147 protein-coding genes, 2 tRNA genes, 1 other RNA gene and 1 other annotated feature (2 of these 151 cut by a window edge) are annotated in these 111089 nt (G+C 37.6%); of the genes, 128 read left to right on the top strand and 22 right to left on the bottom strand.

Features of this window, described 5'->3' with window-relative positions; translation table 11 throughout:
* From smpB to AC6UD4_RS05795, 5 genes are all read left to right on the top strand, one after another.
* Positions 1 to 137, top strand: partial view of an SsrA-binding protein SmpB gene (smpB, locus tag AC6UD4_RS05815; protein WP_500694301.1) — the 3' portion only. Its footprint begins 337 nt before the window's first position; only the last 137 of its 474 coding nucleotides appear in the window; the start codon falls outside the window, past its left edge; its stop codon occupies positions 135 to 137.
* An 82-nt stretch (positions 138 to 219) separates the two neighbouring features.
* A complete protein-coding gene (locus AC6UD4_RS05810; protein ID WP_500694302.1) occupies positions 220 to 921 on the top strand; it encodes a uracil-DNA glycosylase in 702 nt (233 codons plus the stop codon).
* Between the two features lie 2 nt (positions 922 to 923).
* Positions 924 to 1898: a phosphate acetyltransferase gene (gene pta, locus AC6UD4_RS05805; protein WP_500694303.1), complete on the top strand. Its 975-nt coding sequence runs from the start codon at positions 924 to 926 to the stop codon at positions 1896 to 1898.
* Positions 1899 to 1913: 15 nt separating this feature from the next.
* Positions 1914 to 2393 (top strand): tRNA (adenosine(37)-N6)-threonylcarbamoyltransferase complex ATPase subunit type 1 TsaE, encoded by a 480-nt coding sequence (gene tsaE / locus AC6UD4_RS05800; protein WP_500694304.1) that lies wholly within the window; start codon positions 1914 to 1916, stop codon positions 2391 to 2393.
* Positions 2380 to 2868, top strand: a complete 489-nt coding sequence (locus tag AC6UD4_RS05795; protein WP_500694305.1) for a GNAT family N-acetyltransferase — start codon at positions 2380 to 2382, stop codon at positions 2866 to 2868. Before tsaE ends, AC6UD4_RS05795 begins: the two co-directional genes overlap by 14 nt.
* Positions 2869 to 2887: 19 nt before the next feature.
* On the opposite strand, the gene AC6UD4_RS05790 is transcribed toward AC6UD4_RS05795, so the two are convergent.
* Together AC6UD4_RS05790 and AC6UD4_RS05785 are read right to left on the bottom strand one after the other, a co-directional pair.
* Entirely contained in the window at positions 2888 to 3421 is a 534-nt protein-coding gene (locus AC6UD4_RS05790) for a 3'-5' exonuclease (protein WP_500694306.1), read from the bottom strand.
* Positions 3422 to 3435: 14 nt separating this feature from the next.
* Complete coding sequence (locus tag AC6UD4_RS05785) at positions 3436 to 4206, bottom strand: exodeoxyribonuclease III (RefSeq protein WP_500694307.1); 771 nt, start codon at positions 4204 to 4206, stop codon at positions 3436 to 3438.
* A gap of 100 nt (positions 4207 to 4306) precedes the next feature.
* Here AC6UD4_RS05785 and murB point away from each other — a divergent pair, with 100 nt between their 5' ends.
* Positions 4307 to 5206, top strand: a complete 900-nt coding sequence (gene murB / locus AC6UD4_RS05780) for a UDP-N-acetylmuramate dehydrogenase (protein WP_500694308.1) — start codon at positions 4307 to 4309, stop codon at positions 5204 to 5206.
* A gap of 15 nt (positions 5207 to 5221) precedes the next feature.
* Positions 5222 to 7333, top strand: coding sequence for a cation:proton antiporter (locus AC6UD4_RS05775; protein ID WP_500694309.1), 2112 nt, complete (start codon positions 5222 to 5224; stop codon positions 7331 to 7333).
* Positions 7334 to 7370: 37 nt separating this feature from the next.
* Here AC6UD4_RS05775 and AC6UD4_RS05770 read toward each other — a convergent pair whose 3' ends face one another.
* Positions 7371 to 8021, bottom strand: a complete 651-nt coding sequence (locus tag AC6UD4_RS05770; RefSeq protein ID WP_500694310.1) for a DUF1361 domain-containing protein — start codon at positions 8019 to 8021, stop codon at positions 7371 to 7373.
* Positions 8022 to 8188: 167 nt separating this feature from the next.
* On the opposite strand from AC6UD4_RS05770, the gene cdaA reads away from it, so the two are divergent.
* From cdaA to AC6UD4_RS05710, 12 genes are all read left to right on the top strand, one after another.
* Positions 8189 to 9037: a diadenylate cyclase CdaA gene (gene cdaA, locus AC6UD4_RS05765; RefSeq protein WP_500694311.1), complete on the top strand. Its 849-nt coding sequence runs from the start codon at positions 8189 to 8191 to the stop codon at positions 9035 to 9037.
* 2 nt (positions 9038 to 9039) lie between these two features.
* Positions 9040 to 10011 carry a CdaR family protein gene (locus AC6UD4_RS05760; RefSeq protein ID WP_500694312.1) on the top strand — a complete coding sequence of 324 codons (972 nt, stop codon included), beginning with the start codon at positions 9040 to 9042 and terminating at the stop codon, positions 10009 to 10011.
* A gap of 17 nt (positions 10012 to 10028) precedes the next feature.
* The gene (gene glmM / locus AC6UD4_RS05755) at positions 10029 to 11381 is read left to right on the top strand and encodes a phosphoglucosamine mutase (protein WP_500694313.1); all 1353 of its coding nucleotides are present in this window, start codon (positions 10029 to 10031) and stop codon (positions 11379 to 11381) included.
* A gap of 201 nt (positions 11382 to 11582) precedes the next feature.
* A complete protein-coding gene (glmS, locus tag AC6UD4_RS05750) occupies positions 11583 to 13400 on the top strand; it encodes a glutamine--fructose-6-phosphate transaminase (isomerizing) (RefSeq protein WP_500694314.1) in 1818 nt (605 codons plus the stop codon).
* Between the two features lie 145 nt (positions 13401 to 13545).
* Positions 13546 to 14691, top strand: a complete 1146-nt coding sequence (locus tag AC6UD4_RS05745) for an ABC transporter ATP-binding protein (RefSeq protein WP_500694315.1) — start codon at positions 13546 to 13548, stop codon at positions 14689 to 14691.
* A gap of 56 nt (positions 14692 to 14747) precedes the next feature.
* Positions 14748 to 15062 carry a hypothetical protein gene (locus AC6UD4_RS05740; RefSeq protein ID WP_500694316.1) on the top strand — a complete coding sequence of 105 codons (315 nt, stop codon included), beginning with the start codon at positions 14748 to 14750 and terminating at the stop codon, positions 15060 to 15062.
* A 102-nt stretch (positions 15063 to 15164) separates the two neighbouring features.
* Complete coding sequence (locus AC6UD4_RS05735; RefSeq protein ID WP_500694317.1) at positions 15165 to 16208, top strand: lactonase family protein; 1044 nt, start codon at positions 15165 to 15167, stop codon at positions 16206 to 16208.
* A gap of 95 nt (positions 16209 to 16303) precedes the next feature.
* Entirely contained in the window at positions 16304 to 17131 is an 828-nt protein-coding gene (locus AC6UD4_RS05730) for an HAD-IIB family hydrolase (protein ID WP_500694318.1), read from the top strand.
* Between the two features lie 50 nt (positions 17132 to 17181).
* A complete protein-coding gene (locus tag AC6UD4_RS05725; protein WP_500694319.1) occupies positions 17182 to 17430 on the top strand; it encodes a hypothetical protein in 249 nt (82 codons plus the stop codon).
* An 87-nt stretch (positions 17431 to 17517) separates the two neighbouring features.
* Positions 17518 to 17838, top strand: a complete 321-nt coding sequence (locus tag AC6UD4_RS05720) for an ArsR/SmtB family transcription factor (protein ID WP_500694320.1) — start codon at positions 17518 to 17520, stop codon at positions 17836 to 17838.
* Complete coding sequence (locus AC6UD4_RS05715; RefSeq protein ID WP_500694321.1) at positions 17828 to 18430, top strand: cation efflux transmembrane domain-containing protein; 603 nt, start codon at positions 17828 to 17830, stop codon at positions 18428 to 18430. The genes AC6UD4_RS05720 and AC6UD4_RS05715 overlap by 11 nt, the downstream gene beginning before the upstream one ends.
* An 81-nt stretch (positions 18431 to 18511) precedes the next feature.
* Entirely contained in the window at positions 18512 to 19852 is a 1341-nt protein-coding gene (locus AC6UD4_RS05710) for a dihydrolipoyl dehydrogenase family protein (RefSeq protein WP_500694322.1), read from the top strand.
* Positions 19853 to 19911: 59 nt separating this feature from the next.
* Here the strand turns inward: AC6UD4_RS05710 and AC6UD4_RS05705 are convergent, their stop codons facing one another.
* Positions 19912 to 20793 (bottom strand): 3-hydroxyacyl-CoA dehydrogenase, encoded by an 882-nt coding sequence (locus AC6UD4_RS05705; protein WP_500694323.1) that lies wholly within the window; start codon positions 20791 to 20793, stop codon positions 19912 to 19914.
* Positions 20794 to 20950: 157 nt separating this feature from the next.
* On the opposite strand from AC6UD4_RS05705, the gene AC6UD4_RS05700 reads away from it, so the two are divergent.
* The 8 genes from AC6UD4_RS05700 (at position 20951) to AC6UD4_RS05665 (ending at position 28404) form a co-directional block, all read left to right on the top strand.
* A complete protein-coding gene (locus AC6UD4_RS05700; RefSeq protein WP_500694420.1) occupies positions 20951 to 21478 on the top strand; it encodes a GNAT family N-acetyltransferase in 528 nt (175 codons plus the stop codon).
* 38 nt (positions 21479 to 21516) lie between these two features.
* Positions 21517 to 22269: a sulfite exporter TauE/SafE family protein gene (locus tag AC6UD4_RS05695; protein WP_500694324.1), complete on the top strand. Its 753-nt coding sequence runs from the start codon at positions 21517 to 21519 to the stop codon at positions 22267 to 22269.
* Positions 22270 to 22294: 25 nt separating this feature from the next.
* Complete coding sequence (locus tag AC6UD4_RS05690) at positions 22295 to 23041, top strand: sulfite exporter TauE/SafE family protein (protein ID WP_500694325.1); 747 nt, start codon at positions 22295 to 22297, stop codon at positions 23039 to 23041.
* A 23-nt stretch (positions 23042 to 23064) separates the two neighbouring features.
* Positions 23065 to 23814 (top strand): sulfite exporter TauE/SafE family protein, encoded by a 750-nt coding sequence (locus AC6UD4_RS05685; protein ID WP_500694326.1) that lies wholly within the window; start codon positions 23065 to 23067, stop codon positions 23812 to 23814.
* Between the two features lie 46 nt (positions 23815 to 23860).
* Positions 23861 to 24069 (top strand) — a binding site (T-box leader).
* Positions 24070 to 24112: 43 nt separating this feature from the next.
* Positions 24113 to 25510 (top strand): asparagine--tRNA ligase, encoded by a 1398-nt coding sequence (gene asnS, locus AC6UD4_RS05680; RefSeq protein WP_500694327.1) that lies wholly within the window; start codon positions 24113 to 24115, stop codon positions 25508 to 25510.
* Between the two features lie 120 nt (positions 25511 to 25630).
* Positions 25631 to 27031 (top strand): DHA2 family efflux MFS transporter permease subunit, encoded by a 1401-nt coding sequence (locus AC6UD4_RS05675; RefSeq protein ID WP_500694328.1) that lies wholly within the window; start codon positions 25631 to 25633, stop codon positions 27029 to 27031.
* Positions 27032 to 27238: 207 nt separating this feature from the next.
* Positions 27239 to 27724 (top strand): C40 family peptidase, encoded by a 486-nt coding sequence (locus AC6UD4_RS05670; protein ID WP_500694329.1) that lies wholly within the window; start codon positions 27239 to 27241, stop codon positions 27722 to 27724.
* A gap of 95 nt (positions 27725 to 27819) precedes the next feature.
* Positions 27820 to 28404: a YdeI/OmpD-associated family protein gene (locus AC6UD4_RS05665; RefSeq protein WP_500694330.1), complete on the top strand. Its 585-nt coding sequence runs from the start codon at positions 27820 to 27822 to the stop codon at positions 28402 to 28404.
* Positions 28405 to 28408: 4 nt separating this feature from the next.
* Here the strand turns inward: AC6UD4_RS05665 and AC6UD4_RS05660 are convergent, their stop codons facing one another.
* A complete protein-coding gene (locus AC6UD4_RS05660; protein WP_500694331.1) occupies positions 28409 to 28759 on the bottom strand; it encodes an isochorismatase family protein in 351 nt (116 codons plus the stop codon).
* Positions 28760 to 29021: 262 nt separating this feature from the next.
* Between AC6UD4_RS05660 and AC6UD4_RS05655 the strand changes: the two genes are divergently transcribed.
* Entirely contained in the window at positions 29022 to 29681 is a 660-nt protein-coding gene (locus tag AC6UD4_RS05655) for a hypothetical protein (protein ID WP_500694332.1), read from the top strand.
* 55 nt (positions 29682 to 29736) lie between these two features.
* Here the strand turns inward: AC6UD4_RS05655 and ssrA are convergent.
* Positions 29737 to 30103: a transfer-messenger RNA gene (ssrA, locus tag AC6UD4_RS05650) on the bottom strand.
* A 49-nt stretch (positions 30104 to 30152) separates the two neighbouring features.
* Positions 30153 to 30926 carry a Cof-type HAD-IIB family hydrolase gene (locus tag AC6UD4_RS05645; RefSeq protein WP_500694333.1) on the bottom strand — a complete coding sequence of 258 codons (774 nt, stop codon included), beginning with the start codon at positions 30924 to 30926 and terminating at the stop codon, positions 30153 to 30155.
* A gap of 117 nt (positions 30927 to 31043) precedes the next feature.
* Between AC6UD4_RS05645 and AC6UD4_RS05640 the strand changes: the two genes are divergently transcribed.
* Both AC6UD4_RS05640 and AC6UD4_RS05635 read left to right on the top strand, forming a co-directional pair.
* Entirely contained in the window at positions 31044 to 32213 is a 1170-nt protein-coding gene (locus AC6UD4_RS05640) for a class I SAM-dependent methyltransferase (RefSeq protein ID WP_500694334.1), read from the top strand.
* Between the two features lie 97 nt (positions 32214 to 32310).
* Positions 32311 to 33675 (top strand): glucose-6-phosphate isomerase, encoded by a 1365-nt coding sequence (locus AC6UD4_RS05635; protein WP_500694335.1) that lies wholly within the window; start codon positions 32311 to 32313, stop codon positions 33673 to 33675.
* Positions 33676 to 33747: 72 nt separating this feature from the next.
* Here the strand turns inward: AC6UD4_RS05635 and AC6UD4_RS05630 are convergent, their stop codons facing one another.
* Both AC6UD4_RS05630 and AC6UD4_RS05625 read right to left on the bottom strand, forming a co-directional pair.
* The gene (locus AC6UD4_RS05630; RefSeq protein WP_500694336.1) at positions 33748 to 34062 is read right to left on the bottom strand and encodes a hypothetical protein; all 315 of its coding nucleotides are present in this window, start codon (positions 34060 to 34062) and stop codon (positions 33748 to 33750) included.
* A gap of 115 nt (positions 34063 to 34177) precedes the next feature.
* Positions 34178 to 36229 (bottom strand): NlpC/P60 family protein, encoded by a 2052-nt coding sequence (locus tag AC6UD4_RS05625; protein ID WP_500694337.1) that lies wholly within the window; start codon positions 36227 to 36229, stop codon positions 34178 to 34180.
* Positions 36230 to 36616: 387 nt separating this feature from the next.
* Between AC6UD4_RS05625 and AC6UD4_RS05620 the strand changes: the two genes are divergently transcribed.
* The 5 genes from AC6UD4_RS05620 (at position 36617) to AC6UD4_RS05600 (ending at position 38429) form a co-directional block, all read left to right on the top strand.
* Entirely contained in the window at positions 36617 to 36841 is a 225-nt protein-coding gene (locus AC6UD4_RS05620; protein ID WP_500694338.1) for a MerR family DNA-binding protein, read from the top strand.
* Between the two features lie 39 nt (positions 36842 to 36880).
* On the top strand, positions 36881 to 37042 hold the full coding sequence (locus tag AC6UD4_RS05615; protein ID WP_500694421.1) for a hypothetical protein: 162 nt from the start codon (positions 36881 to 36883) through the stop codon (positions 37040 to 37042).
* Positions 37014 to 37238 carry a TipAS antibiotic-recognition domain-containing protein gene (locus AC6UD4_RS05610; protein WP_500709641.1) on the top strand — a complete coding sequence of 75 codons (225 nt, stop codon included), beginning with the start codon at positions 37014 to 37016 and terminating at the stop codon, positions 37236 to 37238. The genes AC6UD4_RS05615 and AC6UD4_RS05610 overlap by 29 nt, the downstream gene beginning before the upstream one ends.
* 96 nt (positions 37239 to 37334) lie before the next feature.
* Positions 37335 to 37829, top strand: coding sequence for a DnaJ domain-containing protein (locus tag AC6UD4_RS05605; RefSeq protein WP_500694339.1), 495 nt, complete (start codon positions 37335 to 37337; stop codon positions 37827 to 37829).
* Between the two features lie 132 nt (positions 37830 to 37961).
* The gene (locus AC6UD4_RS05600) at positions 37962 to 38429 is read left to right on the top strand and encodes a DUF2798 domain-containing protein (protein WP_500694340.1); all 468 of its coding nucleotides are present in this window, start codon (positions 37962 to 37964) and stop codon (positions 38427 to 38429) included.
* Positions 38430 to 38492: 63 nt separating this feature from the next.
* Here AC6UD4_RS05600 and AC6UD4_RS05595 read toward each other — a convergent pair.
* Positions 38493 to 38565 (bottom strand) — tRNA-Gln (locus tag AC6UD4_RS05595).
* 117 nt (positions 38566 to 38682) lie between these two features.
* Between AC6UD4_RS05595 and AC6UD4_RS05590 the strand changes: the two genes are divergently transcribed.
* Positions 38683 to 38756 (top strand) — tRNA-Glu (locus AC6UD4_RS05590).
* A 66-nt stretch (positions 38757 to 38822) separates the two neighbouring features.
* Here the strand turns inward: AC6UD4_RS05590 and AC6UD4_RS05585 are convergent.
* The 4 genes from AC6UD4_RS05585 to AC6UD4_RS05570 form a co-directional block, all read right to left on the bottom strand.
* Positions 38823 to 39941, bottom strand: a complete 1119-nt coding sequence (locus tag AC6UD4_RS05585) for a tyrosine-type recombinase/integrase (protein WP_500694503.1) — start codon at positions 39939 to 39941, stop codon at positions 38823 to 38825.
* A 143-nt stretch (positions 39942 to 40084) separates the two neighbouring features.
* On the bottom strand, positions 40085 to 41023 hold the full coding sequence (locus AC6UD4_RS05580) for an SHOCT domain-containing protein (protein ID WP_500694504.1): 939 nt from the start codon (positions 41021 to 41023) through the stop codon (positions 40085 to 40087).
* A 52-nt stretch (positions 41024 to 41075) separates the two neighbouring features.
* Positions 41076 to 41540 (bottom strand): hypothetical protein, encoded by a 465-nt coding sequence (locus AC6UD4_RS05575; RefSeq protein ID WP_500694505.1) that lies wholly within the window; start codon positions 41538 to 41540, stop codon positions 41076 to 41078.
* A 32-nt stretch (positions 41541 to 41572) separates the two neighbouring features.
* The gene (locus tag AC6UD4_RS05570; RefSeq protein ID WP_500694506.1) at positions 41573 to 42217 is read right to left on the bottom strand and encodes a LexA family protein; all 645 of its coding nucleotides are present in this window, start codon (positions 42215 to 42217) and stop codon (positions 41573 to 41575) included.
* A gap of 135 nt (positions 42218 to 42352) precedes the next feature.
* Between AC6UD4_RS05570 and AC6UD4_RS05565 the strand changes: the two genes are divergently transcribed.
* The 3 genes from AC6UD4_RS05565 to AC6UD4_RS05555 are packed head-to-tail and all read left to right on the top strand — an operon-like array spanning position 42353 to position 43016.
* On the top strand, positions 42353 to 42607 hold the full coding sequence (locus AC6UD4_RS05565) for a helix-turn-helix transcriptional regulator (protein WP_500694507.1): 255 nt from the start codon (positions 42353 to 42355) through the stop codon (positions 42605 to 42607).
* Positions 42600 to 42857 carry a helix-turn-helix domain-containing protein gene (locus AC6UD4_RS05560; protein ID WP_500694508.1) on the top strand — a complete coding sequence of 86 codons (258 nt, stop codon included), beginning with the start codon at positions 42600 to 42602 and terminating at the stop codon, positions 42855 to 42857. The genes AC6UD4_RS05565 and AC6UD4_RS05560 overlap by 8 nt, the downstream gene beginning before the upstream one ends.
* Positions 42858 to 43016 (top strand): hypothetical protein, encoded by a 159-nt coding sequence (locus AC6UD4_RS05555; protein WP_500694509.1) that lies wholly within the window; start codon positions 42858 to 42860, stop codon positions 43014 to 43016. It begins immediately after the preceding gene.
* Here AC6UD4_RS05555 and AC6UD4_RS05550 read toward each other — a convergent pair.
* Positions 43013 to 43165 carry a hypothetical protein gene (locus tag AC6UD4_RS05550; protein WP_500694510.1) on the bottom strand — a complete coding sequence of 51 codons (153 nt, stop codon included), beginning with the start codon at positions 43163 to 43165 and terminating at the stop codon, positions 43013 to 43015. The genes AC6UD4_RS05555 and AC6UD4_RS05550 overlap by 4 nt on opposite strands.
* A 59-nt stretch (positions 43166 to 43224) precedes the next feature.
* Here AC6UD4_RS05550 and AC6UD4_RS05545 point away from each other — a divergent pair, with 59 nt between their 5' ends.
* From AC6UD4_RS05545 to AC6UD4_RS05225, 65 genes are all read left to right on the top strand, one after another.
* The gene (locus AC6UD4_RS05545; RefSeq protein WP_500694511.1) at positions 43225 to 43539 is read left to right on the top strand and encodes a hypothetical protein; all 315 of its coding nucleotides are present in this window, start codon (positions 43225 to 43227) and stop codon (positions 43537 to 43539) included.
* A 13-nt stretch (positions 43540 to 43552) separates the two neighbouring features.
* Positions 43553 to 43783, top strand: coding sequence for a hypothetical protein (locus AC6UD4_RS05540; protein ID WP_500694512.1), 231 nt, complete (start codon positions 43553 to 43555; stop codon positions 43781 to 43783).
* Positions 43784 to 43916: 133 nt separating this feature from the next.
* On the top strand, positions 43917 to 44045 hold the full coding sequence (locus AC6UD4_RS05535; protein ID WP_500694513.1) for a hypothetical protein: 129 nt from the start codon (positions 43917 to 43919) through the stop codon (positions 44043 to 44045).
* Between the two features lie 13 nt (positions 44046 to 44058).
* Positions 44059 to 44280 (top strand): hypothetical protein, encoded by a 222-nt coding sequence (locus AC6UD4_RS05530; protein ID WP_500694514.1) that lies wholly within the window; start codon positions 44059 to 44061, stop codon positions 44278 to 44280.
* 3 nt (positions 44281 to 44283) lie between these two features.
* Positions 44284 to 45165, top strand: coding sequence for a phage recombination protein Bet (bet, locus tag AC6UD4_RS05525; RefSeq protein WP_500694515.1), 882 nt, complete (start codon positions 44284 to 44286; stop codon positions 45163 to 45165).
* Positions 45080 to 45949: a PD-(D/E)XK nuclease-like domain-containing protein gene (locus AC6UD4_RS05520; RefSeq protein ID WP_500709640.1), complete on the top strand. Its 870-nt coding sequence runs from the start codon at positions 45080 to 45082 to the stop codon at positions 45947 to 45949. The genes bet and AC6UD4_RS05520 overlap by 86 nt, the downstream gene beginning before the upstream one ends.
* 11 nt (positions 45950 to 45960) lie before the next feature.
* On the top strand, positions 45961 to 46335 hold the full coding sequence (locus AC6UD4_RS05515; RefSeq protein ID WP_500694517.1) for a hypothetical protein: 375 nt from the start codon (positions 45961 to 45963) through the stop codon (positions 46333 to 46335).
* 14 nt (positions 46336 to 46349) lie between these two features.
* Positions 46350 to 47096, top strand: a complete 747-nt coding sequence (locus AC6UD4_RS05510) for a DnaD domain protein (protein ID WP_500694518.1) — start codon at positions 46350 to 46352, stop codon at positions 47094 to 47096.
* Positions 47086 to 47877, top strand: coding sequence for an ATP-binding protein (locus tag AC6UD4_RS05505; protein WP_500694519.1), 792 nt, complete (start codon positions 47086 to 47088; stop codon positions 47875 to 47877). The genes AC6UD4_RS05510 and AC6UD4_RS05505 overlap by 11 nt, the downstream gene beginning before the upstream one ends.
* Positions 47874 to 48062: a hypothetical protein gene (locus tag AC6UD4_RS05500; protein WP_500694520.1), complete on the top strand. Its 189-nt coding sequence runs from the start codon at positions 47874 to 47876 to the stop codon at positions 48060 to 48062. The genes AC6UD4_RS05505 and AC6UD4_RS05500 overlap by 4 nt, the downstream gene beginning before the upstream one ends.
* Positions 48063 to 48067: 5 nt before the next feature.
* A complete protein-coding gene (locus AC6UD4_RS05495; protein WP_500694521.1) occupies positions 48068 to 48799 on the top strand; it encodes a phage antirepressor KilAC domain-containing protein in 732 nt (243 codons plus the stop codon).
* Positions 48792 to 49154, top strand: coding sequence for a DUF1064 domain-containing protein (locus AC6UD4_RS05490; protein ID WP_500694522.1), 363 nt, complete (start codon positions 48792 to 48794; stop codon positions 49152 to 49154). Before AC6UD4_RS05495 ends, AC6UD4_RS05490 begins: the two co-directional genes overlap by 8 nt.
* Before the next feature lie 14 nt (positions 49155 to 49168).
* Positions 49169 to 49360: a hypothetical protein gene (locus tag AC6UD4_RS05485; RefSeq protein ID WP_500694523.1), complete on the top strand. Its 192-nt coding sequence runs from the start codon at positions 49169 to 49171 to the stop codon at positions 49358 to 49360.
* A complete protein-coding gene (locus tag AC6UD4_RS05480) occupies positions 49361 to 50056 on the top strand; it encodes a putative HNHc nuclease (RefSeq protein ID WP_500694524.1) in 696 nt (231 codons plus the stop codon).
* A complete protein-coding gene (locus tag AC6UD4_RS05475) occupies positions 50043 to 50255 on the top strand; it encodes a DUF3310 domain-containing protein (RefSeq protein ID WP_500694525.1) in 213 nt (70 codons plus the stop codon). Before AC6UD4_RS05480 ends, AC6UD4_RS05475 begins: the two co-directional genes overlap by 14 nt.
* Positions 50242 to 50775, top strand: a complete 534-nt coding sequence (locus tag AC6UD4_RS05470; protein WP_500694526.1) for a hypothetical protein — start codon at positions 50242 to 50244, stop codon at positions 50773 to 50775. Before AC6UD4_RS05475 ends, AC6UD4_RS05470 begins: the two co-directional genes overlap by 14 nt.
* Positions 50768 to 50974 carry an HPP family protein gene (locus tag AC6UD4_RS05465; RefSeq protein ID WP_500694527.1) on the top strand — a complete coding sequence of 69 codons (207 nt, stop codon included), beginning with the start codon at positions 50768 to 50770 and terminating at the stop codon, positions 50972 to 50974. Before AC6UD4_RS05470 ends, AC6UD4_RS05465 begins: the two co-directional genes overlap by 8 nt.
* Positions 50975 to 50979: 5 nt before the next feature.
* A complete protein-coding gene (locus AC6UD4_RS05460) occupies positions 50980 to 51159 on the top strand; it encodes a hypothetical protein (RefSeq protein ID WP_500694528.1) in 180 nt (59 codons plus the stop codon).
* Positions 51152 to 51442: a hypothetical protein gene (locus AC6UD4_RS05455; RefSeq protein ID WP_500694529.1), complete on the top strand. Its 291-nt coding sequence runs from the start codon at positions 51152 to 51154 to the stop codon at positions 51440 to 51442. Before AC6UD4_RS05460 ends, AC6UD4_RS05455 begins: the two co-directional genes overlap by 8 nt.
* Positions 51443 to 51667: a hypothetical protein gene (locus AC6UD4_RS05450; RefSeq protein WP_500694530.1), complete on the top strand. Its 225-nt coding sequence runs from the start codon at positions 51443 to 51445 to the stop codon at positions 51665 to 51667.
* On the top strand, positions 51664 to 51861 hold the full coding sequence (locus AC6UD4_RS05445; protein ID WP_500694531.1) for a hypothetical protein: 198 nt from the start codon (positions 51664 to 51666) through the stop codon (positions 51859 to 51861). Before AC6UD4_RS05450 ends, AC6UD4_RS05445 begins: the two co-directional genes overlap by 4 nt.
* The gene (locus tag AC6UD4_RS05440; RefSeq protein ID WP_500694532.1) at positions 51858 to 52085 is read left to right on the top strand and encodes a hypothetical protein; all 228 of its coding nucleotides are present in this window, start codon (positions 51858 to 51860) and stop codon (positions 52083 to 52085) included. Before AC6UD4_RS05445 ends, AC6UD4_RS05440 begins: the two co-directional genes overlap by 4 nt.
* Positions 52086 to 52583 carry a MazG-like family protein gene (locus AC6UD4_RS05435; protein ID WP_500694533.1) on the top strand — a complete coding sequence of 166 codons (498 nt, stop codon included), beginning with the start codon at positions 52086 to 52088 and terminating at the stop codon, positions 52581 to 52583.
* 62 nt (positions 52584 to 52645) lie between these two features.
* Positions 52646 to 53071, top strand: coding sequence for a DUF1642 domain-containing protein (locus AC6UD4_RS05430; RefSeq protein WP_500694534.1), 426 nt, complete (start codon positions 52646 to 52648; stop codon positions 53069 to 53071).
* Positions 53061 to 53336, top strand: coding sequence for a hypothetical protein (locus AC6UD4_RS05425; protein WP_500694535.1), 276 nt, complete (start codon positions 53061 to 53063; stop codon positions 53334 to 53336). Before AC6UD4_RS05430 ends, AC6UD4_RS05425 begins: the two co-directional genes overlap by 11 nt.
* Positions 53314 to 53502: a hypothetical protein gene (locus tag AC6UD4_RS05420; protein ID WP_500694536.1), complete on the top strand. Its 189-nt coding sequence runs from the start codon at positions 53314 to 53316 to the stop codon at positions 53500 to 53502. The genes AC6UD4_RS05425 and AC6UD4_RS05420 overlap by 23 nt, the downstream gene beginning before the upstream one ends.
* Positions 53502 to 53951 (top strand): hypothetical protein, encoded by a 450-nt coding sequence (locus tag AC6UD4_RS05415; protein ID WP_500694537.1) that lies wholly within the window; start codon positions 53502 to 53504, stop codon positions 53949 to 53951. The genes AC6UD4_RS05420 and AC6UD4_RS05415 overlap by 1 nt, the downstream gene beginning before the upstream one ends.
* Positions 53952 to 54064: 113 nt before the next feature.
* A complete protein-coding gene (locus AC6UD4_RS05410) occupies positions 54065 to 54508 on the top strand; it encodes an ArpU family phage packaging/lysis transcriptional regulator (protein ID WP_500694538.1) in 444 nt (147 codons plus the stop codon).
* Between the two features lie 523 nt (positions 54509 to 55031).
* Positions 55032 to 55838 (top strand): terminase small subunit, encoded by an 807-nt coding sequence (locus AC6UD4_RS05405; protein ID WP_500694539.1) that lies wholly within the window; start codon positions 55032 to 55034, stop codon positions 55836 to 55838.
* Positions 55816 to 57168 (top strand): PBSX family phage terminase large subunit, encoded by a 1353-nt coding sequence (locus tag AC6UD4_RS05400; protein ID WP_500694540.1) that lies wholly within the window; start codon positions 55816 to 55818, stop codon positions 57166 to 57168. The genes AC6UD4_RS05405 and AC6UD4_RS05400 overlap by 23 nt, the downstream gene beginning before the upstream one ends.
* Before the next feature lie 3 nt (positions 57169 to 57171).
* The gene (locus tag AC6UD4_RS05395) at positions 57172 to 58914 is read left to right on the top strand and encodes a phage portal protein (RefSeq protein WP_500694541.1); all 1743 of its coding nucleotides are present in this window, start codon (positions 57172 to 57174) and stop codon (positions 58912 to 58914) included.
* A 13-nt stretch (positions 58915 to 58927) separates the two neighbouring features.
* Positions 58928 to 59848: a structural protein gene (locus tag AC6UD4_RS05390; RefSeq protein ID WP_500694542.1), complete on the top strand. Its 921-nt coding sequence runs from the start codon at positions 58928 to 58930 to the stop codon at positions 59846 to 59848.
* Between the two features lie 13 nt (positions 59849 to 59861).
* On the top strand, positions 59862 to 60077 hold the full coding sequence (locus AC6UD4_RS05385; protein ID WP_500694543.1) for a hypothetical protein: 216 nt from the start codon (positions 59862 to 59864) through the stop codon (positions 60075 to 60077).
* 149 nt (positions 60078 to 60226) lie between these two features.
* The gene (locus tag AC6UD4_RS05380; protein WP_500694544.1) at positions 60227 to 60823 is read left to right on the top strand and encodes a capsid assembly scaffolding protein Gp46 family protein; all 597 of its coding nucleotides are present in this window, start codon (positions 60227 to 60229) and stop codon (positions 60821 to 60823) included.
* On the top strand, positions 60823 to 61902 hold the full coding sequence (locus tag AC6UD4_RS05375) for a phage capsid protein (protein WP_500694546.1): 1080 nt from the start codon (positions 60823 to 60825) through the stop codon (positions 61900 to 61902). The genes AC6UD4_RS05380 and AC6UD4_RS05375 overlap by 1 nt, the downstream gene beginning before the upstream one ends.
* 13 nt (positions 61903 to 61915) lie before the next feature.
* Positions 61916 to 62257, top strand: a complete 342-nt coding sequence (locus AC6UD4_RS05370; RefSeq protein WP_500694547.1) for a hypothetical protein — start codon at positions 61916 to 61918, stop codon at positions 62255 to 62257.
* A 4-nt stretch (positions 62258 to 62261) separates the two neighbouring features.
* Positions 62262 to 62885 (top strand): hypothetical protein, encoded by a 624-nt coding sequence (locus AC6UD4_RS05365; RefSeq protein ID WP_500694548.1) that lies wholly within the window; start codon positions 62262 to 62264, stop codon positions 62883 to 62885.
* On the top strand, positions 62886 to 63230 hold the full coding sequence (locus AC6UD4_RS05360) for a hypothetical protein (RefSeq protein ID WP_500694549.1): 345 nt from the start codon (positions 62886 to 62888) through the stop codon (positions 63228 to 63230). It abuts the gene before it with no gap.
* Entirely contained in the window at positions 63214 to 63657 is a 444-nt protein-coding gene (locus AC6UD4_RS05355; protein ID WP_500694550.1) for a phage neck terminator protein, read from the top strand. The genes AC6UD4_RS05360 and AC6UD4_RS05355 overlap by 17 nt, the downstream gene beginning before the upstream one ends.
* A gap of 21 nt (positions 63658 to 63678) precedes the next feature.
* On the top strand, positions 63679 to 64797 hold the full coding sequence (locus AC6UD4_RS05350; protein WP_500694551.1) for a hypothetical protein: 1119 nt from the start codon (positions 63679 to 63681) through the stop codon (positions 64795 to 64797).
* A gap of 17 nt (positions 64798 to 64814) precedes the next feature.
* Positions 64815 to 65300, top strand: coding sequence for a hypothetical protein (locus AC6UD4_RS05345; protein ID WP_500694552.1), 486 nt, complete (start codon positions 64815 to 64817; stop codon positions 65298 to 65300).
* A 76-nt stretch (positions 65301 to 65376) separates the two neighbouring features.
* Positions 65377 to 66018 (top strand): hypothetical protein, encoded by a 642-nt coding sequence (locus AC6UD4_RS05340; protein ID WP_500694553.1) that lies wholly within the window; start codon positions 65377 to 65379, stop codon positions 66016 to 66018.
* A gap of 46 nt (positions 66019 to 66064) precedes the next feature.
* Positions 66065 to 66280 carry a hypothetical protein gene (locus AC6UD4_RS05335; protein ID WP_500694554.1) on the top strand — a complete coding sequence of 72 codons (216 nt, stop codon included), beginning with the start codon at positions 66065 to 66067 and terminating at the stop codon, positions 66278 to 66280.
* Between the two features lie 17 nt (positions 66281 to 66297).
* Positions 66298 to 70605: a tape measure protein gene (locus tag AC6UD4_RS05330; RefSeq protein ID WP_500694555.1), complete on the top strand. Its 4308-nt coding sequence runs from the start codon at positions 66298 to 66300 to the stop codon at positions 70603 to 70605.
* Positions 70605 to 71558, top strand: coding sequence for a hypothetical protein (locus AC6UD4_RS05325; protein ID WP_500694556.1), 954 nt, complete (start codon positions 70605 to 70607; stop codon positions 71556 to 71558). The genes AC6UD4_RS05330 and AC6UD4_RS05325 overlap by 1 nt, the downstream gene beginning before the upstream one ends.
* Positions 71558 to 71893, top strand: a complete 336-nt coding sequence (locus AC6UD4_RS05320; protein ID WP_500694557.1) for a phage baseplate plug family protein — start codon at positions 71558 to 71560, stop codon at positions 71891 to 71893. The genes AC6UD4_RS05325 and AC6UD4_RS05320 overlap by 1 nt, the downstream gene beginning before the upstream one ends.
* Positions 71890 to 72804, top strand: a complete 915-nt coding sequence (locus AC6UD4_RS05315; protein WP_500694558.1) for a hypothetical protein — start codon at positions 71890 to 71892, stop codon at positions 72802 to 72804. Before AC6UD4_RS05320 ends, AC6UD4_RS05315 begins: the two co-directional genes overlap by 4 nt.
* Positions 72797 to 73192 (top strand): hypothetical protein, encoded by a 396-nt coding sequence (locus tag AC6UD4_RS05310; RefSeq protein WP_500694559.1) that lies wholly within the window; start codon positions 72797 to 72799, stop codon positions 73190 to 73192. The genes AC6UD4_RS05315 and AC6UD4_RS05310 overlap by 8 nt, the downstream gene beginning before the upstream one ends.
* The gene (locus tag AC6UD4_RS05305; protein ID WP_500709639.1) at positions 73189 to 73563 is read left to right on the top strand and encodes a contractile injection system sheath initiator; all 375 of its coding nucleotides are present in this window, start codon (positions 73189 to 73191) and stop codon (positions 73561 to 73563) included. Before AC6UD4_RS05310 ends, AC6UD4_RS05305 begins: the two co-directional genes overlap by 4 nt.
* Positions 73563 to 74798, top strand: coding sequence for a baseplate J/gp47 family protein (locus AC6UD4_RS05300; protein WP_500694561.1), 1236 nt, complete (start codon positions 73563 to 73565; stop codon positions 74796 to 74798). The genes AC6UD4_RS05305 and AC6UD4_RS05300 overlap by 1 nt, the downstream gene beginning before the upstream one ends.
* 3 nt (positions 74799 to 74801) lie before the next feature.
* Positions 74802 to 75476, top strand: coding sequence for a hypothetical protein (locus AC6UD4_RS05295; protein WP_500694562.1), 675 nt, complete (start codon positions 74802 to 74804; stop codon positions 75474 to 75476).
* Between the two features lie 3 nt (positions 75477 to 75479).
* Entirely contained in the window at positions 75480 to 76313 is an 834-nt protein-coding gene (locus tag AC6UD4_RS05290) for a hypothetical protein (RefSeq protein WP_500709638.1), read from the top strand.
* Between the two features lie 62 nt (positions 76314 to 76375).
* Positions 76376 to 76675: a hypothetical protein gene (locus AC6UD4_RS05285; RefSeq protein ID WP_500706875.1), complete on the top strand. Its 300-nt coding sequence runs from the start codon at positions 76376 to 76378 to the stop codon at positions 76673 to 76675.
* 11 nt (positions 76676 to 76686) lie between these two features.
* Positions 76687 to 77031, top strand: coding sequence for a hypothetical protein (locus tag AC6UD4_RS05280; RefSeq protein ID WP_500694564.1), 345 nt, complete (start codon positions 76687 to 76689; stop codon positions 77029 to 77031).
* Positions 77028 to 77186 (top strand): XkdX family protein, encoded by a 159-nt coding sequence (locus tag AC6UD4_RS05275; RefSeq protein WP_500694565.1) that lies wholly within the window; start codon positions 77028 to 77030, stop codon positions 77184 to 77186. Before AC6UD4_RS05280 ends, AC6UD4_RS05275 begins: the two co-directional genes overlap by 4 nt.
* A 73-nt stretch (positions 77187 to 77259) precedes the next feature.
* The gene (locus AC6UD4_RS05270) at positions 77260 to 77613 is read left to right on the top strand and encodes a hypothetical protein (RefSeq protein ID WP_500694566.1); all 354 of its coding nucleotides are present in this window, start codon (positions 77260 to 77262) and stop codon (positions 77611 to 77613) included.
* Positions 77613 to 77954, top strand: a complete 342-nt coding sequence (locus tag AC6UD4_RS05265) for a hypothetical protein (protein ID WP_500694567.1) — start codon at positions 77613 to 77615, stop codon at positions 77952 to 77954. Before AC6UD4_RS05270 ends, AC6UD4_RS05265 begins: the two co-directional genes overlap by 1 nt.
* A gap of 97 nt (positions 77955 to 78051) precedes the next feature.
* On the top strand, positions 78052 to 78378 hold the full coding sequence (locus AC6UD4_RS05260) for a hypothetical protein (RefSeq protein WP_500709637.1): 327 nt from the start codon (positions 78052 to 78054) through the stop codon (positions 78376 to 78378).
* Positions 78365 to 79300 (top strand): N-acetylmuramoyl-L-alanine amidase, encoded by a 936-nt coding sequence (locus AC6UD4_RS05255; RefSeq protein ID WP_500694569.1) that lies wholly within the window; start codon positions 78365 to 78367, stop codon positions 79298 to 79300. The genes AC6UD4_RS05260 and AC6UD4_RS05255 overlap by 14 nt, the downstream gene beginning before the upstream one ends.
* 92 nt (positions 79301 to 79392) lie before the next feature.
* Positions 79393 to 80592, top strand: a complete 1200-nt coding sequence (locus tag AC6UD4_RS05250; RefSeq protein ID WP_500694570.1) for an Ntn hydrolase family protein — start codon at positions 79393 to 79395, stop codon at positions 80590 to 80592.
* A gap of 2 nt (positions 80593 to 80594) precedes the next feature.
* Positions 80595 to 80750 carry a hypothetical protein gene (locus AC6UD4_RS05245; RefSeq protein WP_500694571.1) on the top strand — a complete coding sequence of 52 codons (156 nt, stop codon included), beginning with the start codon at positions 80595 to 80597 and terminating at the stop codon, positions 80748 to 80750.
* Positions 80751 to 81092: 342 nt separating this feature from the next.
* The gene (locus tag AC6UD4_RS05240; RefSeq protein ID WP_500694572.1) at positions 81093 to 81239 is read left to right on the top strand and encodes a hypothetical protein; all 147 of its coding nucleotides are present in this window, start codon (positions 81093 to 81095) and stop codon (positions 81237 to 81239) included.
* Positions 81239 to 81427 carry a hypothetical protein gene (locus tag AC6UD4_RS05235; protein ID WP_500694573.1) on the top strand — a complete coding sequence of 63 codons (189 nt, stop codon included), beginning with the start codon at positions 81239 to 81241 and terminating at the stop codon, positions 81425 to 81427. Before AC6UD4_RS05240 ends, AC6UD4_RS05235 begins: the two co-directional genes overlap by 1 nt.
* A 240-nt stretch (positions 81428 to 81667) precedes the next feature.
* Positions 81668 to 82690 (top strand): linear amide C-N hydrolase, encoded by a 1023-nt coding sequence (locus AC6UD4_RS05230; RefSeq protein ID WP_500694341.1) that lies wholly within the window; start codon positions 81668 to 81670, stop codon positions 82688 to 82690.
* 74 nt (positions 82691 to 82764) lie between these two features.
* The gene (locus tag AC6UD4_RS05225) at positions 82765 to 83769 is read left to right on the top strand and encodes a serine hydrolase domain-containing protein (protein WP_500694342.1); all 1005 of its coding nucleotides are present in this window, start codon (positions 82765 to 82767) and stop codon (positions 83767 to 83769) included.
* A 43-nt stretch (positions 83770 to 83812) separates the two neighbouring features.
* Here the strand turns inward: AC6UD4_RS05225 and AC6UD4_RS05220 are convergent, their stop codons facing one another.
* A complete protein-coding gene (locus tag AC6UD4_RS05220; protein ID WP_500694423.1) occupies positions 83813 to 86203 on the bottom strand; it encodes a Xaa-Pro dipeptidyl-peptidase in 2391 nt (796 codons plus the stop codon).
* A gap of 123 nt (positions 86204 to 86326) precedes the next feature.
* On the opposite strand from AC6UD4_RS05220, the gene AC6UD4_RS05215 reads away from it, so the two are divergent.
* Positions 86327 to 86683 (top strand): DUF1516 family protein, encoded by a 357-nt coding sequence (locus AC6UD4_RS05215; RefSeq protein WP_500694343.1) that lies wholly within the window; start codon positions 86327 to 86329, stop codon positions 86681 to 86683.
* Between the two features lie 39 nt (positions 86684 to 86722).
* Here the strand turns inward: AC6UD4_RS05215 and AC6UD4_RS05210 are convergent, their stop codons facing one another.
* Together AC6UD4_RS05210 and AC6UD4_RS05205 are read right to left on the bottom strand one after the other, a co-directional pair.
* Positions 86723 to 87427, bottom strand: a complete 705-nt coding sequence (locus tag AC6UD4_RS05210; RefSeq protein ID WP_500694344.1) for a type 1 glutamine amidotransferase — start codon at positions 87425 to 87427, stop codon at positions 86723 to 86725.
* On the bottom strand, positions 87427 to 88779 hold the full coding sequence (locus tag AC6UD4_RS05205; protein ID WP_500694345.1) for a MurT ligase domain-containing protein: 1353 nt from the start codon (positions 88777 to 88779) through the stop codon (positions 87427 to 87429). Before AC6UD4_RS05205 ends, AC6UD4_RS05210 begins: the two co-directional genes overlap by 1 nt.
* A gap of 230 nt (positions 88780 to 89009) precedes the next feature.
* Here AC6UD4_RS05205 and AC6UD4_RS05200 point away from each other — a divergent pair, with 230 nt between their 5' ends.
* From AC6UD4_RS05200 to AC6UD4_RS05090, 23 genes are all read left to right on the top strand, one after another.
* A complete protein-coding gene (locus tag AC6UD4_RS05200) occupies positions 89010 to 89582 on the top strand; it encodes a thymidine kinase (protein WP_500694424.1) in 573 nt (190 codons plus the stop codon).
* 20 nt (positions 89583 to 89602) lie between these two features.
* The gene (gene prfA / locus AC6UD4_RS05195; protein WP_500694425.1) at positions 89603 to 90691 is read left to right on the top strand and encodes a peptide chain release factor 1; all 1089 of its coding nucleotides are present in this window, start codon (positions 89603 to 89605) and stop codon (positions 90689 to 90691) included.
* The gene (gene prmC / locus AC6UD4_RS05190; RefSeq protein WP_500694346.1) at positions 90675 to 91526 is read left to right on the top strand and encodes a peptide chain release factor N(5)-glutamine methyltransferase; all 852 of its coding nucleotides are present in this window, start codon (positions 90675 to 90677) and stop codon (positions 91524 to 91526) included. The genes prfA and prmC overlap by 17 nt, the downstream gene beginning before the upstream one ends.
* Before the next feature lie 15 nt (positions 91527 to 91541).
* Positions 91542 to 92555 carry an L-threonylcarbamoyladenylate synthase gene (locus AC6UD4_RS05185; RefSeq protein WP_500694347.1) on the top strand — a complete coding sequence of 338 codons (1014 nt, stop codon included), beginning with the start codon at positions 91542 to 91544 and terminating at the stop codon, positions 92553 to 92555.
* A gap of 36 nt (positions 92556 to 92591) precedes the next feature.
* Positions 92592 to 93836: a serine hydroxymethyltransferase gene (gene glyA / locus AC6UD4_RS05180; protein ID WP_500694348.1), complete on the top strand. Its 1245-nt coding sequence runs from the start codon at positions 92592 to 92594 to the stop codon at positions 93834 to 93836.
* A 71-nt stretch (positions 93837 to 93907) separates the two neighbouring features.
* Positions 93908 to 94540 carry a uracil phosphoribosyltransferase gene (upp, locus tag AC6UD4_RS05175; protein ID WP_500694349.1) on the top strand — a complete coding sequence of 211 codons (633 nt, stop codon included), beginning with the start codon at positions 93908 to 93910 and terminating at the stop codon, positions 94538 to 94540.
* A gap of 298 nt (positions 94541 to 94838) precedes the next feature.
* The gene (gene atpB / locus AC6UD4_RS05170) at positions 94839 to 95549 is read left to right on the top strand and encodes a F0F1 ATP synthase subunit A (RefSeq protein WP_500694350.1); all 711 of its coding nucleotides are present in this window, start codon (positions 94839 to 94841) and stop codon (positions 95547 to 95549) included.
* A 20-nt stretch (positions 95550 to 95569) separates the two neighbouring features.
* Positions 95570 to 95782, top strand: a complete 213-nt coding sequence (atpE, locus tag AC6UD4_RS05165) for a F0F1 ATP synthase subunit C (RefSeq protein WP_010021947.1) — start codon at positions 95570 to 95572, stop codon at positions 95780 to 95782.
* Between the two features lie 41 nt (positions 95783 to 95823).
* Complete coding sequence (gene atpF, locus AC6UD4_RS05160) at positions 95824 to 96342, top strand: F0F1 ATP synthase subunit B (protein WP_500694351.1); 519 nt, start codon at positions 95824 to 95826, stop codon at positions 96340 to 96342.
* A complete protein-coding gene (gene atpH / locus AC6UD4_RS05155) occupies positions 96329 to 96871 on the top strand; it encodes an ATP synthase F1 subunit delta (protein ID WP_500694352.1) in 543 nt (180 codons plus the stop codon). Before atpF ends, atpH begins: the two co-directional genes overlap by 14 nt.
* Positions 96872 to 96907: 36 nt before the next feature.
* Positions 96908 to 98443: a F0F1 ATP synthase subunit alpha gene (gene atpA / locus AC6UD4_RS05150; RefSeq protein ID WP_500694353.1), complete on the top strand. Its 1536-nt coding sequence runs from the start codon at positions 96908 to 96910 to the stop codon at positions 98441 to 98443.
* A 22-nt stretch (positions 98444 to 98465) separates the two neighbouring features.
* Complete coding sequence (locus tag AC6UD4_RS05145; protein ID WP_500694354.1) at positions 98466 to 99392, top strand: F0F1 ATP synthase subunit gamma; 927 nt, start codon at positions 98466 to 98468, stop codon at positions 99390 to 99392.
* A gap of 23 nt (positions 99393 to 99415) precedes the next feature.
* Positions 99416 to 100840 (top strand): F0F1 ATP synthase subunit beta, encoded by a 1425-nt coding sequence (gene atpD, locus AC6UD4_RS05140; RefSeq protein WP_500694355.1) that lies wholly within the window; start codon positions 99416 to 99418, stop codon positions 100838 to 100840.
* Positions 100841 to 100853: 13 nt separating this feature from the next.
* Positions 100854 to 101282, top strand: a complete 429-nt coding sequence (locus AC6UD4_RS05135; protein WP_500694356.1) for a F0F1 ATP synthase subunit epsilon — start codon at positions 100854 to 100856, stop codon at positions 101280 to 101282.
* 125 nt (positions 101283 to 101407) lie between these two features.
* A complete protein-coding gene (locus AC6UD4_RS05130) occupies positions 101408 to 101638 on the top strand; it encodes a DUF1146 family protein (protein ID WP_500694357.1) in 231 nt (76 codons plus the stop codon).
* Positions 101639 to 101659: 21 nt separating this feature from the next.
* Positions 101660 to 102952 carry a UDP-N-acetylglucosamine 1-carboxyvinyltransferase gene (gene murA, locus AC6UD4_RS05125; RefSeq protein WP_500694358.1) on the top strand — a complete coding sequence of 431 codons (1293 nt, stop codon included), beginning with the start codon at positions 101660 to 101662 and terminating at the stop codon, positions 102950 to 102952.
* 106 nt (positions 102953 to 103058) lie between these two features.
* Positions 103059 to 104072 carry a rod shape-determining protein gene (locus AC6UD4_RS05120; RefSeq protein WP_500694359.1) on the top strand — a complete coding sequence of 338 codons (1014 nt, stop codon included), beginning with the start codon at positions 103059 to 103061 and terminating at the stop codon, positions 104070 to 104072.
* Positions 104073 to 104085: 13 nt separating this feature from the next.
* On the top strand, positions 104086 to 104361 hold the full coding sequence (gene yidD, locus AC6UD4_RS05115) for a membrane protein insertion efficiency factor YidD (RefSeq protein ID WP_500694360.1): 276 nt from the start codon (positions 104086 to 104088) through the stop codon (positions 104359 to 104361).
* A gap of 42 nt (positions 104362 to 104403) precedes the next feature.
* Entirely contained in the window at positions 104404 to 104619 is a 216-nt protein-coding gene (locus AC6UD4_RS05110; protein WP_500694361.1) for a DUF2969 family protein, read from the top strand.
* Between the two features lie 31 nt (positions 104620 to 104650).
* Positions 104651 to 105847, top strand: a complete 1197-nt coding sequence (locus tag AC6UD4_RS05105) for an FtsW/RodA/SpoVE family cell cycle protein (RefSeq protein ID WP_500694362.1) — start codon at positions 104651 to 104653, stop codon at positions 105845 to 105847.
* A 94-nt stretch (positions 105848 to 105941) separates the two neighbouring features.
* Positions 105942 to 107078 (top strand): D-alanine--D-alanine ligase family protein, encoded by a 1137-nt coding sequence (locus AC6UD4_RS05100; protein ID WP_500694363.1) that lies wholly within the window; start codon positions 105942 to 105944, stop codon positions 107076 to 107078.
* 80 nt (positions 107079 to 107158) lie between these two features.
* Positions 107159 to 107737 carry a DNA-3-methyladenine glycosylase I gene (locus AC6UD4_RS05095; protein WP_500694364.1) on the top strand — a complete coding sequence of 193 codons (579 nt, stop codon included), beginning with the start codon at positions 107159 to 107161 and terminating at the stop codon, positions 107735 to 107737.
* 1 nt (position 107738) lies between these two features.
* Complete coding sequence (locus tag AC6UD4_RS05090; protein ID WP_500709636.1) at positions 107739 to 108644, top strand: helix-turn-helix domain-containing protein; 906 nt, start codon at positions 107739 to 107741, stop codon at positions 108642 to 108644.
* A gap of 20 nt (positions 108645 to 108664) precedes the next feature.
* Here AC6UD4_RS05090 and AC6UD4_RS05085 read toward each other — a convergent pair whose 3' ends face one another.
* The 4 genes from AC6UD4_RS05085 to AC6UD4_RS05070 all read right to left on the bottom strand — a co-directional run.
* A complete protein-coding gene (locus AC6UD4_RS05085) occupies positions 108665 to 109156 on the bottom strand; it encodes a universal stress protein (protein WP_500694366.1) in 492 nt (163 codons plus the stop codon).
* A gap of 68 nt (positions 109157 to 109224) precedes the next feature.
* On the bottom strand, positions 109225 to 109509 hold the full coding sequence (locus AC6UD4_RS05080) for a hypothetical protein (protein WP_500696067.1): 285 nt from the start codon (positions 109507 to 109509) through the stop codon (positions 109225 to 109227).
* Between the two features lie 6 nt (positions 109510 to 109515).
* Positions 109516 to 110799, bottom strand: coding sequence for a replication-associated recombination protein A (locus AC6UD4_RS05075; protein ID WP_500694367.1), 1284 nt, complete (start codon positions 110797 to 110799; stop codon positions 109516 to 109518).
* A 14-nt stretch (positions 110800 to 110813) separates the two neighbouring features.
* Positions 110814 to 111089 carry the 3' portion of a YueI family protein gene (locus AC6UD4_RS05070; RefSeq protein ID WP_500694368.1) on the bottom strand. 183 nt of this gene lie beyond the right edge of the window, so the window shows 276 of its 459 coding nt (coding positions 184-459); its start codon lies beyond the right edge, outside the window; the stop codon is at positions 110814 to 110816.

Here is a 111089-nt window from a genome sequence, read left to right as displayed (position 1 = left end):
TAAAAGTTTATTTAAAACATGGCTACGCTAAGGTGCTGATTGGGGTTGCTAAAGGGAAGCGTGAATATGATAAACGTGAAACCATAAAGCAACGTGATACTCAACGGCAAATTGATCGCGTTATGAAACATTATTAATTAAAAGAGAGTGCTATTGCACTCTCTTTTTGCTTGCCTAAAAATTCACATTTTATGGTAGAATAAATTGGAGGTGTTAATAGTGAAACCGTTTATTCATAACGACTGGTGGCCAATTTTGGAACCAGAATTTGAGAAACCATATTATCAAAAGTTAAGGCGTTTTTTGGTTGAAGAGTATAATAACAAGACGATTTATCCAGAAATGCACCATATTTTTCAGGCATTTGAGTGGACTCCCTTTAGTAAGGTGAAAGTCGTTATTCTGGGACAAGATCCATATCATGGTCCTAATCAAGCCAATGGTCTTAGCTTTTCGGTAATGCCAGGCGTAGCTGTTCCACCATCTTTAAAGAATATTTATAAGGAATTACAAAGTGATTTGGGCATTAAACCAGTTAATCACGGTTATCTAAAAAGTTGGGCTGAACAAGGGGTATTGTTATTAAACTCCGTTTTGACCGTTCAAGATGGAGTGGCTTTTTCTCATCGTGGCAAAGGATGGGAAAGACTCACTGATTATGCTATTGAACAATTGTCAAAGCGTCCTGAACCGGTTGTCTTCATCCTATGGGGAAGGGCTGCTAGGGATAAGATCAAGTTGATTAATACTGACGCTAATATTGTGATTCAGTCGGCTCATCCAAGTCCCCTTTCTGCGAATCGAGGCTTTTTTGGCTCAAAACCGTTTTCAAAGACGAATGAAGCACTAAAAGCCATGGGTGAGACGCCGATTAACTGGAAATTACCAGAACACGTCACTGCCACTAATAAGGAGAGTTAATTATGGACCTTTTTGATAGTTTGAAAGCAAAGATTAACGATAAAAACATTAAGTTAGTATTCCCTGAAGGGGGAGATCCAAGAATTATTGAAGCAACTAGTCGGCTTAAAAAAGATAATTTGGTTGAACCAACGTTATTGGGTGATCCCCACAAAATCAAACAAGTTGCTAAAGAAAACGGAAATGATTTGGACGGAATTACCATCATTGATATCCAAAACGTTGATTCTGACACGTTCAACGAGATGGTTAGATCACTTGTTGCACGGCGTAATGGCAAAACGGATGAAAAAACAGCTCAGCAATGGTTGAAAGATCCGAATTATTTTGGCACGATGATGGTATACATGGGAATCGTTGACGGAATGGTGTCCGGTGCGGCTCACCCAACTGGTGATACGGTTCGTCCTGCACTTCAGATTATTAAAACTAAACCAGGTGTGAAGTTGATTAGTGGTGCTTTTGTCATGCAAAAGGGTGACACACGTTACTTGTTTGCAGATTGTGCCATTAACATTGAACTTGATGATCAACAACTTGGTGAAGTTGCCGTTGAAAGTGCACATACAGCCCGGTTGTTTGATATCGATCCCAAAGTTGCCTTACTTAGTTTTTCAACCAAGGGTTCAGCTAAGGGACCAGAAGTCGATAAAGTTCAAAGTGCAACCAAGATTGCCCAAAAGTTAGATCCAGATACTCCAATTGATGGGGAACTCCAATTTGATGCTGCGGTTGTTCCCGCGGTTGCAAAGAGTAAGGCACCTGGTTCAAACGTTGCTGGTCAGGCAACTGTTTTTGTCTTTCCAGAGCTTCAGTCAGGAAACATTGGTTACAAGATTGCCCAACGTTTAGGTGGATTTGAAGCCATTGGTCCAATTCTTCAGGGATTGAATCAACCAGTTTCTGATTTGTCGAGGGGATGCAATGCTGAAGATGTTTACAAGGTAGCCATTATCACGGCTACTCAAGCACTTTAATTTGAGGCGATTGAATTGATTAAATTTAAGGTTGATAGTCCCGATCAAACTGAAAAATTAGGCGAAGAACTCGCCCCGGATTTAAAAGCTGGAGACGTTATTTTACTCGATGGCGACCTTGGTGCGGGAAAGACTACCTTCACAAAAGGACTTGGGAAAGGTCTCGGAATTAAGCGAAACATCAAAAGTCCGACTTTTACCATTATTCGGGAATACAAAAATGGACGGTTGCCCCTTTATCACATGGACGTTTATCGTCTTGAAGAGGGAGGAGCCGGCGAATTAGGTCTGAATGAATATTTTAACGGTGATGGAGTCAGCGTCGTTGAATGGTCCAAATTTGCGGAGGACGAACTTCCCGACCAGTATTTGAGAATCAGATTTACTAGAAATGATGATCTGGGGGATAACGATCGGACAATTGAAATGACTGCTAAGGGACAGCATTTTGATTCGATTTTAAAGTCAGGAGACTTAGTGCTTGGCAAAGGATAATGAAGAAATTACGATTCGTGCTGCTAAATCGGACGATTCCGAAGCACTAATCGAGTTAATGAAACGATTAAGTCAAGAATCTAGTAACTTTACGACGGATGTTCAGATTGATCAATTGACCGCTGAAACCGAAGCAGATGCCATTGACGCGGTGAATGCCACTGGGACTAACATCATTTTAGTGGCAGTTGCTGGGACGAAATTAATTGGAGTCTTGAGTGTTAGTCAGGTTGACGAGACTGCCGGGGAACTTGGTGTCGCCGTTTTAGCTGATTATCAGGACATTGGACTTGGGACCAATCTGATTCGGGAAGCAATTTACTGGGTGGGCACTTTTAGTCACCTTAATGAATTGCGATTGACGGTCTTAAAGTCCAATTTAGGGGCGTTTCGATTGTACAAAAAATTAGGATTTATCACTAGTGAACATGACGATCATGTAATTGAAATGAAAATGAACGTAAAAAAAGACTGAGAAAAAATTCTCAGCCTTTTTATATTAACTTGACGAACGGTTTAACGGCGTTTTTACCAAACTGCTGGTATTCATAAATTAAGATGTTAGCACACGCTAAGCTGTCATCTAGCGCATTATGATGGTGTTTTAATTCGATCCCTAAGTTCTCGCTAACCGTGTTTAACTTATGGTTAACAAATCCAGGGTAAAACTTTTTGGAAGTCTTAACGGTATCAAGAGTCTGATAGTGTGGTTTTGATAAACCATACCTTTCCAGACTCTTTTTTAATACACTATTATCAAAATTATTGTTGTGGGCAATCACCAGCTTATTTCTATCAAAGAGGGGGCTAATTTGATCCCACACCTCTGGAAAGGTTGGTGAGTCAATTACATCTTTTTCATGAATACCATGAACATTGATATTGCGCCAGTTAAACTCACATTCGGGGTTAATTAATGAGTAAAACTCATCAACGACTTCGTTATTTCTTACTACCGTTAATGCGACCGAACAAGCGCTGGCCCGTTGGCCCGCAGCAGTTTCAAAGTCAATTGCCGCAAAATTCATTTAACAATTCTCCTCTAATCAATCTTAAGTCCATCAGTAATTAATTGGATCGGAGCATGATCTGAGCCGGTTACCTCACCAAGAATGTTTGACTCGGCAACGTCATCTTGAATTGAGTTAGAAACCAAGAAATAATCCATTCTCCAACCACGATTTTGGGCTCGCTCGTCGTAACGGTAACTCCACCAAGTATAGGCACCACTTTGGTAAGGGTGAAGTGCTCTAAAGGTATCTACAAATCCAGAAGCTAATAATCGACCAAAATCGTCACGTTCCTGTTGGGTGTATCCAGCCTTGTGGTGATCTTCTTCTGGGTCATCGATGTCAATTGGTTGATAAGCAACGCTCATATCGCCGCCAATCACGACCGGCTTTCTTTCAGCAAGTTTACTTACAAAGGTAATAAATTTTTGGTCCCAATCAAGACGGTAGTCGAGTCTTTGCAGCTCTTCGCCTGAATTGGGTACGTAGGTATTAATTAAATAAAAGTCAGGATATTCGAGTGTCAAACAACGGCCCTCGGTGTCAGTATCGCTTCCATCAACACCATAAAACACGTTATCAGCTTTATGCTTTGTGAAAGTAGTTACGCCTGAGTAGCCGGGGCGTTCCGCTGAGTCCCAGTATTGGTAATAGTCACCTGGTACTTCTAAAGCAATATCATTTTCGTGAACTCGAGTTTCTTGAACATTAAAAAAGTCAGCATCAGTTTCATTAAAAAATTCGTAAAAATTCTTTTTAACTGCTGAACGTAAACCATTTACGTTCCATGAGATAAAATTCATTGTATCCCCTCCTTTAATGCCAGTATAGCACGATCAGAAGTGTTTAAATAATGATAACGTGCTAGAATGTAATATGGATAATTAGAAAGGAAAATGACGAATGACTGAAGATTTAACAAAAAAATTCAAGGATATTAAAATTTTAAAAGATGAACCACTTTCCAAGTATTCTTGGACTAAAACTGGTGGGAAAGCTGATTTTCTTGCATTTCCTTCATCATTTAAAGAAACCGAAGAATTATTAAATTATACAAATGAAATTAAAATGCCGCTTACTGTGCTGGGAAATGCCAGTAATCTAATCGTACGAGATGGTGGAATTCGTGGGTTAACCATGATTTTGACCCAAATGAATAACATTAGAACTGAAGACCATCGGGTAATTGCCGAGGCTGGGGCTGCTTACATTGATGCAACTAAGGCTGCTCAAAAAGCCGGTTTGACTGGATTAGAATTTGCTGCTGGGATTCCTGGCAGTGTCGGTGGCGGAGTGTTTATGAATGCCGGTGCTTATGGGGGAGAGACCCAATATGCACTTGAATCAGCCACGGTTTTGACGCGTAAGGGTGAGATTATTGTTTTAAACAACGACCAGTTAGACTTTGGTTATCGTCATAGTAGTATTCAAGACTATAGGGACGTTGTTTTGGAAGCGACCTTTAAACTTGAACCCGGGAATAAACGTGAGATTCAAAACGAGATGGATCATTTGAACTACCTGAGAAGATCAAAGCAACCTTTAGAATGGCCTTCATGTGGGAGTGTTTTCAAGCGTCCTAAAGGATATTTTGCCGGAAAGCTGATCCACGATGCTGGACTACAGGGATATCGCTCTGGCGGAGCTGAAGTGTCCAAAAAACACGCCGGATTTATCATTAACGTTGGTGGTGCCACCGCTACTGATTATTTGAATGTGATTAAGCACGTTCAGGAAACTGTGTATAAAGATAATGGGGTTCACCTTGAGACTGAGGTTCGAATTATTGGTGAGCCAAAATAGGAGGAAACATAGCTTATGGTAATAGTTGAAGCAGTCATCACATTAATAGTTTTAGTCCTGCTTTCTAGCATTATCTCTCACTATGTCACTAAGATTCCAGTTAGTTTGATTCAAATTTTGCTTGGTTTAGGATTAGCATTATTCTTTAAATTCAAAATTGATTTAAACACGGACTGGTTTTTATTGCTGTTCATCGCACCATTGCTATTTAATGATGGTCGTGACTTTCCAAAACGAGAACTTTGGGAATTACGTGGTCCCATTTTTGAAAATGCCATCTGGTTGGTGTTCATTACAACCATTATTGGCGGTTATTTCGTTAATTTGCTGGTACCATCAATGCCACTGGCAGCCTGTTTTGCTCTAATTGCGATTTTGTCTCCAACCGATCCAATTGCCGTTCAGTCCATCTCAAAGCGTGTTCATCTTCCAAGTAATATTTTGCATCTAGTATCAGGTGAGAGCTTGATTAACGATGCTAGTGGACTAATTGCGTTTAAATATGCGATTGCTGCAGTTGTCACCGGTTACTTTTCTTTGGAACACGCTGCGGTTGATTTTGTTTATACCGCACTAGTGGGTTTGATCATTGGAATTGTTGGAATGTCTTTAATTATTGTTCTTCGTAATTTGTTATTAAAGGTACACTTCAATGACGTGATTTTTAACGTCGTCCTGCACATCTTGACACCGTTTATTATTTATGTAATTGCTGAAGATCTTCTTCATGCTTCGGGAGTTATTGCGGTGGTTGCCGCTGGGATTATTGATCACTTACAGACTAACGTTACCAATACCAAGTCACCAGAAGTCAACTTGTTGACCAATCGTACTTGGGATGTCATTGTTTACTGTTTAAACGGGATTGTGTTTTTAATCTTAGGTATTGAATTACCGGTTGCTACTAGGGTGGTCATCAATGGATCGGAATATCGAACTTTAGCTTCGTTTGGGATTGCTTTTGCCGTTTGGGTGGCTCTTTTGGTAATTCGAGTGGTCTGGATTTTAGGATACGAATTCTTTTCGTACTACATTACTAAACGGTCCAATAAGAAGCCCAGTTTGTCGGTTGCGCTATTGGCTGGAATTTCCGGGGTTCGTGGTGCCATTACCATGGCAGGAATTCTTTCGGTTCCCGCATTTTTATCGAATGGAAAGGAGTTTCCCGACCGTTCTTTGATGCTTTTTATTGCCGCAATGGTTATCGTGATCAGTTTAGTTGCGGCTACCATTATCTTGCCAATCATTTCCCCAGATGCTAGTTCACTTCAGACCCGAGCCTCATTGATTGATAAGGATGAAGATGATGATGAGACGGAAGATGAAGAAGATGAGCAGGAGGGCTATATTTCGGAAGATGCTGCTCGGATTTACATCGTAAAGAGGGCCATTGTCAGTCTTGAAAATAATAAGACCAATGATAATGAACGAGCGGTATATGATATTGTTTTGGATTATCAGGTTGAGTTACGAAAACTTTTAAGAAAGACGAGAGACGATAGTGCAGAAAGTACGTCTCTCAATGAAGAACTTAGTTTGAGACGAGTTGCTTTAAAGGGAAAACGTGAGGCGGTTAAAGATTTGTATCGTGAACAACAAATCTCAAAAGATACTTACTGGATTGCAAATCGAAGGATTAATCGTGAGGAACGTCGAATGTTTGCAAATGGTTACGACGGCTATCGCAAAAATCACTGGTACTATCCGGGATGGTTTTCATCGATTCTTCATTCCATTAAAACCTGGCAGGTAAGTGAATCAGAAAGTAAAAAGACCAAGAGTGAATTACGCCTTGTTACGATTGTTGGTGATCAGGCCGCCATTGATGCTATTTCAGACTTTTTAAGTCGAAGCGACATTAATGGTCAGGACTTTGACTCACAAATTGTTCACTTTATTGTCACTTTCTATCAGAGTCAGATTGAGCGGGCCAATTCATACGATGATCCCGACGAAGATGATGAAGTCTTTGAGTATCAGTTGTTAAGATTGCGGTCAGTTGCACTGGAAGCAGAACGTCGCGCTGTAGAACAATTGATTAATAATAAAAAAGTTAGTCACGCGATGGGGCTTCACTTGCGTCAGGACATTAATTATAAGGAAACGCTAATGTTGAATGATAACTAAAAAATCCTCCACTTATTGATAAGTGGGGGATTTTATATTATTCCTTATTATTACTGATAATGGAATAAATCCAGTAGATCATTAACTGTAGAACGGTCATCAAAAATACGAATACGACCATGTGCATATTCCACATGTTTAAAAATGGTCGAATGTACATCCTAGGTGAAAGGATGAGGTAAATTGTGTGGACTCGCATAAACCGTCCAATGAATAGTCCGATGGAACTTGCAACCGTTAGAATCACAATTGTAACGAAGTTAGAAAAATTACCGGATAAATGAATTTTAACGTCAATGGCCTTAGCAACGTGGACTAAACTCCAGAAACCGATAAAGGCACAGCTTAATGCACTGATCATCAGACATGTGTATAAAAACCAGACGTGCGGATCAAGTCGAAGTAACCCATTGGCTTCATCAGGATGTAGCCAAGCGAGATGAAGTAGGTCGGTCAGAATGTAGGGTGAATTGGGATAGAACAATAACCACAGAAGTGATAGGATCCAGAACACGAAACTATTTTGGTGTGGTTTGTTACCGATGTGGAAACTAAGTTCAATTGGGATATATCCTAGAAGGGTGTTGAGCGCTAAAAAACCGAAGCGTGTATCACGTAGAAACATGAATAAAAGCACGATCCACCCGATGAAAAATATTCTAACTTGCCATCTTTTATTTTGTGACATTATAATTTGACCCCTTTTCTTCTATATATAAATTAAACCCCAAATTAGAAAAAAAAACTAGAAATTTAACCATAGAATTTAATTTTTTTAATATTTGGAATTAGTTAACTGCCTTTATTTCAGCAATAATTCAGTGATATAATAATATACAAATTGGAGGTCGTTCTATGGGGATTGATTGGAGTAGCTTATTTACATTACATAACCTAAGCAACTTAATTGATATATTGGTTGTCTGGCTCGTGATATACGAGTTAATCATGCTTCTTCGTGGCACTCGGGCAGTGCAACTTTTTCGCGGCATTATTGTAATTATTATCGCTAAAATTGCCAGTTGGTATTTAGGACTGACGATGGTATCTTGGATTCTGGATCAAATTATCAATTGGGGAGTTATTGGATGCATTATCATCTTCCAACCTGAAATTAGACGCGGACTTGAAAAATTAGGACGCGGCTCACTCTTTAGAGCAACCCAGAATCAGGATGAAAAAGCCAAAAAAATGATTAATGCTTTAGATGGAGCAATTCAATACATGTCTAAGCGTCGAATTGGAGCGTTAATCACCATTCAAATGCATACCGGGCTAGAAGAATACATTGAGACCGGGATTAAGCTTGATGCTGACATTTCAAGTCAGTTATTAATTAACATTTTTATTCCCAATACGCCCCTTCATGACGGAGCGGTCATCATTAAGGATGATAAGATTGCTGCAGCGGCTGCCTACTTACCGTTATCGCAGAGTAATTTGATCCCTAAGGAATTGGGAACTCGTCATCGTGCGGCGGTTGGAATCTCGGAAGTTTCCGATGCTTTAACGATTGTTATCTCAGAAGAAACGGGAGAAGTTTCAATCACTAGAAACAATGAGCTTCTTCGTGGGATGACTCAGGAGGATTACCTGAAATACCTGAGAAGTCAGTTGATTCCTCGTGATCGACAAGAGCAACATCCAACGATTGTGACTCGTGCGATTAGTTTCTTTCAGAAGCATTTCGGAGGTGACAAGTAGCCATGAAAAAATCTTTTCGGAGTAAATTATTCTATGCTATCTTGGCACTAGTCTTTACAATTGCACTGTTTTTCTATGTTCATGATGGCAAAAATGATATGGGTCTCACTAACAGTACCAGTAATTCGACTAAAAGCACCCAGATGGCAGCTAATAAAACCAAGACACTGTCAGTTCCATTACAGCTCAACGTAAACTCAGACAAGTATTTTGTAATTGGCTATCCAGAAAAAGTTAACGTCCAGTTGTCAGGGCCGTCGGCGTTAGTCACTACAACCGCTAATACCCAGAACTTTAAGGTGTATGCTAACCTTAGTAATTTGGGGCCCGGAGAACACATCGTTAAATTACAACAGCAGGGTCTAAATTCTGACATTAAGAGTAAGATTAAACCTGCTCGCATTAAAGTTAACATTCAACCACGTCGGACCGTTAAGTTCCCCGTAAAAGCTGTCTACGACAAGAAAAACATTGCTTCTGGTTATAAGGCCGGAAAGCCGTCGTTAGACGTCAGTTCTGCAAAAGTGACTGGACCGAGTGATCAAATTAATCGAATTGATTCAGTAGTTGCTAAAACTAACTTGAAGCCTAACACCAAGCGTGATATAAAACAGGATGCGGTGATTGAGGCTTTAGACAAAAAAGGAAAGACCATCAACGTTATTATTACCCCATCAACAAGTTCGGTTGATTTACCGGTTTCAGCAGGTGATAATAAGAGGGTACCAGTCAAGGTTAATTTAGTTAATAAGCAGGCTAGTAAGACCTATGACGTTAAGTGTGATCCATCTGATGTGTTATTGTTAGGTGATAAAGACACGATTGATGGGATTAATTCGGTTAATGCCGACGTTGATGTCGAAAACATGTCTGGTGATAATACTAAGACGGTTTCACTTGATGCGGGTAACTCCAAAGTAAGTGGCTTGGATCCGGAAACGGTTAAAGTACAGATTAACGCAAAGAATAAGTAATAAAGTGAGGACTATATATGAAATATTTTGGAACAGATGGAATTAGAGGAGTTGCGAATAAAGACTTAACCCCAGAATTGGCCTTTCGGGCTGGTCGTGCAGGTGGTTATGCTCTGACTAAGCACAGTGTTCAAGATCATCAGCCACGTGTCTTGGTATCAAGAGATACACGAATTTCTGGACAGATGTTGGAAGATGCTTTGGTAGCTGGAATGTTGTCCGTTGGAATTGAGGTGGTTCAACTCGGAGTTGTCACTACCCCCGGAGTAGCATACTTGGTTAGAGATCAAAGTGCTGATGCCGGAGTTATGATTACGGCTTCACATAATCCCGCTGAGTTCAATGGAATTAAATTCTTTGGCGGTGACGGATATAAATTGTCCGATGACATCGAGGCTGACATCGAGAAGATTCTTGAAAGTGATACTGATGACTTACCACGTCCCTCAGCAAAGGGATTAGGCACTTCAGCAGAGTACACCGAAGCATCGCAAAAGTATCTTCACTTTCTGTCCCAAACGATTCCAGATGAATTAAGTGGGATTAAGGTGTCAGTTGATGCCGCAAATGGGGCTACCAGCAACTTGGTTCCCCGCCTTTACGCTGACCTTGGCCTTGACTTTAAAACAATGGCGACCTCACCTAATGGACTAAACATTAATGATAACGTCGGTTCCACTCACCCAGAACAGTTGCAAAAAATGGTTGTTGAAAATGGTTCCCAGTTAGGAATTGCCTTTGATGGTGATGGTGATCGGTGCATTGCTGTCGATGAAAAGGGAAACATCGTTGATGGTGATAAGATTATGTACATCTGTGGTAAGTATATGGATGCTAATGGTCGATTAAAGCATGACACCATTGTTACGACAGTGATGAGTAACCTCGGAATGTACAAAGCCATGGAAGCCAACGGCTTAAATAGTGTGAAAACTAAAGTTGGGGACCGATACGTGGTTGAATCAATGAAAGCCAATGGTTACAATCTAGGTGGCGAACAGTCCGGTCACATTGTGTTTTTGGATTTTAATACCACTGGCGATGGGATGCTAACCAGTCTGCAATTAATGCATATTATGAAAGAAACCGGTAAACCGCTTTCCGAATTAGCAGACGAAGTGAAAAAATATCCTCAAAGTCTTGTTAACGTGAAGGTTTCTGACAAAAAGCACGCGATGGATCATGACAATGTTAAAAAGGCCATTGATGATGTTGAAGATGAAATGAATGGGAATGGTCGTGTCTTGGTTCGACCAAGTGGGACTGAGCCGCTGCTAAGAGTTATGGTGGAAGCTCCGACTCAAAAAGAAAGTGATAAGTATGCGAACAAAATTGCCGACGTTGTTAGAGACGACATGGGAATTGAATAAAGCAATCACGAATTAATAAAAGAGTTAACGTTTGTTAACTCTTTTATTATGCTTAAATTTTTATTAAATTTCGTTCATCGGTGCTATACCAATTCTAACTTATATTTGACAAACACTTGTGAAACCATTATTATCAAAGATGTTAAGTATATAAATAAAATTTAAATACATCTATACCAATTTTAAAGAGAGGTCATTCCCATGTGCGGAATCGTTGGAGTTACAGGCAATAAGAATGCGACATCCATTTTAGTTAATGGATTAGAAAAATTACAATATCGAGGATATGATTCAGCCGGAATCTTTGTGGAAGGAAAAGACCACAAAGATTATTTAGTGAAAACAACTGGAAGTATCGACGATTTAAAGAAAAAAATTGGACCAGAGGTTCAGGGAACTGCCGGAATTGGGCACACTCGTTGGGCCACTCATGGTGGAGTGAACATTGAAAATGCTCATCCTCAATTCTCAGATGACAATCGTTTCTATCTGGTTCACAATGGTGTGATCGAAAACTATGAACAATTGAAGAAAGAATACTTATCAGACGTTAAGTTTCATAGTCAAACTGATACCGAAGTGGCGGTTCAATTGGTTGATAAGTTTGTGACTGAAGACAAAATGAGTACAAAGGATGCCTTCATTAAGATGCTTTCACTCCTTAAGAATTCTTCATATGCTTTCATTTTAATGGATAAAGAAGATCCAGATACTTTATATGCAGCCAAAAATAAAAGCCCCATGTTGATTGGATTATGTGACGGTTTCAACGTAGTATGTTCTGATTCAATTGCTATGTTAGACGTTACTGATACTTTTCTTGAGGTGGTTGATGGTGACGTTGCGATTGTAAAGCCTGATAAGGTAACCATCCTTGATGAAAACCGTAAGCCAGTAGAGCGTCATCAGTTCAAGGTAACCATTGATCCAAGTGCGTCTGATAAGGGGACTTATCCTTACTACATGCTTAAAGAGATTGATGAACAACCCAATGTCATGAGAAAATTAGTTAAAGAGTACTTTGATGCAGACGGAAACATGAACGTTGGTTGTGGCGTAATGGATACCATCCTTGATTCAGATCGAATCTATATCGTGGGTGCTGGTACCAGTTATCATGCTGGATTAGTCGGTAAAGATTTGATGGAGAAGTACACTGGAATTCCAACTGAAGTGCACGTCTCATCCGAGTTTGCTTACGAAGATCCATTGCTTTCTAAGAAGCCATTCTTTATCTTTTTGACTCAAAGTGGGGAGACCGCTGACAGTCGGGAAGTTTTAGTGAACGTTAACAAGCATCATTTTCCTAGTTTAACCATTACTAATGTTGCTAATTCGACATTGTCGCGCGAAGCAACTTACACGATGTTGCTTAATGCTGGTCCAGAAATTTCAGTTGCTTCAACTAAAGCATATACTGCTCAAATTGCAATCCAAGCTATTTTGGCAAAGGCCGTTGGTATGCGGGGTAATCGTCAGGTCGCAAAAGATTTTGATTTAGCACGACAATTGGGTTTGGTTGCGACTGGGATGCAGTCAATTGTTGAAGAAAAAGATAAGATTGATGAAATTGCTAAGAAATATTTCGTTGATGCTAAACAGGCCTTTTACATCGGCCGTGGGGTTGATTACACTGTTTCCCTTGAAGCAGCGTTGAAGTTAAAAGAAATTTCTTATGTCCATGCGGAAGGCTTTGCTTCTGGTGAACTTAAGCACGGAACAATTGCATTGATTGAAAAGGGCACTCCAGTGATTGGTATTATCACCCAAAAGAAGACCGCTGGATTAACTCGTAGTAATCTAGAAGAAACTGCAGCTCGTGGTGCCAGTGCTTTGACGATCGTGCGACAAAGTCTAGCTCAAGATGGTGATACGTTTGTGATCCCGGACGTTGATGAGTTGTTAACGCCGCTGCTTAGTGTCATTCCAGCTCAACTAATTGCTTATTACACTAGTTTGAACAAGGGATTGAACGTTGATCGTCCAAGAAATCTTGCTAAAAGTGTTACAGTTGAATAATGTTTTTAAGAGCTACCATTCTTGGTAGCTCTTTTATTATGTTGTTGAAGCATCGTTGAGTACTGAGCTTTCTTTACATTTTAGTAATTTTCTCGTATTATTTTATTATCGTGTCAGTTGTAATTTTGAATTTAGGAAGTAAACCATGACTGAAAAAAATTATAAAATTAAAGTACAAGATGTCACCAAAGAGTATGACATGTTCAAGACTCAATCTGACAAATTAAAGTCGTTTTTCTCATTATCAAGGAAAAATAAAACCCCACATTTTTGGTCTTTGATGGGAATTTCATTTACCGTTCAGCCTGGTGAAGCATTGGGAATCATTGGTGTAAATGGTTCGGGAAAGTCGACCATTTCTAACATTATTTCTGGCATTATTCCGCAAACGACCGGCCAAGTTGACGTGCGCGGAGATACTTCGATTGTTGCGATTAACGCTGGCTTGAGAAAGAATTTAACTGGCCGTGAAAACATCCGAATGAAGTCATTGATGCAGGGACTTACAAACCGCCAAATTGACGATATGATGGACGACATCATTGCTTTCGCGGATATTGGGGATTTTGTTGACCAACCAGTAAAAGACTATTCTAGTGGTATGAGGTCACGACTTGGCTTTGCCATTGCCGTTCACATTAAGCCAGACATTTTGATTATTGATGAAGCCTTATCCGTTGGTGACGATACCTTCTACCAAAAATGTGTTGATAAGATTGATGAATTCAAAGAAGAAGGTAAGACCATTATCTTTGTATCTCATTCACTAAAACAGGTGCGTTTGTTGTGTGACCGAGTTGCTTGGATTAACTACGGGAAGCTACGGAAAATTGGTCCGATGGAAGAAGTCGTCTCCGAATATCAGAAGTTCATCAAGTGGTTTAAATCGTTAAGCAAAAAAGAGAAAAAACAGTTCCAGAAAAAAGAAAAGACCATTCAGAAGAATTTTGATATTGATAAGTATCAAAAGGAAATTACTAATGAGTATGCTGAGGATCACCCGAATGATCCTAATCCAGCACGAACCATCCATAAGCGGTTCTATAGTGAAGTTATTCAAGAAAAGATGCCGTTGACCACTAAGATTATGACGTGGGCGGTTTTCTTTGCCATGATTTTCTTTTGCTTGGTAAATGTATCTGGTCATCCAACGATGGCAGTTGTTAGACATCCAAGTTATATCATTCACCCAAGTAAGAAGATGAGGTACCAGAAGAAGAATGGTAAATCAGTAATGGTCACTAAGCATGAATACAAACAACTTGAGAAACATGCCTGGGGACAACGATAAAAATTTTGCTATTATTCAAAGTGAATAATAGCATTTTTATTTAGGAGGAGATTTAGATGGCAATGAAGAGTCATGAGACATTTACATTGATTGAGGAAATTACGCGATTAGATGGTTCTAAGTACCTTGAAATCAGCAACATGGTGCAGAACGGACGAGCTGAGCTTGCTGCAGAACGAAAAATGATTAAACAGGTTCGAATCCTTCAACTAAACATTCCTCACTCCGTTCATGTCATTAATTACGAGAATTATATTAACCAGAATTATGTGATGCCAAAGGAAAACTTTGACCACTTTGAGGAGTGGAAACGAACTCCAGCAATGGATCATGAAGTCCAGATGATTTTAAAAGAGAACCATATTGGTTAAATCAATTGGCTAATCATTTTGTGAATTAAATCATTAATATTTGTTATCACCAACCACCAAATATGGCATAATGAGTATGAATAATATTTGGAGGTGTTGATGATGACTGAAAAATTTTTAATTGGAACTTATACCCAAAAAACTAGTAAGGGCGTTTATCAAATTGAATTAGACAAAGACAAAAAACAGCTGGAAAATGCTCAGTTAATTGCGCAAATTAGTTGTCCAACTTACGTTGTGGAATCTAGTGATCATAAAATCTATGCGATTGATCGTAATCAAGATGAAGCGGAAACACGTGGTGGGATTGCTGTTTTTGATGGCAGTACCATGCCAGCTAAATTAATGCAAGAAGACATTGAAGTGGGTCCCTCACCAGCCTACATTACTGTAGACGAAGGACGCCAGATGGTCTATACAGCAAATTATCATACTGGTAATGTCATTGCGTATCACATTGAAAGTGACGGGACTGTCAAAGAATCACAGCGAATCCATGACGATGGAATGACCGGTCCACTACCAGAACAACAAAGTGGTCCTCATCCACACTATGCCGATCTAACTCCTGATGATCGCTTAGTGATTTGTGACCTGGGATTGGATCGAGTTTATTTGTATGATGTTTCTGACGCGGGTGAGATTACTCCTGTTAGTGAGATTCAGTTGTCACCTGGATTTGGTCCAAGACACATTGCTTTTGCTGAATCGACGGGAAAGGCTTACTTAATTGGTGAACTAAGTAGTAAGATTGCAGTTCTTGATTATAATGAAGAAGCTGGCATCTTTACCGTCCAACAGGTTGTTAAAACTATTCCCAATGACTACAAAGATGCCAATGGTGGAGCTGCAATTCGAATAACTAACGATGAGAAGTTTGTGTATGTTTCTAATCGTGGCAATGATTCGATTGCTGTTTTTAAGGTCCTAGATGATGGTGACTTAGAGCGAATTCAAGTAATTTCAACTGAAGGGGAATTCCCACGTGATTTTAACTTTAATTCAGATCAATCCTTCCTAATTGCTGTAAATCAAAACACTAATAACGCAACCTTGTACGAGCGAAATCATGAGAATGGTAAGTTGTCTGTCATTCAAAAGGATTTTGCGGTACCAGAGGGAACTTGTGTTGCTCCTCGAAAATAGTTAATTTAATTAAAAGTTAATGCTTTTATAGCGTTAACTTTTTTCATTCCCTTAACAAATTGATATAATTAATTTAGACAGGTGGGGTGGAGATTTTGATTAAATTAATTGTGACAGATATGAACAAAACCTTTTTAAATGAAGCTAATCGATATGATGAGATTAAGTTTTTAAAAACGTTTCAAAAGATGAAACACCAAAACGTTAATTTTGCCGTAGCTAGTGGCGGACCGAATGATAAATTACAAAGCCTGTTTATTGATTATCGGGACCAAATGGATTTTATTTCTCAAAATGGTTCAGTAATTTATCGTGGGAATGATTTAGTTCATGCCGAATCGCTGAATGATGATCAGATTAAACAGACACTAAAGATGCTTTATGATGATTTTGGCCCTGACATTGTCGGGGTTAACGTATCTGGGCTTAAGCATACTTATGTAGATAAAAGGCTACCCGAAAAAATGTATCAGTTAATGAAACAATACTATAGTAATACGGTCCGTTTGAATGATTTGGCTAACATCACAAGTGAGAACACTGATGATCAATTAGTAAAAGTTGGTGTGACGTTTAAGCAAGGTGCAAACGTGATGCGAAAAGTTCATGAAATGCGACAGATGCTTCCAGATAATCTTAAGAGTTTAAACTCTGGCTTTAATACCGACCTAATTGGTGTAAAGGGGGTTGACAAAGCAACTGGCGTGCGCTATTTGATGAAAAAATATGATGCCAATCCTGAAGAGGTTGTCACATTTGGGGATAATGAGAATGATTTAGGAATGTTGGATTTAACCCCGAATAGTTATGCTATGAAGAATGGCATTCGGGAGGCAAAGGACGCCGCTGGTCACGTTACTGAGTTTGATAATAACGATGATGGGGTTCTAAGGACAATTGATACCATTTTAGATAATCAGTAGTTTCATTTAGTAAGGTAATGACAGTACAAATATACGTGAGGCGATTAAAAATGAATAACGAAGAATTAAATAACATTGTTGAAGGACGTTTGGATAAGTACTTTGAAAAATATCCAAGTACTCCTGATGTTGAGATGTACAAGATTGAGTTGAAACGTTCAATCGTAAAAGATGCATTAGCTAAGATTTCAGATGAAGTTACGATTAACGATGCAATTAACCAGGCTTTTTCTGACTTTGGTGACATTGATCACGCTATTAATCAGATTGTTTTTAAAAGTCATGGAATCAAGGATTAAAATGAATTAGCCGTTGTGGCTTTTTTTATTAGGATACATATGATAATGTATTCATATGAAATAAATTACATATATAAGGAGAAAATCATGGATTCTAAGATTAATCCCAAAAAATTAGAAGAAGCTCATGAGTTATTTAAAATTTTGAGTAATCCGGTTCGGATTCAAATGTTAGTGTTGTTAGAAAATCACTTACTCAACGTTGGTGAGATTAGTGAGGAACTTGGGCTTGAACAATCAGCTACTTCTCATCAATTGGCAATGCTTAAAAAGCATCAATTGGTAAGTAGCGAACGGAAGGGCAAGTCAAATTATTATCGCCTGGATGATCCTCATATTATGGACATTGTAAATGAAGGACTAGCTCATTCGGATCATGTGGTAAGGGGTGTCAAACATGGAAACTAAAAACGTGGTTGGATATGGAATCATAGTTGAGTTGGTTGCGATTGCTTGGATGATAGTAGAATTTTCGGTTGGCTTAAAGGCCGGGATCGATGCCCACTCAATTGTATTAATTGCGTTTGGTCTTGATAGTTTGATGGAGATTATTGCTGGATTTGTTTTACTATTTCGTTTGGAAATTGAGTTTAAAGGGAGTTCAAAAATTGACATTAATCGAGTGGATAAGGTTGCCACGAAGATCGTTAGCATCATTTTGCTCCTTCTGTGTGTCTATATTCTAGTTACTTCTGGATATAATTTGTTTCAGCATGAAGGTGCTGATGGCAGTCTGATGGGGATCATCATTTCTATTTTGTCTCTTATTATCATGCCAATGATCGCCTATGCTAAGTATTGGATTGGGAAAGTAATTGGTTCTAACGCTTTAATTCAGGATGTCATGTGTAGTGTTACTTGTGCTTATCTTGCTGGGACGGTGCTTATCGGAGTTTTGCTTAATTATTTTTTCCATATTTGGTGGATCGATTCAGCAGCAGCAATTCTAATTGTTTTCCTTATTGGTAAGGAGGCATTAGAATGTCTTGTGGAGAGCTAATCTTGACAAGTGCAATTATAGAACTATAATAATAATTGTATGAAGTTTAGTTGTACAAAACTAAAAGGTGAGGTGTTAAGTATGAGTGAAAACAATTATCAATTTGATGTATTGTATTTAGGAAGTGGACATGGTGCTTTTAACGGTGCTATTCCATTGGCCCTAAAGGGTAAAAAAGCTGGCATTATTGAAGTTGGCAAGATTGGTGGAACTTGTCCTAACCGTGGATGTAACGCTAAGATTGCTTTAGACTTCCCAGTTAAGATGAAAAAAGACGTTGATAACTTCCAAGGACACGGCTTAGATGGAACTACTAAGATCAATTGGGCCGATAACGTTAAGCATGAAAAAGAAGTCATCAGTCAATTACCTGGTGGAATCGAACAGGGTCTAAAGAGTGTTGGCATCGATGTGATCCATGGGTATGGAAAGATCGTTGATGCGCACACCATCGACGTTGACGGTACCAAGTACACTGCTGATAAACTTGTTGTAGCAACTGGAGCTCATTATCACAAGATTGATATTCCCGGTGCTGACTTGGCATACGATGGAACTGATTTCTTGAACTTAGAAAAACAACCAGAACACATGACCGTTATCGGTGGTGGATACATTGCCATCGAATTTGCTACAATCGCAGCAAATGCTGGAACTAAGGTTACCATCCTATTGCACCATGACAAGGCCTTAAGGAAGTTCTATCAACCATTTGTTGAATCATTACTTAAAGATCTTGAATCTCAAGGAGTTCAAATCATTCGAAACGTTGATCCTCAATCAATCGAAAAATCAGGTGATGGCTTTGTAGTCAAGACTAACAAAGACGACATTGACTCTGATTGGGTTCTTGATGCAACTGGCCGTGATCCAAACGTTGAAGGATTCGGTCTTAAAGAAGTTGGCGTTGATTACGATAAGAATGGAATCAAAGTTGATGATCATCTTCAAACTTCAGTTGACAGCATTTACGCTGCTGGCGATGTTCTTGACAAACAAGTTGGTAAGTTAACTCCAACCGCTATTTTTGAGTCAATGTACCTTACCAAGTTATTTACTGGTGCTACTACTGATCCAATTAAGTATCCAGCTGTTCCAAGTGCAGTTTTCTCATCACCACGAATTGCTGAGATCGGTGTTAGTGTTGACGAAGCTAAGGCCAACCCTGATAAGTATGATGTTAAAGAATCAGACCTTGCCACTGATTGGTTCAGATTTGCAATGCAAGAGAACAAAGGTAAGACCATTTCAATCACCGACAAACAAGGTTACCTAGTAGGTGCTACTGAAATCAGTTCTGAAGCTGATAACGTTATTAGTACTTTGGCACCATTTGTTGAGTATCACATCTCACCAGAAAAGATGAGCGAATTGATCCCATTGTTCCCAACACTTGGTTCTGAGACTTTGAATCATCTATAAAATTAAAAATCTATAAAATAAAAAGTTCGCCAAATGGCGAACTTTTTTTGTATCTAATTCTATTTAAGAAATTCCGGTTTTCTGAAATCAGGATCTGGATAAGTGTAAAAGCCCTTACCGGATTCAAGACCAATGTTACCTTGGTCAATCATATCTTTGAATTTTTCGGAAGCCTTTTTAACTTCTGGGTTAGTTGACATCTTAGTGATATCATACATGGTTTTCATCCCAATAATGTCCATAATAGCGAAAGGACCAAGTGGTGCACCAGTTCCAATCATCCATGCCTTATCGATCGTTTCAGGATCAGAAACGCCATTGTTCCAGAGGACTAAAGCATCTGATAGAAATGGTACTAACAGTGAGTTCAATAGGTAACCAGGTTGTTCCTTGTTAACTAGGATTGGAACCATTCCAATTTCACGTGAAAACTGTTCCATCTCTTTTGGAAGATCCTTATTAGTTTTAGATTGTGACATGATTTCAGCGGTATTGTTTTTCCAAATTGAGTTAGCGAAGTGGTAACCCAAATACTTGTCAGGACGACCAGTAGCATCAGCAAACTGTGATGGTAGTAAAGTCGAAGTGTTAGTAACGATAACAGTATCTGGATCAGCTAAATCGTTGAACTTTTTGTAAAAGTCATTTTTAACATCTGGATCCTCAGAAAGAGCCTCGATAACTAAGTCAGCACCCTTAAGGGCGGCCTTTAAATCAGTGGTGTAATGGAGATGTTCCTCTGCGTTCTTGACCTGTTCATCGGTAGCTCCAATGTCTTTTTTTACTGCTTTTTCCCAACGAGCTACTCGCGCCTTAGCACGATCGAGTGAGCCGTCTGAACGGCCCCAAATAGTAGTGTTTTTTCCGTGGAAAGCCGACATGAAAGCAATTTGTGAGCCTAAGGTGCCTCCACCGACAATGACAACGTTATTGAATGTCATGGTGATTTCCTCCTATATATTTACTTATTATCCACTTCTATTCTATGCTAGTGAAAGCGCTTAAGCAACCTTCTTTATCTGTTATAAATGACAATGGTTGCAAGCCAGAGTAAATTAGTTAAAATATTAACTAAATTGTTAATGGAGGTTCAAAATGATGAGTGAGATTAGAAGGGTAACGATTGATGATATTAGTGCTTTACGAGCCATTAGTCGGGAAACGTTTGCCGAGACGTTTGGAACCGAAAATAAACCTGAAAATTTAAATCAATACTTGGATAATGCTTACGATCCGGAAAAATTAAAGAATGAAATTTCTGATCCTAATTCTCAATTTTATTTTGCCTACGTTGATGGAAAGTTAGCTGGTTATCTAAAGTTAAACGTTGATGATGCTCAATCTGAAGAAATGGGTCCGCATCTCTTAGAAGTAGAACGAATTTATTTGAAAAAAGAATTTAAACGTCACGGTCTAGGAACCGAATTGATTGATTTGGCTGTTAATGAGGCGCAGAAAAAAGGGAAAGGAAAGGTTTGGCTTGGTGTGTGGGAACATAATAATGCTGGACTGAAGTTTTATCAAAAAATGGGATTTAAGCCGGTAGGGGATCATGTATTTCAACTTGGCAAGAGTGCTCAGCGTGATTTGATAATGGAAAAGCCAATTAGTGGTAACATTAAGTAAGTAGTTAATAATCTTAATTGGGAAAGTTGGTTCTTTCGTTGTTATTTAATGGCATTTTTCTTTTAATTGCTAGCATCATTGCCGGAACGTTGAGTAGTGTCGTTGGCATGGCAAGTGTGATTCTTTATCCGGCACTTTTGTTTGTTGGATTACCACCAATTATGGCAAACGTCACGATTACGGTGGGAATTATTTTTAGCGGAACAAGTGCGGTCTTGTCATCGAGACGAGAACTTAAGGGACAGGGTTCAGTCACTCTCCACGTTATGCTATTTGCGGTCATTGGTGCGGTTATTGGATCAATTATCCTGTTACATAGTTCCAATAAGAGCTTTCAAGATGTAGCTCCCTTTGTCATCCTACTGTCTGGGGTATTAATGTTAATTCCAAAGCGGCAGTCAACGTTTGCTTCTGAAAGCATTTCAAAAACAGCGAGTGCAATTGCCGCGATTGCAATTGTGATTGTCGGGATTTACGTTGGCTACTTCGGTGCCGGCGGCGGAGTGTTAATGGCTGCCATTTTGATTCGAATTATCGATGCACCATACGCCATTTGCAATGCGGTCCGAAACGTGACGACTTTAACCATGAACGCAGTATCAGCTGCCATCTTTATTTTTACGACACCAATTAGTTGGAGTGCTTTAGTGGTACTTGCCATTGGACTGTTTATTGGTGGGTACATTGGTCCCATTATTGTCAGAGTGATTCCATCAGCTGTAATGAAGTACACGGTTGCGATTGGTGCGATTATCCTGGCTGCCTTCTTAGCATATCAGGCATATTTTTAAAAAAGATGAATGTAGGGAAAATATTATGTGGAATTTAATTTTTTTAGTAGTGGCGGGAGTTGTTAGCGGGGTGCTTGAAAGTACGGTTGGACTGGCCAGTTTAGTTGCTTATCCAGCGATGCTTCTGGCAGGATTTGCACCGATCGTTGCAAACGTCACCAACACGGTTGGCTTTGCCTTTAGTGATTCAAGTGCCATTTTAGCGTCCCAAAAAGAACTTAAAGGACAAAGCAAGGTCATCTTTAAGGTCACCATTTGTGCTGGGATTGGGACCATTATTGGGTCACTTATCCTCCTTAATAGTTCAAATAAAAGTTTTGAAAACGTTGCTCCAATCATCATTATGATTTCGGGAATTTTGATGTTGCTGCCAAAGAGTCAAAAACAATTATCTGAGACGCATATGACCGTGTGGGGGAAAATAATTACGGCCATTGCACTTCTTTTTGTGGGGATGTATTTAGGTTATTTTGGTGCTGGTGGGGGAGTCATGTTGATTGCGATTTTACTTCGAGCCGTCAATCAACCCTATGCCGTTTGTAATGCAATTCGAAACTTTGTTTCGTTAATTTTGAACTGGATCTCGGCCATCATATTTATGTTTACGATGCCAATCAATTGGGTGGCTTTAATTGCCATTACGATTGGGTTACTAGTTGGTGGATACATTGGACCGTCAGTCGTACGTCATATTCCATCCAATGTTATGAAGTACGGAGTTGGGATCGGTGCCATTGTATTAGCGATTTGTTTGGGAATTAAGACTTATTAGTAAAACAAGGAGAAAGTGGAAGTTTGATTTTAAAGTATTTCTTATTGATTGTTGCTGGGATTTTAAGTGGAATTATGGGAACCGCCGTGGGACTCGCTAGTGTTGTTTCATATCCAGCAATGTTGGCTGTCGGCCTATCACCAATCGTTTCCAGTGTGACTAACATCGTTGGTTTTGCGTTTAGTAATATGAGCGCAGTGGCTTCATCTCAAAGAGAATTAAAGGGTCAAGGTAAAACCATTTTAAAAGTGGTTATTTTTGCCGGAATCGGATCCGCACTTGGTTCTTTAATCCTTCTTCATAGTTCCAACAAGAGCTTTGCGGATATCGCACCAGTTGTCATCATGTTGTCTGGGATTTTGATCATGCTACCGAAGAGTCAAAAGCAGTTAATGAAAACCCATTTGGGATTATGGGGTAAGACCATTACCGCCATTGCACTGACGTTGGTTGGAATGTACTTAGGTTATTTTGGTGCTGGTGGTGGAATTTTGATCATGGCGATTTTAATGCGAGCCTTAAATGAGTCATATGCCGTGGATAATGCCATTCGAAATGTGATGTCACTAGTGATGAATTGGATCTCGGCTTTGATCTTTATTTTTACAATTCAGATTAACTGGCCAGTTCTGATTACGCTAACGATTGGATTGGTTATTGGCGGATACATTGGACCAGCCATCGTACGTCTCATCCCATCCAATATCATGAAGTACGGGGTCGGAATCTTGGCAATTTTATTGGCCATTTATTTAGGAATTAAAACTTACTAATCCTGTTGCAACCAGCCTATGATTATGGTATTTTTAAATCAAATAAGATATGACAATAAAGAGGACGAGTACCATTAATTTCTTTTATAGCGAGTCGAAGTTGGTGAGAGTTCGATAAAGAGTTAATAGGAAAAACACCTTGAGTTTTAAAGCTTGAACGAAGTAGGGCTAACGGTCGCAATCCGTTATCATTGTGTGAGTTGGTTTATGTTACATAAACAATATGGGTGGTACCGCGATGACCTCGTCCCTTTTTGAGATGAGGTCTTTTTTATTGTCTAAAAAGGAGTTGTTAAGTATGAAAGAACAAAACGTTTTAGCAAAAGATTTGTACACTAAGAAACACGATTTTGGTAATGAATCAGTAGTTCTAGAAGGATGGATTCGAACCATTCGTAATTCTAAAAAAATTGCCTTTATCGAAATCAACGACGGTTCATACATTAAGAATGTTCAGGTAATTGTTAAGAGTGATCTAGATAACTTTGATGACATCATCAAACTGCCGATTAGTTCAACTCTGAAGGTGATTGGCAAACTCGTGGACACTCCGGATGCCCCGCAGCCATTTGAAATTCATGCGGAGCAAGTTAAGATTGAGGGTGTTTCTGATCTAGACTATCCACTGCAAAAGAAGAAGCAATCACTTGAGTACCTTCGTTCTATTGCACATTTACGTCCTCGAACCAATACTTTTTACGCTGTTTTCAAGATTCGTTCGATGGCAGCCTTTGCGATTCATGAATACATGCAAAAACACGGCTTTGTCTATGTAAACACTCCGATTGTTACTAGTAGTGACACTGAGGGTGCTGGTGAGATGTTTCAGATCACTAGTTTAGATCAAAATGACCTGCCAAAGGATGAGAATGGTAAAGTCGATTACTCAAAGGATTTCTTTGGTCAAGAGACGAACTTAACCGTTAGTGGACAATTACCAGTCGAGGCCTTTGCTTTGGCATTTAGAAACGTATATACCTTTGGCCCAACTTTTAGAGCTGAAAATTCGCATACTAAACGCCACGCTGCCGAATTTTGGATGATTGAACCAGAGATGGCCTTTGCTGATCTTGATGACATTATTAAGACGTCTGAGGACATGTTAAAGTATGTTATTAATTATTTACTTGAAAATGCTGCAGAGGACCTCCAGTTCTTAAATGATAACGTCGACGGCAACTTACTTAAGTTGCTTCAAACTACTGTGAACGAGAAGTTTGCGCGGATCACGTATACTGAAGCCATTGACTTGCTTGAAAAAGCCGACGTTGAGTTTAAATATCCGGTTAAGTGGGGGATTGATTTAAAGGCTGAACACGAACGTTATCTATCCGAAAAAGTGTTTGGCAAACCCGTGTTTGTAACTGATTATCCACGTAATATCAAAGCCTTCTATATGCGTGATAACGACGATGGTAAGACTGTTGCTGCTTCAGACCTTCTGGTTCCAAGAATTGGTGAACTAGTTGGAGGAAGCCAACGAGAAGAGCGTGAGCAAGAATTGGCTGACAAAATGGATGAATTTCATTTATCAAAGGATGAGTACGAGTGGTACCTCGAATTACGTAAATACGGTGGCACTAAGCACTCTGGCTTTGGAATTGGCTTCGAACGATTACTGATGTATGTCACTGGGATGGATAATATTCGTGATGTTATCCCTTATCCAAGAACCCAAGGTAGTATTAAATTTTAGACTAAAATGAGCCCATGAGAAATCATGAGCTTTTTGTTATCTTTTGTAACAATTCAAATGAAAAAATGATAGTCTATAAATAGCTATTAAATTAGTACAAATCGAAAAGGAGCGCTTTATATGGCAAAAAGTAATGGACTTAGTAGATTAGAAAGATTTTGGTTTATTACCATCATGTTAATCGGTACTTTCACCATGTCGATTAGTCAGTCATCACTATCGACGGCTTATCCCACATTGATGAAGTACTTTGATATTTCAGCATCAACCGTTCAATGGTTAACAACTGGCTTTATGATCATCATGTGTATTATGATGCCGATTAGTCCTTGGCTTTTGAACAACATGAGTTTTAAGAAACTCTTTATGGGAGTTTTACTGATGTTTGATCTAGGGACGTTAATCATTTTAATTAGTAATAGTTTTACGTGGGTGCTGATTGGAAGAGCATTAGAAGCAATTGCCGTTGGAATTTTGTTTCCATCGTATCAAACTGTTTTACTAAATATCACACCGGAAGATGATCGAGGAACAATCATGGGAGTTGCCGGACTGGTTATGGGTTCAGCTCTGGCGTGTGGACCAATCATTTCGGGAATCGTTTTGAAGTTTACCACTTGGCGTGGTTTGTTTGATGTCTTCATTGTGATTATCACTGCTGTATTCCTGATTTCATTCTTTGTGATGAAAGACGTTATGCCACGAATTAAATCAAAGTTAGATTGGCTTTCAATCATCTATTCATTTGGTTTGATTGGGATCTTGTATGTAATTAGTGAAATTGCTAAACCAAACAATAACTATGGAATGCTTTTACTCATCCTGATTATTAGTATCGTTTTGATTGCGTTGTTTGTTTTCCGTCAGTTTAGAATTAGCAATCCACTATTGAACCTGAACGTTTTAAAGACGTTTAACTATGATTTGGCGGTACTCTTAACCGGATTCTCATACATTTCATTGATTGTAGTTACCATTATCTTCCCGTTGTATTATCAACAGGTATTGGGAGTATCACCATTCATTTCCGGGATGGCACTAGTTCCTGGAGCTGTTTTCTTAAGTATCTTGAACCCAATCACGGGTACGATTGTTGATAAAATTGGATTTAAGCCAGTTATGTTAACAGGAATGTTGATGATTGTGCTGGGCTGGGCCATTTTAGCCTTTTTCCCAATTTACAATATCTGGGGCATGATGATCTTGGCAATGCTAATTGAGGGTGGAAATGCCTTTGTCATGATGCCTGCGGTTACGCTTGGGGCCGATTCACTGCCAGAAGATTTGATTTCTTATGGAACGGCTTTAATTACGACGGTCAGACAGGTACTTGGGTCAACTGGAGTTGCGGTTGCAACGATTGTATTGGTTAGAGCAACTGGATTCTTCAAACTCAGTATGCCGGCAATGCCAGCTCAGGTTAATGGATTCCACATGGTTTACTGGGTCTTCTTGGTAATTGCGGTCATCGGATTATTGTTTGCGGTTATGATTAGAACGCCAAAAAAAGATCAAAAATAAATTAAAAACGTATTTTAGATGGAAATCAAATGATTTCCATCTTTTTTTGGTTAATTATAAATTAATTTCACAATATAATGCCAAAACTACTGAAATTAATGGATTTGCAATCGTGATGTAATCATTTGGTATTAATCCTAATCTATCATAGAAAGTGTATGATGATTGTAAAATAATGCACAATAAATTAATAAAGGAGCTGGTAAGATGTTCAAAGGATTAATCAGAGGTGTAACAGTAGCGATTGCGTCGTTAGGTTTATTTGGTGTTGTAAACATCGCCACTAACCAAAATCGAGTATCCGCAAATAAAGTCCATTTTTCAAACGTTAAGCGGGTTGCTACTAGTGAGCTTGGTAAATCATATTCGTACGGTGCAGTCGGACCTAACAGTTTTGATTGCTCTGGCTTTACTCAGTATGTCATGGAAAATGGTGCTAATCGTAATATTGTAAGAACCGCACAGGCTCAATACGATGCTTATAAGCATGTTAGAAAGAGTAAAATCAAAAAAGGTGACTTAGTCTTCTTTGGTTCAAGTAAAAGTGACATTTACCACGTTGGGATTGTTTTAAACAAACATCAAATGATTGATGCGCAAAATCGTGGAGTGGTGATTGAGCCAATCCACGCCCCGTGGTGGCATTTAGTGGGGGTTTCGCGTCCAGTTTCATTTACTAAGAAAACAGTTTAAAGTCCCGTTAGGTTTTAATGAGCCTGACGGCTTTTTTGACTTCTCCAACTTTGCTGATTACTATGTAGGCAAATGTTGAAGGGAGTGCATTTCAAGTGCTAAGAAAAGACGAGCCATTTTTACCAATTACATCAAGAAAGGAACTTCGTGACTGGTTTGCTGAAAATTGCAAGAGAGAAGATTGTCTGTGGGTTCCAGTCAGCATGAGTAAAACCAGTGAAGAAAAGATGTTTTATTTGGATATCGTCGAAGAGGCACTGTGTTTTGGCTGGGTCGATGGTTTGCATAAAAGTTCGGATGAAACGGGACTAGCACAACGATTGACTCCTCGAAAGGAAAACAGTAACTGGACCGAGCTCAACAAGGAGCGGGCTCGAAGACTAATTAAACTAGGTTTAATGACTGAAGAAGGCAAACGAGTGTTACCAGATTTGTCTCCTAAATCGTTTAAGATTATTCAGCCCGTTAAACGTGCCTTAAAACGTGATCCGAAAGTATGGGATAACTTTAACCATTTTCCCGATTTGTACCAACGAGTTCGCGTTGATGGTGTTCAGTCCCGCTTGAAATTTAGTAAACCCCAATCATATAAACATCGGTTACGTAAGCTAGTAAAGAAGACGAGAGTCAATGAGATGTATGGTGGTTGGTGTGATGATGGAAGATTGTTGCATTATTAATTTCTTAATTATTAATAATAAATGAATCTTTCCATACTTTTGAATATTGCTGATTAATTTGTTTTGCTGTAAGAATATTGTTATCAAAGGTAGAAAATGAATTATCCGGAACAGTTATCTTAAATCCCAAATGAAATCCTACTTTGATGGTAGTATCAACACAATACTCAGTTTGTGCACCACATGTTTCAATGGTATCCACTGATTGACTGTTTAAAAATGATTCTAAACCAGTTTCATAAAATGAATCAGGAACATACTTATTAAAGTATCTGTCCTGAGGTAGGTTATTAATATTGTGATTAAGCTGCCATTCTTCACTGTTAATGTGCATTGATTCACTGATATGTTGCATAAAAATGATTGGTTAATTATGTTTTCGGTAGTAGTTTATTCTTTTGTTTATATTGTTTATAATTGAGTCCATCTTATATATTTTTTTTAGACCTTCTTGCATATCAATTATTAATAGTGCTTTCATAATTTCATCTCTCAAACAAATAATTTACATCATTGTACAACGATTATTTGAAATAGGTATATTGTAGAATTCTTTTTGTTTGTGTAATATATAAATATGTAAGTAGATATTAAAACAAGATGATAAAGGAATTCAAATGCCTAAAAAATATTTAACCAGTGGGACACGTACCAGTCATACGTATCAGTTTTATAAGGAACGCAGAAATGATCCAAGTTGGCGGGAAGATTACTTAGAGGTTAAATCAAAACGAAGACGTAATTTTCTGATGAAATTAGTTTCAGGGGTTGTGATTGTATTGATTGGGTTCTTTCTGTTTAACCATTATGCTGGTGCTTTAATAAGTAGAATACAAAATGAGTTTAGACGGAATCCTTCATCAATAATTTCAAATCGAACTTCCAATCAACATAATTCAGCACAAATAACTCCTAATTCTTCTCAAGCAGAAACAGGAGCAACTCCAGCAAATAGTAACAATAATCAGGCTGAAAATGATGTTAAGCAAACAAGCACTTTGACAGAACCAATTGCTAAACAAATATTAGAGAAAGAAACACCTTATTTCCAAAATACGACTACTAATAAAATTAGTTATTGGAATTATGGTGGTAAACTATCTGGAGATCAGACGGGATATTGGTTTATAACTCAAAACGCTACTAGTGATATTGGATTAGAGGGGACCGTTAAAGATAATGGGGACGGAACTGCTCACATATCAGAAAACGTTGTTTCAAAAGCAACCGGTCCACATTCTTCAAATTTAGAAAAAGATGTGACAATTCCACGTTAAGCTTATAAAACACAAAAAAGCGAACCAATCAATTTAATGACTGGTTCGCTTTTAATTATGGAGGCGGCGGGATTTGAACCCGCGTCCGAGCATATTGCCTCCTGAACGTCTACATTCGTAGGCTAATCATTTGAAGTTCACTGTACAATCCGCAATTAGTCAATGCTAGCATGCACAGCTAATCTGATTAATCTCTTCATACTACTTCAGATGGGAGCAGTAAGCGTATCCTATTAAAGGTAGGACCTAGGACTGATCCATAGGAAAAATCAGCTAGATCTACGTCAAGCGCTTATTAGGCAGCTACGGCGTAAGAATTGTTATTATTTTTTGCAGTTATAATTAAACTGAGCGATTTGACGCATCGTCGTACGGAATGCAATTCAGGCTCAAACTATACCCGTCGAATCCATAACGCCCCCGACAGACACATTATTACTATACCATGATATCTGCCTAATTTACAGTGATTTAGATCAGGTTAAAATGCTTCAGTCCGTTGACAATTCCATGGTCGGTATTTTTGGTGGTAATGAATTCACCATGTGGTTTGACATTTGGAAGTCCATTACCCATTACGACCGGATGATCAACGTAGTCTAACATTGGGATGTCGTTATTACCGTCTCCAAACGCGTATGTTGGGATTCCAGTTAGTCCAGCAGTGTTTATTAATTGCTTGATTCCAGTAGCCTTAGAAACGTCATGAACGACCACATCAATTGAATAGGGCGAATTACGGTAAAAGGTTAGGACATCTCCAAAGTTTTCTACGTAGTCAGTATCCAGATCAGTATTGGTAACCACCATCATGTTAATAGGATTTTCGTGCCAATACTTTTTTGTGACAATGGTCGGAAGTGGAGCGTGGACGTGTTCAAAGGCTTTAACTGCCAATTCATCGTGATTGGTAATGGCACCACGTTTTTGGTTCAGTAAAACTAATGTATTATCGTGTTTTTCAACAAAGTTGTACAAACGATCAATGATTTTGGGGTTGATTGTATTAGAAAAGACTTCTTGGTTTCTTAACATTCCAAAATCACCGTTTGCGGCTACCACGGAATCAATCTTGGTTTTCTCTAACGTATCTCTGATTTCAAAAAGATTCCTTCCGGTTGAGATTACCGGAAGGCCACCGTGTTTTCTGATTTCATCCATTGCGTTTGCAACTTCATCGTTCACCTTTGAATGTTCATCAAACAAGGTCCTATCTAAGTCAAAAAATACTAAATATTTATACATAATCGAATCTCCTTTGCTTATTATTTTAACATATGACCTACTTTGCAATCCTACTAATTAATCGTGATTACATGTACAATGAGATAGGAAGCGATTTTTAGAGGAGAATAAAATAATATGAAAAAAGTTGAAATAACCGGTAAAGCCGTCAAAAAGTTTGAGGGCGGTTATCCACAAATTAGTGAAAAAGATTTAGTTAACGAAGCGGATTTTAGCAACGGCGAGGTCGTGGCTTTAATTAAAGGAGATCATTTCGTTGCCAGTGCGTACTTTGGCAAACAAGCTGGGGGAATCGGTTGGATTTTGGATCGTAAGGAAAATCAATCTATTGACGATCGTTTCTTTGGTCATTTATTTAGTCAGGCCTTCAGTAAACGGATTTTACTTCAAGATGAAGGCATTGATATTCATCGCCTGTTTAACGGACAAGGAGACGGTTTGGCCGGAATTACAATTGACAGCTACGATGGTCAAGACGTGATTACCTGGGAAAATGCTGGAATTTACCAATTACGAAATCAATTGATTCCAATCATTGTTAATCAATTGGGGAGTTACCAGAATTTATACGAGTATCAGCAGTTTGAACATGGTTCTGAAATCAAGTCAGTTGAAAACGCTAGTCCCGATCCTGTAGGCTCGGCCAATGTCTTGGAGGGTGAAGTAACGTATCCAATTAGTTTACAGAACGCCAAAACGACAGGATTAGACATCATTTATCGCGATGTAAGACAGGACGTTTTTGATCAATCACAAGATAAAGTTGGTCTAAATTTATTTTATGAGGGAACCGGAGTTGCTAGTGCCATGATTGGTGGTGGTAGCGTTAAGACCGTTAATGTTGACGATAGTAATCGTGCTAAATCTCAATTGATTAATGAAATTGATGCTAATGGATACATGATCGGTGCCCAAGAGGTCAGAAAAATGAGTGTCTTTGGGTACTTAGATTATGCGCAAAAACATGATTTGAAGTTTGACTTAATCACCGTTAACGTGCCTGTCTTTGTTAGAGATAAAAAGAATCGGTTTGAGATTAAGCGTGACTTACAAGCTCTCGTTAGTGCGGTAAGTCAAGTTGCTAGTAAGGATGCGTCCGTCTTCTTTACCACAGATACCAATAAAATGAATTCGAAAAGGTTTCGGTCTGAAATCTCGGATGCATTTGCCGCAAACGGTGTTAACGTTAATTTTGGAAAAACTTACTCTAACCCAAATGATTTTCCGATTGACCATGATTATGAACGTGAGGGATCGTTTAAAGGGATCAATGTGCGGATTAAATAAGAACTAATATAATAAAATTAACAGAGCAAAAACATCATTATGTAATTAATTTTTGTTGTATAATGTAAGCGATATTATAGAAAGTGGGGATAGTGTAATGGCTTATTTGAAATTTGATGATTCTAAGTTAAGCAAGTTTGTACATCCGGATGAGTTGCCTGAGATTCAAGCGATGGTGACTGCAGCGGATAAAGAGTTAAGGGATGGCACTGGTGCTGGAAATGATTTCCGGGATTGGTTAGATCTTCCAGAAAATTATGACAAAGATGAGTTCGCAAGGATTCAAAAAGCAGCTGACAAAATCAAGTCTGATTCAAAAGTTTTAGTTGTGATTGGAATTGGTGGTTCATACTTAGGTGCTAAGATGGCCGTTGATTTTCTGAATGGTACTTTTTACAACTCTGAACCTGATGACAAGCGTCGTGGTGTCAAGGTTGTCTTTGCGGGTAATTCACTCAGTGCTCCATATATTCATGATTTATTGAACTACATCGGTGACGATGACTTTTCAATTAACATCATTTCTAAGTCTGGAACAACCACTGAACCAGCAATTGCTTTCCGAATTTTCAAGGAAAAGTTAGTTAAAAAGTATGGTGAAGATGAAGCTAACAAACGAATCTATGCTACTACTGATGCTCATCGAGGTGCTTTGAAACAAGAAGCTGACGCTAACGGCTACGAAACCTTCGTAATTCCAGATGGTGTTGGTGGACGTTACTCAGTTCTTACCCCAGTTGGTTTATTACCAATTGCTGCTACCGGTGCTGACATTAGTCAATTAATGAAGGGTGCACTTGATTCTTCCAAAGAATACACCAATCCAGATGTTAATAAAAACGATGCCTATCGTTACGCTGCGTTGAGAAATATCCTTTACAGAAAGGGTTATACCACTGAATTACTCGAAAACTACGAACCAAACATGAGAATGTTCTCAGAATGGTGGAAGCAGTTAATGGGTGAGTCAGAAGGAAAAGACCAAAAGGGAATTTATCCATCATCAGCTAACTTTACAACTGATCTTCATTCATTAGGTCAATACATTCAAGAGGGGTTACGTGATCTGATTGAAACGGTTGTTAAATTAGATAAGCCTGATGACGATATTGCGATTCCAAAGGAAGAGTCAAACCTTGATGGTCTTAAATACCTTCAAGATGACACGGTTAACGAAGTTAATACCAAAGCCTATGAAGGGGTTGTTTTAGCTCATACCGATGGTGGGGTTCCAGTTATGACCGTTCATATTCCTGATCAATCAGAATATTCACTAGGTTACTTAATTTACTTCTTTGAAGTTGCGGTTGCTATTTCTGGTTACCTAAATGGCATTAATCCATTCAATCAACCAGGCGTTGAAGCATACAAGAATAATATGTACGCATTATTAGGTAAACCTGGTTACGAAGAATTAACCAAGAAACTGGATGCAGAATTAAAAAAGGAAAACAATAACTAAATAGACAAAAAGAACGGATTCAGTTGAATCCGTTCTTTTTATATGGTCAATGATTTGATTGTAATAAGAGGGTTATTCCCATTTTCCTTCAAGAGTACGTAGCTTCTTAATTAAGCGTTGTTGTGCTCTTTCAAGATCATTCATTTGATCATCAACGTGACGGTTTTTGTCCATTCCACGTTTATCATCTCGAGTCGGCTTAGCAACCTTAGTATCACGTAAGTTATTGGTCTGATTTTCATTTTCAATCAACTCTTTCACAACGTCCATTCGTTCGTTGTAATTAGATAATAAATCAGCGTTGAATTTATCTGAGTTTTCTTTTTGGAACTTTTCTTGATCCTTGATTAATTTTTTAAGTTCTTTTTCTTTTGAGTGTGCATCCATATTGTCATACCTCCAATATAAAAAGAATAGCACTAATGCTGTTTCAATAGCAATCTAATTTTATAAATAAAAATGGTCTTCCGATTAATCGGAAGACCATTTATTAGTTTAGATATTATTTGTCAGTATCTTTACGTCTGAAACCAAGTACTGCGGCAAGAGCAACCATGATAGAACCAATGGCACTCATAAGTAGTGTGCTTGCTTGACCAGTTTGCGGCAAGATGTGGCCATTCTTTTGGTCATTGTTTTTAACTGCAGAAGCTTGACCGTTATCCTTAGTAGCAATGTGTGAAGTTGTCTTATCATCATTGTTTACCTTAGCAGCAGTTTCTTTGTTTGAAGCATTCTTGTCAGAAACTTCTTTGTTTGAAACAACCTTAGCAGAAGTCTTCTTGTTAAGAGCTGCCTTTTGGTCAGTTGACTTCTTTGAAGCGTTCAAATCAACTGTGTTCTTCTTAGCAGTAGTGTCATTTGACAAGTTACTTACTTGTTCTTTAGGTGCTGCTGGAGTTTGTTGAACATTTTGTTGAACGTTAGGAGTCGTCTTTGAAGTTTTAACAGTCTCGTTAGTGTTGGCACTAGTATTTGATGATGCCTTTGTTGGTTGAACATTCAAGTTAACCGTCTTAGTGTTATTTTGTGATACAACACTAGTAGTTTGTTGTTTGCCATTTGAAGCAGTTGGAGTTGGTGTAACACTAGCTGATTTCTTAACATTGTTCAATTGAGTAGTAGGGACATTAGCTCTCAAGTTGTAAGTGTATGCTCTGTTATTAGCAGGTCTTGCAGCTGGAGTGCTTACGTTTTGTTGAACGTAGTTAACTCTTGGAGTATATGAATTGTTGTTAGTGTTTTGGCTTGGTGTGTAAGTACTTGCGCTTCCACCGTTAAATCCGTTAACACGTCCGAATAATACGGTACCAGGGAAGTAGCTTAGTGAATCGTTGTAAATAACACCACGGTTTTGAGCATCAAGCATTAAACCGTTACCTAAGTAAATTCCAACGTGGTAAAGATCTCCACCGTTAGAGAAGAATACTAAATCACCTTTTTGAGCCTGGCTACGTGAAATGTGTTGTGTAGCAGGGTATTGACTGTAAGTAGTTCTTGGAAGACTGTATCCAGCCTTGCCAAATACGTATTGAACGAATCCAGAGCAATCAAATCCAGCTGGTGTACTGCCACCCCAAACATATGGAGTTCCAACATATTGTCTACCAATGTTAACTACTTGATCGGCATTAGTATTTTGAGCTCTAAAGCTGACATTTTGAACTCTAAAGTTAGTTGCGGCTGCACGAGCAGCACTTAATTGAACGTTTGAGTAAGAATGAGCTGCTGGGGTAACATTGTTGTTTTGAGTGTTAGTCTTAACAGTTTCAGTCTTAGCTGATTGTGCAGGGGTAGTAGTGTTAGCATCAGCTTGTTTTGCATTGTTGTTTGAAACGGGTGCTTGCTTAGCAGGTGATTGTTGAGTAGTTTCAGATTTAGTAGCTGGGGTTACATTATTTTCAGCTTTTTCAGTATTTACTGATTGTGCTTGTGTAGTAGCTTCGGCTTTAACTGAATCGTTGTTAGTAGTCTTTTGGTCAGCGTTGTTGTTTTGCTTGTTATCTGCTTTAGCAGAAACAGCGTTGTCTAAATTATTAACGTTAACATCAGTTTTAGCTGATTGTGCAGGAGTAACAGCTTCTGCAACCTTGTTTTCAATCTTGTTTGGTGTAACAGTTGATGTTTGGTTATCGTTTTTAACGGCATCATTGTTAGCATCATTTTGATTGTTTTCAGCTACTTGATTATTATCAGTAGTTGCTGATTGATCGTTAGTAGTTGTAGCTTTTGTTGCATCATTAGTGGTGTTGTTTACATCATTGTTTGAAGCAACATTAGTTTGAGTAGTGGCATCTTTAGTAGCATTAGCATCGTTTGTTTGATTATCAACGTTAGTGTTAACTTTTGCTGCGCTCTTAGATGAGTCATTTTTAATAGTGCCGTTATCTTTCTTGGCACTTTGAGTAGCTTGTGCGTTATTTCCTAAGGCGTCAGCGTTAACAACGCTACTGGTAGTTAGAAGGCCACCGGCAACCATTGTAGTTGCAAGGGCAGCAAACATCCATCTCTTACCAGCTTTGTACATTTTATAGTGTAATTTATCATTATTCATATATTTAATTTCCTCCTTTGGAATATATAAACAATAACATCAAAACTATGTGAAAAAAAGAGTTAAACTCAAGCGTAACTATAATGATATAGTGCGAAACATTCAGGAAATAGTTTGTTAAACTAGTAATGTTTCAGTAACATTGGTGTAATATGACTGTGCTACTTACAAAATATAACCAGACTGCTTGACCACGACGTTATGTGACAGTTAGTAATGATTTATATGGAGGCAGTATTCATGCACAAAATAAAAGATTTAGCTGTCATGACGGGCATTACAGCTCGTATCCTTTAATACTATGGGTGAATAGATTTGTTGATCGTTGAACGAGATTTAGAATCTAGTTATTGAAGATATAATTTTACTGATGTTTTAAGACTACAGTTGATTTTGTTTTACAAAAGTTTTGGTTTTGACTTAAAAGAAATTAAAAAAATTATGAACAATCAAGATTTTAGTTTTCACAATGCATTAATAAATCAAAGAGAAATATTATCCGAAAAACAGCAACATTTGAATCAATTAATTAAAACTATTGATGGAACAATTGAGGAATTGAATGGAGGTATTAAAATGAAAGATACAGATAAATTAGCACTTTTTAAATAGGGGCAATTAGATAAGAATGAAAAGCAATTTGGAAAAGAAATTCGTAATAATTATGGAGAAGAAACAGTTAAGCAATTTAATGAGAAGTATTTAAACTTATTTGCCGTTGATTTTCAAAATATACAAGAAATGGAAAATCGAATGATTGGTTTATTAAAACAATCATTAAGGGATAAAAATACTGATTATAAAAAATACTGATTATAATGGAAGAAAAATTTACAAATTACACAAAAAGTGTTTGCAATATACATGGCCAAATTATTCTATAGAAGCTCATCAAGGACTGTTTAAAATTTATTTAAATGATGGCCGGTTTCAAAAATATTACGATAATAAAGCGGGAACTGGTGCCACAGAAATTTTGGTTCAATCAATTCAAAAATATGCAAAGTAATGATCCTAACCCTAAAGACGTTTTATTAAACACTGATTAACCGAATTGTTCAATGTTTGGTAGAATTAGTGTAAATACATTTAAGGGGGGATTATGATGGCATATGGAAACTTAGACTATTATTATGCAATATTAGGATTGCCCACAACAGCAGACAAACAAGAAGTTGACCGAGCTTATCGCAAATTGGCTAAGAAGTATCATCCTGATGTTAATCATTCTCCTGATGCTGCCTCCAAGTTCAAAGAAATTACCAGTGCGTATGAAATTATTAAAGAAAATAATTATAGTTCTGGATCATATGCAGGATCAAGTCAGTCTAGTTATGAATCACATTCTAATGAGTCTAACGCTAACAATGATTCTTATCAGCAAAACACTAATTACAATTATTCTAATTACCAGCAACAAAATCAAAATCATGAACCTTATCATTTTACTGAAGCTGACATTGGTAAGGTAATTTTCTGGATTGCAATCGCAATTTCGATTGCGACGGTAGTGATTGTCATTAAGGTCTTACCTCTTAGTATTACTTATGCGGTTTTGATTGTGTGTGGAATTTTGTATTACTTCTATCAGAAAAAGTGATTAATTATAAAGATCGAGCATTGTAATGCCTGGTCTTTATTTTTATTAATTAAGTTTTTATGGTAATAAAAACTTACATGAAAAAATTCTTTGTGGTAGATTAATCATTGCTGAAAAATTAGGAGGTTAAGTATGCCAAAGGATTTTAAGGAAGAATTATTGTTTACTGGATTAATGGCAGGTATGATGGTGATCGTGATGGAAGCCTATAACATTGCACTCGGGAGTGGGGTTGATTCCACTTTTGTTAAAAGTGTGTTAATGGGTTATCCATTTGCGTTAGTTATTGCGGCTGTTTGTGATTTACTTTTTGTGGGACCACTTGCAAAAGGAATCTTTTTCAAATTTATTTTTACTGAAAAAATGGAAGAGAAGCCACTTTTGATTTCTTTAGGAATTTCAATTTTGATGGTTTTAGGGATGGTAACTTGCATGTCAATTTTCGGAATTGTAGTTGAAGGCGGATTTTCTAGTCTTAATCTAGCAACGTTTGGGATGACATGGATTAGAAACTTGATTTTGGCTCTGCCATTACAACTTCTGATCGTTGGACCAATTGCTAGAATGGTTTTAAGTAAGGTTCAAGAAATCAGGAATTAGAATCAATTCAATAAAAAAGAACCATTTCAATAGTTATTGAAATGGTTCTTTTAGTATTTATAGTTGAGTATACTGGGCTCGAACCAGTAAATTGCGGATTCAGAGTCCGCTGCCTTACCAATTTGGCGAATACTCAATATTTGAACAACTAATATACTACAATTCTTTATGGACAGTTGTCAACAGAAAATTTTGCATTACTTTGTTGACAGACCGGTTTAAATTGGGTAAACTATGTAATTGTTCAGTTTATTGCCCGTTGGTCAAACTGGTTTAAGACGTCGCCCTCTCAAGGCGGAGCTATGAGTTCAAGTCTCATACGGGTAATTGATACAAGCTTCTAAACGTTGGCTTAGAGGCTTTTTATTTTGTATTGGTCTCTATTTGGTCTCTTTAGTTGATTTTATCGAGTAATTTTTGCGTTTTTTCTGCTTCATCGTTCTCCTTGGTTTTGAGGAGATGTGCGTAAACGTCTTGGGTAATTCCAATGTTTTTATGACCAAGTCGTTTGGATACATATTGAATTGAAACATTTTGACTTAAAAGGTAACTTGCGTGAGTATGTCGTAGTCCATGAAAAGATACTCGTTTAATGCCTAATTTTTTTGCATAGTATTTCATAGATTTATTGATACTTGAATTAGAAATGAAGTTATTCATGCGGCCAAGAAAAACAAAATTATTCTTATTTTCAAAATGATTCCTCAGCAAGAATTCGTTTTGAATTTTTTTATCTTTTTTAAATAAGTCAATCAATGAGTTGTTAATTTTGATAGTACGCATTGAACTTGCGTTTTTGGTTTTTTGAAATTCCTTATCAACTTGGCTGTATGATTTATTAACCGTCAACGTCTGATCATTCCAATTGATGTTGTCCCATGTTAATCCAATAATTTCCTCATAACGTAATCCTGTTAATAGGGCAGTTGCTACCATAGCCTTTGAAACATCTTCAATATTTCTAAAATTCAAGCAATAATCTAGTAGCTTTTCCATGTCTTCCGCTTCAAGATATTTCATTGAACTATCTTTTTCCGGACGACCACTTAATTCGATTCCATCTGTAAAATTCTCATTGATTAAATGAATTTGCACAGCACGTGTAATTGCTGTTCTAGTTTGTCGATGGATTTTCCGGACAGAGTTAATGCTTTGATTTTTACCCATTTCATTGATGAATTTTTGGTACGAGAAATAACTTATTTTTTGCAGTGGGGTATCTTTCCAGTATCGTTGCAAATATCTCTCAGTGGCCAAATAACGTCTTTTGGTTGCTTTTGATGAAGACGGCGCTTTAAAAGTTTTGTACCAATCATCAAAATACTCAACTAAAGTTTGATTGCTTTTCTCAATGAATTGGTCGTTATTCAAATTACTTTCTTGATCAGTTGCCCATTTCTGAGCTTCACGTTTAGTTTTAAACGTTTTACTAGTTGCATGTCTTTTGTGCATTTGGTCTTGATAGTAAACTCTTGCACGCCATTTTTCTCCGCGTTTTTGAAAAGTTGCCATTATTATTTACCTCTGAACGTATGTTCGATATAATGGTTAAAAATAAGCTCCACAAACCGTAGAGTTTACTTTTAACAATTTTCCTATATTCAAATCCTCTGGTTAAACATCTCTACCACGCACGGTAGGGATGTTTTTTATTTCTATAATCCTAAAAGTTGTTTTTTCTTTGCTTCAAATTCCTCGCTAGTGATAGTTCCTTCATCAGCCAATTGTTTGTATTTCTTTATTTCATCAGCAGAGTCAATATCTGAAGTAGTATTTGAGTTGTCGTTATCTTTTAAAATTTCATCTAAAATGGCACAGAGCTTATTACATTGCTTAATTGAATTGGAATAAGTCAAAGAATTAGCTTTTGTTTTAGTGGTTATAAATTTAATTTCCCATGTTTGATCGTTTTTAAAATTAATATTCACTGACAAATAATTTACGACTTCATAAGTCTTTCCACCGGTCATAGCTCCAACAATTGCACCAACTCCACCCATTAGAGTTCCACCAACAATTGCTCGTGTTATTCCATGATGCTTTGTTTCGTTGTTTCCACGTTGATTTATTTTATAACTGACGATGTCCTTAAATTTATAAGACTCACTAGGTGAAAGCATCGTAGCTTTTTTTGTAATTTCTTCATCGTCTCTGTTAATAGACAGATTAAGTATTTTTATCTCGTTTCTTGTCGATGATGGATCGTGTGTCTTATTACTAGGATTTTTTTCAATTTCTTTTAGTTTATCGTAAATTATTTTATAAACATTTTCACTGTCCGTTATTGTTTTCTTTTTGAATGCTCTAAGAACAATTGAATTTGGATCTTTAAGAGCTTGAGAATTAGTAAATCCTATTTTAGAAGTTGTTTGATTGTGAGCCATTTTAGGATCCAATATTATTTGAAGATACCCGTTTCGATATAGAGTAGGCTTTTGGTATTTTATTGATTGAATATCATCTAAATATATAGTTCTATCTTTTTGATTTCCTTGAGCGCTGATTGCTGATAGACCATTTCTGCTTATTATTAAATGGTCATCATACACTTTCAACTGTCCGTTAGTTCCCTTTAAACTCGCTAATTCTTTCATTGCTTGTTTCTCCTTATGTATCAACTTTTAAGGTCATCAGTATTTGGACTATTTATCCATTTGGATGAGAATTTGCCCAATCTATTTGACCTTGTACCCAGGCATCTGGGCTTCCATCTGGATTACTGCCAGGTGCATGGTCTTGTTCCTGATCAACATTAGAATTATCTGACTGGCTGGTAACAGATTGTTGGTTAGGGTTACTCGTTTGGTTAGACACAGCAGGTTGAGATGTACTTGATTGGTTAGGGGATGTAGTTTGCTGAGAGTTAGTTGTCTGTTGTGTATTTGTATATGAAGAACTGTTAGAACTAACACTTGTGTGGCTTTCTTGACCAGGATTCTTGCGATTATTACTTTCTTTGCTATTTTTATTGTTTGCTTTTTTATTCCTTTTAACTTTTTTCTCAGTTTTGGGATTACTACTTTTATGTTCGTTTTTATTTGTTTTAGATGAACAAGATGATAAAGATAATGCTACTAGTATGGCTGCTGATAAAAAAATACTTTTTTTCATAAAATCTCCCTTTATTTTTATATTAAAAAAGTTTATAAATCTATCGTTATTTGAATTGCTTTTCCAATTATTTTACCAGGATTGCTTTTGTTAATGACGATAGGGGTATATTTTTGATTAATTGGCATTAAGATTGTTTCATGTTCTTGGTTAACAATTTTTTTAAGCGTAGCGTTAGTATCATCATCAACAAGAACAGCTGCAATATCGCCAGTTTCAACTGTAGATTGAACATGTATAAGTACATATGCACCATCTGGAATTTTAGGTTCCATTGAATCTCCCCTACATTTTAGCCAAAAATTGTCACCATAAGGTAATGAGTTTATTGATGTTGCTCTATAACCCTCTATATTTTCCTGAGCTAAAATAGGATCACCACAAGCTATCTCTCCTAATACTGGTACGTCTACCATATTATTTTCGAATTTTATTGCATTAGCAGGCAGCAATTCTTTTAGTCCCGCTAACTGAAAAATTTGTTCATCTGAAATACGTAAACCTTTAGCTAGCTTTTTTAAAGTTGATGGTTTAGGGATATTTCTTTTTCCATGTTCGACCTGTGAAATGTATGGATGGGACATTCCCGCTTGTAAAGCTACTTGTCTAATTGAATATCCTTTTTCTTTTCTGATTTTGGCTAGTTCTTTTCCAAAATCTACACTATTAGTATTCATGAGTAACCTTCCTTTAACTGTATTTTATCAATAAAGTTGAAAAAAGATACCAAAAAATATCAAAAAGATACCAAAAATGGTTGCATTTGTATACCAAATGTTTTATAGTTATAGATGTTGAAGGGAGGTTAAGAAATGTTATTAAAATTAAAAGATCCAGAAAAGATAAAAGAAGCAATTGCAATGAATGGTTATTCAATTAATGGATTTGCAAAAAAGAATAAAATTAGTGATGCAAATTTAAAAAGCATCCTATCTGGAAAACATAATCCATATCCACCGACAGCTAAAAAAATTGCTGATGGTTTAGGCTTGAAAATTAGTGATATTTTTTTTGCTCTTAATGGTAACAAAAGTGTACCAACAAAGGAGATGGGCAAGAATGATTGAAGAAACAATTAAAAGTGTTCTCTTCAAAATTGCTGATTCAATCATTAAAAATCAGCAAATCAAGCAGGGAGTGTTTAACCAAAAAGAATTAGCAAAATATCTGTGCTGTGACGTTAATACACTCAAAAAATACTACATTTACCAACCAGATTTTCCAGTAATTCCACGAGGAAACAAATATGTATATCCGCGTAAGGGTGTTGATCAGTGGATTGCAAATCACACAGTGACTTATAAGGAGGTGGCATAGATGGGTGACCAAGAAATAGAAATTTTAAATGAAGTAAGAAAAACAAATAATATTTTAGAAAGTATACAAAAAGACCTTCATGTTATTGCAAGTAACACAAAGGTCAATAAAAAAGTTATTGACCCTATCACTGGGAAAGAATCTCAAACTAATCTCTAATCATTGTCGAGTTTATTAAGAAAATCCTTATAAACTTTAAAAACTGCATCTGGATTAACACCTTGTGACTTAATTGTAGGCTCAGTTGCAAGGTAATTTATCCAAGATTTTGTTAATTCAGCAGCAATCATTTTATTACTGTTATTCATAGTTTTCACCTCCTTTATAAAAATTATATCAGAGGTAGAAATTGAAAGGAGATGATCCATTGAGAGTATGCGAACTACAAAACATTAAAAGTGAAGATTTAAGAAACCAACTTACTGAAACCGTTGATTGGACTCTTTGGTCTAATGGTAGTTATCCAAGTAATACTGAGTCAGACGAGATAAAGGTACTGATTAGTGATGTAAGTAAGCCTATTGTGAAGCTTTCAAGCAAAACTAAAGTATTAGCGTCTGGAACAGCAAGATATTCCTACAAGAATTATCAATTTGAAGTTGTCCCAAGCGATGCTACAGAATACCTAGAAATTGAAAACAACATGACTGAGGACGAAAGAAACCATGGATTTGAAATTTAGCGAGGTAAATGAAATGGAAAAAGAAAACAAAAAAACAATTTTGAAGCTTATTGTTGGCGATCAAAAAACTTCATTTCAAGCAAATATTGTTGGAATGGATGAAGTTGCTAAATCAGCAAATGGATTAATGCATGCATTATTTGAAGTAGTCAAGCCGGTTGCTGGAGCAAACACTACTGAACTTATTAAAAATTGTATGGATGAATATATATCTAAAGAGGAGATGAATTCAGATGATGAATAAAGACATAAAAAAAGACCAATCGAGTAACGGCTCGACAGGTCTCAATAAATTGGTTCTATTAAACATTCTACAGTTTAATTCTACCAGTGATGGAAAGTTAATTCAACGGACTATGAAATAGGAGGGATTAAACATGATCGAATTTACAGCTACTCAAGGATTATTTTTACTATTTATTTTTATATCAGGAATTACTATTGGCTCTTTTGGGAAAGAATTTATTAAAAGCCTAATCAAACGTGATGGTAAATATTTTGAATAGTGAGGTAAAAATTATGAGAAGAATAAATCAATTATTGAAACAAAGAAAACAATTAATCAGTTCAAATCAACGTTTATTAGATGATTTCAGTCAACTTGATGACGTGCAAAAAAACATTGCTAGTCGAACGATTGATGATCAAAAAGTACTACGACAATTATTTACTGATGAAGATAAACGTAAACAAAGCATCATCAATGCAATTCATCCAGCATTCACAACTTGGGAGGACTAGAAAATGACAAACGAAAATACAGCAATGACAAAACCAATTGAATATGAAGCAAACGGCAAAAACGTTAAATTATCAGGGAATATGGTTAAAGAATATCTAGTCTCCGGGAATGCTGAAGTAACTAATCAAGAAGTTGTTAATTTCTTACAGCTATGTAAATTTCAAGGATTAAACCCATTCTTGAATGAGGCTTATTTGGTTAAATTTAGAGGTCGACCAGCACAGATTATTACTTCAAAGGAAGCATTCATGAAAAGAGCTAATGCTGATCCACATTTCCAAGGATTTGAAGCTGGAATCATCGTTCAACGTGGCGATGAAATCGTTAAATTAAATGGTGCTATCAAACTTCCTAAGGATACATTAATTGGTGGTTGGGCAAAGGTTTATAGAGATGATCGTAAAGTTCCAATTAGCGTTGAAATTTCACTTGATGAGTTCTCAAAGGGTCAGGCTACTTGGAAACAAATGCCACTGAATATGATTAGGAAGACTGCAATTGTTAATGCTTTGCGTGAAGCGTTCCCAGAAAATCTTGGATCACTTTATACAGAGGAAGAACAAGGCGATCCAGAAGCTAATTTGAAACCTAGAACTGTAAATGCTGAAGAAGAAACTGCTACTAGTGTGGATGATTTAATTTCTGATAATTCTAAAGAACAAGAACCACAAGATGTTACAAGCAATAAAGGTTCTGATGAATTCCCAGAAACTCCATTTGATGAAGATAACAAAGATGTTGACGAGTCAAAAGTACAATCAGAAAAACCTAAGAAACCAGAAAGGGATGTGACAAGTGATGACGGAAGCAGTAAAGAACTCAATAAGCAGCAGCAAGAACAACTCTTTGGACAACTCGACGACCTTCGACCTGACGAAAAGTAATTACTACACTTCCGAAGCTAACTGGCATTACTTGTCAAAATCAGTTTACTGGAATTTCTTACAATGTGAAGCTTCTGCTTTAGCACAACTTAAAGGATTGTATACACCCAAAAGGGATGAAACACCCTTATTGGTTGGCAATTATCTCCATTCTTATTTTGAAAGTAAAGAGTCACATCAGCAGTTTTTAAATGAGCATAAAAAGCAATTGTATAAGTATGGCAACCCTGAAAAGGGAATTAAAAAAGATTACAAAGACGCCAATAAGATGATTGAAGCACTTGAAAATGATCCTAAGTTTCCATTGATTTATCAAGGAAAAAAAGAAGTTATTGTAACCGGAAAAATTGACGGCATTCAATGGATGGGGAAACTTGATTGCTTGTCTCCTGATAAAAACATGTTCTTTGATTTGAAAACTGTTGATGATTTCCACAAAAAACACTGGAATGCTGAACGACATATTCCTGAGAATTTTGCAGAAAGTCGTGGATATATTTTGCAAATGGCAATCTATCAAGAGTTAATTAGACAAACATTTGGAATTGAGTCTACGCCATACATCATTGCTGTATCTAAGCAACAAGAACCAGACAAAGCCATCTTTTCAATTCCACAATTCATGATGGATACAGAAATGGACGAATTAAAAGAGAAACAACAGCATATTGTAAATGTGATCAATGGTACTGAAAAGCCAATTGCATGTGAACATTGCGATTACTGTCGAATGAATAAGAAGCTAAGTACTGTGACACCAATTGACTCAATTGAATTGTATTAGGAGGTAATAATATGTATTTCCCAAAATTTCCATTGATTAATGAAACACCCATTTTAATTCCTAAAAAATTAGCTACTGAAATTGGATTAAAAGAAACGATTATTCTCCAAAAATTATATGAACGAATGAATTTAGTTGGAGAACCAGATGAAGAATGGGTAGAAGCAGAAAAAGAAGGACGTATTGCTGGTAGAAATGAACTTCATCTAGCAGAAAATTATGAGCATCTTCAACTATTGCTTCCGTTTTTAACTTTAGATGAAATAAAAGAAACTATGGATAGCTTAGTAGATAAAAATTTAATTTCAATTAAAAATTATAAAGATTTCAAAATTGGGGCAATTGAACACTTAACAATTAATGATGGTAAATTGTGGCGTCTATAAAGAGGTGATTAAACATGGTAAAAGTTGTTAGACATCATAAAGAGCATTTTACTATTGCAGATAATCAAATAATTCAAGATGAACGTTTAAGTTGGAAAGCACGTGGAATATTTATGTACGTGTGGGCACAAAAAGATACTTGGAAATTTTATGAAACCGAAGTGATGAACCATTCCATTGATGGAAGAGCTTCATTAAGAAAAGGACTAGAAGAACTTGAGAAGTATGGATATTTAAGACGATCACAATTGCGAAATAAACAAGGTAATTTTGGTGATCCGTTTTGGGAACTATCTGATACACCGATGTTCGATTATCGGACATCGGGTAATCCGACATCGGAAAACCCGACATCGGAAAATCGCACACTAACAAGTACTAATAAAACAAGTACTAATAAAACAAAAACTAAAGAAGAAGTAGAGCGAGAAAAACTGAAGCCAATTAATTCGTTTCAAAACTATTTTGGAGTTCCACGCAATGCAGTTATTGAAAATTTGAGTGAATGGTCTAAAGAATTTGGCAATGACTTGGTTAACTATGTAATTAAGATAACTGCTCAAAGAAATGTTAGTAATAACGCTGCATGTTCTTATATGGATAGTATTTTTAGAAGTTATCGTAAAAACAACATTAACACTGTTCAACAGGCTAAAACGGCTGAGGATAATTTCAAACATCGACATTTCCAAAATAGTAATAAAAAGCAACACAAGACAATAACACAAGAAGAATTGGAGGAAAGGAACCTTGACTTCTGACCTTAGATTTTTAGGTAAAGACTTAAAAACGTTGGAAGAAACTTGCCCAATTCATCCGGACGTTCAACTTAAAGAATTTAAAGGTCATAAAAGTTGTTGGAAGTGTACTAAAGAACGTGAACATAAACATATGGAAGAACTTCGAAAAACAGTAAAGCGTCGAAGCACTTACAACATGCTCAAACGTTCTTCAATCATGGACGATCCGGACTTAAAAAGAGTAAGTTTCAACGATTATCAAGAACGTAATTCAGAGACAAAGAATAATAAGCAGCTAGCAGAAAAGTTAGCAACTTACTATACCAATCTAGATAACAGAGGAAATGCAATCATTTCTGGCAAAGCTGGAGTTGGAAAATCTCATTTAGCTTATTCAATTTTGAAGTATGTAAATAATCATGCTGAACCAATGCAAAGTTGCTTATTTGTTGATTTTAACGAATTGCTTAGACGTATAAAGGGCAGCTTTCACGATAAAACCAGTCCCTATCAAGAAGCGTCAATGGTTTCACTGCTAAGTGGAGTGGATCTCTTAGTTTTAGATGATTTAGGTAGTGAAGCAACGTTTCAAACGAAGGACAGCGAAGCATCTAATTGGGCTCAAAATGTTTTGTACGCAATCTTGAATCATCGCAATCGAACTATTATCACAACTAACTTATCTGGAGAACAGATGTTGCATATTTATAACGACAAGGTGGTTTCCAGAGTGATGAAAGGCAGTCAAGATAAAATAATTAAATTCAAGGACACGAAAGATTATAGAGCGAGGTTATTTTGAAAAACGAATCAGTGATATTTATTCAACCGTTAAAAAACGGCGGTGCTTTCTATGAAAATCTACAAGAACATCAACAAAACGAAGAAGCGTTGCGAGTTATGAGAAGACGAGCAAAAGACAATTGGGTAGAACATTATCAACGTTATGTTGAAAATTACGAAACTAAAACAAGTAAAGGAGCATAACGAAAATGAATGATTTAGTAGTCATGAGAGATAAACATGCAGTAACAACTAGCTTGAAAGTAGCTGAAGTTTTTGGAAAAGAACACTCCAAAGTTATTAGAGCAATTAAGAAACTTCGACAAGCCAAAAGTGGCGAGTCGATTTCTAATGAAATGTTTGTTGAATCAACTTATTTAAATAGTCAAATGCATAAACAACCAATGTTTTATATGAATCGAGATGGATTCACTATTCTGGCCATGGGATTCACTGGGGATAAAGCTTTAAAGTTTAAATTTGATTACATCAAAGCATTTAACCAGATGGAAGATCAGATTAAACAATATGGTGGCTTCGAAGTCCCTCAAAACATGGGAGACGCATTACAGTTAGCAGCTAACCAAGCTAAGCAAATTGAAACCATGCAGCCAAAAGCGTTGTTTGCTGACGCTGTCACTGCTAGTAAGACCAGCATTTTAGTTGGAGAACTTGCTAAGTTGCTTCGCCAAAATGGCGTTCAAATGGGACAAAACCGCTTATTCCAATATTTAAGGAATAACGGTTACTTAATCAGACGCAAAGGGACCGACTACAACATGCCAACTCAAAAATCAGTGGATAAAGGATTATTCCAAGTTAAGGAAACGTTAGTTATGCACGCAAATAATACTGTTGTTTCCAAAACAACCAAAGTCACTGGCAAGGGTCAGCAGTACTTTATCAATAAATTTTTAAAGGATGATCTGGTCGTTGAATAAATATCATGCGAAAAAAGTCATAGCAGACGGTATCAAGTTTGATAGTAAAGCTGAGTATCAGTACTACCGGCATGAATTGAAGAACAGGCAATGCCCGGTTAGCTTTCATGAAAGATTTGAAATCGTGCCGAAGTTCAAGTTAAACGATAAGCGACATTCAAGACGTTACTACACACCAGATTTTTGTATTTACGACAATACAAAACGATTAGTCAAGGTAGTAGACGTTAAGGGTAGCAAAATCACGGCAGACGCTAGTTTAAGAATGGCAATGTTTGAATATCTGTACAAAATACCAGTCACAATTGCTAGATATGACTACAAAAAACATACGTTTACGGAAAAGGAAATGTAGGGAGGGTGGCCAACATGTGGCTAGTTACAATTTTGATTTTACTAATGATTTTTGGATTCTGGTTCTTGGATTCTGACTGCTGCAGTTGGTTATTCGTCCTAGTAATTTTCTGGTTTGTTATTCTGTTTGTTCTGAAGTTATGGTGGGTAATTCTAATCTTAGTTGCAATTTTAGGACTTATTGGTTGGATTGGAGCTGGGAAATAGATGTATGCAAAATTAGAGCATATTAATGGCTCTCAGCTCGTTTTAAATGTTGACGAACAATTAGACATGGAAAAGATAAAACGTTTCTCAGATGGACGTCAGCCAATTGTGGAGATTGATATTGCTGACGGACGTCATATAACTCCAGACCAGCGAAAAAAGATATTTGGATTGATTGGCGACTTTTCTGAGTACACAGGATTCTTAAAACCAGAGTCTGAAGCTTTTCTAAAGTATGAGTTCATTGAGACCATGAAAGAACCGCAATACTTTTCAATGGCTGACTGTTCTGTGACACTAGCAAAGAAGTTTATCGACTTCATTATTGGTTACTTTATTGATGAAGATGTGCCGTTTAAAACGAAGTGTTTTGATGAAATCCAAGGTAATTATGGTCTCGTCCGGAAGTGTGTTTTACATCGTGATTGCATTATCTGTGGAAAGCCGGGAGCTGACATTGACCACTTTAAGGCAGTTGGAATGGGCCGAAACAGATACAAGATTGATCAACGAGGGATGTATGTGTGGTCACTTTGTAGAAAGCATCACAATTTACGGCATTCAATGGGAATTGCTGACTTTGCCAGACAGTTCCAAATCAAGCCGATTAAATTGGATGATGAGTTAATCAGACAGCTTAAATTGACGAGCAACAAACGATTAGACGAACAGGAGAGAAATGATGAACCGTTATAAGCATGGGAAATATGATCTAATCACTCATATGTCAGATATCTTGCCAAAAGATAAGTTCATTGGATTCATGGTTGGAAATATCATGAAGTATATTGTTCGATTCGAGGATAAAGGAACACCGATTCAAGATTTGAAAAAAGCGCGTGATTATTTGAATCGATTAATTGATTATATGGAGGCAAAAGATGAAAAAGTCTAAAGAGAAAATATCACAGGAAGAATCAATGAAAAAATTAGACAAATCAATGGATGAAAATTTTCAACTACTACATGAGACACACGAGGAGTACCTAAAGATTTTAGAGAGGGGCAGGCACCAGAGGGAACAATCAGAAAATATGAAAAATAAGAAAACAGATGAGCGTTTAGAAAGAATTGAAAGCAAATTAAAACTAAATAATTGTTTATTAGATAGATTGATTTTAATTAAGTCAAGATCGGAATGTAAGAAAAATGGGAAGCAAAGAAAATACATTATTCCGATTCCAGATACTGAAGGCGGCAAATATCAGTGCTATTTAGTGAAAATAACTAGCCCTTACTCTGGAGGAACAAGGATAGGTGTTGATATAAGCGACAAAGAATCAATACTTCGACCACAAGAACCAGGTATTTTGTCTCCTAGCAGGTATAAAGAACAATTTATTTTCACTGAATCAGAAGTTGAACAATTTTCACCGTATAATCAGCTTTTAGCTCAGGAGGTTTACATTGACTAATTTAATTCCAATTTGTATCAGCTGGTTTTGTGCCGGTATTAGCGTTGGTTGTGCAATTGCATCAATGATGTTGTTGTATAGCAGTATTAAAAAAACAAAACAACGTGATATGCATCAAGAAATAGATATGTCTGATTTATTTGATGAACATGGATTTAAAGGGCATTTGTACCCAGACAATCCAAAGAAACCGAGGTAAGTGAAATGAGTGAGAAAACAGTAAGCTATGAAGAATTTGTTAAAAGAATCCACGAAAAGATACCTGAAGTGTTCATGCATTTTAACGAAAAAGGATTTCCAATTACTGAAAAAGAAGCGTGCGAAATGGAAGACGAGATAGTTGGTTTTGTAAGTGAAATGAGGGAGAAACACAAGAATGACTAAACAAAAGAAGTATGCAATTCCCTTACCTGATACTACTTATGTAACAAGTAGAAATATGGATAGTTATATCCCTATTTATATGAATTCATTTTTAACTAAAGTTCCAGAAGGAAGCTATTACTTAAATGGTCCGTTTGCAGTTGAACAATATGAAGCTGATCAATACGGAAAACGACTTTATGATCTTAGTGAAGTAGAAAATCATAATGAGGCAATTTTTAGCGAAGAAGAATTAAAAGATTTACCAAAACCATATCAAGAAATGGCAATTGAGGTTAATTAAATGAAAAAGTATGTAGTTCCACTGCCGGACGTTAATTTATATCAATTACCAATTGCTTACGTCACAGTATTTCGATCAGATAGACATAGTGGATGTTATGCTTTTTGCTATTTTATTAGCGATTCAGAGGCTAGCAAACATGATTATGCAATCTTTTCATTAGATGAAATTCAAGAAATGCCAAAAGATTATCAAAAGTATGCGAAAGAGGTTGACGCGCAATGACTGAACAACAAAAAGAGTGCCCTTATTGTACAGGTATTGGGAAATTTATGTATCACGATAAGCAAAATAGAGCATTAGGTTTAAATTATGATTCAGACCATAAATGGAAACTGTTTTATTGGAAATATGGAGACAAAGCTATTATGACTGAAGCTCATTATTGCACTAAATGTGGAAGGAATTTATACAAATGACTAAAGAACAAAAGAATTGCCACTACTGTCAGCATGAACAAAAGAGCTTAATTGAAATTGATGAAGATAACGATCCATCTGGCATTTCAACGATTTTATATATTGGCAGTAACAAAAACTATAAAAAATACTATTTGTGTATAGATGTTTCAGCAGGTTCGTATTTAGAGAACCATCCATTTGCTGATATAAATTACTGTCCGATGTGTGGAAGGAAACTATAAATGATTAGTTTTGATGAAATAGAGAGTGTCAAATCACAATGTTTAAATTCGTTGGTTGAGGGGAAACATATGAAAATAAATAAAAAACGACTTAGAAAACAGATGAAAGATAGCAACCAGATTCATTATGAAAAAGAAGAAAGTATACGTCATAGAGAAAAAGAGTTGTATTGGAGAGAGCAAGAATTGAAAAAACAGCAAAATGCAACAGAAAAAATCAGAGAATGGGCGGTCCAACATGGTTTAGATAAAAAGACCGATAAGCAAGTTATCAAGTTAATGGAAGAGTCTGGAGAGTTAGCTGAAGCTCATAACAAGAAACATACAGATGATCTAAAAGATGCACTTGGAGATATCTACGTAGTAATTACAATCATTGCTCAACAGAATGGTTGGAATATTGAGGATTTAATTTCAGCTTCTTACAACGTGATTAAGGATCGTACAGGCAAGACTGACCACGGTACTTTCATTAAAAAAGAAGATATCGAAAAATAAAAAACAAATAATCTAAAACTTGCGTAATTAGTTTCGAACACAAGCAAAGGAGATTTTAGATTATGGAAAAAGAAAAGGTAAAGATACCACAATTTGTCGCAGGTTGGATTGAAAGGAACAAGGATCACCATTGTGCAGCTCTTGGTGAATTGCTGTTTGCTGAAAAGTCTGAGTTAGATAAATCAGACAAACAAGTGTTTGAATGGTTATTTTTAGATTTATGTGAGCATGTTCGATTAATTTTAGGAGCGGTAAAGGATGGATATACGTTTGATAACCAAGAATATGTTATTCCCATTCCAAACATTATTGCATATGGAAATCAAGTGTACTTGTCAGTATATGGTTCAGAAAAAATAGATAAATTCCACGCAATGACAAAACATACTGATGAAAAAATCACATTTACTGATGATGAATTAGATAAAGTGCCAGAAATGTATCGTAAGTTTAAAATTCCAAAAGAGTTGGTGATTGATGATGAGTAGAATTCAAAAAGTACCTGTTGGAGTGGCACGATTCATTGAAACAGTCAGGGAAGATAAAAGTAAAAATTTATGGACTCAAATTAGCGATACTTGTGTCTACTTATCTAATTTTATTGAAATTATTAATGGAGAAAATGATAGTAAGCCAACTGGTGGATTAAGTTACATCACAGTTGGTTGGATTGAAGAAAATCAAGACACATTTATTAAAGCGTTAGTTGATGGATATGAGGTGGTAGAAAATGAACAAAATCGAACCAATTGAAAAAGCCGTTCAAAAAATGAACGGCGAAGCAAAAAAGTTTTATGGAAATATTGATAAAGAATCATTGAAAGTAGTTGGAAACATTAATGTTGAATTGGTTGATGGTCAATTTATGGCCACTAATCATCAAATCATTTCAAAATTCAAAAATAAGGAGTGCTGGTAATGACTAATATTTTATTTAGTGAAATTCCAGATAAAAAGGGAGAAAGTGTACCAGAATTAACAGCCGGCCAAGCAACTTGGTTGAACGAAGAGGTTAGAAAAACAGTTGAAGAAACTGGTTCAGATAATAAATTAGATATTGCTGTAACAATGAAACAAGATATCACTCGTATGTCATTAGATAATCCTATGTTTAAGGATTTAAACAAATATCAATCGAAATTGTTAATCGCTTTAGTCAATGGATTCAAGATTAAGCCAACAAAATATGTAGTTAAACTTCCAGTTATTTCCAATTCGAAAGGACATAGTCTTTATTTAAGAAAGGGAGATAAACAAAAGTGGGAATGCGTAGAAAATACGTGGGCTGATGAATTTACAAAAAAGCAGATTGATACAGAGGTCCCAGAAGTTTACCGGCCGTACGCACAAGAAATAAAAGAATTTTAGACCAAACAAAAAAGCAGACCATATCCCTAAAGTCCACTTTCTCTATTCATTGAAAAACATACGTTCGCATTACAGAACTTCTATAGTATACCACACGAAAAGGAGTTCTGCCCATGTCTCACTTCACATTTCTAAATAAAGAACAGACGATCGCAAATGCAAAAATGGCTTTAGAAAAATATACGTATTGGCATAACAGAGAATTAAGTCAAAAGGTTGCATCCCTTGGCTCACCAATCATTTCAGATATGCCTAAAGCACAGTCAACTACTAATTCGCAGGAAAATCGCATATTAGAACATATCGACGCTAGTTTGTATTGCGAGTATTGCCGGAAAGCAATTGAATTTCTAACAGATGAACGATACCGAGATATTCTCAATAACTCATACATAACAAGACAGTATCCAGATGAGTTTTTGATGTCACAGTTATGTTTGAGTAAGACGCGATTTTACCAGGTTAAAAATGAAGCGTTATTAGCGTTTGCGCAAGTTTGTCCGCCACTACCATTTAGAAATGATGATGAAGTTTATTCTCTGATTTCCTACAAATAAATTTCAGAGTGAACTATTTGTGAACTAAAAGCGGAGGAAATGTGAACTAAATGTGTACAATGAGGGGACAAAAAGTGAACCATAAGCGGAGCTAAACGTTATATATTGGTATTGTCCAGAAATTGGATATGGCTTTCAAATGTTTTTTACCTCGGGCAAGTATAGGCAACACGGAAAACCTCAAAGAATAGTCTGGTTCGAATCCGGACACTTGCCTTTGCAGAGAAATCTGCATCTACTGCGTTACTGCTAGTTCTCCTTTCGAATAATTGATTTGTTTATTTACCTACTTGTTGATCCAAGAGCTTATTTCATAGCTAGCAGTGGCGAAATCGCAAAGAGTTGGAAACTCCATGTTCCAACTCTTTTTTTATGGAGTGAATTATTTGTATACACATAAGGGAATTACATATTCGTGCAAGACTGAGTTTGAGTTAATTCAACGTCTGGACCACGAAGCTAAAAGGAAACAAAGAAAACAAAAGCAACATAAATCCAACGATAGGAGGGACGGTTGATGTAAGTGTCTAAGAGAGACGATGCCAAAGCTGATTACTTAGCTGGTATTTCATTAAAGAAAATTGCAACCAAATACGGAGTTGCATATGGAACGGTAAAGTCGTGGAAGTCACGTGAGCATTGGGACGATGACAAACGGCTAACGCAACCGTTGCAAAATAAACGCAACGCAACCCAAAAAGGTGCAACCAGAGCAGAAAAGGTTGCAACTCGTGAACCGGTTAAATCAGATGGACTGAATGACAAGCAGGAATTATTTTGCATGTACTATCTACAACGATTCAATGGTACGTGGGCATATATGAAAGCATATGGAGCTAATCACGAAACTTCTATGGTTGGTGCCAGTCAGCTTTTAAGCAAACCTAAGATTAAAGCCTACATCACCAAGTTAAAGAAGCGTGCATCAAATGAGTTGCAGCTTGAAATCACAGACTTAATCAGAGCCGACGCAAAGCAAGCGTTTGGAAACATTGATGACTACATCAATTGGAAGACAACTAAAATGCTGGCAACTAATGCAGCAGACGCACCCGTATTAGACGCTGACGATAATCCTATTTACTATCACACCACAGACTTCTATTTAACAGATAAAGATAAGGTCGACATGTCGTTAGTCAAGTCAATTACTAAAGGTCGTGACGGTCTTAAGGTTGAACTCAAAGACCCAGAGAAAGCACGAGAACGTTTGTACAAGTTCTTTGCTAACAGCAATGACGGTAAAGATAACGAAACTAACGTCTTAGATAAATTACTTAACACAATAGCTAAAGGAGCTGAACAAGATGGAAAAGATAAATCTAAATAATCTTTTCACTCCTAAACAACAGGAAGTTATTGATCAGGAAATCAACAATCCTTATTGGACGTTGATGATTAATTACGGTGCGGTTCGTGCTGGCAAGACGTTTGTTGATAACTTTGTGTTCTTGTTTGAGTTGCGACATGCAGCCGAGGTTGCACAATCCAAAGGGGTTGCACATCCTCAATACATATTGGCTGGTGTGGACGCTAAGTCGATTAATTCCAACATCATCATGGAAATGTTTAACACATTTGGCTTGGTGTTTAAATTCAATCGTTTTAATGGATTCGATGTGAAGTTTCCTGGATTGCCACCGGTGCAAGTAAGACAAGCATACACGGGAAGTATTCGTGGTCTTGGATCCATTCGTGGTATGACATCTTATGGTGCTTACATCAATGAAGCTTCCAAAGCTAATCAGGAAGTGTTTGATGAAATCCAGAATCGTTGCTCAGCAGACGGTGCCCGAATTGTTTGTGATACCAACCCTGACATTCCTACTCACTGGTTGAAAGTGAACTACATTGATAAGGCAAATGATAGCAAGTTTATCATCGCCAATAAGTTCACGTTGGACGACAACATTGCTAACTTGTCGCCACAGTATGTTGAATCACTCAAAGAAACTACGCCGAGTGGAATGTTCTACGACCGAGCAATTAAAGGCTTATGGGTATCTGGTGAGGGTCTGGTTTATCAAGACTACAACGAAAAGGACAACACGATTACTGCTCAACAGTTCAACAAGATTAAGCAAGAACATACGTTGAGTTATTACTGTGGCCTTGACTGGGGTTTTGAACATAAAGGCTCAATCGTATTAATGGCTGATGATGAAGATGGCAACACTTATCTCGTTAAAGAATGGACGTATCAACATCGGCAAATTGAATACTGGATGGAAGTGGCCAAACAAATCCAGCAGCAATATGGTTTAGCAATTCCATTCTATTGTGACTCTGCTCGGCCAGAATACGTTGCACGTTTCCAAGACGCCAACATCAAAGCAATCAATGCTTATAAAGCACGTATGACTGGAACCGAAGAGATAGCCGATATCATTCATAACAACAAGTTCATGGCTGTTAAAGACAACCTTATGGACTTTGAGACTGAAATTTATCAATACACGTGGAATGAAAAGACCGGTGAACCAATCAAGAAAGATGGGATGGACGATTGCATGGACGCGTTGCGTTATGCAGTTGCAACCAAGAACTGGTACAAGCGTGAGGAAGAACTATCTAAGCGTGATAATGGTTCAATCACACAACAAAACGAATTACTACAAAGCAAAGGACTTATTGGCGGACAGCCAAGAATGGGGGTATAGAACGTGTCAAATATTAATGGAACCATGCGACAACCAGATGTGTTTGGAAAGAAACACAGTTTAGATGGGACACGATTTGGTCAGAACGCCAACGTACAATATTCCATTCCTGAACCAACATGGGATGCAGTCAAAGACGCTCCAAGCTCTGAGAACTTCTTGGCATTAGTTCGTTACTACGTCAATGATCATTACTCAAATCAATTGGATCGTATCCTTGAGTTGCAACGTTATTACTATGGCGATAACAACATTCATCATTGGCAAGGTGAGTTGCGCAACAAGAACCAATCAGACAATCGAATTGCTAATCCATGGGCCACATACATTACCAACTTGCGAATCGGACATCAGTTTGGTAATCCAATCAAATATGGATTTGATAGCAACGATGACAACGCCGATGAAGACGAGGGAGAAGAATTACTAAACACGGTTGCTCAATTCAATCGTCAGATTAACGAACCTTATCACAACAGATTGATGGCCATTAACATGTTCACGACTGGTAGAGCCTATGAACTAATGTTCATTAAAGAGGGAACGAATGAGGTTCATCTGACAACGATTGACCCTAACAGTTGCTTCGTGGTTTGGTCGACTGATGTTGAGCCAACTGAGCTCTTTGCTGTTCGTTATTATAAAATTCAAATTGCCGGACAAATTAACTTCCAGGTTGAAGTTTATACCGACAACAAGGTTTACTATTATGACGCTGGCCAAGATATCACTGGTGACCTAACTCTTACTAAAGTGGAAGACACATACTTCCATCAAGTTCCTATCACTGAGTTTGATAACAACCCAGAGCGTATGGGAGTTTATGAACGTGTGCTTGATAAGATTGACGAATACGACCAATCCGAATCAGGGATGGCCAACAATCAAGAGGACTTCAACAATGCTCAGTTATTAATCTCAGGTATCATCAGCAATCAAGGTGGCAAAGCTGAGCCGATGTTGGATGAGAATGGTAATCAAGTCTATATTGACAACAATGGTAACTATACTAATCAATCTCAAGATAAACTCGGCAACAAGAACACACCAATTATGGAAAAACAGGTATTGGATACTCACTCAAACGTGATGTATATGAAGCCTTACCAATTCCATGATGCGTCTGGAAACACACAGACGGTTCCAACAACTGCAACGTATCTCACTAAGAACTTGAATGTGACTGACTGGGACAAACACAGGACGGACATTGCTAATGAAATCATGCAGTTCACTAACACACCAAATGTAACTGACGCTAACTTTGCTGGTAATGCTTCTGGTGTAGCGATGTCGTATAAGCTGTTTGGAATGGACCAGGAAATGGAAGTTACCGATTCACTATTTGCTCGTGGTATCCATCGCCGGTTGCGTTTACTGATTAACTATTTAGGAATGCAACCTGAGTCTGGCGTAAATGAAGATGAGGACGCTAACGACGTTACCATCACGTTTACTCCAAACAATCCAAAGAACAATCAAGCAATCGTTAATGTTATGCAGTCGTTGGCTTCTCAAGGTGTCGTATCGACACAGACACTTCAAGAGATGGCTTATCCAGTTACTGGTGTTCCTCAATCACAAGAACAAGAACGAATGGACCAGCAGAAACAAGAGCAGGCTAAGAACAATCCAATGGCTGGCATCAACAACAATCTCTTCCAACAGAACATGGGAGATAATCCTAAGCCACCAAAGGAAGAAGACCCAGATAAAACTGGACAAAGTGGTGGGGAAAGCAATTAAGGTGGTGTGATCATTGGCAACAATCAAACAAGAACAAAAGCGAATTGAGAAGTTAGTTCAGCAGGATAACAACAATGCCGATAAGATTGCTGGCTTCTATTCCCAGGCAATGACAATCGTTGCCAGCAACTTGAATGATTTCTTTTTCCACTATGCTGTCGATAATCACTTGTCAGTTGGTCAGGTATCCAAAGACGTTTCAACGTGGGATGTTCAACAATTCCACGACGCTATCAATTCGCTCATGGCTAATTCATCAGACAACGATAATCTGACCAAGCAATTACGAGCATTGTATGCACAATCGCAAGTGTCTAAACGTGACATGATGGGAGCATTAGTTGGTGCTGGAATTGTAGTTGCAACGAACAATGTTGCTGATTATTCAGTTGATAAGCTCAACAAAGAGTACGCTGAGGGTTATCGTTGGAGGAACAGTGGCAGCGAATACACTATGAATCCAAACGACCATACGCAACAAGACTTCCTTAATTCACTTAATAACCATGCGCAAACCATGATGTCGAAAGCCACACAAGTTCTTTATTCAAGTTTGCAAACAGGTTTGGATTTATCACAGATGAGACATTTAACTAAGACCATGAGTGAGAAAACTGATCGTCAATCGGGAAACATCAACAGTGCCGTCAACACAGAGGTGTCTGGCATTCAAACATTGTTCCGGACGGAAGCATCAAGTAATAATGCTGATGGAGCAATGGCAGCGTTCAAAGACAATGATGTTGACTATGTCTATTTGCTAACACAAAAAGATGAGAAGGTCTGTGAGATTTGTGAGGGATTGGCAGACGACAACCCATATCCAATTGAACAGGCACCTGACATACCCGAAATGTCACACCCAAATTGCCGATGCCAATTAATACCGTGTGATAAAGACGGTAACCTAACCAGTGATACGTCAATTGATTAGGAGGTAATTAAATATGAAAACAATTCGTAAATTAATCAGTAAGCAAAAATTGGTAGATACAATTTTTGTTACATTTATTGTTTCGATGGTTATGAGCTTTATGCCAATGCTTTTAGTTGGAATTTTGCCTATACTACGTAGCAATTTATTATTAATCATATCTATGTTTATTGGTACTGGAATAGGATCCATATGTTTAACTTTGATTGCAATTGAGGTAGCTTATTAAATTAAATAAATATCATTAGCACTTAACTTTGTTGAGTGCTATTTTTATGGCCTTTTTTAGTCAGCAGGCCTAAAAGAACTGGCTTTTTTGCTGAGTTGAGAAACTTAAAACCTTACTAGTCTACGGACTTAAAAGCAGGAGGAAACCTTATGGCAGACGAAGAAAAGAAGTACACACAGGCTGATATGGACAAAGCAATGTCTAACAAAGCTAAGGAGTATGAAGACAAGTATTCGAAGCAGTTGGAAGAACAGAAATCTGATCTTGAATCCAAGATTGATGAAGCACGGAAAGAGGCTCTTAAAAAGGGTGAAGAACGGGCACAAATGAGCGCTGAAGACAAAGCTAAAGCTGACTATCAAGACAAGCTGGACGCTTTAAAAGCTGAAAAGGAAAGCATCGCTAAAAAGCAAGCTGAAATTGAAAAAGCTGATGCGTTGACTAAAACCCGTGCACTTTTAAAAGAGAAGAACATTCCAGAGAGTTTTGCCGGCTACCTTTCATCGACGGATGAAGCAACTAGACAAAAGAACGTGGAAGAGTTTGCTAAGACTTTCCAAAGTGGCATTGATGAGGGAATCAAGCACAAGACTTCTGGGAAATCCAATCCACAAGGCGGAGGCCACATTGAAACACAAGGATTGACCGTTGATGACTTCAACAAAATGGACATCATGCAACAGTCAAAACTTCGACACGATGATATTGAACTTTATAACAAATTAGAAAAGGAGAGCGAAAAATAATGGCATTTGAACAAGAAACTAAACTTTCAGATTTGCTAGACCCGGTTGTTTTTGGTAATTGGGTCAAAAAAACTTCAACACAAACAAACCGTTTTGCACAAAGTGGTGTATTAACTCCAGACGACTCATTAGGAAGTCGACTATTAACTCCTGGATTGGGAATTACCATTCCAACATTAGGAGACTTAGGCGGTGATCCACAAGAGTGGAATGATAGTACCGACATCAAGACTGATTCTATTGATTCAGGTAAAGAAGAAGAAGTAAAACTTGCTGACGTAAAAGCATACGCAGTAAGTGACTACTCACAATTTGTTTCAGGTGCTCCAGTTTGGGATCAATATGCAACACAATTTGCTAATTACTGGAGTCGAATTGATGAAGGCAGATTAATTAAATTGGTTGATATTGCATTCTTGAACCAAGACATTGCTACTGCCAAATCATTCAATGTTGGTAACGAAAAAGACTTATCACCAAAAGACTTCATTGCTGCTCTTTCACGTATGGGAGATGCTGCCAGCAACACTCTTAGCAAAGTTGTTGTTAACTCAGCTGCATACGGAGAAATGAGACGACAAAACTTAATTGAATTCATTCAACCAAGCGTTGGCGGAGCTGCCATTGCTACTTATAACGGTATGCAAATTATCCAAGACGACTCACTACCAGTAGATGACAAGGGTAAAACCTATGCAATCGTCTTTGGTAATGGAGCAATCAAGTACTCAACAGCTACTCCAATTAATGGAAATAAAATTGTTAGAGACGAAAACAAATCTGGTGGTAGCCAAGAGTTGATTCAAAAGAGAATTTCAACCATGCATATTGGTGGAACTTCAATTGATACCCAACAGCTTAGCAATGGATACGTTGGATACCGTGACGACTTCAACAAGGGAACTCTTCCATTGTACAAAGTTGCTGGTAAGACCAGAAATACTAAGGGTGATCCACGTAACATTCAAATTGTTAAGTACGGTTTCAAGATTGGTACTGATTTAATTGTTCCCGGTGTTAACACTACTGCACTACCAGATGCACCAAAGTCAACTCCAACTTCAGGCTCAAGCAAGTAGGGATGTGATTTAAATGGCAGACCTGCCAAGTAAAGAAGAAGTAACTGGATTAATGGATTGTGCTGATGATATATCTGACGCTGTGTTCAATGAGCTGGTTAGTGAAGCTAATAAGATAGCTATTTATGATGGTGTCAGTGATGACATGTTAAAGACTGCTACCACTTGGCTAACTCGCCATTTAATCTACGTCAATATGTTCATGGGCTCTGGAGGTGTTACATCTGCTGCTACACTCGGTAACTCACAGACTATTGCTGATCACACACAAAACGATCCTTACTTACAACACTATGAACAAATTGTTAATCAGTTTGGATCAGGTGGCAGTCTTGGTTCTGTGACAACGGAGTAATGCTATGGCAGACGAAGTAACACCACAAGAAGCAATCAATCAACTCAATAAGTTTCGTGAGAATGCAGACAAGCTCAATGGCTATCAGCTGTATGTTGGTGTTCCACGTGATGATGGTTACTTGACCATGATTGCTTTAGTCAATGAGCAAGGTAAGACAATCAGTCCTAAAGGTGGCAAGTGGTTATGCATTCCAACTAAAGAAACGGTTGGCAAGTCGCCACGAGACATTGATGGTCTGTTCAAGCCAAAAGGCAAGAACGTTCTGGCCATTAAAGATAAGAGTCAATCGAATGGAATTCGTGTGATGTTCATTCTCAGGAAGTCCGTGACGATTCCAGCTCGACCATTTTTAAGAAACTGTTTCACTTTGAACATTGATAAGTGGAATGAAGACTTACGAGACCTTATCTATCTCATGTATCAAGATGAGATTGACCCACACGAAGTCTTTCGCCGACTTGGAGTTCAAGTGGTTAAAGACTTACAAAAAACTATCTTGGATTTCAAATCGCCAAAAAACGCACCATTAACACAAGCTAACAAAGGTTTCGATGATCCGTTAATGAGTTCAGGGAAACTCTACCGGTCAATCACTTATGTAGTTGGAAGTAAAGGAGAGGTGTAGATGAAATTTCATAACTTTAATAACTTTGCTTTCAACATGAACATGTTGGCTCAACATCTTAAAGTTGAACGAGCAAATGGTTCAGACATTGAAGTGAATGAACCTTTAGTTAACCAAAGTAATCCAAACATCAACTTTCAATCCATCACTGGTGGAGAGCTAGAAGTTGGAAGCATGTACTGGGTAAGCAAGTTAAATGACGTTCAAAAAGGCGACCACGTCACGATTGATAGCGGAAAACGCTACACAGTGATAGGTATTGCTCAGGACTTAGCCGGCGGGCTCAACATCTATTCGCTGAAGTTTAACAACGAACGTAGGAGAGGCGGTGACTCTCATTTCTAAAAATATTTATCAACAATTTGAAGAGTTATTAGGAGACGTCATTCATAAATATGAACCTGACGTCCCTTTTGTTCCGGAAGAAAGAACGGGTGACCAACCAAGCTATCCATACATCACGTATAGCCCCGTTGTGGCGCATAAACAGATGTACTTTAACGATTACATGTCAAAACCATTTGAACTGGTCTACCAGCTTAAATGTGTATCTGACGCAAAGACAGAATCATTAGGGATGGCTGATTGGATCAGGCGTCTTTTTTATTTGGCAAAACCAGCAAATGAATTACTAAGTCATGGCGTAGCGCTCGAAACAGTCGAAGACATGGTTAATACCGATGTTTACTTCAATATCGACTGGCAGTATTCGAACGGCTTAACCATGACTTTTATGATCCAACCTGATTTTCAAGATGACACAAATAACTAAATTAAAAAGGAGATTTTACAGATGGCAGTAAACGATATTATTAAACGCCCATCAAATGTTCACTTGACCGTTTCAATTCAGCAACTGGTTAAGGGAACTGGTAAGCCAGCAATCGCAATTCTGACTAAAGGTTCAACTAATAAAGCAAAGACCTATGCCACGATTGACGACCTTGCAGAAGACTACCCAGAAAACACAGAAGTCTATGCCAACGCTAAGGCAGCTATGGAAGTTCCAAACTTCAACGAAACCATTGAAGTTATTGAATACGGTTCAACTTATGTTCCAAATTCAAACACTCAACTAATTCAATCAGATGTAACTACTAGTGGAAGTGGTAGTTCTGACGAATCAAAACCAGTAGATACATCTGCACCAATCGTGCAAGCAGTTGGTCAACACATCTTTGACGGTTTCTACTACATCACTGCAGACAATACTGTCCCAGAAAGTGACTTAGAAACTCTATCAGACTTCTTGTACGACAACCAACGTGTTGCATTGTATGCACAAGTTAAGAGCATTTCTGACTTACAAAAATTAAGCTCACATGTTCAAAGTTACCAATCTGATTCTAAAGAAAAACAAGGGAACACTGGTGCCATTGTCGAAACTTCTGACCGACACCCAGCTGTTCAAATGATTGCTTATGCCTCAATTAATGCTCCAACTGACTTTGGCCACATTGGCAATTTAACTCAAATGGAACCAGACGCTGACTTCACTGAAGCTGACTACGAAGCAATTGAAAAAGCTAACGGTTCAGTTGTTGTTAATAAAGCTGATTGGGACATGTCCAATTCTGGTAAAGCACTTGCCGGAAATTATATTGACCAATTCGTCCACGTAAACATGGTAACTGACTCAATCAAGTTCGTAATCCAACAGTACTTAAACGGTCAAAAGTGGCCTAAGTACGACGAAGACACAGTTTCAATGATCATCAAGTTAATTGATGGTGTTAGCAAAGACTACGTGGCAAGTGGCATTTTGGTTGCACCAATCACAGTTACTTCAACTCCAATCTCACAAGTTCCAACGAAGTTAGTTAACGAAAGAACATTCAGTAAGTTTGGTTTTGATTTTGAAGTGGCCAACGACGTTCAAGACATTAATGCCAATGTCAACGTAATCGTTTAAAAAGGAGGAAATAGAAAATGCCTAAAACAACTATGAGTAACGGCGGAGAGATTAATATTCTCTCTAGCCGTTTTCAACATGTTTATGTAAGAAAGAACGGTAAGATTCGAGAAATTACCGACATGAAAAATGGTACTGCTGGTTCAATCGCACCAAATGCTGCTAAGTATACTTATACTTCGGGCTTTCATGGCGATATGCACATGATGGAAAGTGCTGATAATTCATATAAAACCACTTTAAACTTAATCACTGGTTCTGATGACGCTAAGTTCTTTAACGCATTGTTCTTATCACAATTAGAAAGTGGTCCAGATGACGACACTACCTTTGATTTAATCTATGAGGATAATTCAAACCATGTGTCAGTTACACTTGAAGGTTCAAACATTGATACTAGACCAACTATTCCTATCCAGAATACTGACAGTACTATGGCTGTTTCTATTCACTCTGGTAACTTAGTTGATAACAGTGCTTTGCCAGACCAAATGTTTAACTAAAAAATTCAACTCAAACACTTTAAAGAGCTATGCAGAAGTGCATAGCCCTTTTTTTATATAAAGGAGATTTTTACCTATGACTACCAGTAAAAAGACTGATAACAACACAGAACTTACCGCATTATTTGACGCTCAAATTAAGAAGCAGGTAACTTTCAAAGATGAAAAAGGTAAGGACAAAACGGAGTCAATCACGCTTGAGCGTCCTTCAACTTTGGTAACTATGCAAGTTATGGACGCTTTGCAACGCAACGATGACTTCTCTGACTTAGCTAAAGCGTTTTTCTTAGTTATGAATAATGTCATTGTTTCTCCTAAGATGACCTATGAAACTCTGGATGAAGATTTACCAGCAACAAAGAAGCAAAAGACTATCACAGTTAAGAATCGTGACGGAAAAGAACTTAAATTCTTGTTGAGATTCCCTGGATACGAAAAGACGTTTGGTATCTTGTCCGGAACTTCAAATAACCGTGGTGGAATGAACTTAGCTAATACTTTGCCAGTGTTACTTGATGAAGTTGTACGTACTCCTGACCGTCACTACGTTAAGGAAACTGACTTTGACCCGGGTGAACAATACGATGGTTTAGTTTTTCAGGTCTATCAAGAAGCTATGAACTTTTTAGCAGACCTAACCAACTACAACGGTTTGATGGAAAAATTAAACACCGCTACGACGTTTCTTACGGACTCAATACAATTCAGCAATAACTAAATACCTCAATAACGATGATGAAGTTGACCAGAAAAAGGTCGATAAAATGCTCGACAAAACTCGTGGAGCGTTGATCGCCAGTTATTGGTTAGGGGTGAGTGAAGAAGAATTACTCAACCAAACACCGGGTAAGTTAGTTGATAGCATTCATAAGGCGAACGCCATCAAGAAAGATTATTACGAGTTAATGAGTGACGCTACCGAAAACGGAATGTTAAAGGGAATGAATGAAATTGCGAAAGCTCGAAACGAACAACACTAAGGAAAGGAGGTTAAACTATGGCAAACTCTTCAAGTCAAAGTGCCGGCTTTAATTTCAATCTGCATATGAACGGATTTGAGCAACTTGAAAAGGTTACTCAGATGATCCAAAACATTAAGAGTGATTTCGAAGCTGTTTCTCATCAGATTACTGGTTTAGGTACTAATTTCAGTTCATTTGGAAGTTCCGGCAAGAATAGCGTCAATGAGATTAAAGGCTCAATGGAATCATTAAAGACAGCTAACAGTGAAGCTGGTAATGGTATCAAAGCACTTGGTGTTGACTATTCCGGACTACGTGAAAAATCATTGGCATTTAGTAAGACGGCTAACTTTTCTAGTGAATTGCATAAAAACGACTCTGCTTTATCTGAAGTTAAAGGAAAGGTTAATGGCGTCTACGAATCCTTGAAAAAGGTTGAAACACCTAAACCGATCAATCTAACGGCACACGATGAAGTCAGCCCTAAGGTTCATTACGTTTCAAGCGAAATGAGCAAGATGAGAAAGCCTAATCCAATTGAATTTACAGCCAATGATCAGGTATCTCCAAAAGTTCATTATGTATCGACTGAAATTGAAAAGTTAAAAAAACCAAATCCAATTAATTTCACTGCTAAAGATGAAGCTAGCCCTAAGATTAATAAGATTAAAGAATCAACGGAACAACTTGGAAAAGCTGCTTCTGGTTCTGATCCTAACATGAATAAATTTAATGAATCTGCTAGAAAAATGGGAGATGCCAGTGAAGAGTCTAATGGCAAAGTTGGAAAGCTAAAAGACGCTTTAGTCGGTGGATTTGTTGGTGGTGTGGTCACTAATGGAATTAATGCAATTACTGGAAGTATTACTAATCAAGCTAAGGCTGGTTATGAAGACGCACTAGCAGCAGAAAGCTTTGGTGCTAAGTTCCGGAACATGGGAGTTAACAAAAAAGGTGTTGATGAATTAGGAAACTCTATCAAACAAATTAAAGAGAATTCTAATTTATCCGGTGGAGCTGTTACTGCATTAACGCAAAAATTTTATGGAATGACTGGCAATGTTAAGCAGACACAAGCATTAACAAAAGGTGTTGCTACATTGTCTAATCAGTTGCATTTAAGTGGTCAACAATCAGATGCGTTTGCTGGTGGATTAAACCGTATTGAAAGTAGTGGGAAAGTCACTAGTCAATCGTTAGGACGTGTTGAAAAAGCTGCACCAGGCATGAGTTCTGCTTTGCAAAGAGCAAGTGGAATGAGCCAGGATTCATTTAAGAAGTTACTTGATTCTGGCAAGATGACCAGTAGCCAATTTAACGACATACTTGCTAAGGCTTCCGGACAGTTTGGTAAAAGCTCTAAAGAATTTAATAGTACGACTGAGGGTTCGATGCATCACATCCAAACATCTTTTGCTGATACGCGTAAAGCACTTATGAAACCACTTGTTGAAGTTTCAAGTACTGGTTTAAGTAATCTAAGCAAAGTTTTGGATAATAAGGCTACACAAAATGCTGCAGCACAATTAGGTGCTGCAATTGGCAAAATTGCTAATGCAACTGCTGCATTAATTAAAGTGATGTCTGGCAGTATGGGTTCAATCATTTCCATTATTGGTAGTTTGACTAAAATTGTGGGATTACTTGCTAATGGTGTTTGGGATTCATTCAAAATGGTTCTTGATGTTATTAGCAAAGGATTTAGAGATTTATTTGGAAACTCTAAGAAGTCTATTGATCCAATTAAAATGGTTGCTGATGCTCTTAAGACAATGGCAGGACATAAGAATGCCATAAAGGCAATCGGAGCTGCTATTGGTGGAATTGTAATGCCAATTGTTGCTGTTAAAGGAGCTTTAATGGCATGGAGTGCTGCTCTTAAAATAGTTCAAGGAGCTCAAATAGCCTTAAATATTGCTATGGATATGAACCCTATTGGGTTAATTGTCTTAGCTATTTCTGCAATCACCTTTGGACTGATTGAACTTTATAAGCACTGTAAGCCGTTCAGAGATTTTGTGAATACAATTGGTAAAGACCTTGGGAAATTCTTTGGCAGTTTAGGAAAATGGATTGGTCAAGCAACCAAAAGTGTTGGAGAGTTCTTTAAAGGACTTGGCAAATGGTTTGGAAACATTGGTAAATCTGTAGGTAATGTTGGTAAAAATATTGCTAAAGGATTTAACAGTGGAATTAAATTAATTCAAAACTCTTGGAATGGTCTTTCTAAATGGTTTGGAAAATTTTGGAAAGTAATTTCTTTACCTGCCAAGCTTGAAGGAAAAGTTATTAGTAAGGCATTCAACGTTGGAGTTGACCTAATTAAAAAAGGTTGGAACGGTTTAACAAAATTCTTTAGTAAGTTTTGGAAAAACCTAACTAAACCAGCCAAGTTAGAGGGCCAACTAGTTAGCAAGGGCTTTAACGTTGGAGTTAGCTTGATTCAAAAGGGATGGAGTGGATTAACAAAATGGTTCAATAATCTTTGGAATGGCCTTAAAAAAGGTGCCAAGAATATTGGATCAGACATCGGTAATTCATTTAAAGATGCACCGAAAACTGCTCAAAAATATATGAATGAGCTAAATGATGGTGTTAATAAAGCCGTTGGTTGGTTACGAAAAAACACTCCTAAACAATTCCAAAACATGTGGAACGACGCTAATAAGATATCTCAAGATGGCGTTAAACTAAATTCCTCAATTACTAAGGCCGGTGCTGATTTGATTCATGGACACTGGAATAAACTTGGTGGAGATGTTAAAAACATTGTGTCCAACATGTGGAATGGTATTAAAGACCTTTTCAGAATGGGATTTGACTGGGTCAACGATTTAACCGGTGGACGACTTGGCAAAATTGTTGGCTTATTTAAAAACGCCTGGAACAACGTTAAAAATGGTGTCCGTGAACTTTGGGACGACATTAAAGGTGTTTGGGGTAAAGCCACTGGCTGGGTTTCTGATAAGTGGAACAACATGTGGAGAGGAATTGAGAATACTGTCAAAAATGCAGTGGGTGGTATTCATCATGCGGTTGTTGGTATTGCTCGAGGAGTTATCGATCCATTCAACAAAATGTTAGGTGGATTGCACGACGGTATTAACTGGGTTCTGGATAAAGTTGGTGCTGATAAGATTAAAGGCCAATGGAAGATTCCAGAGCCGTCTTATGCAACTGGTACCAATGACACACATCCAGGTGGACCAGCTAAGGTAAACGATGGTCCTGGATCAAACTATCGAGAAATGTACCAACTTCCAAATGGAAAGGTTGGTATTTTCCCAGCGCAACGTAATCTACATGTTCTTTTGCCAAAGGGAACCAGCGTTCTTGATGGAAATAAGACTGCTAAGATGCTATCAAGACTCAATATTCCATCTTATAAAGGTGGGATTGGTAAAGTAGTTGGAAATGTTGTTAAAGGTGCCGAAAGTGCCGCCGGAAAAGCTACGAAAGTTGTAACCGGCGCATTTAAAGGTATTTGGGACAAAGGTGCCGACTTGGTTGATATGTCTGAAAAGATTATGAAAGACCCAGCGGGATTTATGAATGTAGTCTTTGATAAATTTGTTGGTGGTCTTGGTATCAAGTCTAACGTTAATTTAGTAAAAGAATCAGTTAGTCATTTTCCAGGAACAATTGCTAAAGGTGCAATGAAATGGATTAAAGAATTGTTCAGCGATTATGGGGATGCCGGCGGAAGCAAAGGTAATCCAGGTGGCTCTGGCGTACAACGTTGGAGAGACTATGTAAAACAAGCATTGAAGATTCTTCATTTATCTAGCGACGATGGAATGGTTAACAAAGTTTTACGTCAGATTGCAACTGAATCTTCTGGAAATCCAAATGCAGTTCAAGGTGCTATTGGAGATATTAATAATAGAACTGGTAACTTGGCTCGTGGACTAATGCAAGTTATTCCACCAACATTTAATGCATTCAAATTACCGGGACACGGAAACATTATGAATGGTTTCGATAACATTCTAGCTGGATTGAACTATGCCAAGAGCCGTTATGGTAGTGGACTTGGAGCATTAGGAAATGGCCATGGTTATGCTAATGGTGGCCATGTTAGCAAAGATGAATTATCGGTTGTTGGTGAACGTGGTCCAGAACTGTTTAAACCGGATACTGGTGGAACTGTTATTGACCATGAGTCGAGTAAGTCACTTGTTAGAAATAGCAAGAAAAATGACAACGTTAAGATTGATAACCGTACAACCATTAATGTTCAAAACGCTGACGAAAAGGGACTTTCTAAGCTGCAGCAGATTCTTGATCAACGAGACGATGATTTGGCCAAGAAATTCCGTAATGTGATTGGAGGTGCTATCTAATGGCAATAACTGATGCGTTTAGTAATAAAGAGATTGCTGAAAAAGAGAAGTCAGCAAATGACCAGCTTAAATACTATGCAGAACGTGAAGCTGAAATTAAAAATAGAATTGCTGAACTGAAGCGTGAGCCGAAACCAAATACTTCTGATGACGATACTAAAGCATTGCTGAAACAAGCAAAGCTAGAATCTGAATTGAATAACGCACAAAAGCTTGAAAAGAGTCTGTCTAATCGTAAAGACGAAGCTAAAGAAAAGCAAGAACTGTACGATACCATTATTCATAAAAGACAGTATGAGGTTCAATCCAATCGTAGTAATTCTGATAACATCCATGCTTTCATTGATGACGCCCGAAAAAATCATGCTAACCGAGGTCTGACTGCTATTTATCGTTCTGATATGTCTGAAACTGCTGTAATTATGCTAGTTGAGTCTTCACCATCTGAAACGGTTAACTCGTCCAATGCAACCTATCCAACACCTGGATTAGAGCCAAGGATTAATTATAGTATTAATTCTGATAAGACTACGACAGCCAGTTACATTATTTATGGTGACACATATGAAACGATGGTACACAAATACCAACAGCTTCTAACTTGGCAGCAAATGGGAGTTGAACTAACGCTTGATGGATTTAGCTATTTACCAAACGTTTACTTCACTTCTGTTGGTCGGTCTATGAATAATCCAACGGTTAAATCAATGGAGCTTCAGATTTCATTTTTAAGTGCTAAACATGCTATCGAACGAACAACGGTAACTAAAAAGCCACCTCAGCCACCAAAACCACCTTATAAACCGTCACCTGGTGTTTACATCACAGTTACTAGAGGTATGACATATTGGTGGATGTGGACAAAGTGGGGAACTGCTATTCAGACACTTAGAAATTGGAACCATTATCCTGATCGCTTTATTCCCATTGGTGTGAGAGTGAGGGTTAAATAATGCCGCGAAGAAAATATATTGATATTGATAAAAATTCGATGCCCTATATACAGACAATCAAATTGGGAGATGGAAATTATAACTTTCGATTTAATTGGAATGCGATAGGGCGTTTTTATACAGTTGATTTGTTAGATGACCAGAATAATGTAATCTATGCCGGAGAAAGATTGGTGTTGAACCAACCATTGTGGCGTGGAATTTGGAATTCATCTTTACCAATGGAGCCATTAATTCCACTAGATGATAGTGGCAAAGAGACTAACATTAATCCAGCTAATTTAAATGAAACTGTATTCTTGTGCGTTGTTGACGGAGAGGAGGACCAGTCATGACACAAATTGAAAAACAGCAAGGCGAATATTTTAACTATGATGCACACGTCATGATTGACCATGATAACGGCGACTCAGTTACCCATTTTAATTTTGGAGCACATGACATTGCGTTCGACTACTCAGTTGTTAGCAATGATGAGAATACACCCAGTCAAAACACAGTGACCATCTACAATCCAACTAAGACGGCAGTTAACACAATTTCTCTTGGCGATCGAGTTCAAATTGACACTGGTCCACAAAACATTTATGGAATGATTGCGGTAGGTAATATTAGCCAGATTGTCCCACAAACTGGTAATGCTGATGATGCTTTGCAAATTACTTTCTTAGAGGGACAAAGTTATGCTGACATTGATAAGCTCAAAGTCACAGAAACCAAGACTTATGGAAAAAATGGTAGTAAAGAAAAAGAAGTCCAAGAAAATATTAGTTTTTCTCCAGGAACTTCAGCGTGGACGATTATTAATACTATTAAAAATAATGCTGGAATTAACATTGTTTCTTGCAATCTTGGTAATAACAAAACTTATCCAAACGGTTATTCCGCTGATGACAAGCCTATTGACGTGATTAATAATATTGCGATTGATTGCAACTCACGGATGTATTACCGTCCGACAGGATTATGCATCGACAGTATTAATGCGCCTGACCCTTATACAGCGGCTATCGTAATTGGAACCGTTGATTATGGACCAATTGAAAAAGACGCTCAGTTAAACGCTAATGCTGCTGATAATGGTGGGAACACTTATACAATGGACGGTTTTGATGACCCACGTTTGTACGCTGGGTGTCCTGTTTACGTCAAAACCAACAGCTGCTGGGGACTTAAACGAGTTAAATCAATCACGCATAGTCACACTTATACAACATTTACGATGGAGGTGGAAGTATATGCCTAAACCATTTCGACAAGAGCCAGACCCTAATAATAAATTGATTGGATTAATCAAGAATGATTTAACTCAATTTATGGGTACACAAATCAACTGTCACACTATTGGCAGAGTGGTCGGCTATGATACTGCCCACCGTCGTGCAAACGTTCAACCATTGCCATTAAAATCTAATGGCCAAACCAGAGCCTTGTTAATCAATTGTGTTGTGCCGGCATCTATTTATGTAATAGATGAAAAAGAAAGCCTCAATCTTATGCGGATTGGGGCTATTGTTTTGGTCGGGTTTTTAGATCGTGATAACGATAACTGGCACGGTGCTACTAATTTTAAGTTGGCGTCACAACGCTTGCATAGCATTCAGGACCCAGTAATAGAAAGTGTGATTTCATGAAAAGCATTAAAGTCGATCCAAATACTAACGATATTGTTTTCAGTCACAGTAATGGGACCTTTGAGTATGTAAAAGATAATGACGCTTTAGCACAAAAAATTAAGATATTACTTGGTACCAATCTCGGCGAAATTATTTGGGACCGAACCGAGGGAGTTGACCAAAACAGTATCATTCTAAATGGGAAACGTCCTGATGTGATTGAAACAGTGGTTACTGAGTACTTGAAACGAGCATTGAATAAATTTGTGACATGCAAGGTTACTACGTTAGATTTTGATAAGAAAAATCGAGTTACTAATCTACAAATCACTGTGAACTTACACAACGAAAGTTCAGTGATTTTACAAGTTATCGGAGGTGATCAGTAATGCCACTTAATGAAAATGGCTATCAAGTTTCAGGATTAAAAGAAATTAGGCAAGATATTAATAATCTGTTTATTAAATACTTTGGTGATGACATTGACTTGTCTGACGGACAGATTGAGGGTTTGTTATCTGGTATTCTGTCAATCATTCAAAGTCGTAATGAACAACTTGGCCAAGCAATTTATAAAAATACGTTTATTCAATCAGCTAGTGGTAAAAACCTGGAAGACCACGGAACTGATTTAGGTATTTACCGAAAGTTGCCAACGGAAGCTGATGTTGATTTACAAATTGATGGATACGTTGACCAAAATAATCCAACCATTATTCCTGCCGGAACACAATTTGGAACGGCAGACGGTCATGTCTTCCTAACTATTAACGACTTGGAATTAAACGAGCCTAGTAATTATAAGGATTCTACGGGTCAGGAAAAGCCATTAGTTGATGAGTATGGGAATGCACTTAGTCGTGGTATTGCGCCAGCTAAATCAGTGCATGCCGGGTACAACGAAAATGTGGTCGCTAACACAATTACACATGCTGAAAACATTGTTGCAGGCTTCTTCAATGTGACTAATCCAGAAGCTGCTTACGGTGGTACTGACGCTGAAACTGATGACCAATTAAGAAATAGACTATTGGTTAACAATATGCATCGACCTAGCGAAACTAAGAACGGTATTGAAACGGCTATCAAAAACATTGCAGGTGTTTCAGACGCTAGGTTGATTGCTAATAACACTATGTCGACTGATAGTTATGGTAACCCTGCTAAGTCTTGCCATTTATATGTAATTGGTGGAGACGATGGGGAGATTGCCGAAACATACTTTGACCACTTAACACCAGTTGCTACCACAATTGGTAAGCGTAGTGAAATTGTTAAAGACGTTGCCAACAAACCAGTTGAAATTAAATTCGACCGTGCAAAGGCAGTTAATATTCACGTCAAGATTGACCTTGAAGTTGATGATACCCAGTTCAATCCAAATACTTCGTTAGACACCATTAAAAGTAATATTTTAGCCTACTTTAACGGATTAACAATGGGTTCTGAAGTTTTATACTCTAGATTATTTGCACCAGCTTGGTCTGTTCCAGGAATTAACAACGTATCCATTGGAATTAGCTTGACTAACGACAATTACCAACAGAAAGATATTTCAGTTGATGAGTTTGAACTTCCAGTATGTAGTCGTGATTTAATCACGATTAGTACAAAGGAGGCATAACCTATGTTCAACACTGATACAGACTTATCAGATAAGACCATCAAAAGCGAAGTTCTTCATGCCTTCCCGTCCATTCTTGAACAACGGCCAGATAGCAATAACCAACGATTATTAAATATCATTGGAGATTTAGCCGTTTATAGCAAGAATGGATTATTAGATGTTTATAAATGCCGTCAACTTTCATATGCACAAGGCAAGCAGTTAGACTTGATTGCCAAAGAATATGGAATCCAACGAATTGATGATGACGACGAGTTCTTGCGCTTTGAGATTCGTATTCAGATTATGCAAAACATTACTGGTTCAACGACCAACGAATTGAAAAAGATGATTTCTTTTGTACTTGATATTCCAATAAATATGTTTGATTTCTTACCAACCGAAAATCCTGAAGAACTTGAAATCACTGATATTCCATTTGATTTTGTTTCTGGAAATAAAGAAGAAACTAAGCGACGTATTTTGGTTGAATCAATTCAAAACATGTTACCACCTGAATATAAGTTGTCAGATGTTCGTTATACCAAGTCAGCTAGTCAAACGATTTACTATGCAACGAGTTCATCACACGATGCATTTAATGAACGCGAGCCAAACTTTGAATACAACGAAAGCACAAACGCACACGTCTTTGTTAAGTCAATTTCAAGTAAATACAAATTTAAAGGAGAATAAAAAATGCCAACTTTTAATCAAAGTATTTTAACAAACGCTGGTACTGAATTATTAGGTAAAGTGAATGGTGGTCAAGATAGTATTACTTATTCACGAATTGTTTTTTCATCAATGGATAATTCCAATCAAAAAGACGATCAGATTAAAGCCTTAGCCGACATTTCACCAAAGGAATTAGTTTCAAATGCTAGTACCTATCAAAATAATGGAAGTGATGAAACCAACGTTCGCGGATATGTTAATAACTCAGGTATGAGTAATGGTCTGTACGTTAAGACTTATGGAATTTATGCCAAAAATAAAGATGGAAAAGAGATTCTATTTGCTGTCGAGTGTGCTGATCATCCAGACTATTTGATTCCAAACAGCGATGGTAAACATCCCTCAGGATTGCTATACACATTCAAAATCAGTATTAGTGCCACTGACAACGTCACATTCACATCATCCTCAGACATTTTTGCTACGCAATCAGACTTAAAACGAGTTGAAGCAGAGATTGATACTTCTTCAAGCCAAACGTTAGAAACCGCTTTGAATTCAGTTGCAAAAAATTATGCCAGAAAAAGCACTTCATTAAGCATGTTGTCTGACATTACAAATCCAAATGATAATTTTCAAAATTATACAAGTTTGGGTATTCATACCGTAGCTTTAGGAATTGGGAATGCTTGTGCTGGTATGCCACCTTATGATAATGCACCATTTGGCTTTCTAGTTGTGTTGGATGGAAGACAAACCAGAAAGCAATTGTATTTTGGATACAATGAGAGTGTTATTAATTTTGATGAAGCTACTGGAAAATGGGGTAATTGGTATAAATTGGGGGGGCATTAGCTAACCTAGAAACATTTGGTTGGATTAACAAACATACGAGATTTGGTGATGCAACTCTTAATATGGATTATAAAATTCAAAATGGTGTTCTCTATTTTAAATCAATTTACGGATTAAACTGGGGAGACTTTGTTACGAAGCAGCCTGTTTTTTATTCTGGAATTGACGCTTTCAATCATTTCAACACAAGTTTTGATGTGAACGTTCGAGGAGACAATGGATATCAGGGAATAGCACATTTGGATATCAAGGGAGATAACATGATTTGTGAATGGATTACTGATGTTAGAAGTGATAATGGAACATCAAAAAATTATAATATTGAGCTACAACAAATTACTATTCCAGCACAAGATGAATAGGAGATGATCATATGTACTATTTTGTACTAACAGATAAAGATGGATTTGTTACGCAGGTTTCTAAAACTCAACCACGAGACCATCAAGATTGGCAAAAAATATTAATACCGCAAAATGAGCTATCAAATTTTGGTAGCTTTTTCTTTTCCTATCGTGTTGTTGATAATGCACTTTTGTCACCTGACAATTTGCCAATCATGAGCTTAGAAGACATTTCTAATAAAGTAAAAGCCTTAGAAGTATCTAATACTAACGACAATCAAAATGATTTAAAACAAGAAAAGCTAAACAGCCAAGTTCAAATGGCCATTAGTGAATTAACGGTTCAAATCATGCAAGGAGGTCAAAAGCAATGAGCACTTATGCTTACTTGAAAATGGTCTACTCTTGGGGTTATTTGGAAGATGATTTCATTTATCACAACGCAGTAGATGGAAAGATTACTGCTGAAGAGTTTAAAGATATTACTGGCAAGGATTTTGCCACATATAAAAAGACGTCAACTAATTAGTTGGCGTTTTTATTTTGGGAAGAAAGGAGATGGGAAGATGTGGAAGCAAGTTAAGGAAAATAGATTTGTGACTATGGCAGGGCTTGAAACGATGTCACTTGGAATTTATCTATTAGTCATTAAAGGAATCTTTGAAGATGAGCAAGATATCTTTGCACATGTCTTAGCCCATGCACAGGATCCTCTAATTTCTGTACTACTTGTTATCATTGGCAGCTTTGCTTTTGCTGTGGGAATTACTGGCAATCGCGCGAGAAACTGGCATCGACTTTGTCTATCTTCAATGTTGGGAATCTGGGTAGCGTATTTCATCATCTTTTTCTGGCATGACATGAATGCGCCAGGAATTCCGTTGCACCTTTCGTCTATTCTTATTTTATTTTTAATCGCCAATTTATTCGTCGAACTGATTGGCGGTGGTGACTAATGAGCGAAAAAATCATCGTTAGCATAATTGGGCTTGTTTCTGGCATTGCTTCTGGAGTCTTAGCTTACTGGGCTAGCAAGCAATCAAGCAAAAGCAATGACAATAAAATCAATGCTAATTTAGAAATGAGTTACATGAAAAATACCCCACAACTATGGGAGCGTGCTAACAATGCCGAAAAACGGGCAAATAAGTTAGAAAGGGAGAACAACGAATTGAGACTAGTTATTCAAAATAAAGACGCGCAGATTGCAAAGTTTGAGCAAGACATCAGGGAACTCAACGACAAGATTAACAGGATTTCGAATAAGAAAATATCACATACGCAACAAAACAGATAACTACGGACATTGAAAGGAGGTGATTGTTCTGTCAAAGGGAAAATCAAGTAAGTCTGGAAAAGGCGGTGGAAAGAAATGTTAATCATAGGAGGGAATTATGGATAAACTAAAAAATATTTGGAAAAATATTTGTGATGTTTTAAAAAAGACAAAATTAATGAATAATGATAACCACTTTAACATGCGGTCTTGCGTCACGTTTGTTTGTGGTGTTTATGTAGCTGGGGCGATTATTTGTACGATGTTAGGCGTTACTAATCCTATTCATTGGGACGATTTAGCCAAGTTAATAACTACCGTATTTGCTATTGGTGCAACACTCGGAATTATTGACGACCAAACCGATGTTCCTGAAGATCCTAAAAATGGAATCGCAAAAAAAGATGAAAAAAAGGAGATTCAAGATGTTAATGAGAAAAAATAAAATTAAATACATTGCTACCGGGCTTGCTGCTTTGTCAGCGAGCTTTTTATTTGCAGTAAATTTGCCAAATGCTCATGCTGCTAACATCAATTATCAGTATCAGTTGACTGGCAATGAAGGCTCACCATATCGTACTAACAACAAGATTATCGTTGCACATGAAACCGGTGGTGAAGCTACTGCACAAAATAATGCCGCTTTTGAAAAGAGAACGTGGTATTCAAATGGTGCTTACGTTCAATATATTGTCGGTAATAACAATGCTGGTCAACCTGGCAATATCTACCAAATTGGTCAACCTGGTTATCAAGCTTGGGGAGCTGGCTCATGGGCAAATGCTAATGCACCAGTCCAAATTGAGTTAGCGCGAACTTACAACGCACAAGACTTCAAAGTAAACTATGCAACATACATTAATCTACTTCGAGAAAGTGCACAAAAGTACGGCATCCCTCTAGATACCGACTCTGATGGATATGTTGGCGTTAAGTCACATAACTGGATTAGCAATCATATTTGGGGTGACCACACTGACCCATATGGTTACTTGTCACAAATGGGTATTACACCAGCTCAATTTGCTCACGACGTTAAGTATGGCGTTGGAAATGTAAGTACTCCAACTTACACACCACAACCTCAACGTCAAAACAAACCGGTTCAAAAACCACGAGCAACTAACTCTGGTTTCCATTCAGAAAATGCAACGTTTACCAATGGTAATCAGCCAATCAACGTTCACTATGCACCATCTGCAAGCGCAACTAGATCAGGTAGACTACCAGCTTACACAAGCATTAGATACTATGGTTATGTAGTACAAAATGGCTACGTATGGGTTGTTTACACTGGATACAATGGCAAAACTCTTTACTGTCCAGTTCGACCTATTGGCCAAGCTGCTTGGGGAACATTTAGATAAAAATTAAGCCTCACTACTGAAAAGTAGTGAGGCTTTTTTAGTATTGAATTGTTTGTTATTATAGTATAATGACTTGAAAAGGAATGATTGTTATGACAGCAGAAATTTGTGTTATGAATCCAAATGGAATTGCTCTTGCAGCAGATAGTGCAGTTACAATTGGTGGAAACAAAACTTATAATAATGCTACGAAGTTATTTACACTTGATAGTGAACAATATGTTGGAATAATGATATATGGAAATGCAGAATTTTCTGGAATTCCATGGGGTGTTTTAATTAAGAGATTTAGACAAGAACTGGAAAATCACACTCTTAATACTTTAAATGAATATAAAGAAAAATTTATTGATTTTATTAAAAATATTGATATTAATTGGGACGACAATATTATAGTTCATAATTATATGATTGATATTTTGAATGTAATAAATAATGTAATAAATAGGGAAATTAGAAATAATAATAATCAAAATAAAAACTTCGAAAGTATGTTTTTAAGTGCATTAAGTAGTATTGAAAGTAGTATTGACTTTGGCAAACATAAGAAATCTTTTTTTAATTTGGATGAAAAAGATTTTTTAGCTTCTACAAGGGAATATGTTAATAGTTTTTTAAATCAATATTATAATAATAATAACTTTTCTGATGAAACAATTAAAACTTTTCAACATAAATTGTATGAATTTATTTCTAGTGAAATCTTTTCTGTATCGGAAACTGGATTAGTATTTGCAGGTTATGGAAATAAAGAAATCTTTCCTAATTTAATTCAGTTAGATATAGATGGTATTTATAAGGGAGAAATAAAATATAAAGAAGCCAAAAATGAAACAGCACGTAATGGTAAGTCTGCTTTAATTCCATTTGCGCAACAAGAAATGGTTCATACAATAATGGCTGGTATTGATCCTCAGTTAAATTCTTTCAGGCTTCAGCAACTAACGTCGTTAGAAAATGAGTTAATAAATATAGTAGGTAATGATTCTAAGAAAAGTATTGAAAGTATTTTTGAGCAAAACAATAAACTATTTAATGAGTATAGTAAATCAAATATTTCTGGACCTATAATTAATATGTTAAGTAATTTATCATTGGGTGAACTTGGTAGTATGGCTGAAACATTCGTAAGTTTAACTTCTTTTAAAAGAAAGTTTTCTGGGGACGTACAAACTGTTGGTGGTCCTATTGATGTGCTAGTCATTTCACTAAGCGATGGACCAGTTTGGATTAAAAGAAAAAAGTATTTTAACCCTGAAATGAATGAAGGATATTTGAAAAGGAGAAAATAGTAATGACTAATAATTTAAAAAAAGAATTTGAAGTTAATGAGTATCCTCAAAACACTTTATTATCAAAGGAAAAACAAAAGATCATTAATCAAAATATGGAAAAAATTATAGTAGATTCTAACAAACAGAATATTAATAAAATAAAAATAAGTAAGTAAGCAAAGGCCCACTTCTTAATTGAAGTGGGCCTTCTATTTTGCATTCTAAATTTGGTGAATTCAGACAGGTTTAGAATTCGAAAGAAATATGCAGAAAAAAGTTAAATTAATTTAAAAAAACTATTTACATTGTACTAATATGAGTGTATAGTATTAATTGTAGTAAGGGAGGTGATGAAATTGCCTCATTTGAAAATGAAAAAGCCACAAACCACTGAGTTCACCGTTCAAATAAACTTAGTAATCGTGACTTTAACAATCGTTTTTAAGTGGTAATTCATTTAAGGGGCGACTAGCCCTCGTCCCTTACTACATTTTTATTATAACAGGGAGGTAATTAAAATGGAACTAAAAAAGAAATTTGGTAAACACTTAACTGTTAAATTTGAAGCTCATAAACCAAAGAGCATTAAAGAATTGGTCGAATTTGGATTATTGGTATTTGTAATTGTTTTGTTTATAATTTTGATTGTGTGGTGGATTGCATAATGCCAATTTCTGATTCAAGAAAACGTGCTAATAAAAAGTGGGACGAAAGAAATAAAAAGCGTAAGCAGTATTTAAATAAACGATCAATCACAAAAAACTTTATCAAAAAAGAAACTGATTTAGAGATGTTAAACAAATTAGAAGAACTTATAGAAAATAGAAAAGAAGAACTTAAAATAACTAAATGAATTAATAAAAATTGATATTGGTTTGGTCTCACATTTGGTCTCATGAGTTTTACTTTTATTCATTTTAATGCTACTTTTATTTAGATAATTAGCGTTTGAATAGTTATAAACAGTGAATAAATATGGTATTTATGACCATACGGGTAATTCAAATATGATAATGCCCTCAAACATAATTATGTTTGAGGGCATTTTTTATAAATAAAATTTTTTATAAATAAATATGAGGAGGATTTGGATATGTGCACTTCAATTATTATTAAATCTACAGATGGTCATCCGTTTTGGGGCCGTACGATGGACTTTATGGTTCCACTTTTTGATTCCCCTAACGAAAAAGCAGCTGTCTCAACTAAAATCGTAAATATTCCCGCAAATCAGATAATTCAGTCAGAATTAAAAAACTGGCGTAGCAAGTATGCGGTTATGGGGATTGGCCCTGACGAAGGAAGTCTTCTGTTTGATGGTATCAACGAAAAAGGAATCACCGGAGATCTTCAGGTTCTTCTGGAAACCACTCATGGAAGTGAAACAGATTTAAAAGCTCGTAATCTAACACCAGTTTTTGGTGAGGAATTTGGGACATATGTTTTAACTCAATGTGCAACGCTTGATGACATCAGAAAACTCGCTAAGGCCACTGGATTGATTGATAAACCTTATGTTTTTCATGGAAAAGCTGGTAAGCTTCATCTTCATTACACCTTTTCTGATGAAAACGGGAATTCCATTGTGCTTGAAGCGACGGACAATGGTAGATTTAAAATATACGATAGTATTGGAGTGATGACCAATAGTCCACAATATTCATTTCATACTACTAACCTTAGAAATTACGTTTCGTTAAATGCTTATAATCAGAAGCCGACTAAGATTGGTGGAAAATTTCCGGTTAATCCAATTGAAGGTGGTACTGGATATGGAATGTTTGGGATTCCAGGAGATTATTCTTCACCATCGCGGTTTATTCGGGCAACTTTTATCTCGAAAAACATTGATGAATTTTCCGATGCTGAAGGAATAAGCACTTTATACAATTGCTTTAAGCCATTCATCGTTCCAAAGGGTATCAGTCGAAATCCTGATTTGCCGCAACAATGTGATTCTACTCAGTATTGGGTTGGTTATGATGTTAAAAACAGGACCTTATATTTACAAACACCAAGCTGTCCGACGATGACCCGTGCTACTCTTGATCCTAACCGCACTGAAATTGAGAAATTTGACGTTGATCAGACGTGGAAAGTTAATGAGCCTCAGTAAATTCAATCTGGAGGCAATTTGCTCTCTTAATTTTTAGAGAAATTGGTATAATTGAGGTTATTAGGAGAATAAAAATGAATTTTTCAAAGACAAAAGCTAAGATTAAACAAATGATTGAAAACCAGAGTATCCCAGGTGCGGCATTTTCGTTTATCACTGGGATGAACGTTGAAAGCGATGAGATGGGATTAAAGCAAGTGGAGCCAACGAAAGAAGCCGTTGGACCAAACGACGTTTACGACATTGCTTCTTTGACCAAAGTGGTCGGGACCCTGCCAGTTATCATGCGATTACTTCAAGATGGACGGATTCACCTAGATGATTCTGTTTCTGACTATTTACCAGAATGGAAGTATCCGGAGGTTACAATTCGTCATTTGTTGACCCATACTTCTGGAATTGAAGGGTACATTCCCAATCGAAATCAGATGAATATCAATCAGCTTCGTGAGGCACTCTTAGGCCTTCATGTAGGTGATGATTTTAACAAGCAAATGAAATACGAAGACGTGAACTATATTTTCTTAGGATGGATTGCTGGGTTGGTAATGGGAATTCCTATTCAACCACTGATTACGCAAATGGTCCTAAAACCACTTGGTTTAAATGACACGACTTTTCACCCAGAAGTGCAACGTTCTGTTCCCACTACATACAATGAAGAAACCCGTACTAATTTGCAGGGTGAAGTTCATGACCCGAAGGCGCAAATCTTGGGCGATGATTGTGGTTCAGCTGGGATGTTTAGTACTTTAAATGACTTGTCTCGTTTTGCCCAGTGGATGCTTCAGGTTAATAGTCGTAGTAGCATCTTTAATAATGAGACGTTTGATGAATTGTATACCGATCAGACGCCGATGGAAGATGGCACCCGGTCATTTGGATGGGCTTTAGCTGATTACGAAGGTCATCCGTACATTTGGCAGTCCGGTTACACAGGGGTGGTAATCGTACTCAATCGGGACCAAAAGAGTGGCTTTGTCTTTTTGTCTAATCGGGTTCACCCTCACTTAAGTGATCATTTCATGGAAGATCGAAATGACTTAATTAACACCTATCTTGATGAATTATTTAATTAGATTAAAAACACGTTTGCTTTAATTTAAGACAAACGTGTTTTTCTTATTTATAAGGAACTTTAAGATGACTGTTTTCCAAATCAATCGTGTACTCAATCTCTTGATTCCCGCGCTGAGTCATCTGAAAGTCAGTTCCGTATAGTACTAGTCCAAGTTTTCTGCCAGCTGGAAGGTGGTAGAAGGTTGGTTGTAAAGTTAAGTCAATATCATAAAATCGGTTTGGGACCAATTGATCGTTTTGATAAGCAGAATGGCGATTCTGAAGGTTCATATGTCCAAACGAAATCATTTTATTTGGTGTTGAATGCTTATTTAAAGTGAATTCCCGTAGATCATCCGTGTACCATTTGTGTCCTAGTAGAATTCCCTTGGGCTCAAGAATGGTAGGGGTAACATTCAATCTTTTAGCGTCCCCATAATCGACCAATTGGGCTGACAAGAGTCCGACGTTCTTAGACGTGGCGATGCGTAGATGAAGGGTACTAAATCCCGAAATGATTTGATCTTCACTAAAAGATATTGTCTTAAAGATCAAACGGTGTCCTTTTAATGAACTGTTTGAATCAAGTAAGTCTTTTTCCCACCGTGTTGGATGAGAACAGTATGCCTTAAATCGCGACAAATCCAACTGGTCTTGGTATTTAAGTTGGCCTTTGTTTGAAGTTTTGCTTAGTTTTTCATCATTTAAGTAGTATTTTTTACTATGATTATCAAGCCAGTTATTCTTTTTGTTCCACGTTTCCGGCTTGACGTTGTCTTGCACAATCATATTTGGGATTTGGTTCATTATGTTATTCTCAATCCCATATAACTCATGTGAAATCCACATGTTGACGATATCGTTGAAATCAAACGAACGAAAGGCGTTGATGTAAATGTGTTGACCTTGGTGAAGGATAATCTTTTGATTGATTGGAAGAGACCTGATTCCTTGCCATAGTTTAGCTGCGTTGACTGGTTTAACATTCCAGTCGTTTAAGCCCTGCACAAGCAAGACATCGGCTTTAATGTTTTTAACATTGTTTCGATAGTTTCTTTCGTCCCAAAATTCGTTGTAATTTCCGGTAGTACGGTCCATCTGTTTTTGCATAATTGATAAGTAGCGATCAAAGAAGGGCCGGATCTGGAAATTATCACCAGGATTGAGACTTCTACTGAATGTCTCAGCCGCTAAAACGTCAGCGTCTTCTCCCTGAAATCCGCCGGGAGCCATTACAAGGCCATTTTCACGATAATAATCGTACCAAGAAGAGATGGCGGCTTCTGAAATAATGGTTTTAAGGCCGTTCACTCCAGTGGTTGCTGCAGCATTGGCAAGGGTTCCTAGGTAGGACCGTCCGGTCATTGCTACATTACCATTGGACCAGTCAGCTTTGATCTCGATGTTGTCCGTGCGGTTGGTGAATGCCCGCCGTTTATGATTGAGCCATTCAATCACCGCAACTGTTGAATCGGTTTGTTCGGGAGAACCGCACGTCTGAATTCCGTCAGAATCTTTGGTTCCAATACCAGCTGAATAAACCACTGCATATCCCCGCATTAAGAAGTAGTCATTTAAAGTATAACCGGGCTTTGCAACGTGTCTCTCAATGGCTTCATCGGAAAAACCTTTTGGCGTTCTAGTACTAAACTTTTGGGGTTGTTCTTCATACATAATGTCAGAATAAATGGTATCATCTGGTTCTTTTCGAATAATTGGTTTGTTTACATCATGAGTGATTTGGTCTCCAAACGCATCGTTTGTCCCTTGGTCGTACGGACTAGCCGTATAAAGAGTTCCTAGCTTGAAACTAGTTTTGGGACGGGTGATCTCAGCTTTGATTAGATCAGCTTTTCCGTCCTTATCAGAATCAGTGTCGGTTTCAACGTAGACTGTCTCATAAATGAGGTCTTCTGGTTCAAAAATAGCCTGCGCTTTGCCATTAAAGAAGAGGGGCTTATCTTTTGGAAATCCCTTAAAGAATCCCTGGTTTGCTAAGTGATCAAGGTAGGTTTGACCAGTCTTGTTATGGGTGGTTAGTAGAAGGTACCAAGCTTGAAGTAAGTCGTCTATGTCCCACTTATCAGGTTTATTGAGGTACTTCAAGTTAATTTTTTTCATTGCTTTCAGTGGTTCATCAACATGAAAGTCGACGTCTGCTTGAAATTCAAGCAGTTGGAGGGCAACTAGGTAGAAAACCCGTTGGTTGACTTCACCATTATTTTGCAAATAATCGCCAAGTCGTTTATCTGGAGTCGCTAGTCGATTATTCAATTGCTCCATTTGACCACTTTTATTGTTTACGTTAATAAGCGTTTTACTAAGTAATTTCAAAAATGCTTCTGGAACGGTTTTAGAATTTTCGATTTCGGTTGGATTAAAGCCAACTTGGGCTAACTCCCGTTTAGCGGTGTTAAGGTTAACTGGTATTTGTGCGAACTGATTATTTTTCATGTCATCCACCACTCCCTCTTTTCAGTAATTATGCCATAACCAAAGAACGGTGTTAACGAATTATGACTAAAAGTCCTTATGGATTGTGTATAATGGAGTTAATCTAAATGGGGAAGTGTTATTATGCTAATTTGGATTCATTTATTAACGTGGTTGGTTCTTTTTATTGTGGTTTGTATCGCTCTTTTTTCGAACTGGCATTTTAAAGTCATGACGATGATTGCCAGACTCTGTTATGTGATTTTAATTATTTCAGGAATTTTTCTGATCCCATTTGCATGGGGACGTGATCCAGTCTTGACGATTATCAAGGTTGTTTGCGCGTTACTATTGATTGGTCTGATTGAGATGGCGTTTGCCTTTAAATCACAACAGAAACTTTCAGGATGGTTTTTGTGGATGACCGTGATTGCAATTATAGTGGTGGCGATTCTTGGATTGCTTCTAGCAGGCGGTCGACCGTTTATTCATTTTATGTAAAAAAAGAAGCACTACCAATTAATCGGTAGTGCTTTAATTTTAGAATGATTCAACTTTTACTTTTTTCGTATCACCCGAAAAATCAGTATCGGGATACTTCTTTTCAAGGGCATTAAACATCATACGCTTAGCCAAGTTACCGTTTCGGGCTAAAATAGGGCCATGAAAGTAGGTACAGACGGTATTTTTGTAAATGGCACCCTCAGTTCCATCTTTTCCGTTGTTCCCATGTCCCTTAATGACTTTTCCCAGTGCTCGTTCACTTGGTCCTAAGTAGGTCACTCCAGCGTGGTTTTCAAAACCATGGTATTTTTCCTTGGTTTGTTCGTTTTGAATTTCAATGTTTCCAATGAAACGATTGTCTTTCATTGCATCCGTGTAGTGATCAAGGGCACCAATGCCAGGAAGCTTTTCGCCATTAGCTGCAACGTAGTAGTTTCCAAGTAACTGGAAGCCACCACAAATTGCAATAACAGGCTTGCCTTGTTCAATGAAACGTTTAATTTCATCTTTCTTGGTTTGAATGTCTTTTGAAACAATGGTTTGTTCAAAGTCTTGTCCACCACCGAAAACCATGAAATCATAATCGTCAGCGTTGAACCCTTCTTCTAAACTAACAACGTTTGAGGTGACCTCAACGCCAATCTGTTTAGCGTAATATCGTAACGACAAAATGTTCCCAATATCACCGTAAGTATTCATTAAGTCACCATATAAGTGAGCCACTCGAATGGTTTTTGTCATTAGTCCATTCCTCCTTTAATGAATCCCTTTTGTGCTAGTAAGTGTCTGAATTGAAGCATAGCCGTGTAAGTGGCCAAAACGTAAACCTTTTTAGTGGGGAGCTGTTTAATTTGTTCTAAGACTTTTTCAATGTTTGGTTCAATGATGTGATTGTCGTCATGAACCCCAGCAACCTTTAGCCTGAAAGTAATGTCTTTGTATCGTTCACCACCTGAAATGAATTTTTTAATGTTCATCTTTGGCAGACGTTCAAAGTCGCCATCCCAGATCCAACTCGTGTCAATTCCGTCAGCATAGTTAGCATTTTCAAGAAAGACAAACGAAAATGGTTCTTTTTCATGAGAAATCATATCAATGACTTGGTTAAGTCCAACTGGATTTTTAACTAACACAATGGTTACTTCCTTGTCACCAACTTTGATTTCTTCTTGTCGGCCAAAGAGTCGTTTGTTGGTTTCAAAAGCGTGTTTAATTTGATCAGGACGAACTCCCATTTGTCGACCGGCCGCATAAGCAGCTAGGGCATTGTAAATATTGTACGTCCCACCGACGTCAATCGAATACTGATTTCCATCAATGTCGAAGGTCGAACTAGTAGGGGTTTCGTCCACCACTTTGGTGACTTTGTAATCTAGTTCTGGGCGATGGAAACCGCAGTTGGGGCAGAAATAGTCACCTAAATTTCCGTAAGTGATGTAATGGTAGTGCATAATGTGTGAACAAACGGGACAAAGGACCCCATCCGTGTTGGGAGCTGCCTTGATGTCTTTATCAGCTGGTTGATCTTGAAAGCCATAGAACACTTGTTGATTTGGCATTTTTTTAGAGTTAAAAATGGCGGAATCACCGTTTGCAACCACTAAGGCCTCTGGAGCTAGTAAGATCCCATTTAAGATTTTTTGGTAGGTAGTGTAAATCTCACCATAACGATCCAGTTGGTCACGGAAGATATTAGTCAAAACAAACATCTTTGGTTTGATGGCCTTAACAACCGGTTTTACGTTGGCCTCGTCAACTTCTAAGACTGCAATTGGATTTTCACCATATTTGGGATGCTTTGCTTGTAAAAAGGTTGAGACAATTCCCTGAGTCATGTTAGATCCAGTTGGATTAGTCAGAATTTGATCATATTCTTCCTTTAGGACTTGAACGATCAGTGCGGTAGTCAAAGTTTTACCGTTCGTTCCTGACACAATAATCACATCGTAATTTTTACCCAGCGTCTTTAAAATATTGGGATCAATTGCAGTGGTTATTTTTCCTGGTAATGAGCTACCACGGTGCAAAAAATTATGCAGGAACCAGTAAGATGACTTACCAGCCATGGTGGCAATTCTACTCTGAAATGACATAATGAGTTCTCCCTTAGAAATGATTAGTTTTGCACAATTAAAATAATTCTATCATAAAATTACGCTTATAAGTAAGAATAGTAACTAATTTAAGAAAAAGCAATTATTCAAATGGTAGAACAAATTTTGAATTTGGATGCGAAAAAGTGGTAAATTCGATATAATGAAAAAGTTAGTGAAAATAGAGAAAAGGTGATAGCTTGGCACAACTATTCTTTCGTTACGGAGCAATGAACAGTGGAAAATCAATCGAAATTATTAAAGTCGCTTATAACTATGAGGAACAGGGTAAATCAGTTATTTTGATGACAAGTGGTGTTGATACCAGGGAAAAGAAGGGGACCATTGCTTCTCGGATTGGGTTCACCCGTAAGGCCCTTTCAATTAATTCCGATTCAAACGTATTTAAAATGGTAAAAGATGAAATTGAAAAGCGCGATGAACCCATTAGTTGTGTGTTAGTTGATGAAGCCCAGTTTTTAAATAAACATCACATCTTCGAATTAACCGAAGTGGTTGATCAATTACATATTCCGGTCATGGCATTTGGACTTAAAAACGATTTTCAAAATAAATTGTTTGAGGGATCGAAGTATTTACTATTGTATGCGGATAAGATTGAAGAAATGAAAACGATTTGTTGGTTTTGTGAAAAGAAAGCCATTATGAACCTAAGAGTCCATGATGGGAAGCCCGTTTACGAGGGCGAGCAGATCTTTATGGGTGGTAACGAGTCATATTATCCTGTTTGTCGTTATCATTATTTCAATCCTCCGATTGAAGCACAAAAGAATAAGGAGTAATAAGAATGGCTGAAGCCGATATGGATAAAATTTTTGATAAATTACAATCCGTTTCTGACAGATATGATGAATTAAACGAACTAATCAGTGATCCAGAAGTGATTGCTGACACCCAGAAATTCATGAAACTCTCAAAAGAAGAGGGCAGTCTCAGAGAAACGGTTGAAACTTACAATAAGTATAAAAAGATTAGTAAACAATTAGATGATGATGAGACCATGTTAAGAGAGAAACTTGATAGCGAAATGGAAGACATGGTCAAATCCGAGATTAGTGATTTAAAGGATCAGAAAACGCAACTTGAAGATCAAATGAAGTTGTTGTTGATTCCTAAGGATCCTAATGACGAGAAAAATATTATCATGGAAATTCGTGGAGCAGCTGGTGGAGATGAGGCCAGTTTGTTTGCAGCGGACTTGTATAACATGTACACCAAGTATGCTGAACGGCAGGGATGGAAGATTGAAGTGATCGATGAAACTGATACTGAAGTTGGTGGTTTTAAAGAGATTGTTTTAATGATCACTGGTGATAAAGTCTATTCCAAGTTAAAGTACGAAAATGGTGCTCACCGAGTACAACGAATTCCTTCGACAGAATCGGCTGGACGAGTTCACACTTCCACAGCTACCGTTGGTGTAATGCCTGAGGAAGAAGATGTGGACATTGACATTGATCCAGGCGATATTCGAACGGATGTCTATCGCTCCTCTGGTGCTGGTGGTCAACATATTAACAAAACTTCATCAGCCGTCCGAATGACCCACCTCCCAACTGGGATTGTGGTTGCAATGCAAGATGAGCGTTCTCAACAACAAAACCGTGCTAAGGCAATGCGGGTTTTAAAAGCGCGTGTCTATGACTACTACAAACAAAAAGAACAGAATGAGTACGATGAGAAACGGAAAGATGCCATTGGAACGGGTGACCGTTCTGAACGAATCCGGACTTATAACTATCCTCAAAATCGAGTTACTGACCATCGAATTGGATTGACCTTGAACAAGCTAGACAAAATCATGGATGGTGACTTAGATGACATCATTGATGCATTAATTGTTTCTGATCAAGCTAAAAAATTGGAGAAATTGAATGACTCAGAAGCTTAGAAATAATGCAACTGTTTTTGAAGCCCTTAAATGGGCTTCTTTGCGTCTGGAGCAAGAAAGTTTGGATCCTGATCAAGGACGCCAGGTGATGAGGTCTTTGATGGGATGGAATTTGACGGATTTGCTGATGAATTATCGGTTTAATTTGTCTGATGATCAGGAAGCTAAATTTATTGAAATGATAGAACGGGTTCTAAATCATGAGCCACTGCAATATGTAATTGGAACTGCTAATTTTTATGGATACACGTTTCAAGTTAATCCCAGTGTTTTGATTCCAAGGCCTGAAACGGAAGAATTAGTGGAATGGATCTTAAATGATTACGATGATCATCCTATTAACGTATTGGATGTTGGAACTGGTAGTGGTGCCATTGCGGTTTCATTAAAAAAGCAACGCCCAAGTTGGAAAGTAACTGGTTCTGATATTTCACTTAATGCATTAAAAATTGCTCAAAAAAATGCAACGTCAAATCACACCGAAATTAATTTTGTTCAGAGTGACCTATTTGGCGCTTTTAGTGAACAAAAATTTGACCTGATTGTCTCTAATCCACCATATGTGGGTCAAAATGAGATTAAGTATATGGATGAAAGTGTCTTAAAATATGAACCACGTCAGGCTTTATTTGCTGATAATAATGGACTTTCAATCTATCAGAGAATTTCGCGTGATGTTGATGCTCATTTAGAGGGGGATGGCTCTCTTTATTTAGAAATTGGCTTTAGACAGGGAGATCCGGTTCAAAAGATTTTGATGAATGATAATAAAAGGCGGTCGGTTCGTCTCCGAAAGGACATGGCAATGCGTGATCGAATGATTAAAATGAAATAAAGGAGAATTTTTAAAATGGATACAAAGATATTTACGCCGGATCAGATTGATGCGGCCGCAGAAGAACTTAAGAAGGGGAACCTCGTTTCTTTTCCCACCGAAACAGTTTACGGACTAGGGGCCGATGCTACTAATGTCTCAGCGGTTAAAAAGGTTTATAAAGCTAAGGGACGTCCAAGTGATAACCCATTAATCGTTCACGTTGCTGATGTTGAGACGGTTGAGAAGTATGCTCAACCGTTAGACGAAGAAGTAAAAAGATTAATGAAAACGTTTTGGCCAGGTCCATTGACAATCATCTTAAAGTTAAAAAGGGGTGCACTTGCTAAAGAAGTTACTGGTGGACTTGATACCGCTGCTTTTCGAAATCCTGATAAACAGTCAACTCTAAATTTGATTAAAGCCGCTGGTGTTCCATTAGTAGGTCCATCAGCAAATACGTCTGGCAAACCCAGTCCGACCCTTGCAAAGCACGTTTATCATGATTTAAATGGTAAAATTGCGGGGATTTTAGACGACGGTGCCACTGACTTTGGGGTTGAATCGACGGTTATTGATATGTCAACGGGGAAGCCAGCAATCTTGCGTCCAGGTGCAGTTACCGTTGACCAGATTGAAAAGGTCGTAGGCCCAGTTGACGATGCCGTTCACCATGTTAGTGCGGATCAGGTTCCAAAGGCTCCTGGAATGAAGTATCGTCATTATGCCCCAGATGCTCAGGTTCAAATTGTTGACCATAAAGATGACTGGAAGCGAGCGGCTGATTGGATTAAAAAACAAGATGGGACTGTGGGAGTTATGGCAACTGACGATGTAATTGATGCAGTTGACTGGCCAAACAATGCAGAAACTTACAGTCTTGGAAGTGATATTAATACGGCCAGTCATTTACTATTTGCCGGACTTCGTCAATTTGATTCAGAAGATGGTGTTGATAATATCTTGACACAGGGATTTACCCCAACTGAATTAGGGGAGGCTTACATGAACCGCTTAAACAAATCCGCAGGACAAAAGCACTTTGAATAGTATACTTAATTCAAATAGTGAAATGAGGTAGATATCATGTCAGACAAAGAGTATGAAAAGATGGATCCTGAACTTTGGGATGCCATTCACGGTGAAAAAAAGCGTCAAGAGGACACAATTGAATTGATTGCATCCGAGAACATTGCTTCAAAGGGTGTTCGAGCCGCCCAGGGCTCCGTTTTAACCAATAAATATGCGGAAGGCTATCCTGGTCATCGTTATTACGGTGGCTGTGAGTATGTTGATAAAGTGGAGACGCTGGCCATTGAACGAGCAAAAAAGTTATTTGGTGCTGAGTATGTAAACGTGCAACCTCATTCTGGTTCTCAAGCTAATCAAGCTGCATATGCTGCTTTCTTAAAGCCAGGAGATAAGATCCTTGGAATGGACCTAAATGCCGGTGGACACTTGTCACATGGTGCTAAGGTCAACTTTTCTGGTAAGATTTATCAGTCGTTCACTTATGGAGTTAATCCAGAGACTGAGCAACTTGATTACGATCATATTCAAACAATTGCAGAAGAAGTAAAACCGCAAATTATCGTAGCTGGTGCATCTGCCTATAGTCGAATCATTGATTGGCAGAAATTTAGAGAGATTGCTGATAGTGTGGGCGCCTACTTAATGGTAGATATGGCTCACATTGCCGGGTTGGTCGCAACCGGGTTACATCCTAGTCCGGTAGGAATTGCCGATGTAGTGACAACTACAACGCATAAAACCTTGCGTGGCCCTCGTGGTGGAATGATTTTAAGCCAAGATAAGTACGCCAAAAAGATTAAATCGGCTGTTTTTCCTGGGACCCAAGGTGGTCCTTTAGAACAAGTAATTGCTGCTAAGGCGGTTGCCTTTCATGAAGATTTACAACCCGATTTTGTTACTTATTCCAAGCAAATTCTTAAAAATGCGAATGCCATGGCTGACGAGTTCAATAATTCCGAACATTTACGAGTAGTTTCTGGTGGAACTGATAATCATTTAATGACCGTTGATCTGACTGATACCGGTTTAAATGGTAAACAAGCTCAAGACATGTTGGATTCATTAATGATTACCACTAACAAGGAAGCAATTCCAAATGAAAAGTTGAAACCAACTTTAACTAGTGGACTACGAATTGGGACTCCCGCGATCACTTCAAGAGGGTTTGATGAGAATGATTCAAAGAAAGTTGCTGATTTAATTATTAAAGCCATTGACAATTACGATCAACCCGATGTTTTGGCTCAAATCAAGAGTGACGTATCCAAATTGTGTAAAGAAAACCCAATTACACGATAAGGAGCTAGAAATTTTTTGGTATTCCTTGTGTTATAATAGGTATAAATATAATACGAAGAGGAGAGTGCGTTATGGGCGAGTTTCACGTAATGGATCATCCGTTGATCCAACATAAATTAAGCATTATTAGAGATAAGAATTGTGGGACACGTGAGTTTAGAGAAGTCGTTAATGAAATTGCTAGTTTGATGGTTTTTGAAGTTGCTCGTGATATGCCACTTAAAGACGTTGAAGTTGAGACACCTGAAGGAACTGCGCACGCTAAGAAATTAGCTGGTAAAAAAGTTGCTGTTGTGCCAATTCTGAGGGCTGGAATTGGAATGGTAGATGGGGTACTTGATCTAATTCCTACAGCCAAAGTTGGTCATATCGGGATGTATCGTGATGAAAAAACCTTTCAGCCCCACGAATACTTTTTAAAGTTGCCAAGTGATATTGGTGAGAGGCAGATCTTCGTTGTTGATCCAATGCTTGCTACGGGTGGATCTGCAATCATGGCGCTCGATGCATTAAAGAAACACGGCGCTAATCCCAAGAACATTAAGTTTGTTTGTCTAGTTGCCGCTCCTGAGGGAGTTAAAGCGGTTCAAAAAGCTGAACCAGAAGTTGACATTTATGCCGCTGCACTTGACGATCATCTTGATCATGGTTACATCGTTCCTGGGTTGGGAGATGCTGGTGACCGTTTGTTTGGAACAAAATAGAAATAATAATTTTAAGTGAGAGTTAGTGAACTCCCACTTTTTTGTTAGATTGCTTTACGTAAAGGCCGGGTTTAAGTTTTACCAATTTCAATTGTGAAGTAATTGTTATAAAGACTATAAAATTAGAATTTTTGGTGCTTTATAGCTTTGAAATTTGCCTGAAATGGTGGTATTATTTCATCAGATTTGAATAAGTGAGCTTTTGACTTGTTTGAATATAGAATCGCAATTATTCAACTACTTTTTATGGCACGTTTTTTATTGCGAGTGATAATAGTTGCGAAAAGAGGTGATATCTGTGGAGCCAACTCGTACTTTTCAATTTTTAGGTCTTACTTTCAACGTCAGCAATATGATTTCTGGTGTGATTGTGGCTGTTGTTTTGTTCGCTTTTATATTCGTCTGCTCGAGAAACCTGCAGTTGAAACCAAAGGGGAAACAGAATTTATTGGAGTACATGATTGATTTTACAAATGGAATTATAAAGTCAACGATTGGTAATGATGCGCCTAAGAATTATGGACTATGGGCATTTACGCTATTCTATTTCATCTTAATAGCTAACTTACTTGGTTTGTTCTTGCATATTCAGGTAGGTAATATTGTCTATGTCAAGAGTCCTACGGCCGATCCAATCGTCGCTTTGACGTTCTCATTAATGTCTCTGACATTTGCTATGTATTGTGGTGTTGAGAAACTAGGTTATAAGGGACACTTTAAGGGATTCTTACAACCTGTCTTCTTGTTCCTACCGATCAACCTGCTTGAGGAGCTTACGAACTTCTTAACACTTGGAATTCGTGTTTATGGGAATATCTTTGCTGGTGAATTGTTGGCCGGGATAATTGCTAATTTAGCATTTTCAAATGGATTGTGGCTGATTCCAGTCGCTGCCCCACTTGAGTTAGCATGGCAAGGATTCTCAGTGTTTATTGGCTGTATTCAAGCCTATGTATTTGTAACATTATCATCTGTATATGTTTCTCAAAAATTATCAATTGAGGAATAAGAAAATAGGAGGATTATATTATGGGAGCTATTGCTGCTGGAATCGCAATGTGTGGTGCCGCTATTGGTGCCGGAATTGGTGACGGTTTAATTATTTCCAAGATGCTTGAAGGTATGGCACGCCAACCAGAATTATCAGGAACACTTAGAACTAATATGTTCATTGGTGTTGCCTTAGTTGAAGTTATGCCCATCTTGGCCTTTGTTGTTGCCTTCTTGGTTATGAACAAATAGAGAAAACATTTTCTTAGTTTAGAAAAAGGAGGTGTCAATAGATGTATACACATTTAGTTATTGCGGCTGGATTCAATGTTGGTGATATGCTGTTTTATGCCATCTTGTTCTTACTCTTGATGTGGATTGTTAAGATTTTCGCATGGAAACCCGTCACAAAGATGATGCAAGATCGTGCAACTAAAATTGCCAACGATATTGATTCTGCTGAACAATCACGTAACGATGCTGCTAAGTTAGCCAAAGAACGTGCCGATGCATTACAAAACTCGCATGACGAAGCAACCAAAATCGTTAGTGATGCTGAACAAGCTGGTCAAAAACGTCGTGACACAATTATTTCCGATGCTCAAGATGATGCTAAAACCTTAAAGGATAAAGCTCATAAAGATATCGAACAAGAACGTGAAGACGCTTTAGCAAGTACTAAAGATGATGTGGCAGATTTATCTATTGAGATTGCTTCCAAAATCATTAAAAAGAACTTAAATGCTGATGATCAAAAAGCATTAATCGATTCTTATATTGAAGGGCTAGGTAATCCAAATGAGTCTAGATAAGGTTACGCTTGCCAAAAGATATTCTAATGCGCTCTTTCAAGTACTAGAAGAACATGATGAGTTAGAAACTGGGAACGCTGATTTAATGGCGATTAAAGACATTTTTCAAAGTGACCCTGGTTTATCTATCGCATTAGCAGGGCCAGTGCTTGATCTTAAGCAAAAAGATTCGATCATTAATTCTTTGATTGATGGCGCAACTTCTCAGTACGTCAAGAATTTTGTAAAGATGGTCTATGACTATGGGCGTATTAATGATATGGTCGCGATTATTGATGAATTTGGCAAATTATATGATAAGAAGCAAGGAATCGTGCGTGCTAGCGTAGTTACAGCAGTTCCAATGAATGACGAAGAGAAAGACAAGTTAACCAAGACATTTGCCAAAAGGGTTGGTGCTAAAACAGTTGACTTATCTGCGAAAGTAGACAGTAGTATTATTGGCGGTGCGATTTTGTCGTCAGATAACGTTGTTTACGACGGAAGTGTTCGTACTAAAATTAAAGAAGTACGGAATTTGCTCTCTTAGTCGATAAGATATCTATATTGAAGAGGTGAAACTTTTATGAGCATTAAGGCTGAAGAAATTAGTGCCCTAATTAAAAAACAATTAGATGGCTACAAAGACGAACTTAACGTCGACGAGACTGGTGTCGTTACCTATGTTGGTGACGGTGTTGCTCGTGCATATGGTCTAGATAATGCTTTATCCGGTGAATTACTGGAGTTCCAAAATGGTGTTTATGGAATGGTGCAAAACCTCGAAAGCAACGAAGTTGGTATCGTTGTTTTAGGTGACTTTACAGGTATTCGTGAAGGTGACAGTGTTAAAAGAACCGGAAGAATCATGGAAGTTCCTGTTGGAGATAATATGGTTGGACGAGTTGTAAACTCATTAGGCCAACCAATTGATGGTAAAGGTGAGATCAAGACCGATCAAACTGCTCCAATTGAGAAAAAAGCACCTGGAATCATGCAACGTCAAAGTGTTAAACAACCACTACAAACTGGTATCAAATCAATTGATGCTTTGGTTCCGATTGGTAGAGGTCAACGTGAGTTGATCATTGGTGATCGAAAGACTGGTAAGACTTCAATTGCGATTGATACAATCTTGAACCAAAAAGATCAAGATATGATTTGTATCTACGTTTCAATTGGACAAAAAGATTCAACTGTTAGACAACAAGTAAACACCCTCCAAAAGTACGGTGCGATGGATTACACAATCGTCATGTCAGCTGGTCCATCTGAACCTGCTCCCTTGCTTTACATTGCACCATATGCTGGTGCAACCATGGGTGAGTATTTCATGGACAAGGGTAAAGATGTTTTGATTGTTTTCGATGACTTAACGAAACAAGCTAATGCTTATCGTGAGCTTTCCTTAATTTTGAGACGTCCACCTGGCCGTGAAGCTTATCCTGGTGATATTTTCTACACCCACTCACGTTTACTTGAACGTGCTGCTAAGTTGAGTGACAAGATGGGTGGCGGTTCGATGACCGCTCTTCCAATTGTTGAGACGCAAGCAGGGGATGTTTCTGCTTATATTCCAACCAACGTAATTTCAATTACTGATGGTCAGATCTTTTTAAACTCTGACATGTTCTATTCTGGAGACCGTCCAGCCGTTGATGCTGGTACTTCAGTTTCTCGTGTTGGTGGAGATGCCCAAATTAAGGCAATGAAAAAGGTTGCTGGTACATTACGTTTGGATCTTGCTTCATATCATGAACTTGAATCGTTTGCTCAATTTGGTTCTGATCTTGATGAAGCTACTAAAGCTAAGCTGGATCGTGGATCTAGAACGGTGGAAGTCTTAAAGCAACCACTTCATTCGCCACTACCAGTTGAAAAACAAGTTTTGATCTTGTATTGCTTAACTCATGGCTACCTAGATAAAATTGCCGTTGATGATGTTTTAAGATTCCAGGATGAGATCTTCAAATTCTTTGATACAAATTATCCTGACCTACTTGAAAGCATTAAGAAAACTGGAGATCTTCCAGATGAAAAGAAGCTAAACAGTGCAATCCAAGAATTTGCAAGCACCTTTAAGCCTTCAGCTAAAGGTGACAGTATAGTTAATAGTAATTAACTTGAAGGGAGGATAACAACTAATGGCTGAATCGATGAATGATGTAAAGCACAGAATCGCATCGACCAAGAGTACACGTCAGATTACCGAGGCGATGCAGATGGTTTCAACGGTTAAGTTGAACAGAATTCAGGCACATACAGAGAACTATAATCAGTATGTATCTAAGGTTAAGTCTGTAATCGCTCATCTGGCTCAGTCCGATTTGTTAGAGGATAATAAACCTTCAAGTCAAGATTCAAAAAATGCTAAGAAAAAGACCGCCTATATTGTAATTTCATCTGATCGTGGAATGGTTGGAAGCTACAATAGTAATGTAATCAGAGGTGCCAATGAGTTTATTGAAAAGCACACTCCAAATACTGATGATTATATGATTTTAGCAATTGGTGGTAATGGTGCAGACTTCTATAAGAAGCGTGGAGCAAACGTTGCATACGAAAATCGTACCGTGTCAGATGTTCCCACTTATACCGAAGTCCAAGGAATCGTTAAGACCATTACATCAATGTATAACGATGGGATTTATACCGATTTATACATTTGCTATAATCACTTTGTTAACCGAATTTCCTCTGATTTTAGGGCTGAAAAGCTTCTTCCCATGGATAAGGAGTCAATTCAATCATCTATGGATGATAAGAATAGTGGTCAAGCTGGATCTGATGTCAAAGTTAAAAACTTGATTGAAGATTATGATATTGAGCCATCCGCTAAGGCTGTGCTTGGTGTTGTAATTCCTCAATATGCTGAAAGTTTAATGTATGGAGCGATCTTGGATGCCAAGACAGCCGAACATGCTTCCAGTTCAACCGCAATGAAATCAGCCACTGATAATGCCGATGATTTGATTTCATCACTTGAACTCAAGTATAACCGGGCACGACAGGCAGCTATCACTACTGAAATTACAGAAATTACTGGTGGTCAAGAAGCATTGAACCATTAATAGATGGGAGGAATTAAAGCATAATGAATACTACTGGTAAAGTACAACAAGTTATCGGGCCAGTTGTTGATGTTAAATTTCCCCTAGACGGTGATTTACCAGAAATTAATACTGCTTTGAACGTTAAAAAGGGTGACAACAAGCAATTAGTTGTTGAAGTTGCTCTTGAGTTAGGTGACGGAGTGGTACGTACCATCGCTATGGACGGAACCGATGGTTTACGTCGTGGGATGGATGTTGAAAATACTGGTGCTCCAATTGAAGTGCCAGTAGGTAATGATACTCTAGGTCGAGTATTTAATGTTTTAGGTCAGCCAATTGATGGTGGACCAGAATTTGGTCCTGATCAAACGAGATGGGCCATTCACAGACAACCACCTAAGTACGATGAGTTAAACCCATCGACTGAAGTTCTTGAAACTGGAATTAAAGTTATTGATTTATTAGCTCCATATATTCGTGGAGGTAAAGTTGGATTATTCGGTGGTGCCGGTGTTGGTAAGACCGTTTTGATTCAAGAATTAATTCATAACATTGCTCAGGGTCATAACGGTATTTCCGTTTTCACTGGTGTTGGTGAAAGAACCCGTGAAGGTAATGATATGTACTTTGAAATGAAAGGATCGGGTGTGTTAAAGCATACTGCCATGGTGTATGGTCAGATGAATGAGCCACCTGGTGCTCGTATGCGTGTGGCATTGACGGGTCTTACACTTGCTGAGTACTTTAGAGATGCTGAAGGTGATGATGTTCTTTTATTCATTGATAACATCTTTAGATTTACCCAAGCTGGTACGGAAGTTTCAGCTCTGTTAGGACGTATTCCATCAGCCGTAGGTTATCAGCCTACTCTAGCTACTGAAATGGGACAACTTCAAGAACGAATCACATCAACTAAAAAGGGTGCGATCACTTCAATTCAAGCTGTTTACGTTCCAGCCGATGATTATACCGATCCTGCTCCTGCAACAACGTTTGCCCATTTGGATGCTACCACTAACCTTGAGCGTTCATTAACGCAACAAGGTATTTATCCTGCCGTTGATCCATTGGCATCAACATCATCTGCCCTTTCTCCAGAAATCGTTGGACAAGAACACTTTGACGTTGCAAGTCAAGTTCAACACGTTCTTCAGCGATATCGTGAATTACAAGATATCATTTCAATTCTAGGAATGGATGAATTATCCGACGAAGAAAAGACGATTGTTGGTCGTGCTCGTCGTATTCAATTCTTCTTATCACAAAGTTTCACCGTTGCCGAACAGTTTACGGGTCTTCCAGGTAAGTATGTATCCGTTAAGGATACTATCGCCGGCTTCAAGGGAATTCTTGAAGGTAAGTACGATGATATTCCTGAAGACTGTTTCAGAAACTGTGGTGGAATTGATGATGTCGTTGCAAACTACAACAAACTGAAAGAACAAAAAGCAAGTCAAAGCAAATAGGAGGCTGATCTAATTGGCTGATAATAAATCGTCAGTATTAACCGTTAGTATCGTTACTCCTGATGGCGAGGTTTATTCCAATGATCAAGTCACCATGGCTATCATTGAAACCATGATGGGTGACCTTGGAATTTTAGCTAACCATGTTCCAGTGATTGCTTCTTTAAAAATTGGTGAAACGAGGTTTAAGTTTAACGGAAATGACATGGATACCGTTGCGGTCAATGGTGGATTTGCCGAATTTTCCAATAATACTTTAACCATCGTTGCTGATAGTGCTGAACGTAAAGGTGACATTGATGTATCGAGAGCTACTCATGCCCGAGAGCGTGCAGAACAGAAGATTAAAGATGCTCAATCTAAGAACGATACGGATGCATTGAAACGTGCACAAGTTGCTTTACAAAGAGCTGTTAATAGAATTAATGTTGCACAACATTAATTAAAAAAGAGGAACTTTTTAGTTCCTCTTTTTTGTTACAATTTTTTACATGGACCTCCGATTTACGACAATTGAATGATTTTATGATAGTATATAGTAAGAATGAATATTAGGAGTATCGCGTAATGAATCCATTTGGAGTTGAATCTTTAATAACAATAATTAGCCAGCTATTCTTTATTGCATTAGCTTTTTGGTCTATACAAGGAATTCACTTTGAACGGTTTTTACCAATTCAAGAACGACAAGGGAAGGTCTTGATTGTCCTCCTTTCGATCGTAATTGGTTTTATATGCAGTTCGTTCTTTATGTCATTCATTGATAACTTAAAAAATTTAACAGTACTATTTAAATAATACGTAATAGGAGAGAGTACCATGGAAAAAATTGTTGTGCATGGCGGAAACAAACTTAATGGTCGAGTTCACATTGAGGGTGCAAAAAATGCCGTTTTACCGATTCTAGCTGCTACTATTCTTGCAAGTGATGGCGAGACTGTTTTAACCAACTGTCCCATGTTGTCCGATGTGTTTACTATGAATGAAGTTTTAAAACATTTGGGTATTCAAGTTGATTTTGATAAAAGTAAGAATAAAATTACAGTGGATGCTTCTGGAAAAATTTCACCAGAAGCTCCGTACGAATATGTTTCAAAAATGAGAGCCTCAATTGTTGTGATGGGTCCACTTTTAGCTCGCTTAGGTCAAGCAAAAGTTGCTTTACCAGGAGGATGTGCAATTGGAAGTCGTCCCATTGACTTACATTTGCGTGGCTTTGAAGCCTTAGGTGCTCACATTGAACAACATGATGGTTACGTAGAAGCATCTGCTCCTAACGGACTTACTGGAACCGATATTTATTTCGATTTTCCAAGTGTTGGTGCTACTCAAAATGTAATGATGGCCGCTACCCTTGCAAAGGGAACTACCAAGATTCAAAACGTTGCCCGTGAACCTGAGATTGTTGACTTACAAAAAGTATTGAACAAAATGGGAGCAAAAGTTTCTGGAGCAGGCACTGATACGATTACAATTACCGGAGTACCAAGTGTTCATGGTGCTAGTCATGAAGTGGTTCAAGATCGAATTGAAGCTGGGACTTTTATGGTTGCCGCAGCGCTTACTGAAGGAAATCTTTTAATTGAAAACGGGATTACCGAACATAACTTACCATTAATTTCCAAAATGAAACAGATGGGGGTTAAAGTTGAACAAGAACGCGATGGTGTTCGTGTCATTGGACCCGCAAAATTAAAACCAGTTAACGTTAAGACTGCCCCATATCCAGGCTTTCCTACTGACATGCAGCCTCAAATGACAGTATTGCAGTTAAGGGCCGATGGTGTCAGCAAGCTAACGGAAACTGTTTTTGAAAATCGGTTTATGCACATGGAAGAATTACGCAGAATGGGTGCTAAGTTCGACATTAATGGCGAAACAGTCACCATGTATGGACCAACCCATTTTGAGGGCGCTAAAGTTGCTGCGACTGATCTTAGAGCCGCAGCTGCCTTGATTTTAGCTGGTCTAGTTGCTGATGGTTATACGGAAGTTACTAATCTGAAGTATCTTGATCGTGGCTACTACGAATTTCACAAGAAACTGCAAAAACTTGGCGCAGAAGTTGAGCGAATCCCAATTAAAGAAAGCGACGCAATTGCTAATGACTAACTTGATCGTTAGAAAAATTTAGATAATTTCGTATGTGATAATTCTCTTTTGCTATTCTGGATATGCTATAATTTAGTTAAACGATGTTACGGAAGGAAGTATTTTTATGGCACAAGATATTGGGATTGACTTAGGAACTGCTAACGTTCTTATATACGTTACGGGGAAGGGTATTGTTCTTAATGAACCATCTGTAGTTGCCGTTGATACTAAAACAAATAAGGTATTGGCGGTCGGTTCTGAAGCTTACCAAATGGTAGGTAGAACTCCTGGAAACATTAAAGCCATTAGACCTTTAAAAGACGGAGTTATTTCTGATTTTGATATTACTCAAGAAATGCTTTCGTATTTTATCAGTAAATTAAGCGTTAAGGGCGTTGTTTCTAAACCACAGACGATGATCTGTGCTCCTACAAACATCACTAACATTGAACGAAAAGCAATTATCCAAGCAGCGGAACGCGCAGCTGGTGGCGAAGTTTTCATTGAAGAAGAGCCTAAAGTAGCTGCCGTAGGTGCTGGTATGGATATCTACCAGCCTCATGGTAGCATGGTAATCGATATGGGTGGTGGAACCTCAGACATTGCGGTTCTTTCACTCGGTGATATCGTAGCCAGTAAATCACTTAAAATTGCTGGAGATGTGATGAACGTTGATATCGTTAACTTCTTGAAACAAGAACATAACCTTATTATCGGTGAACACACCGCTGAACGAATTAAAATGCAGATTGGAACGGCAGACGTTTCCACCCAAGATGTTAAAGAGATGGAGGTTAGAGGTCGTGACTCAGTTAGTGGGATGCCTAAATCGGTAACCATTACTAGTCAGGAAGTTGCGAGAGCTATTAGTGGTTCAATTAACTCCATTGTGTCAGGTGCAAAGGCAGTCTTAGAGACAATTCCACCAGAAATTTCAGCTGATATTATTGATCGAGGAGTAATGTTAACCGGTGGTGGTGCACTTCTTAAAGACATTGATACTGTAATTTCAAATGCATTAACGGTTCCGGTTTATATTTCTGAAGATCCTTTAGATAACGTTGCAAAGGGTGCTGGTGAAATGCTTGAGCACATGAGTAGCAATAAAAAGAGTCGTGGATTTTTCAGTAGAAAATAATTGAGAGAAAAAATTGAAACGAGTATTTATATCTTTAATTAAGTTTTACCAGCGCTTTATTTCACCATTGTTTCCGCCTAGTTGTCGGTACTCACCAACCTGTTCGCATTATACGCTCGAAGCGATCAATCGCTTTGGAGCATTGAAAGGGACACTGATGGGGTTTACACGAATTTTGAGGTGTAATCCACTGGTTAAGGGTGGATACGATCCAGTTCCCAAGAAGTTTTCATTGGGAAGAAATAAAAAAGCTGAGGAAGATTATCGTCGCTCGATGAAGCTAAAATAGTTGATTTTATCAACTATTTTTTATTCTAGGAGGTTTTTAAGCGTGAATCGAAAGGAAAAACGAATCGGTGTTAATATTATTGATGATCCAGAAGAAAACGCGTTGAAATTGGTGCAAATTGGCGGTCATACCGTGGGCACCATTGAAGAAAAGAACGGGAAGTCAATTTGTGTGGTTGGTGACAAAACTTTCCATGAAAACAGCGAAGAAGATGCTGTTGCTGAGGTAATAAGAGAGTATAATTTGCACCAAAGATAAGTATGATTTATGAAAAAAAGGAGTTCTAATCGTGTTTAATAGGTCGGAAAGTACAGACGAGAATCGAATCGATTGGGGAATCATTTTTTGTGTACTGATGCTTGCTTTGGTGGGCATAGGGTCGATCTTTGTAGCTGCCAGTCATGATACAAGTCAAACAAGTGTCGTAAAGGCGGTTGTTTCGCAATTAGTGTGGTACGCAATTGGTGCAATTGCCATCGTTGTGATTATGCAATTTGATTCCGAACAGTTATGGAAATTAGCACCTTATGCGTATTGGTTTGGGATCTTTCTTTTAGTTGCTGTTTTGTTCTTGTATAGTCGTTCCTATGCGGCACAAACTGGTGCTAAAAGTTGGTTTCAGTTAGGGCCACTGACATTTCAACCATCTGAAATCATGAAACCTGCATATATTTTGATGTTGGCTAAAGTCATTGCTTCTCACAATAATGAACATCCAATTCATGAAACGCGAAGTGATTGGGCGTTACTTGGTAAAATGATTCTATGGACGATTCCAATTGTGATTTTACTAAAGTTGCAAAATGATTTTGGAACTACCATTGTGTTCATTGCCATCCTGGCCGGGATGATGATTGTATCCGGTGTTACGTGGAAAATACTGGCGCCAATCTTTGGTGTTACAGGTGGTCTTGGTGCCATTGCACTAACACTTGCCATTACTAAAGAGGGTCGGATGCTACTTGGTCATTTTGGCTTTAAGTCTTATCAATTCGCTCGAATTGATACTTGGTTGCATCCTGAGTCAGATACGAGTAACCAAGGATTTCAACTATGGCAAAGTATGAAAGCAGTTGGATCAGGAGGTCTTACTGGAACGGGATTCAATGTTTCAAAAGTTTACGTTCCCGTTCGTGAGTCTGATATGATCTTTTCCGTGATGGGAGAGAACTTTGGATTCATTGGTGGGGTATTATTGATTCTTCTTTATTTCTTATTGATTTATGAAATGATCAAGGTTACTTTTGAGACTAAAAATGTTTTCTATGCCTATATTTCTAGTGGAGTTATTATGATGATTTTATTCCATGTTTTTGAAAACATTGGAATGAGCATTGGGTTGCTGCCAATGACTGGAATTCCGCTCCCATTTGTGAGCCAAGGAGGTTCTGCCTTAATTGGTAACATGATAGGGATTGGGTTGATAATGTCAATGCAATACCATAACAAGAGTTCAATGTTTAGTACAGATAAGAATTTCTCATAAAGCATGTTCATTCATGCTTTTTTATTTGAGATTATTTACCGGTTAATTTTTGTGTTATAATTAAGATTCTATTATGAACGACAGAGGTGCGAATATGACTAAAAATAAGAAGCACGTCGCGTTATTATTTGGTGGTAATTCATCAGAACACGACGTCTCAAAAAGATCCGCGCATAATATTTATGATGCGATGGACAAGGATAAGTATGAAGTCAGCTTATTCCTAATTACTAAGGATGGAATCGTCTTGAGCGATGATGCTTCACATCGTGTATTTGATGGTGAAGATGAAACGGATGTGGAAAAAGATGAGATTTTAAATCTCGACATGAATAATCCGCTAGCTCCCATTATTAATTTCGATAGCGCTAAAGATATTGACGTTTTCTTTCCCATTATTCACGGAAACTTAGGGGAAGATGGAACCATTCAGGGGCTATTACGTCTAATGAATAAGCCCTACGTTGGAAGTGGAATCTTAGCTTCTGCAATGTCTTATGATAAGGATATTACTAAGAAAATCCTAGATGAAGCAGGCATTAACAATACCAAATACGTCTTATTGACTCCAGATAATCGTAAAGATTGGAATTATGCTAAATTATCTAAAAAGCTCGGTTCATTAATGTTTATCAAACCAGCCAATCAAGGTTCTTCCATCGGTATTCATCAGGTGCATAATCAAGAGGAATTGGATAGCGGACTAGAAGATGCTTTTCGTTATGACAACAAAATTTTGATTGAGGAAGCAATTGAGGGACCAGAAGAAGTCGAAATTTCTATTTTAGGAAATGAAAATCCCAAGGCATCAAAACTAGGGGCAATTAAAGTTCCAGCAGATGACAAATTCTATACCTATGACAACAAGTTCGTGGATGCCAGTCAGGTCCAATTTACCATTCCAGTTGAATTGCCAGATGGTGTCGATGATCAAATCACGAACATGGCATTAGACGCTTATAAGGCCCTTGGATTAAAGGGAATGGCACGAATTGATTTTCTTGTTTCAAAGGATTTTAAGCCGTATTTGAGTGAAGTTAACACATTACCGGGCTTTACCAATATTTCTTTGTATCCGCAACTTTGGGAAGCTTCTGGAATTAGTTATACCGAATTAATCGATAAATTGATTGAACTAGCTTATGCTGAATTTGACCGTCAATCTAAAATTTTGCATGACTTTAAGCCGCTTCAAAAGGGCGATCAGAAAAAAGTATATAAGGATAAATAATAAAAAAAGATTATGACATAGTCATAATCTTTTTTTATTTGAAGATTGTTCTTCGTATATACTTATAAGAGGTGATAATAATGGAAAGATGTAACTGGGCAACTAAGAGTCCACGATTAATGAATTACCATGATACGGTGTGGGGTGTTCCAGATTATGACGAAAAAGCATTATTTAGAGAACTGTCACTAGAAATAATGCAGGCAGGACTTCAGTGGAATTTAATTTTGAAGAAGTTAGATGGACTGGATAGCATTTATCATAATTTTGATTTTAACTATTTGTCTACTCACGCAGAAACCATCAAAGACACTGCAATGAGTGACAAACGTGGAATTAGAAATCGATCGAAACTTGATGCCATTTTAACCAATGCCAAGATTGTTTTTGAGTTAGAGGGAAAGGGGATTCATTTTTTTGACCAATTATGGCAGCAGGTGAATTATACCCCCGTTGATCATTTAATTATTGATGATCAAATCGATATTTCGGAAATGAAACCAATGATTAAAAAATTTAATCAGGTTTTTCAAATGTATCATTTTAAAAGAGTTGGGCCCACAACACTCTATTCGTTTTTACAAGCTTCGGGGATCATTAATGATCATAACGTTAATTGTTTTAGATACGATGAAATTTTGAATCGTCAAGGGAGATGACGTGCAATTGGAAGTCATAATGCCCTCAAAAGCGCTATTGAAAAAGATTGGAGCGAGAATTAAAAAACGCCGAATTGATATTCATATGACGCAGTCGGAGCTTGCCAAAGGACTATGTACTCAGTCAACCATCAGTGCGCTTGAAAATGATGGGTGTTTTAATCAATGGGTGATTATTCCAGAAATTGTGTCCCGATTGGGATTGAACTTAGACGAAGTTTGTTCTGATGAAAAGTATTGCTATGCTAAAAAAATACTGAAGAAAGTTGAATGCATTCTACTTCATTATCATTTCAAGAAAGCTAATACGATTATTGAAACAATTAAAGTTGAGAATATTGATTCAAGAGAAATCAAAGGAAGATATTATTGTGAACGTGGTTTTGCGGAACTATTTTGTGGTTTTTCTTTAGATGAAGTAATCCTATGCTTTCATACTATGATTGACTCGTGTTCCGTCAAAACAAATTTTATTTGTACTGCATGGAGTTATTTGGGCATTGCAATCTCATATCGGAGATTGGGATGTCAAAAATTGGCTCGTAAGTATTTGGATGATGCTTTGGTGAGGATGGGGCAATTGCTACATCGAAGAGAAATGAATACAATTGATCGATATGTTGTCATTAAGTTAGGACTTGCCATTGTCACTTTCGCATTTGTAGCTAACGATAATCAACTAGTGATTTCTGAATCCAATGTTATGATATCTTACCTAAAACGCAAGTATTCCTTCTATTGTTTGAAATCATTTTATAGTTTGAAATATTTGAGTTATAAAAGAGAAAAACTGTTTGAAAAGGCAGAAAGCACCCAAAGTAAAATCAATCTTTTGAAAGGAGTAAGAGATAGCGGGCGGATTGATAAATTATTAAAAATTGCCAAAACAAAAAATCATTCGAAATAATCATCGAATGATTTTTTGTTTTACTTAGAAACTTTTTGTTTTCCTTTTTTAGGATCAACTTTTTGATTATTTAGATTTGTTCTAACAACTAATACATCACAGACCGCCATCCTAGTGACATATTCAGTTACTGAACCAATTAGTAACCGTTCAACACCATTTAACCCGGTTGCACCGATCATGATTAAATCAATATCGAGTTTGTCGGGAATTTCCTTTGAGATGATTGTTTTCGGTGCGCCATATTCGATTGAATAATCGACTTTGTTAACGCCATCATCCTTAGCCTCTCTGGCGTACTGTTCGAGTGTTTTTTTAGCGTTTTGAGTTACTTCTTCAACTACTGATGTATCAAAACTAGAGATATTTTGAAATGCTCGTGTGTCTACAACGTGGACAATGTGTAAATGAGCATCATTACGTTTGGCAACGGCAACGGCCTTTTTAAAAGCCAACTCGGATTCGTATGAACCATCAACGGGAACTAAAATATTATTGTATTCTTGTAGCATAAAAACCACCTCGATGTTTTATTTAACTTAATTCTAGTATTTTTTAATTGAAAAGTCAGATATAAAGGCTATTTATCCATGTATTGAATGATGAATAGTTCTGGAATCACAGCACACAAACACCCCGCACATAAGACTAACAGAGTAAAAACAGTGTTATCGAAAAATATTGAAATAATTCCTAAAATTGCTACCACAATTAGAATGACACCACTAATGAGTAAGATGATGCTTAATGAGGTAAACTTTTCGGGATGAAACAGTAGGAAACTTTTATGAGCATGGGTCAAAAAATAAATTCCGTTAATAATTAAAATTACGGAGAAAAATAACATTAAAACTTTTATGAGCATCGACAATTATTCCTTTCCGACATGCCTTTCAGCCTCGTTGATTTTTTCATATTGATCAGCTAGAGCTCTTTCGTATTTACCGTTCAGCTTTGGTTGATAGTACTTGGCATTCTTAATTTTGTCAGGAAGATACTGTTGTTTAACCCAATCATTGGGATAATTATGTGGGTATTTATAACCGACGTGTCCTAGTTTTTTGGCACCCTTGAAGTGGGCATCTTTTAAGTGATCAGGAATGTCTCCGTAATTGCCAGTTTTTACGTCAGATAAAGCCTTATCAATCGCTGTAATTCCTGAATTTGATTTTGGTGAAAGACAAAGATCAATGATGGCATCAGATAGCGGAATCCGTCCTTCAGGGAGACCGAGTTTATCAGCAGCTTGCACTGCCGATACTGTTCTGGAAGCAGCAGCCGGATTAGCTAACCCAATGTCTTCATACGCAATTACCATTAATCTTCTTGTTAGGGAGTTTAAATCCCCTGATTCAATTAACCTCGAGGCATAGTGTAGGGATGCGTTAACATCGGAGCCACGAATTGATTTTTGAAGTGCTGACATCACGTTGTAGTGAGCGTCGCCATTTTTATCTTGACTCAATGCTTTCTTTTGTAAACAAGCTTCAATATCAGCCAGAGTAATGTGAATGACGCCATCTTGGTCAGGCTTAGTGGACTTGGCGGATAATTCTAGGGCGTTTAAAGCACTTCTCAAATCGCCATTGGTACTGTGAACTAAAAAGCTCATGGCGTTATGGTCAAGTTTGATCTTTAGATTACCTAAGCCATTTTGCTTGTCCGCTAGTGCTCGCTTAACGGCTTTGGTTATGTCATCACTGGTTAATGGATGAACTTGAAATATTTCTGTTCTAGAACGAATGGCCGGACTGATATTGATATAAGGATTTTCTGTCGTTGCCCCGATTAAGATAATTTGCCCACTTTCTAGTAGTGGTAACAAAAAATCCTGCTTGGTCTTATCTAACCGATGGATTTCATCTAGTAATAACACTACCGTTCCACTCATTTTAGCTTCTTCAGCTACCGCCTGGAGGTCCTTTTTGGTATCAGTTGCTGCATTTAACATCCGAAAAGCATATTTAGTCGAACCCGCAATTGCACTTGCAATGCTGGTTTTTCCGGTGCCAGGTGGCCCATATAAAATCATTGATGAAAGCATTTTAGCTTTTACCATGCGATCAATAATCTTGCCCTTGCCAACCAAATCCTGTTGGCCAACAATATCTTCAATTTTAGTGGGCCTCATTCTGTAGGCGAGGGGCTTTTGCATTTTATAGCTTCTTTCTACTTAAATAACCGTGAGAACCATGATTGATGTTTTTTAGGTTGATCGTCATCATGTTTGGCGTTAACCTTACTAGGATCAAAATCAATATGGTCTTTATTAATTGCGTCAGGTGCAACTAAGACCACAGCGTATTGATTAGGCATCGTACCATAAGCGCTGTTATTTTTTAAAGTGAACTTAGTGTTATTTTGGCTAGCCAACTTCATGTACGGTTGTTGCTGTTCTTCAGCTATATTGCCGTTAATGAAGAGTTGATAAGTGGGATGTTGTTT

The sequence above is a fragment of the Fructilactobacillus sp. X3R5C2 genome (assembly GCF_059901175.1).
This window is presented reverse-complemented; position numbering and strand designations above follow the sequence as displayed.

Excerpts from the sequence above, each read along its gene's own strand:
- atpE (WP_010021947.1), top strand. The coding sequence starts at position 95,570 with ATGGGAGCTATTGCTGCTGGAATCGCAATGTGTGGTGCCGCTATTGGT.
- murB (WP_500694308.1), top strand. The coding sequence starts at position 4,307 with ATGACTGAAGATTTAACAAAAAAATTCAAGGATATTAAAATTTTAAAA.
- AC6UD4_RS05130 (WP_500694357.1), top strand. The coding sequence starts at position 101,408 with ATGAATCCATTTGGAGTTGAATCTTTAATAACAATAATTAGCCAGCTA.
- AC6UD4_RS05320 (WP_500694557.1), top strand. The coding sequence starts at position 71,558 with ATGCCGCGAAGAAAATATATTGATATTGATAAAAATTCGATGCCCTAT.
- AC6UD4_RS05235 (WP_500694573.1), top strand. The coding sequence starts at position 81,239 with ATGCCAATTTCTGATTCAAGAAAACGTGCTAATAAAAAGTGGGACGAA.
- AC6UD4_RS05520 (WP_500709640.1), top strand. The coding sequence starts at position 45,080 with ATGACGGAAGCAGTAAAGAACTCAATAAGCAGCAGCAAGAACAACTCT.
- AC6UD4_RS05420 (WP_500694536.1), top strand. The coding sequence starts at position 53,314 with ATGAACAAAATCGAACCAATTGAAAAAGCCGTTCAAAAAATGAACGGC.
- AC6UD4_RS05555 (WP_500694509.1), top strand. The coding sequence starts at position 42,858 with ATGGGTGACCAAGAAATAGAAATTTTAAATGAAGTAAGAAAAACAAAT.
- AC6UD4_RS05310 (WP_500694559.1), top strand. The coding sequence starts at position 72,797 with ATGCCTAAACCATTTCGACAAGAGCCAGACCCTAATAATAAATTGATT.
- AC6UD4_RS05645 (WP_500694333.1), bottom strand. The coding sequence starts at position 30,926 with ATGTATAAATATTTAGTATTTTTTGACTTAGATAGGACCTTGTTTGAT.
- AC6UD4_RS05240 (WP_500694572.1), top strand. The coding sequence starts at position 81,093 with ATGGAACTAAAAAAGAAATTTGGTAAACACTTAACTGTTAAATTTGAA.
- AC6UD4_RS05305 (WP_500709639.1), top strand. The coding sequence starts at position 73,189 with ATGAAAAGCATTAAAGTCGATCCAAATACTAACGATATTGTTTTCAGT.
- AC6UD4_RS05710 (WP_500694322.1), top strand. The coding sequence starts at position 18,512 with ATGAGTGAAAACAATTATCAATTTGATGTATTGTATTTAGGAAGTGGA.
- AC6UD4_RS05300 (WP_500694561.1), top strand. The coding sequence starts at position 73,563 with ATGCCACTTAATGAAAATGGCTATCAAGTTTCAGGATTAAAAGAAATT.
- AC6UD4_RS05475 (WP_500694525.1), top strand. The coding sequence starts at position 50,043 with ATGAACCGTTATAAGCATGGGAAATATGATCTAATCACTCATATGTCA.
- AC6UD4_RS05725 (WP_500694319.1), top strand. The coding sequence starts at position 17,182 with ATGAATAACGAAGAATTAAATAACATTGTTGAAGGACGTTTGGATAAG.
- bet (WP_500694515.1), top strand. The coding sequence starts at position 44,284 with ATGACAAACGAAAATACAGCAATGACAAAACCAATTGAATATGAAGCA.
- AC6UD4_RS05480 (WP_500694524.1), top strand. The coding sequence starts at position 49,361 with ATGTATGCAAAATTAGAGCATATTAATGGCTCTCAGCTCGTTTTAAAT.
- AC6UD4_RS05440 (WP_500694532.1), top strand. The coding sequence starts at position 51,858 with ATGACTAAAGAACAAAAGAATTGCCACTACTGTCAGCATGAACAAAAG.
- AC6UD4_RS05275 (WP_500694565.1), top strand. The coding sequence starts at position 77,028 with ATGAGCACTTATGCTTACTTGAAAATGGTCTACTCTTGGGGTTATTTG.
- AC6UD4_RS05210 (WP_500694344.1), bottom strand. The coding sequence starts at position 87,427 with ATGACAAAAACCATTCGAGTGGCTCACTTATATGGTGACTTAATGAAT.
- AC6UD4_RS05715 (WP_500694321.1), top strand. The coding sequence starts at position 17,828 with ATGGAAACTAAAAACGTGGTTGGATATGGAATCATAGTTGAGTTGGTT.
- AC6UD4_RS05605 (WP_500694339.1), top strand. The coding sequence starts at position 37,335 with ATGGCATATGGAAACTTAGACTATTATTATGCAATATTAGGATTGCCC.
- AC6UD4_RS05740 (WP_500694316.1), top strand. The coding sequence starts at position 14,748 with ATGGCAATGAAGAGTCATGAGACATTTACATTGATTGAGGAAATTACG.
- AC6UD4_RS05485 (WP_500694523.1), top strand. The coding sequence starts at position 49,169 with ATGTGGCTAGTTACAATTTTGATTTTACTAATGATTTTTGGATTCTGG.
- AC6UD4_RS05770 (WP_500694310.1), bottom strand. The coding sequence starts at position 8,021 with ATGTCACAAAATAAAAGATGGCAAGTTAGAATATTTTTCATCGGGTGG.
- AC6UD4_RS05540 (WP_500694512.1), top strand. The coding sequence starts at position 43,553 with ATGGAAAAAGAAAACAAAAAAACAATTTTGAAGCTTATTGTTGGCGAT.
- AC6UD4_RS05280 (WP_500694564.1), top strand. The coding sequence starts at position 76,687 with ATGTACTATTTTGTACTAACAGATAAAGATGGATTTGTTACGCAGGTT.
- AC6UD4_RS05075 (WP_500694367.1), bottom strand. The coding sequence starts at position 110,799 with ATGCAAAAGCCCCTCGCCTACAGAATGAGGCCCACTAAAATTGAAGAT.
- AC6UD4_RS05640 (WP_500694334.1), top strand. The coding sequence starts at position 31,044 with ATGAAAAAAGTTGAAATAACCGGTAAAGCCGTCAAAAAGTTTGAGGGC.
- AC6UD4_RS05185 (WP_500694347.1), top strand. The coding sequence starts at position 91,542 with ATGGATACAAAGATATTTACGCCGGATCAGATTGATGCGGCCGCAGAA.
- AC6UD4_RS05215 (WP_500694343.1), top strand. The coding sequence starts at position 86,327 with ATGCTAATTTGGATTCATTTATTAACGTGGTTGGTTCTTTTTATTGTG.
- AC6UD4_RS05720 (WP_500694320.1), top strand. The coding sequence starts at position 17,518 with ATGGATTCTAAGATTAATCCCAAAAAATTAGAAGAAGCTCATGAGTTA.
- AC6UD4_RS05290 (WP_500709638.1), top strand. The coding sequence starts at position 75,480 with ATGCCAACTTTTAATCAAAGTATTTTAACAAACGCTGGTACTGAATTA.
- AC6UD4_RS05315 (WP_500694558.1), top strand. The coding sequence starts at position 71,890 with ATGACACAAATTGAAAAACAGCAAGGCGAATATTTTAACTATGATGCA.
- AC6UD4_RS05345 (WP_500694552.1), top strand. The coding sequence starts at position 64,815 with ATGCCTAAAACAACTATGAGTAACGGCGGAGAGATTAATATTCTCTCT.
- AC6UD4_RS05550 (WP_500694510.1), bottom strand. The coding sequence starts at position 43,165 with ATGAATAACAGTAATAAAATGATTGCTGCTGAATTAACAAAATCTTGG.
- AC6UD4_RS05270 (WP_500694566.1), top strand. The coding sequence starts at position 77,260 with ATGGCAGGGCTTGAAACGATGTCACTTGGAATTTATCTATTAGTCATT.
- atpF (WP_500694351.1), top strand. The coding sequence starts at position 95,824 with ATGTATACACATTTAGTTATTGCGGCTGGATTCAATGTTGGTGATATG.
- AC6UD4_RS05100 (WP_500694363.1), top strand. The coding sequence starts at position 105,942 with ATGACTAAAAATAAGAAGCACGTCGCGTTATTATTTGGTGGTAATTCA.
- AC6UD4_RS05370 (WP_500694547.1), top strand. The coding sequence starts at position 61,916 with ATGGCAGACCTGCCAAGTAAAGAAGAAGTAACTGGATTAATGGATTGT.
- prfA (WP_500694425.1), top strand. The coding sequence starts at position 89,603 with ATGGATAAAATTTTTGATAAATTACAATCCGTTTCTGACAGATATGAT.
- AC6UD4_RS05660 (WP_500694331.1), bottom strand. The coding sequence starts at position 28,759 with ATGCAACATATCAGTGAATCAATGCACATTAACAGTGAAGAATGGCAG.
- asnS (WP_500694327.1), top strand. The coding sequence starts at position 24,113 with ATGAAAGAACAAAACGTTTTAGCAAAAGATTTGTACACTAAGAAACAC.
- AC6UD4_RS05340 (WP_500694553.1), top strand. The coding sequence starts at position 65,377 with ATGACTACCAGTAAAAAGACTGATAACAACACAGAACTTACCGCATTA.
- AC6UD4_RS05220 (WP_500694423.1), bottom strand. The coding sequence starts at position 86,203 with ATGAAAAATAATCAGTTCGCACAAATACCAGTTAACCTTAACACCGCT.
- AC6UD4_RS05400 (WP_500694540.1), top strand. The coding sequence starts at position 55,816 with ATGGAAAAGATAAATCTAAATAATCTTTTCACTCCTAAACAACAGGAA.
- AC6UD4_RS05285 (WP_500706875.1), top strand. The coding sequence starts at position 76,376 with ATGGATTATAAAATTCAAAATGGTGTTCTCTATTTTAAATCAATTTAC.
- cdaA (WP_500694311.1), top strand. The coding sequence starts at position 8,189 with ATGGGGATTGATTGGAGTAGCTTATTTACATTACATAACCTAAGCAAC.
- AC6UD4_RS05205 (WP_500694345.1), bottom strand. The coding sequence starts at position 88,779 with ATGTCATTTCAGAGTAGAATTGCCACCATGGCTGGTAAGTCATCTTAC.
- AC6UD4_RS05460 (WP_500694528.1), top strand. The coding sequence starts at position 50,980 with ATGAGTGAGAAAACAGTAAGCTATGAAGAATTTGTTAAAAGAATCCAC.
- AC6UD4_RS05570 (WP_500694506.1), bottom strand. The coding sequence starts at position 42,217 with ATGAATACTAATAGTGTAGATTTTGGAAAAGAACTAGCCAAAATCAGA.
- AC6UD4_RS05260 (WP_500709637.1), top strand. The coding sequence starts at position 78,052 with ATGGATAAACTAAAAAATATTTGGAAAAATATTTGTGATGTTTTAAAA.
- AC6UD4_RS05120 (WP_500694359.1), top strand. The coding sequence starts at position 103,059 with ATGGCACAAGATATTGGGATTGACTTAGGAACTGCTAACGTTCTTATA.
- AC6UD4_RS05625 (WP_500694337.1), bottom strand. The coding sequence starts at position 36,229 with ATGAATAATGATAAATTACACTATAAAATGTACAAAGCTGGTAAGAGA.
- prmC (WP_500694346.1), top strand. The coding sequence starts at position 90,675 with ATGACTCAGAAGCTTAGAAATAATGCAACTGTTTTTGAAGCCCTTAAA.
- AC6UD4_RS05515 (WP_500694517.1), top strand. The coding sequence starts at position 45,961 with ATGTATTTCCCAAAATTTCCATTGATTAATGAAACACCCATTTTAATT.
- AC6UD4_RS05745 (WP_500694315.1), top strand. The coding sequence starts at position 13,546 with ATGACTGAAAAAAATTATAAAATTAAAGTACAAGATGTCACCAAAGAG.
- AC6UD4_RS05675 (WP_500694328.1), top strand. The coding sequence starts at position 25,631 with ATGGCAAAAAGTAATGGACTTAGTAGATTAGAAAGATTTTGGTTTATT.
- AC6UD4_RS05565 (WP_500694507.1), top strand. The coding sequence starts at position 42,353 with ATGTTATTAAAATTAAAAGATCCAGAAAAGATAAAAGAAGCAATTGCA.
- AC6UD4_RS05360 (WP_500694549.1), top strand. The coding sequence starts at position 62,886 with ATGAAATTTCATAACTTTAATAACTTTGCTTTCAACATGAACATGTTG.
- atpH (WP_500694352.1), top strand. The coding sequence starts at position 96,329 with ATGAGTCTAGATAAGGTTACGCTTGCCAAAAGATATTCTAATGCGCTC.
- AC6UD4_RS05375 (WP_500694546.1), top strand. The coding sequence starts at position 60,823 with ATGGCATTTGAACAAGAAACTAAACTTTCAGATTTGCTAGACCCGGTT.
- upp (WP_500694349.1), top strand. The coding sequence starts at position 93,908 with ATGGGCGAGTTTCACGTAATGGATCATCCGTTGATCCAACATAAATTA.
- AC6UD4_RS05330 (WP_500694555.1), top strand. The coding sequence starts at position 66,298 with ATGGCAAACTCTTCAAGTCAAAGTGCCGGCTTTAATTTCAATCTGCAT.
- murA (WP_500694358.1), top strand. The coding sequence starts at position 101,660 with ATGGAAAAAATTGTTGTGCATGGCGGAAACAAACTTAATGGTCGAGTT.
- AC6UD4_RS05560 (WP_500694508.1), top strand. The coding sequence starts at position 42,600 with ATGATTGAAGAAACAATTAAAAGTGTTCTCTTCAAAATTGCTGATTCA.
- AC6UD4_RS05350 (WP_500694551.1), top strand. The coding sequence starts at position 63,679 with ATGGCAGTAAACGATATTATTAAACGCCCATCAAATGTTCACTTGACC.
- AC6UD4_RS05335 (WP_500694554.1), top strand. The coding sequence starts at position 66,065 with ATGCTCGACAAAACTCGTGGAGCGTTGATCGCCAGTTATTGGTTAGGG.
- AC6UD4_RS05095 (WP_500694364.1), top strand. The coding sequence starts at position 107,159 with ATGGAAAGATGTAACTGGGCAACTAAGAGTCCACGATTAATGAATTAC.
- AC6UD4_RS05255 (WP_500694569.1), top strand. The coding sequence starts at position 78,365 with ATGAGAAAAAATAAAATTAAATACATTGCTACCGGGCTTGCTGCTTTG.
- AC6UD4_RS05450 (WP_500694530.1), top strand. The coding sequence starts at position 51,443 with ATGAAAAAGTATGTAGTTCCACTGCCGGACGTTAATTTATATCAATTA.
- AC6UD4_RS05495 (WP_500694521.1), top strand. The coding sequence starts at position 48,068 with ATGAATGATTTAGTAGTCATGAGAGATAAACATGCAGTAACAACTAGC.
- pta (WP_500694303.1), top strand. The coding sequence starts at position 924 with ATGGACCTTTTTGATAGTTTGAAAGCAAAGATTAACGATAAAAACATT.
- AC6UD4_RS05250 (WP_500694570.1), top strand. The coding sequence starts at position 79,393 with ATGACAGCAGAAATTTGTGTTATGAATCCAAATGGAATTGCTCTTGCA.
- AC6UD4_RS05380 (WP_500694544.1), top strand. The coding sequence starts at position 60,227 with ATGGCAGACGAAGAAAAGAAGTACACACAGGCTGATATGGACAAAGCA.
- AC6UD4_RS05785 (WP_500694307.1), bottom strand. The coding sequence starts at position 4,206 with ATGAATTTTATCTCATGGAACGTAAATGGTTTACGTTCAGCAGTTAAA.
- atpA (WP_500694353.1), top strand. The coding sequence starts at position 96,908 with ATGAGCATTAAGGCTGAAGAAATTAGTGCCCTAATTAAAAAACAATTA.
- AC6UD4_RS05245 (WP_500694571.1), top strand. The coding sequence starts at position 80,595 with ATGACTAATAATTTAAAAAAAGAATTTGAAGTTAATGAGTATCCTCAA.
- AC6UD4_RS05580 (WP_500694504.1), bottom strand. The coding sequence starts at position 41,023 with ATGAAAGAATTAGCGAGTTTAAAGGGAACTAACGGACAGTTGAAAGTG.
- AC6UD4_RS05670 (WP_500694329.1), top strand. The coding sequence starts at position 27,239 with ATGTTCAAAGGATTAATCAGAGGTGTAACAGTAGCGATTGCGTCGTTA.
- AC6UD4_RS05470 (WP_500694526.1), top strand. The coding sequence starts at position 50,242 with ATGAAAAAGTCTAAAGAGAAAATATCACAGGAAGAATCAATGAAAAAA.
- AC6UD4_RS05575 (WP_500694505.1), bottom strand. The coding sequence starts at position 41,540 with ATGAAAAAAAGTATTTTTTTATCAGCAGCCATACTAGTAGCATTATCT.
- AC6UD4_RS05325 (WP_500694556.1), top strand. The coding sequence starts at position 70,605 with ATGGCAATAACTGATGCGTTTAGTAATAAAGAGATTGCTGAAAAAGAG.
- glmM (WP_500694313.1), top strand. The coding sequence starts at position 10,029 with ATGAAATATTTTGGAACAGATGGAATTAGAGGAGTTGCGAATAAAGAC.
- AC6UD4_RS05775 (WP_500694309.1), top strand. The coding sequence starts at position 5,222 with ATGGTAATAGTTGAAGCAGTCATCACATTAATAGTTTTAGTCCTGCTT.
- AC6UD4_RS05510 (WP_500694518.1), top strand. The coding sequence starts at position 46,350 with ATGGTAAAAGTTGTTAGACATCATAAAGAGCATTTTACTATTGCAGAT.
- AC6UD4_RS05585 (WP_500694503.1), bottom strand. The coding sequence starts at position 39,941 with ATGGCAACTTTTCAAAAACGCGGAGAAAAATGGCGTGCAAGAGTTTAC.
- AC6UD4_RS05635 (WP_500694335.1), top strand. The coding sequence starts at position 32,311 with ATGGCTTATTTGAAATTTGATGATTCTAAGTTAAGCAAGTTTGTACAT.
- AC6UD4_RS05705 (WP_500694323.1), bottom strand. The coding sequence starts at position 20,793 with ATGACATTCAATAACGTTGTCATTGTCGGTGGAGGCACCTTAGGCTCA.
- AC6UD4_RS05410 (WP_500694538.1), top strand. The coding sequence starts at position 54,065 with ATGTCTCACTTCACATTTCTAAATAAAGAACAGACGATCGCAAATGCA.
- AC6UD4_RS05295 (WP_500694562.1), top strand. The coding sequence starts at position 74,802 with ATGTTCAACACTGATACAGACTTATCAGATAAGACCATCAAAAGCGAA.
- AC6UD4_RS05455 (WP_500694529.1), top strand. The coding sequence starts at position 51,152 with ATGACTAAACAAAAGAAGTATGCAATTCCCTTACCTGATACTACTTAT.
- AC6UD4_RS05690 (WP_500694325.1), top strand. The coding sequence starts at position 22,295 with ATGTGGAATTTAATTTTTTTAGTAGTGGCGGGAGTTGTTAGCGGGGTG.
- AC6UD4_RS05430 (WP_500694534.1), top strand. The coding sequence starts at position 52,646 with ATGGAAAAAGAAAAGGTAAAGATACCACAATTTGTCGCAGGTTGGATT.
- AC6UD4_RS05535 (WP_500694513.1), top strand. The coding sequence starts at position 43,917 with ATGATCGAATTTACAGCTACTCAAGGATTATTTTTACTATTTATTTTT.
- AC6UD4_RS05265 (WP_500694567.1), top strand. The coding sequence starts at position 77,613 with ATGAGCGAAAAAATCATCGTTAGCATAATTGGGCTTGTTTCTGGCATT.
- AC6UD4_RS05655 (WP_500694332.1), top strand. The coding sequence starts at position 29,022 with ATGCCTAAAAAATATTTAACCAGTGGGACACGTACCAGTCATACGTAT.
- AC6UD4_RS05630 (WP_500694336.1), bottom strand. The coding sequence starts at position 34,062 with ATGGATGCACACTCAAAAGAAAAAGAACTTAAAAAATTAATCAAGGAT.
- AC6UD4_RS05225 (WP_500694342.1), top strand. The coding sequence starts at position 82,765 with ATGAATTTTTCAAAGACAAAAGCTAAGATTAAACAAATGATTGAAAAC.
- AC6UD4_RS05425 (WP_500694535.1), top strand. The coding sequence starts at position 53,061 with ATGATGAGTAGAATTCAAAAAGTACCTGTTGGAGTGGCACGATTCATT.
- AC6UD4_RS05200 (WP_500694424.1), top strand. The coding sequence starts at position 89,010 with ATGAACAGTGGAAAATCAATCGAAATTATTAAAGTCGCTTATAACTAT.
- AC6UD4_RS05080 (WP_500696067.1), bottom strand. The coding sequence starts at position 109,509 with ATGCTCATAAAAGTTTTAATGTTATTTTTCTCCGTAATTTTAATTATT.
- AC6UD4_RS05700 (WP_500694420.1), top strand. The coding sequence starts at position 20,951 with ATGAGTGAGATTAGAAGGGTAACGATTGATGATATTAGTGCTTTACGA.
- AC6UD4_RS05760 (WP_500694312.1), top strand. The coding sequence starts at position 9,040 with ATGAAAAAATCTTTTCGGAGTAAATTATTCTATGCTATCTTGGCACTA.
- AC6UD4_RS05085 (WP_500694366.1), bottom strand. The coding sequence starts at position 109,156 with ATGCTACAAGAATACAATAATATTTTAGTTCCCGTTGATGGTTCATAC.
- AC6UD4_RS05530 (WP_500694514.1), top strand. The coding sequence starts at position 44,059 with ATGAGAAGAATAAATCAATTATTGAAACAAAGAAAACAATTAATCAGT.
- AC6UD4_RS05790 (WP_500694306.1), bottom strand. The coding sequence starts at position 3,421 with ATGAATTTTGCGGCAATTGACTTTGAAACTGCTGCGGGCCAACGGGCC.
- glmS (WP_500694314.1), top strand. The coding sequence starts at position 11,583 with ATGTGCGGAATCGTTGGAGTTACAGGCAATAAGAATGCGACATCCATT.
- AC6UD4_RS05600 (WP_500694340.1), top strand. The coding sequence starts at position 37,962 with ATGCCAAAGGATTTTAAGGAAGAATTATTGTTTACTGGATTAATGGCA.
- atpD (WP_500694355.1), top strand. The coding sequence starts at position 99,416 with ATGAATACTACTGGTAAAGTACAACAAGTTATCGGGCCAGTTGTTGAT.
- AC6UD4_RS05365 (WP_500694548.1), top strand. The coding sequence starts at position 62,262 with ATGGCAGACGAAGTAACACCACAAGAAGCAATCAATCAACTCAATAAG.
- AC6UD4_RS05230 (WP_500694341.1), top strand. The coding sequence starts at position 81,668 with ATGTGCACTTCAATTATTATTAAATCTACAGATGGTCATCCGTTTTGG.
- AC6UD4_RS05435 (WP_500694533.1), top strand. The coding sequence starts at position 52,086 with ATGATTAGTTTTGATGAAATAGAGAGTGTCAAATCACAATGTTTAAAT.
- AC6UD4_RS05415 (WP_500694537.1), top strand. The coding sequence starts at position 53,502 with ATGACTAATATTTTATTTAGTGAAATTCCAGATAAAAAGGGAGAAAGT.
- AC6UD4_RS05385 (WP_500694543.1), top strand. The coding sequence starts at position 59,862 with ATGAAAACAATTCGTAAATTAATCAGTAAGCAAAAATTGGTAGATACA.
- AC6UD4_RS05145 (WP_500694354.1), top strand. The coding sequence starts at position 98,466 with ATGGCTGAATCGATGAATGATGTAAAGCACAGAATCGCATCGACCAAG.
- AC6UD4_RS05735 (WP_500694317.1), top strand. The coding sequence starts at position 15,165 with ATGACTGAAAAATTTTTAATTGGAACTTATACCCAAAAAACTAGTAAG.
- AC6UD4_RS05445 (WP_500694531.1), top strand. The coding sequence starts at position 51,664 with ATGACTGAACAACAAAAAGAGTGCCCTTATTGTACAGGTATTGGGAAA.
- glyA (WP_500694348.1), top strand. The coding sequence starts at position 92,592 with ATGTCAGACAAAGAGTATGAAAAGATGGATCCTGAACTTTGGGATGCC.